Source organism: Pseudomonas sp. NPDC087626 (assembly GCF_044743405.1).
Lineage (GTDB): Bacteria > Pseudomonadota > Gammaproteobacteria > Pseudomonadales > Pseudomonadaceae > Aquipseudomonas.
In genome coordinates this window covers 282,160-368,612 of sequence record NZ_JBIUWJ010000002.1, presented here as the reverse complement: position 1 = coordinate 368,612, position 86,453 = coordinate 282,160, and the positions used below count along the sequence as shown (strand labels likewise).

Here is an 86,453-nt window from a genome sequence, read left to right as displayed (position 1 = left end):
AATGATAACTACAAAAAAGAAATCTACAAGAGTAAAAAAACTAATTACATACACTACACACATCCAAACTCTGAAGTCGACATGGAATGCGTGATGTGCAGCGGTAAAGGCTGCCGCGTCTGCAAGCAGACCGGCTGGCTGGAAGTGATGGGCTGCGGCATGGTGCACCCGAACGTGCTGCGCATGTCCGGCATTGATCCGGAAGAGTTCTCAGGCTTTGCCTTCGGCATGGGCGTGGAGCGTCTGGCCATGCTGCGTTACGGCGTGAACGACTTGCGTCTGTTCTTCGACAACGACTTGCGGTTCCTTGCGCAATTTCGCTAGTCGTAACGAATTTTTAGGAGAGCAGGATGAAATTCAGTGAACAATGGCTGCGCGGCTGGGTAAGCCCGCAGGTAAGTCGCGACGAGCTGGTTGCTCGTCTGTCGATGGCCGGTCTTGAGGTCGATAGCGTTACCCCGGCCGCCGGTGTGTTTAATGGCGTCGTAGTGGGCGAGGTGCTGAGCACCGAGCAACACCCGGACGCTGACAAGCTGCGCGTGTGCCAGGTCAGCAACGGTGCCGAAACCTTCCAGGTCGTGTGCGGAGCGCCGAACGTACGCCCGGGCCTGAAGATTCCGTTCGCCATGATCGGTGCCGAACTGCCAGGTGACTTCAAGATCAAGAAAGCCAAGCTGCGCGGCGTCGAGTCCAACGGCATGTTGTGCTCGCAAGCCGAACTGCAGGTGGGCGAGGGCAATGACGGCCTGATGGAACTGCCGGCCGATGCGCCGGTAGGCGAAGACTTCCGGGTTTACCTGGGCCTGGAAGACGCCAGCATCGAGGTCGACCTGACCCCGAACCGCGGCGACTGCCTGTCCCTGGCTGGCCTGGCCCGTGAAGTGGGCGCGCTGTACGCCGCTGCGGTAACCCGTCCAGTGGTGGCTGCCGTGCCTGCCGTGCACGACGAAGTGCGCTCGGTAGAAGTGCTGGCACCCGCCGCCTGCCCACGTTACCTGGGCCGGGTAATCCGTAACGTCGACCTGTCCAAGCCAACACCGCTGTGGATGGTCGAGCGTCTGCGCCGCGCCGATGTGCGCAGCATCGATGCCGCCGTCGACATCACCAACTACGTGATGCTCGAGCTGGGCCAACCGCTGCATGCCTTCGACCTTGCCGAAATCAACGGCGGCATCCGCGTGCGCATGGCTGAAGAAGGCGAAAAACTGGTCCTGCTCGACGGTCAGGAAGTCAGCCTGCGCGCCGACACCTTGGTCATCGCCGACCATACCCGTGCCCTGGCAATCGCCGGTGTGATGGGTGGCGAGCACAGTGGCGTATCCGCCACGACGCGGGACATTTTCCTGGAAAGCGCGTTCTTCGACCAAATCGCGGTTGCTGGCAAGGCCCGTTCCTACGGCCTGCACACCGATGCCTCGCACCGCTACGAGCGCGGCGTGGACTGGCAACTGGCCCGTGAAGCCATGGAGCGCGCCACTGGCCTGCTGCTGGACATCACCGGCGGCGATGCCGGCCCGATCATCGAGACCGTCAACGCGCAGTACCTGCCGTCAATCGCGCCGATCACCCTGCGTGCCCAGCGCATCACCCAGATGCTCGGCATGGAAATGGATCCGGTCGAAGTCGAGCGGCTGCTCAGCGCCCTGGGCCTGACCATCGCGGCGGACGGGGCAGGGCAGTGGCGCGTTGAAGTGCCAAGCCATCGCTTCGATATCAGCCTGGAAGTCGACCTGATCGAAGAGCTGGCCCGCCTGTACGGCTACAACCGCCTGCCGGTCCGTTACCCGCAAGCGCGCCTGGCACCACAAGCCAAGGCCGAAGCCCGTAGCGACCTGCCTGAGTTGCGTCGTCTGCTGGTAGCCCGTGGCTATCAGGAAGCGATCACCTACAGCTTCATCGATCCGAAACAGTTTGAACTGTTCAATCCGGGCGTTGAACCGCTGCTGCTGGCCAACCCGATCTCCAACGACATGGCAGCCATGCGCTCGTCTTTGTGGCCTGGTCTGGTCAAAGCCCTGCAGCACAACCTGAACCGTCAGCAGGATCGCGTACGCCTGTTCGAAAGCGGCCTGCGTTTTGTCGGTCAGCTGGAAGGCCTGAAGCAAGAGCCGATGCTCGCCGGTGTAGTCTGCGGTAGCCGTCTGCCGGAAGGCTGGGCACAGGGTCGCGACGTGGTGGATTTCTTCGACGTCAAGGCAGACGTGGAAGCAGTGCTGGGCTTCGCCGGTGCACTGGACTCGTTCACCTTCTCCCCGGGCAGCCACCCGGCATTGCACCCGGGTCAGACCGCGCGCATCGAGCGTGAAGGTCGCGAAGTCGGTTTCATCGGCGCGCTGCACCCCGAACTGTCGAAAACCCTCGGTCTCGACCGTCCGGTGTTCGTTTTCGAGCTGGTATTGGGCGAAGTGGCCTTGGGCAAAATGCCTAAATTCCACGAGTTATCGCGCTTTCCTGAAGTACGCCGTGACCTCGCGTTGCTGGCCGACGCAGGCGTTGCCGCCAGTGCCGTCATGGATGTAATCCGTGAAAATGCAGGCGAATGGCTGACAGACCTCAGGCTGTTTGACGTTTATCAGGGTAAAGGCATTGATCCTCATAGAAAAAGCCTTGCAGTTGGCTTGACCTGGCAGCATCCATCGCGCACTCTTAATGACGATGAGGTGAATACCACGACGCAAAACATCCTCACCTCGCTCGAACAAAGGTTGAACGCCACGTTAAGGAAGTGACGTATGGGGGCTCTGACGAAAGCTGAAATGGCGGAACGTCTGTATGAAGAGCTGGGCCTGAACAAACGGGAGGCCAAGGAATTGGTCGAACTGTTTTTTGAAGAAATCAGGCACGCTCTTGAAGACAACGAACAGGTGAAGTTGTCCGGTTTCGGCAACTTCGACCTTCGGGACAAACGCCAGCGGCCTGGCCGCAATCCGAAAACGGGAGAAGAAATCCCGATCACGGCTCGCCGTGTGGTCACCTTTCGTCCAGGGCAGAAGTTGAAGGCCCGAGTTGAGGCTTATGCTGGAACCAAGTCATAACGACGAGCTTCCCGTCATCCCAGGCAAACGCTACTTCACCATTGGTGAAGTCAGCGAGTTATGTGCGGTAAAACCGCACGTACTACGCTATTGGGAACAGGAGTTTCCTCAACTCAACCCCGTCAAACGCCGCGGAAACCGCCGGTATTATCAGCGCCAAGACGTGCTGATGATCCGGCAGATCCGTGCGTTGCTTTATGATCAGGGGTTCACCATCGGCGGCGCACGCTTGCGTTTGTCCGGCGATGAAGCCAAAGACGACACCACCCAGTACAAACAGATGATCCGCCAGATGATCTCCGAACTCGAAGATGTGCTGGTGGTCCTCAAGAAATAAAATTCTGCTTTTAAATACTTCCAGTTTTCAAAAGCTTGCGTTATATTCTTGAGCGTTCGTCGAGAACAGCAACAGGTAACACGCCTAGTCGGGGCGTAGCGCAGTCCGGTAGCGCACTAGCATGGGGTGCTAGGGGTCGAGTGTTCGAATCACTCCGTCCCGACCATATTTTTCAATGATTTAGCCCAATCTTCACCGGTTGGGCTTTTTCATGTCTGAAAAAATACTCCCACATTTACTCCCACGGATATTCTGGATCTAGGTAGCTATGCCATCTGAGAGGCGTTCGAGTCTTGTGTCCCCCGGACAGCCCCTACCGGTGCAAGAACCTGAAGAAGCGAAGACGTTCGTTAATGAGTTGCCGATCTGGACAGTCCGCGAGGCAAGCTTCGGGCGATGGCTGTAGGTAACGCGGAGCTCTCTGTTGCTGGTGAAGTGATCCGGGCATTCGCTCAGACTTCGGTAGAGTCATCGAATATCACATGATTCCAGCGGCGGAGGTTCGTGTCGATGGGTGTTATGAACTTCCTGGTGATGGAGACATAGGGCCGATCAGCGCAGTAACCTGATTGTTAAAGCTATCGATGCCGTGCTTGGGTGGTTGCGGTTGACGCTGAGCCGCGCCGCAAAGCGTGGTGAACCCGAAGCCTGTAAATACAGTCAAGGTCGTTCTCTCCAAAGAACATTTTGACTGGGCTCTAGGACGGCAGTTACAGCCTGAAAAAATTGAATTATGCCCCCGGTTTTGCCCACATTCGCACGGAGTGTGCGAGCGATCGCGAATGGTGATTTATGACGCGGACTTCGGCGGCCGTGGCTGGTATTCAGTGCGCCTCCGTATACTGGATGACCAACCTGAATCCGGCAAAACCTTGGTGGTTCGATGAGTCGATATGCGAACTACTTAGCCCGCCAAGATGAGGCATATGGTGTGACGTCTCTGTCTTCTACCGCCTGAAGCTCGAAGTACTGCCCTTTGGCTTTCAGCGCATGGATGATGCGACATTGGGCATAAGCGGTGCCGTATGAGGTGCTCGGGCCTTGGATGTTGAGTACCAATTCCCCTCCGTAGCTTCGCTCGTACCTCAATTCTCTCAAGGCTCCCGCCGCTTCACCATTTGTCTCGGCGATCTCGATCACCAATTCCCTTAAGGCCGATTGGTCGGTGTCTGGTAGCTCAGCGGAAAACTTGACCTGGCGTTGGCTTTGAAAGCCTCCGCCACTGGCCGAGCCTATTCGGTTAAATGTGATGTGGGCGAGCAGGACTACTTCCATGGTCAGCCCCCAACGCAGCCCTACAGGCAGTCAGCAAGCTACCTCCTACGTTGATGAAGAACGTGTGCACTTCCCGCGACCTTCCAATGAGGTGAAAGGATTGAAACGTCACCCTAAGCGTGAAGATGCTGACGATAGCGAATGCTATCAGCAGGTACACGTAGTAAGTCATGAGCTCGGGTGCGGTCAGTAGCGCGGTCACCAAAACGCTCACCTCTTCTTGTGAGGTGGTGGCCAGGAGTGGCAGTGACCCGATGAAGAACGCATAAATCACCTCCCTCGATGCCCGCTGCCAGAATCCAAACTTGTTCTGGGTTTTCACCAGCAAACGCATGTACCCCATTTGAATCGTATTTGCATTAATTGGAATGCGTGAGGCGTCAGTACCTGGACAGCCGCTTCAGTCCTTCAAGCATTTGCTCCAGGTAGCTTTGCGACCCAAGTGCGAACCCTGCTGCCAGCAGCGGGGCCCTGTACTCTTCGGTCGCATATTCGTGAGCGAAGCGGTTGATGGTCTCTGAATGCCAGGAAAGCCGGCCCAATGCGATTTTTTTGAAACCGTGGTTTTTCACCGCATCCGCGAGCGATTCTTCACTGACTCCGCGTTGCTCGCAGAAGAACAGGAAACTGAAAAACTCAAACCGTTCGTAGAGCAGCCCGTGATCCTGCAGACCTGCGAAGTCAGGCGCCCACCGAGGCGTAAGACGGTCATGGAGTCGGTTGCACAATGGGGTAAGAGCTCTACTTTGGTCTTCGAAGCTCTTCCATAATTCAAACAGGCCATTGGCTCCCTCAACGTAGAACGGTGATAGATCAAGTCCCACAGGGAAAGGCATTTCGCGCCGGTTGATAAGTGTCGTGTTAAACAGCTCGTTTAGCTCGCTCAGGCGGTTGGCCCGCACAAGTCCCATGCCATACGCATAGGTAACAAGTGCTATCGGGTAACTCTTCAATGCAAGTCCAGCTACCCACCCTGACTGCTCGACCTGAGACGCAGCGTGCAGGCCCTTGATCGCATCCAAAACGATCGTATGCTCAACACCTGCACCCCATCGCCCTAACACTGCACAAAGGCGTGCTAGGGGCTCGATGGCCGCTTCGTAGATCTCAACCAGGTCGGTAAAATCCTTGGACGTGCTGCCCTGAGGTCGTTCTGCGAAGAGAGGAGCCAGATGGCTGATCGCTTGATGAGCCTGGCTGGTCACTAAATCATCCAGCTGAATCCTGTGTTCGGGTCTGGCCATAAAGCGTTTGGCCATAGCGAGAGTCAGCTCGATGCCGGCAGGGTTCTGCAGGCGGGATTGCTGGATGGTTTCCAGTTTGAGGTTCAGCCCATCGAAGAAGGTGTCGGCATCCAGGCCCGTCACGACGTTGGCGCGCCGCTGAGTGATGAGCTCTTGGCCACGCTCGCTCAATTTTCCTCGCGAAAGCCAGTAGGTCGGGTAGCGACGGGAGGGCGCCCTCAAAAACGCCGCCCTTAGCGCATGATCCCACTCACCTGACCAGCCCGCGACGATCAGCCCAAACTCATCGATGATGCGGTCAAGCAACGTATTGAACGCTGGCGGGTACTTGCCCAGCTCCCCATCGGTATTGAGGATCCTGGCATCCTTGTAATCACCATGGATCTTCAGGATGTAGCAGGACGCATGAGTGAGTGGCTCCGCTCCTGCGAGGGTGTCTTCTGAGCTGACGACAGTTGGCTCAACGCCGACATCGCGCAGCGCATTTTCCATGAGTCGGTCGAAGTTCGTCGTGATGATCACGCGTGCATGACCCGCTTTGACCATCGCAGCGATCGCTCGATGTGCGGGGGTGGGCAGTTTAAGGCCATCCTCTAACTCGTCTTCGCTAGGTTCCAGAAAGCCTTGAATGATCGCTCGCCGTTCAGTCTGGGTTGTCGCCAGGCGTTCGAGCAACGTGGAGTAATTGGGCTGCTCTCCTGTTTGACCTACGTACCACGCGAGCCAATCTTCCTGTTCGCCGGCACCAGATGCTATGCCCCATCGTTTCACCAGCTCCATGGTGATTTCCCAGCCAGTCGGTATGCCCGCCGAGCGTGATACGCCCGAGCCAAGAAGCACTGCGTAGACGCCTTTGTTCTCAAACATTGAAAACGCGATTTGGGCTGTTGAATCACTGATGGCAGCGGTCATGCACATTCCTAAATTTCAGCGGGGAGGTGAGGTTTCTGCACGAGCATCGACTTATCTAAGATCAGATCCGTGTCGGTCGGTGGCAGCGACGGTGGCTGGTGACGACTTGCTGCATCTCCAGCCAATCGCAAATCGACCTATTTGCGGTGCAAGATAAGCCCATGAGCGATGTAGTCAGCAGTCACGACTGCCGCGGCCATCGATGCCACATAATGAAGTGCATCGTCCTTGAGGTGGTCGCCATGGTCACTGATCCCTCGAATCACCAGAGCGGGGACTTCATGTCTAGAGCAGGCTTCAAATACACCGTGGGCCTCCATCTCAGCGACACACACCTTGCCATGCAGCTCCTGCATTTTCTTGAAGAGCTGCTCATCGCGTACGAGCTTTTCGCCTGCCGCAATCGTGGTGAGTGTTGGGTTCAGGGCCGTTGACACTTCGCCGGCGGCTGATGAAGGCGGGAACACCAGTCCCACGGACTCAGCGTGTCGTGCTAGGCGTGCTAAGCGGGAACCGCGGGCAAGGTAAGCCCCCATGTCTTGTTGGGTTCTGAACTCGGGCTTGGACATGTCTGGCCTCGCAACCATGACACCGCCCGAAAGCGCGGCAGCACCTTCATAAGCAACTACGCGCTCGGACAAGATCACATCGCCGAGCTTCAACTTCGATCGCATCCCGGCAGCGATGCCCATCATGAACACCGCATGGGGTCGGAATTCGGAAATGAGCATTGATGTCACTGCTGATGCCTGGGTATTTCCGGCACCGTTGAACGACGCTACAACACAGGTGAGAGGGCCGTTCCGGCCTTCAACCTTGACTCGCCAGACATGGATGCCGTGCTCGCTCTGAAAACCGTAATCGTCTTCATCGATGCCAAGGGCATGCTTAGCTGCGGCCAGTTCGATAGGCAACGCGGTCAGCACCAGGACATCCGGGGACGCTGCCGCGTCCTTCGCCGCAAATTCATCAACGAAGAGTTGAATGGTTTTGTCGGCCAGTGGCTGGAGGTCACCCAGGGTATGTTGAGCTGATAGCCCAAGCATCTTGCGACGAACGCTCTCCCCGGTATGAGGCAGGTAGGCGGCTGGATTTTGGGTGAACTGCCGGTGGAGCAGGGGGGCACCCGGGCCATCATCGCAGAATGCCCCGACATCAATGTCAAAAGGAAAAACTGGAAGCTTAAGCTTGAGCGCGCGTTGGGCACGGTCGAGAACGCCTTTGCCTCCACTGATGGCAATCATGGCTGTCGCCAGATCCAGCTGCGCGTCGCGAATATTTCCACCCGTGACGACGTCGTCATCTACGTATTCAATCTGGGCGATGTCTTGGCCAACCAGGCGGCTGACCAACTCACGACCTTCGTCATCCATCTTGCTGTACAAGGAGCGCTGGGATGTGACGATGTGCAGCCTGCCCTTAACGTCCAACTGGGTGCTCAACTGCTCCACTTCACGGGCAATCGTCCAATCGAACACCATGGAGTCGCCGTGCTCATTCTTCGGCTCGCCGCTGAGATAGACAATCAGTGAAGCCTTTTCAGCCAGCGCTGCTTTCGTCAGGCCGCGAACCAGCTGGTGCGCCCGTCCGACCTGTGTTCGATCCGTTGATTTCGAAATGCTCCCTGCGATCAGGAAGCACTGTTTTTCTAAGCTGGCCATCCAGAGGCTCCTAGTGCTGATAAGTGTTGGGGCAGGCATCTTGCTCGTTGAGTCAGCTCAGCGGCGGTAGCAGATGCTCTATTTTTTTGCGGTTCTTAAGGGTCAGCTGCTGCCGCAGGGGAGAGTTCTCAGGCTTCTCCTCCTGCAGGTTCAACTGGTACAGCAAGTAGAACGTCAGAGCCTGCCGGCACTGCAAGGTGATCTCGCCGTTTTCCATGGCATAGTCCCACTCGATGACCCTTTTCTGATGCGGCTTTAAGCGAGGATTGGCGCCGATAACGAGATCCACGATGGTGTGCCACTGAGTATCCCCAGCAGCTCGATCCTCATCAGGGCCAGCGTCGCGGGCCGTGATCACTCGGGACAGCGAGAAATCTCGAAACTCATGCTTGGTGTGGCAGAACGCTCGGAAATGCCAACGCGCGCCATCCTGAACAAGCGCATGAGGCGTCAACTTCCTATCAGTCGGTTCCGGAGTCGATAGCGAGCTGTACGTCACGAAAAGGGCATGGTGCTGACGAATCGCTCTCAGCACCAGACCGACAGTATCTGCATCCAGGCGTCGTCCAGGGCGGGGCACTGTCGCTACAGGCGCATGCCAACCCAGAAAGCTTCCGTATGGGATGTCAGGCTGGATCGCGATTCTGAGCAGGTCGTCCAGGTAGCGATCCAATGCGCTTGAGGCGAAAACCGGTGAGAAGGCCGCGGTGGATCGGTAGACACGAGTGCGGTTGTCGTACTCAAGATTATGCGACGCCAAGCGCGCGTACTCGGAAAGGTCGATAGATGCCTGCGGTACGGAAATTCCAAAAAAATCAGTCAGATCGCTTCGGTTGATCTGCCCGTCCCACCTGAGTCGGTAGTCAATAAGTTCTAAACGACGCTCTTGACCCCAGCGCGCGCCTGGGCGTGCGGGTGAAGCTGGGCTGTTGCCCGGCGCATTGGGTTCATCAGTCATCATGGCTGCCTCTGTGCGTATAAAAACTAGACTACATCTAAAAAGTAGTCGTATAGTTAGGCTACGCGAGCAACCTGTAGATGGCAATCGGTCTTCCCGGAAACCTAGAGGCTCCGGCTCCAATTCCACGCATGCGCCGCCGTTAAATAGGTGCCCTGGTACCTGCTGTCACCTGGCTGGCCGGCTCATGGGGAGGCGTGCGGTAGGTGGTGGCTGGCTCAAATCATCGAGGCTAAGTGTCATGCCATTGAATAACGCTGAGATTCGACGCTACGACAGTAACGTGCTGCGCCTGCCAAAGGATAGACGGGAGATATACAACGCCCAAGTCGACAGGCTGATCAAAGCGCTGCGGAGCAAGATTCGCGAACAGCACAAGATCACCATCGAACGGGTGGTCAAGGCTGGCTCCTTCGCTAAGCACACCATCTTGCGCAAAAGCAGCGACAACCCCGTCGATGTGGATGTGGTCTTCTACATCTCGGGTAAAAGCGTTAGCCAGGAGACCTACAAAAGCCTGAGCGACTTGATCCACGCCGCGCTGATCGAGATGTACCCAAACAAGGCGGTTGACGATTTTGTCATCCAGCGTAAGGCAGCGACGGTGACCTTCAAGGGCACGGGGCTTGATGTGGACATCGTCCCGGTGATCGCCAACCCGAACAAAGAAGGTTACGGCTGGCAGTTTGATCGTGTGGATGGGTCGAAGGTCGAGACGTGCGCCCCCTGCCAGATCAAATTCGTCGCTGATCGTAAGAAAGAAGACGCCGATTTCCGTACCTTGGTGCGCTTGGCCAAACGGTGGCGCAACTACACGGAGTGTACCCTCAAATCGTTCGCCATCGAGCTCATCATGGCCCACGTGCTGGAGGTCAACGGCAAGGAGGGATCGCTGGAAGAGAGGTTTCGCGCTTTCCTGCTCTACATCGCTCAGTCTCAGTTGAAGGAAGTGATCAAGTTCCCCGAAAATACTGGGGTAATCCCGGCTTTCGATGACGCTGTCGTCATCCTTGATCCGGTGTGCAACGCCAACAACGTTGCCAGTCGTATCACCGAGGCCGAGCGTAGGGAGATTGTCGCGCTCGCCAAATCGTCGTGGGAGACCGCATACCTGGCGTCTGTCGACGATGACTTCGACGTTTGGAAAGAGCTGTTCGGTAAAAACTTCAGCGTGGAGGACGCGGCATGAGTCAGACAGCTACTCGGACAGAAACTTACTCGGTCGCAGACATCGAGACCGTCATGCGGCGAGTCAAGATGGACTTGATGATGATCGCATCCAGCACTGGCGCAGCTACTGAGGAGCGCGCGAAGGAGTGGGCTCATGATATTGATTTGTTGGCCAAAGGCGGCTACTTGAAATCGGTGGACGTTACCATTCTCTCCGGCGATAAAAAGGAGTTGAAGGCAACATGCTTCACCATCGACGCGGAGTCGGGAACGTTGAGCAATGAGCGGCCTGGTGACAGCCTGTGGCCAAGGTGCCCAGAGGGAAGGCTGCGTATTGTGTTGTCCTACACCCACCATTACGACTCTACAGCTGAGGAAAAACTGACCCCTAAGTTCAAGCGTACCTGGTCACCCTCCACGGCTGACATCAGCCATGCCTCGCTGGCTTCAAAGCCAGGCCGCGAGTATTCCAGCAACGGTTACGGTGTACAGCGCAAGGATTTCGGCCAATGAGCAAGGTGAGTGTTTTTGATACCGAAACGGTGCTGCCCGATGGTGAACTGTCTGCGCGTGAGGCAGGCCTCCTAGGATTCGCTAAGCGATACGACCGGGTTTATAACCAACTCCGGCTGTTACTGGATGTCGGCCAACTTGGGGCTTGGAGCAAGGATTACCACCAAAGTGTTTTGCCGATCTGCAGCCTGGTTGCAGATCAGTACCCACTGGTCATCTTCCACGGTGACGTTGGTACGGGCAAAACGGCCATGGCCGAGTGCATCGCCAATCGCATCGTGCGCGAATCCGGGGTGGAAGATTCGGTGCTGCTCAAACTGAGCAACCGTGTCCGCGGTAGCGGGCGTGTGGGTGAAATGGGCACGTTGCTGACTCAAGTTTGGGCGGAGGTCGCGGACGCGGCCGGTAAAAACCGGCGAGCGATTCTGCTGATTGATGAGGGTGACTCCATCGCTGCATCCCGCTCTCAAAGCCAGAGCCATCATGAAGACAAGGTTGCGGTGAACACGCTTATCCAGGGCGTGGACGAGATGCGTAAGTACAAGGGGCGAGTGGTCGTGTTCCTGTGTACCAATCGACTGTCGGTGGTCGACGCCGCGCTCCAGCGCCGTGCAGCGATCGTCGAAGAGTTCCGCAGGCCCGACACTGATGAGCGCAAAGCCCTGTTCGAGATGGATCTGCAGGGGTTGCGCTTGACCGACAAGCAGTTCCAAGAGCTGGCTGCGCTGACCGGAGAGCGTAGCGAGCGGCCGGCATGGACGTACTCTGACCTTCGTACCCGTCTCTATCCGGCAGCGCTCGCACTGGCTTATCCGGATCGCGCGCTGACGTTCAAGGACTTGAAGGACTCCATTGAGTCACTGCGTCCTTCGCCTGTTATGGAAGACAAGTAAGTGCTGTTGCACCTGCGCGGCTGATGTACCTCGGCCGCGCACCGCAATCGAGTTGCGAACGGGCTGACTCGATGACTGATTGCCGAGGAGTAGCTAATGACTGCAACACCAGAAGTTTTCATTTCCGTGGATGTCGAGGCATCAGGGCCTATCCCCGGGGAATACAGCATGCTGTCGATCGGGGCGTGCCTTGTATCTGATGACACCCAGACGTTCTCCTGTTACCTCAAACCTACCAGTGACCGATATGTCCCAGAGGCGCTGGAGGTTACAGGGTTGTCTTTGGAGCAGCTTCGTTCCGAAGGGCTAGATCCCCGCGAAGCCATGCAGCAATTCAAGGCTTGGGTTGAGCAGGTGGCACCTGAGGGCACGCGGGCCGTATTTGTCGGCTTCAACGCCTCGTTCGACTGGGCATTTGTGAACCATTACTTCCATTACTTCCTGGGGGAAAACCCTTTCGGTATCGCGGCTCTGGATATCAAATCGATGTACTTCGGCGCCGCGCGCAGCACCTGGGAGCAGACCCGCTCCAGTGAGATCGCCAAAATCGTCAACCCTCGCAAGAAAGGTGACCATGACGCTCTCCATGACGCGGTTTACCAGGCCGAACTGTTCAGGCTGATCCAAGCCCAGTTGATGAGTGGCTAGGGCCGCCACAGCGACCAGGCGTAGCCACCATCCGCGCTCTGTACCGGATCGCTGGGGAAGATGGCGCACGTGGGCTGCACCTGGGGGTAGAGCAATTGCCATTTGTGGGTCGAAGCGTCGTTTTCAACGATCGGACCCGGCGGCCAGTAGCCGTCGCGTTTGGCGGGCGTGAGTGGTACATACACATGCGGCTGCCAGTTGCGGGTAATCACATCGCCGGCCCGTTGCGCCATGACTGCGGCCGCCTTGAAATCGTCGGGCTGTACCAGAAAGCCCTGCCGGGGATAAACGTTGCCCCACATGTTTCCCGAAGCCTGACGTCCGATTTCACGGATCCCCGGCATGAGCGACTCGGGGTAAAGACTTTCCGGGATGCCATGACGCCACGCCAGTGAGTCCAGGGTACTCAGGTAGTAAGGCATGAATGCAGTTGCACCGCTGGCGCAGGCATAGCCGGATTGCGAAGCCAGTTGCGTGGCGATCCAGCCACCGGGGTGGCCGATACCATCGACGTTCTTAAAGCGGGGCAGGTTGTCGCGGTGGGTGTTCGGGGTGATCAGGTTGCCGCCACCTTCCGCACCGCTGATGGGCGAGGAGAGGGTGGCCATCTCGGTCCAAGGGTTATTGCCGGTGGTGGCGTAGCTCGAGACCACCAATTCAGGAGTGAAATGACGAACCTTGGTCGAGGTTTTGACTGTGCAGCCGAAGGGCGTGCAGAGGAGCCAGAAACAAATACCGACGACCCTGTAGTAGAGGCAGTTTTGCGAAAGCACGGAGGACGTGATGCTGCCGGTGTCCAGCGCCACGCTTGGGCCGCACGCCAGCAGGATACTCAGCGCCAAGGGCCGTAGCTTTGTGGGCGGGATTGACGAGCAGGCAACAGGCATGATCCAGGCTCTCAGTGTATGGCCTGGGCAGGTTCGATTACGGACTGAAGACTGTCAGTGGAAATTATGAAGGCGGATCTATCGGGTTTGTGAGGCGTGAGACTATTATTTGACGTGAAGGGCGCTACGCAGGATATCGGGTTCCACAAGTAACTGATCTGCGGTAATTTCGAGAATATTGGCGAGCTTGCACAGGACCAACAGCGACGGATTGCCCGTGCATCGCTCGATTTGACTGACGTACGTGCGATCCACCTCGGCCATGAGCGCGAGCTGCTCTTGGGTAAGGTTTTTAACGCGTCGCATCAAGCGGATGTTTTCCGCCAGCTGCAGACGAAGCTGTTCGTAGTCTTGAGTCATGCGCGCAAATTGCGCCTTGAGGGACTCTCAATCCACGGGATATAGTCTACATTTGCATTGATCTAGGCCATTTGATGCTCATGCCTGTTATTGAGCGTTCATTTGGTTTCGTTAAGCTTTTCGAAGCTGGACCAGCGTCTAACAATAAAATCAGACATCTAGGGTGTGTATGGACGAAAACTACATTTCAATTCCGGCGGCGGACGGTTGTCCAAGCCTTCTGACACCCTGGGGCAACGAATTTGCCCCAATGATTGAACGTGGCGTGCAATGTGCCCAAGCTTGGCTTGATACGCCGGGTGAGATTCCACTGTGGTGGGAGTTGGCGCAAACCCGCAAGACCTTCCCTGTCGGTGACTGCCAGGATGCCTTTGAAGCCGGATTCTTGTTGAGGATTCAGCAGCGGCTCCGGGGCATACCGCAATAACCGATCACTCGCTCTAGAGCGAGAGGCCTGAATAGATTCCCCTATGCGGGTTCTATTCCTCGCGCTCTATCGATCCGTTCAGCTACCCGATACGCCGCTTCCAACTCTGAGCAGCCGTTCTCCTGCATCAGTGTCCAACGCTCGGCCTTTTCCTCGGGCTCCGTCATCGCCAGAGCGAGATAGAGGCTGGGTGGCACGGCTCGAAACAGCGTTTCGAGTTTCTTCGACAGCACGACCCCCTCGGTGTATTTGCCCGGTTCCTTGCTGGCGGAGAGCAACAAGGCTTTCTGTGCCGGCGTGAGTTTCTTGAACCGTGCGATTTCTTCGATTTCCGCGGGCGGCATGTTCAAACAAATCCACCATTCGATCATGTTGAGCATGGTCTGCGCGGCCGTGGGGAAGTCGGCAAGGTTTTGCGTCGCCAGCCAGAACCAGGCACCGAGCTTGCGCCACATTTTCGTGCCCTTGACCACGAATGGCGCCAGCAGCGGGTTCTTGGTGATGATATGGCCCTCGTCGGTGACCATGATGATCGGCCGACCCAAATACTGATCGCGCTCGGCAAGGTTGTTCACGGTATTCATCAGGCTAATGTAGCTAATGGACATCTGTGCCTCATAGCCTTCGCGCGCGTAAGTGGCCAGATCGACAATGGTCACATCGCTCTCGGGCCAAGGCGTACCCTCGCGATCAAACAGTTCACCCTCGAAGCCCTGGCAAAACAGGTCGATGGACTCGCCCATTTCCTGGGCGCGCTCACGACGCTTCTCGGGCAGATATTGGTCGGCGGCGACGCGCACGTCGCGGGTCAGCACCTGACGGCCCGCGGTGACGCAGGTCTGCGCCGCATCGAGAATGCACTCGCGGATCAGGCTGCGATCCGCTCGACTCAGGCGCGCCTCTTCCTTGGCCTCGCCGCCGGTGATCATCAACCGGGCGGTGATTTCCAATTCACCGAGAATGTCGCGCTGGTCTTCGCGATTGGTTACCACGTCATCGTCCAGCTCATCGATCGACAGACTCGCCACCTGATCCGGCTGCTCGACCAGGCGCCAGGCATCGGCAAAGGGGGCGAGGCTGACCGAGGCACCAGGTTTCAATTGGACCTTGTTGACCGACAGGGCCTGTGTCGCGAAGTAGTCGCCCTGCAAACCGAATGAGTTGCCGGCCTCGATGATAAACAGGCGAGGGCGGTACACCGCCATGACCTGCATCAGCAGGGTGACTAGCGTGGCCGACTTGCCGGCGCCGGTCGGTCCGAACAACAGCAGATGGCCGTTCATGGCCCGGTCCAGCCGTGACAATGGATCAAAACTTAATGGCGAACCGCCGCGGTTGAACAGGGTGATGCCCGGGTGGCCGGTGCCGGTGCTGCGACCCCAGACGGGAACGAGGTTCGCCAGGTGCTGGGCGAACATCAGGCGCGTGTACCAGTTGCGCGTGTCGCGGGCCGGGTTGTAAGCCATCGGTAGCCAACGCAGGTAACTGTTGCAGGCGGCGACTTCATCGCCTTCGCGTACCGGTTGCAGCCCCGCACCCAGCAGCGCGTTGGCCAGGCTGACCGATCGCTGGTGCAATTGCTGCTCATCGTGACCGCGCACGTAAAACGCCAGGGTGCCCCGGTACAGCTTGTGCTGGCGGCCGATGATCGCGCGAGCCTCTTCGACATCCTGACGGGTCTGGGCCGAGGCCAAGTTTTCACCGATGGCTTTGCGGGTCAGGCGGTTCAACTGCTCCTCAAGTACATCCTGCGGTTTGACCACCAGGGTCAGGCTCATCACCGTGCCTTCGGGTAACTGGTCGAACAGCGCGTTCACCGCGTCGCCCTTACGGGTTTCGCCAGTGAGCTGACCAATCAGTGGGGCCCGGCGCAGCTTGTCCACCACCATGACCCGGTGGGGTTGTTCGTCGAAAAACCAGAGTCCGTGCTGCACATCCGAACGCGGTTCATTGAAGAACAGCCGCTCGGCAAAATCGTGATCAAAGGGCAGCTCCAGCGACTCACCGTCACCCGACTCCGGATAGGCCACACGGCGGTAGAACTCCTCGGGTGCTTCATTGGTGAGCGTGGGCGCCGGATTGAACCAGGGCAGCAGCCAGGCATACAGACCTCGGCCATCGACTCGCGTCGATTTCACCCCGCACGCCTGCAACGAAGCACCGATACGTTCGCAAGCCTGTTGCAGGGATTGCACCGGGGTGAGTCCCGTCTCCTCAGCGTCAGACTCAAGCCAGCGATAGATCACCAATCGCACCCGACGGTTGTTTCCTCGCCAGGGCAGGCGCGTGACTGCCTTATCTTCGAACAGGCCGCCGGGCTTGGAGATGGCTTTCAAATGTCGGCGAATAAGTTCCAGGTACGCTTCGGTGAAAACCGTGCCTCGGGCGCCGTCCTGAATATAGTCGGTGAGCCGGGTCAGGTAGGGGGTGAAGTCGTTGTCGTCCTGGCAGAAAAATTGCGCCACCCAAGGCGCTTGATCCAGCTCGTCAAAGCTATCCTGCAGGGCATCTTCGAGGGCGTCGCGGGCTGCCATTAGCCATTCGGGTTCGCGCCCTTCGGTGCCGATGGGCAGTAGCTCGAACACCGCACCCACAGAGCGATTGTCATCTAGTAGAAAACACTGCTCGGTTTCGAGGTATTCGACCCACGGCAGATGATCGGTGAAGCTGGGATTGTGCGCATAGAGCGCAGCTTCATCGGCCAGTGTGGCGCGGGGGCGCAATGGGTTGCGCCAGGCTTTCCATGCAGACGTGCAGTTGCCCGTATCGTCGCTACACATTACAGATCTTCCTGACGTTCACCCGGCATTGCGTACTGCACCCGTTGGTAAAATGGAAAGACGGTCGAGTATCCAGGCACTGGTGCCTGCTCGGTACCACTCAGATGCGGATACACGTACATCACCAAATCAGGATTGGGCAGGCGCGGGAACAGGTTGCGAATTTCATTCGCTGCTGTACGCGTGTACGGTTCTTGGAGCGAAGCGGAGAGATCTGTTTGAGCCAACGGGCGGCGCAACGGTTGCCGAGCATCCAACAGTTGCTGTTGTGTACCCTGTGAGCCGGCGCCGTTCCAGATATCCAGCATGGTTTGCTCGCCATGGGGCAGAAGCGTCTCCTTGTTGGTGGAACACCCCACAAGGACCCAGCAGAACACGCTAATCCAGGTCAGGCAGAGAGGCATGGTCTTTTTCATGGCGAACGCTCCGGCCCTTGGGCTCGTAGTCGATGGTAATCTCATGGTCGAGGTGCAGGGCGACTTGTGCTGCCGGTGGCACGTACACGGCAGCAAAGGCTTCGCCATACAGTTTGTTGACCCACTCGCGGATGTCGCTGACCCCACCACTGAGAATTGAATTCAGTGCGCTATTGCCACTGCTGCTGGTGACCCCGAGGGTACTGCCACCCGAACTGATCACGCTGCTGTTGTTCCGCTCATCCCCGAGTAAGGCGGCGACACCGGCGCCGGCCGCGGTGATCAGGCTCTGGCTGCCGAGGTACTGCTGGGCGTTCGAGCGGCGCTCGCCGGCAATGCAAGGAATGCCATACGGATCGGACAGGTAACCGAGCCCGCCACGGATCTTGTCGGTGTTCGAGCTCTGGGGGGTGGACGCAGTGCGGCTGGCTATCGCCTTCGGCTGAGGCACCGTGCGGATGGTGCCATCGGTAAACACAAAGGTAATTGACTCGACCTGTCCGCGTACGCAAGACAGGGTCCAGTCACCGGACGCCGTGCCGCTCATCACGGCCCCCGCGACGTCCGGCAGGTCGATGCCGTTGGCGGTCAGGTTCTCCGGACCGACCAGCACCTTGAAGGGATAGGGGTCATTCACGGTGCCGTCCACCGGGACTCGGCCGATCAGCGCGGTCATGGCGACCGAGCCCATCAGCGTGGCGTTTTCGGGAATGGTGTAGACCGGCTTCGCGCCTTCGGTACGATCAACGGATCGCGTCAGGTCGCGCTCACCCTTGGTAACTGCACGTAGCTGTTTCTGGCTGCGATCAATCGCGTTGTCTTTCAAGCCTTCCAGAGAGTTGAAAGCGGTAGGCAGGCTCAGTGCGGAGGAAGTCGTGGTTTTGCCTCTGGCGTCGGTGGACGGAGCATCCGAGGGTTCAATCCACTGCAGCGCATCATTGGTAGCGTGTCGCCCTTCGAACTGAGCGCCGTCGCCGGGCTCAAGCCCCAATCCAATCGGCATGTCCTTGCTTTTGCCAGCCAGCCCCGACAACTGTTCCTGCAATTGCGTCAGCAGGCCGCGAGCCTGACGACTGTCTTGTTCCGCTTTGAGTCGGGCCTCGTTGGCTTGGCGGCGGCCTTCGTCGACCTGCTGGGTCACACTGCCAAGCGCGGTCTGGATACGCGAATCGACACTGTTTTCCCGCTCGCGTAGGCGGTTGTTTTCCGTCTGCAGTGAGTCATTGTGTTTCTTCAAACCGAGCATGTCGCTGCGCATGGCCTTCACCTGGCCGACCAGGGTGGCGACCGTGTCGCGTGGGGTATCGCCCGCAATGCCGAGCGACTTGGCTTGCTCGGCGGATAATTGAATATTGCCCTGATCAACTGGGTGCTCTGGAGAAGGTGTGCTGCCACCCGGGACCCAGGTTTTCAGGATGATCAGCACCACGCCCAGCAGCGCAGCCGGTACCAGCCATTTGAGCAAGGCGTTAGCTTTCATCGTCAGCACCTCGCGCAACGGGCGGGAGCAGCACCGCTTGTTCGAGGCCGGCACCGCGAGTGACGAGGTAGGCGATCGTGGTGTCTTCGGCACTGCCGACCGGCCCGAGGAAAGCATGCTGGAAGGCCGCGGCGAACAGCTTGGCCTGAAGCCGGCGCGGATCGAGTTGCACCGTCGCTGGACCACGATTGCGCAACTTCACCGCCGTTACCCAGTAATCACCGAGTCGCCAGGCGGCGATGGGCGTGCTGGACACGTTTTCGGTCGGCAACAGGGACGGCAGTTTGGTGCGCAGCTTGAGCGGTACGCGGCGTACGCCGGGCAGGGACTCCACGGTGCGCAGCGGCGCGTACAGGCTTTGTGCGGCGTAGCGCGTCAACGCGACCGGGATCGGCGTGCTTTCTGGAACAGGGACGGTGCTAGACTCCGCCTCGGTAGCCTGCACCGGAGCATTCTTGAGAATACGCACGGGCTCCAGCGGTTGATCACCAGGCGTGGCCGCGATATCCAGCAGGATGATTTCGCCCGTCGCGACCGATTGCAATTGCAGTCGGGTCGGAGCAATGGCTTCCGACGCGCGCAGGTACAGCGTTCCGCCGGTAGATTGCACGCGCAGCTTGCCTGTCAGGGTTGAGGGCACACCGACTCGAACATCCTCATCGACAAAGACCACCCGCTCTTGATTGATCACCAATGGGACCGCGAGGGGGAGGCGCTCCCAGTGCATCAGTTCGACGGCCTGCGCTGCAGCTCCCCATAGCATCAGTGCGACGGTGAGTCCCAGGGTAGAAATCCGCTTCATGGCTCACCTCCAAGCAGGGAGATTTTTTGCGGCGTGCCCTGATAACAATCCAGTGCCAGCCCCCATTTATTGCGTTCGGGGTCCAGATCAAAACGCACCACGCGCAATGGATAACGCACCACCACCCGTTTCACCGGTTCGGCGGCGTAATATTCATCGGCATTGAGATCGAGCTTGACCAGCCAGCTATCGCGATCGAGTTGCTTGACCCTGAGTTCCGGATCTTCGCTGTATCCTCGGCCCAGAATTTCGTAGACGCCACGCACCCGCTGGCGCAGCTCGCCGGCGGCCTTACGGTACTCATAATCACCGTCGAGGAAGGCCTTGCAGGCGGGTGTCAGGTAGGACTGCAGGCCATAGATGGCGCGACGATAATCCTGCTCGCCATCCGAGGGCCAGCGGTTGAGCTGACCGAAGATGTACAGGGCAAAGGCATAGACATTCTCCGAGGGGATATCCCACCACTTGCGCGTGCTGCCCGAGCGCAGATCTGGCGGTACATGTACGGTCAGATCGGTCGGTGCCGAGCGCCAGCCATACCAGAGTCCGGCACAGAGCAGAGCAAGGATCACTACCGCCAGACGCAGGCTGAAGATGTGTGCCTGTTGGGCATCGACCTTGTTCCGAAATCGGCTCATGGCTGCCACCGTGACAGGGCAGGACGCAGCCGACGTGAACGGCGGACCGTCCAGGCACCGGAGTGGAGGATCAGACTGCCGCGACCCAAGCGCCAACGGCTGGCGAGCATCCATTCGAGTTTGCGGTACAACCAGGTCTCGGGGCGAGCCCGTTTGGCCCGGCGCAGTAGCGTGCCACCGGCCAATAACACCAGCGCCATGCCGGCGATCATGCCGGTCGGCGCTATGGCAATGGAAGCGGTGGCAATCGCTAGAGGGACGCCCAGCAGCAGGCCAATGACGGCGCCAGTGCCGAGTGCTACCCACATCTCATCATTGGTCAACCCTCGCAATACGGCGGGATCACGATTGAGTCGCTCTGGAAGAAAGACCAAGGTGCCGTCGGCAAGGCGTTCGATAGTGTCGTTCATACCGACCTCACAGAATGGCGGCCGCCTTGGTCAGGAACCAGATGATGATCACCACCAGCAGGGCACCGATGCCGACCACTGCACCCAAGTCCTTCCAGGTCTTTCGTTGGTTTTGCACGTCGGCGTACACGGTCAACGAGTGCCACGCCACCCCCAAGAAAGCGAGTAAGGCGATCAGCAGACCGAGCAGGATGCCGCCGTCGTAGGCATAGTTTTTGATCGTCTCGATCAACCCGGAGCCTTCGCCGCGCGAAGGGGCTTCCATGGTGGGGAGCTCGGCAAAAGCCAGGCTTGGGCCGAGCACCAGCAGCAGTCCGATCAAGCGCTGGCTCGCACGATCACGCAGGTTGTTTTTCAGAGGGGTAAAACACTTGAGCATGGCGGCGATCTCCTGGGTTAGGACAGGGTGAAGAACATCAAAACCAGCAAGGTGAGCAGCACGCGTGCGGCGCTGCCGCCGAAGGCTCCAAAGCGCACGCTGCCGCTCGCCCAACCCCGGTAAGCCGTCCACATCACCCAGGCGCACCACAGCAAGGTCAGGACGAGAACCAGGGACAGCCACAGCGTCGAACTGCTCTGCGGTGCGAAGCCGGCGGCGTTTTGGAACGCAGCGATCTGAACGTCAGTCATACTCATGGCGAGGGCTCCGCAATCGGAGTGTCGAGGCGGTAATCACCGACCAGTTCACTGGGGTCGCGGGGTTGCGCACGGGAGGGGTACAGATAGCTCTGCACCCCTTGGCGGATGCGCTGAATGTCCTGGGTCAGTCGGGGGTAGTCGAATCGATAGCGTTCGATTGGTTCAAGGGTACGGGCTGCCTCCGCTCGCGTCGCAAGGCGTTCGAGAGTGTCGAGTTGCTGCTGGACTAGGCTGAGCTGTTCCTGTTCCTGCTCATGAGTCGATGCGGCATAGCCGCTGACATGAGCGATGGCCAGTGAAAGGAATAACAAGCAGCGAAAGACGGTAGTCGACATGATGCTGGTCCATGTGGAGATGGCGCCAGCATCAAGATAGGGGTTGAATTACTCAGTATGAAACGCGAGATGGGATGTATCGCTTTTTTGGAGGCGAGCGGAAGAAACTTACTCACAGATACACGAGCAATCGATTGGGCGAAAAAGAGAGCACAGTCTAGCAATCCTTCCCCATTAGTAATGTGTTGCTCATAGGGCAATGAGTGAATTCACTTCTGCTTGAAACGCGTATGGGTGACGAAGAGTCAATCATCGCTTAGCATGAGGGCGTTCACTTCTCATTTCCCTAACCTGAAGGAAGTTTCACATGTCTCGTTTGGCTGAATTTCGCAAGCTTGAACAACAACTGGCTGAACAGCTCGCAGAGCTCGAGTCGATGAAAAGTGACTCCGGTCTGAAAAAAGAAATGGAATTTGAGAGCAAACTACGTGCGTTGCTTGGCGAGTACGGCTTCAGCTTGAAGAACATCATTGGCATCCTGGATCCAGAAGCTGGTCGTCGTACCTCGACACCAATAGCTGCCCCCGTAAAGGCAGTCCGTAAGGCTCGCGAAGTGAAGATTTACAAGAATCCAAACTCGGGTGAGGTGATCGAAACCAAAGGTGGAAATCATCGACAACTTAAAGAATGGAAAGTCGAGTTTGGCGCAGACGTTGTTGACTCGTGGCGTACTCAGTAAGATCGGTTTGATGATCAGGGGCCTGTAAAGGCCCTTTTTTATTGGTGAGAATTATAAGTCAAGAGTGCAAGTCTTGACCCAGTCCTGCACCAGTTTAATTGCTGGTTAGATCCTTGAATTCCGCCCAAATCTTGGAAGCCTACATTTCATCTGATGCTCTAATCCATAGTGGGAGTCGAGGACGACCTCTAGCAGCTTTATTTGCATCCGTATGGTGTGTCAGTTTTCGGCCGCTGGATAACTATCCTGGCATCGTGACATGTAAAAAAAAACTGGTTTTTCCGAATCAGAGATACTTCTTGAATGTCGTTGCCGTGATTGCCGTAATGATGCCGAGCATCACAGCACAAGGGAAAAACACAGCCATGGGATTGAGTGAAAAGGGTAGAGACAAGTAGATAACCCAGGGCACGATCAGCAGTGGTAACACGGCTCGTTTAGCTCGATGGTAGACAAAGCTACTTTCTCTCCCTGCGCCAAATTTACGTAGGTCCCGGCGTATCAGTCCATCGACAAAACCAGTGAATATGGCCAGCAGAAACAGGGGGATGGCCAGGACCAGAATGGTCAGGCGCACCACGAAGGTTAAGGTCACATACACTGCAGCCAGTACGAAATCCTCGATGCTCACGTATAGCTGATTGGTCCAACTCCAGAAGCCGTTGCCCTGGCTCGACACCCGAGCCTGCCGGGCAAAATCCGCAAAGCCAGTCTCGACCAGCAGCCACTGATTTAGAAAATCCAGTACTTGAACGATCGTTTGCCCGGGTTGTTGGAGGATGAGTGAAGCTTTGAAGTGCTCGCCGAGCCATCCCAATTCGCTATTCAACATGGCCTGGCTGTGTCGCCAACCCTGATCGCCCCAGAACAGTAGCAGACCTGCGAACTCGATGAGGATCGAGAACAGCAACGAGGCGATCAGCAATCCGATGATGCGGAGAACCAGGCTGATCGCCGAGATGATCAACCCCGGGCGCTGGACCGATTGTGGCGGCGTGTTCTGGACGGAAGTCGCCATCGTTCACTCCATTGCGCACTGCAGAGTTGAGTTGGGCACGACGTCTTCCGGATCGCTTTCTGTTGAGTCGAAACCTAGGTCAGGGTAGGGCTACCCCACCTGATCTAAATCGAAGTTTGTTGTTGGGCCGCCACCGCTTGCGCTCCACCACTGACCCGCCTGCGCGTTGTAGGCCGCCCGCATCCGTTGAGTGAGTTCCTGTAGGTCCTTGGGCATGGCGTCGTCGTTGGAGGGTTTTGGCAACGGCATGCGGACTTTCCAGAGCTGCCCACCGGCATGGAAGGAGAACATTTGCCCCTTGGGCAAACTGACGATATGAGCAGGCTCGATCAACGGCACACTGGTGCTGCTGACACGGTCCTGTGAGGACGAGGTGAAGTCCGTGTTGGCCTCCGGATCGGAGGTGTCGGTCGCACCCGACACCAGGGTCTTGGTCAGCACGTTAACCTTGGGTATCTGCTGGGTGAGCAGTTCAGCGGTGGCGGTTTCGCGCACGCGGAGCATCTGCAGGGTGTTGAAGTTGCCAATCACCTGGCCAGCTTTGGCGCGGTTGCCGATACGTGCTTCGATATCGCTGAGGGTCTGGGTGTAGGCGGTTACCTGGATACCGGCGCCGCCACCTTTGTTGATCAGGGGGATGAACTCATCGCCCATCAATTCGTTGAACTCATCAGCGTGCAGGTTGATCGGCAGCTTGTCACTGCTGCTGCCTGATGGGGGCAGGCCATGGTCAATGCCGTGTTTGTAGATGTGGCCCGCGACCGAGACCAAATCAGCAAACATGGAGTTGCCCACAGCGGCTGCGACTTCGGCGTCGGTCAGCGCATCCAGGCCGATGTAGACGATGCCGCGTTTGCGAATGATCTGCATCCAGTCGAATATTGGTCGCGGGTCATCTAGGTCGGTGTAGTTGGGGGCCAGCAGTTGGGCGGTCTTGCCGGTGGTGAGTTTCTCCAGCAGCGGCAGCAGCGAAGCAACGATTTTGTCGAAGTAGGTGCGGTCGTAACGTACTGCCGAGCGCAGTCCATCCAGCACCGGATCGAATACCCGTTTCACCGCCAGGTACTGTTCGATGGCCACCACACGCTTTTCGCGTCCCACCATATGCCGGGGAATGTTCTTCTCAGTGAGTTTGCCTTCCAGTTGGACGATCACTTCCCAGGCTTTCGGATCGGTTTTGGTGAAAAACTGCTGAGCGTATTCGACGAACAGCGCGTCGATATTGACCACATGTCGCTGGATCTGCAGGTAGTCCGGACGCCGGCCGAGCTCGATCAGGGCACGGGCGATGATATTGACGAAGCGCCAGGCGAACTCACGGAAGGCCGCAGAGTTACCTTCACCACTGAGCTGCCCGGCGATGCGTGACGCCACTTCCGAAATGCGTCCGAAACGTCCCACCGCGTTGTAGCGCGCGGAGATCTCCGGCCAGCCCAGATGGAAAACATAGAATTCCTTTTCCCGACCGGCCCGTTTGGCTTCGACATACATCCGCTTGAGCAAGTCAGCATCGCCTTTCGGATCGAAGACGATGACTACCTCATGTTCGATGCGATGAATGTCCTGGGTGATGTACACCTCGGCGAGTCGCGTCTTGCCGACACGGGTAGTGCCGAGCACCAGGGTGTGTCCGACCCGTTCGCCCAGCGGCAGACTGATTTCCGTTTCGTCGGGCTCGACCCCATGCAACAGCGGCGAACCACCGACGGGGGGCAAAGGGCGCAACGGATTGAACGCGCTATCCCAGGCGGTGACACGGGCCAATGCCGAGAGTAGAAACGGTGCATGTTCCAGGCGCCGTTCGAGTCCACGGGCCAGGCGGTAACAGGTCGGTTGGTCGACATAGTGAGCGACCGCCGGGTCTTGAGCTTCGACCAAGCGCTGGGTGTGCAGACGGCTCCAGCGAAAGCCGCGCCCCATGAACAGACGCTTTCGGCTGATCGGAATCTGGCGACTTGTTAGTTCGTAGCGGGGCGGCCGGCGGATATTGCGCCGATAACGCAGCACCTCCCAAGCTTGTCGCAGCCGGATAAGGCCGAACAGGGCATAGGATAGCGCTGCAACCAGACCGATCTCGGGTGACAGGGCTACAGCCCAGGGCGAGTACACGCACAACACCGCGGCAGCGATACAGATTGCTACGGTATACAGCTCCACCGCTGGCCGGAGCTTGGACTCCATCGCATGTTCGGCCATGACCTGGACTCACTGTTCCAGTGAAATGGCAGTGATCAAGACGGGATAGTGCTCAATCTGCAGGCGGATGGCGATGTCGTTGCCGTTGACCGGCAGGATGGTGATGCCCGGAGCGGCTGCTCGAATCCGGGCCAGGGCTTCATTATCGGCCACTTCAACGGCGAGGCCAGCCGCGCCCATTTCCTGCAGTTCAGCAGCGCGTTGACGCAGCCAAGTCAGCGACTGGGAATCGTCACCGACCAGAAAAAATGGCCGTAAGCCAGGCATGTTTAGAGCGCGAGACGTGATCTGGCCGGGGCTCAAGTGGGAGCTGCGGATGGGCAGTATCCAGGCTTCATCGGCAACCGTGGACAGGTCCGCATGCATGGCCCAATCAGGCTGGGTTCTGTTTATTGACTGCCTGGCAGCTTGAAAATGCGGGCGGATCAAGTCGTTAGGCTGATCCTCGGCTACGGTCAGTTCCGGCAGGGCGAAAGTCGCCAGGAGCAGGATGAAGTAGCAGGTAAGGGGTATTCGCTTCATGGTGGTGTGCTCTGTTTGAAGGAGACCTGCAGTCGTTCGAGTTTTCGGGAAAAGCCGGCGCGGTAACGCGCGGCCGGCGTTCCTCCTGCCGGGCGGTGATAGCGTCCGGCAGCTAACACCCAATCACCTGTAGCGGCGTGATGCTCCTGCAACAGCGCGGCGGTCACGGCGAGATTTCGGTAGGGATCAAGGGCTTCGCAAGGGCTGGAAAAGCGGTATCCGTGGTAACCCAGGTTGGTTTGCCCGAGACCGACGTCGACCCGCTTGGCGTCATGTCGGGCGAGGGCCTGAAGCAAGGCGTGACAGGCGGCCTGGCGAGCGGCGAAGCGGTAGGGTGTTCCGGCGATGTTCAGGGTCCAAGGCCAGGGCCGCAGTCGACCACGGACGTGGATACCACTCTCCTGCAAAGCAATCGCGAACAGCACCGTCGAAGGGATGTCGGCATCATGCGCCGCCAGTTGGTAGGCCGGAGGCGGCAGTTCGTCAGCCTGGACGGCGAGCAGCATGAGCAGGAGCGCAATACCACTCAGTTGAGGCGTTGCCATTGTCCATTTACCTGTTGGAATGTGGCGGGCAATGGTCCCGGGGCACCCAGGCTGAACCAGCGGCCACGGTCATGGTTCAGGGTGATCTGCTGGCGTTGGACCTTGGTCGGATCGATGCCGGCTTGCCGAGCCCAGCTACGGACGCGTTCATCCTCGCCATGGCTGCCCACCAGGTAGATATCGAACGCAGTGTCACTGCTTTGTAGACGCTGTGCTTCAACGGTGCACGCTGGGCAGTGGTCCTCCACAAATAGAGACTGGCGCGGCAAGACCGATGAGCTAGCACGGGATGGGGATGCCATGCCCTGGATCGGCAGCAGCCCGGGAAACAGCTTGTCCCAGGCGGCGGTGTAAGCGTTTTGATAGGCCAATTCGCGCTCGGCGCGCTTGGCTTCCAGCGCTACCTGTAATTCGGCATAGCGCTGGCGTTCCTGGTCGGTCTGGGCCTCGACCCCGAGCGCGGTCAACGGATCGAGGTTCGGGCTCCAGAAACCGCGCGGGCCGACTTGGATCTGTTCGAAGCGCGTCCACTCCTGCTCCGTCAGACCCCAGCTCGCCGCCTGTTCAGAGTCAGAGCGCCCCAGGGGAGCGGACTGCGTGTCCTGGATCCGTGATTGTGTCGCGACGGGGTTGCCCACCGCAGCGCCCATGGCCAGTAGCGAAGCGAGACAGACAACGGTGGGCAGTAGCGCTCTGTTCATGATCACTACTCAAGGGAGGTGCACGGTCTGATCTGGCTGAGCGGCCACCGCGAAGATGGCTGAGTTCGGCTCCAGTATTTTCAGGCGCCAAGCCCCTTGCTGCTCACCACTATGTAGCAGCCGGACATCCGTGAGCGAGCGACTGTCATGAGGTGCGACCGCCAGAAAGCGCTCACCACCGCGGTACTCGACACTCAATACTGAAAACGGTGGCGAGAGCGGGGGGGGGTTGGGGCGAGCGGTCTTTTTCGGTTTGGTCGCAGAAGGCGTCGGCGATGGGGGTGATGGCTGGGTCTGGTGCTCCAGGAGCTGCTGCTCGACCTGTTCAAGGCGTGCGCGCAGCGCTGTCAGGTCTGCCTGGGTGGCGCGGGCTGCGAGACCATCACGCAGTTCCTGTATCTCTTGCGCCCACTGATCCAACATCGGATCGAGGGTATTGGCCTGTTGCTCACCAGTATCGACCATCTGCATCAGGTCTTTAAGCGCGTACTGCAGCTTCTCCTGGGCATCCTTGAGGGCGCTTGAATCGTGTTGCAGGGTGTCCAGGGTTTGTAGGTGTTGGGTGTTCGTGCTCTGCAGTTCGGCCACGCGTTGATACTGGTTATACAAACCACCACTCAGGCCGGCGACCGCCAAGCAAAGTAGCCCAATGATGAGGGTTTGAAACGTCGAGGCTCTCATGGGCGTGCCTCCAACTGATGGGGCGAGACGGGTGTGATCAGCGCGACGCCGGCCTCCGTTTTCTGCTGTTCGAAGCAGACTGAACGGCTGACTTCGTCGGTCGTGAGTTGCCAGGCGGGGCCAGCGAGCACTTGGAGCGCGCGGCGCAAAGAGATCGGGCCGAGCCGGTAATGGGCCGCGGGCAGGGGCCGAGTAAACAGCACCCTCACCGACGCGGTAACGGGGCAGAGCGCATAGCCCGAGCGCTGCAATACGTAATGCAACGCATCCTGCACTGAAGGGTTCAGGCTGGACGGGATGCTCACGTCAATGATTTGGGCAAGAAGATCGCGTTGTTCCGTGGTGGGCTCGGTGCTGACCAGCGTGTAGCGGCCATAACGAAGCTCTGCCGGATGGCTTTCTTCGGCTATGCCCTTCGAGTGCTGGGCCCGATTGGAGTAACTGTCGATCTCTGGATTGGTCGGCAAAGGGTCGGGGATTTGCGCGGTGCAGGCGCTCAACAAACCCAGCAGGCAGACAGGCGTGAAAAAACGCTCCATGGAAAAAACCTCATGTCAGATTCAGTGCAGAACCTGACATGAGGTGAAGGAGCGATTCAGTGAGAAAGTTGATTCAAGGTGGGTCGTGTTAACGCTGAACACGTTGCTATTCATCGAAAATGGCGAGCCCATCCAAGACGGCAGCGTCGGGGTCGAAGATCAACAATCGCACATCCGCCAATGCCGCCAAATACAGTACGTTGACCAAAGTTTCCGGTGTGCCTGCGTCGAGTTGTTCTTGTCTCAAGCTCGAATAACGATTGCCCTCAATGTTCAGCAAGTTCTCGTCCGTCCATGGCGTGCCGATCAGTTTGCAACCGATACCGCAGCAATCTGGCAGCGTAAAAAGCTCGAACAAGAGGCCGGTTTGCCTCGGAACGAAGTGACTGACCCACTCCTGCAGATAAAGCATCGCTTCTTCGGGAAGGTGCGCGGTACTGATTTCCCAGACTCGACTGTAGTGTCCTGTTTCGAAGCTCAAGTGATGGACCATGGCTTGGGCCTCTTCCAGGGAGTACAGATCACCGAGGTGATGCCGCTCGTTGAGCATTTCGCCCATCACAGCGTAGATCACTTGGCGCACTAGCCCGCTGGACTGACAGCGTTCATCCAAATTATCCGGAATGGAGTGGCCTTCGCTGATCACGGCGAAATCGTCATTGAACAGGCAGGGGAACAGTTCCAGCTCGTCGTCGGACAGATGGGCTTGTGCATCATGCACTGGTCGAAAGCAGGGAGGGCAGTCGTCTTCGTAGATGATCAGTAGCAGCCGATCGATATGAAGGTTGTCGTAACTGCGAGCAAATGGGTTTGAGGCCGCCAGCAGGGCTGCAGCTTGGTGTGTGGGGTTCATGAAGGTTCTCCAGAATGAAAATGAACAAGGCGCCCGAAGACGCCTGTGAGGGTTAAAGCCAGCCATGTTCGGCAAGGGAGAGAGGACGACCTTCACCGACGATGAAGTGATCCAGTACGCGCACTTCGACCAAGGCCAAGGCCTCCTTCAACCGTGCGGTCAAGATGCGATCCGCCTGGCTGGGTTCCGTACAACCTGAGGGGTGGTTGTGAACAAAAATGGCGGCCGCGGCGTTATGCGCTAGGGAGCGCTTAACGACTTGGCGGGGGTAAACGCTGGCACCATCAATGCTGCCGTGAAAGAGGACTTCGAACGCCAACACCCGGTGTTTGGCATCGAGAAATATCACACCGAAGACTTCATGCTCTTGTTGCACAAGGTGCAGTTTTAGGTATGAAGCCACGGCGTCAGGCGACGTCAGGTTAGGGCCGCGGGCGAACAGCCGACGATCCAGAATATGCAGTGCTTCGTCGATCACCTGGTTTTCTTGGACAATGCGATCAGCCTCGAAATCCGAGGTCTCAATCAGTGTGAGTTGGGTGCTCATGGTGGTACCTCCGAAGGGAACAATCAGGGGTACACGCCCGAGGGGAGTGGTGTCCCCGAGGTGGGTGTGGAGTCGCGGGCGTTAGCAGATGGCGCGCTGTTTACAGTCGCGTGAATCGGTGGCGTTGACCGTGTAGGGGCGAACTACAACCGTCGCAGGGCAATGGGGAAAAAGCTTTTATTCCCCAGCCAGTTTCGGGATCGAAGTCGGCACTGATGGGCATTAACCGAACCAGTTCTCGATGGATGCCGGCGATGCGTTTCTCAATTTCATCCGTCGTGTAATAGAGCGATAACGTGCTGTAATCCTCGTAAGCAGTAGCAAACAGGCAGTCGTCGCAAAGCCAGAAGGATTCCATGTCGTTCTCCTGTGCTATTGAAGAAAAGGCGCTCGAGGGAGCGCCTTTATGTGGAACATTGTTGACTGTTCAGGCGGACTGAACGGTACGGGTGGCATCACGGCGGGCCGTGTGGGGAGTGGGTAAAGATTCAGGTTCGACCTGAGCCTCTGTTGGTTCGTCGGTCCCCTCAGCTTCGGCCTCAGCCGATATTGGAGATGGCTCACTGGTGGGCGCTTGCTCAGCAGGTGCTGTTGCTTCCTGCCTGGCGCGCGCTTTGTATTCGAACGTGCCGTTGACCTTGATCCAGTCGATGAACAGCAAACGACCTTTCAGACTGGCGCCTGGTTGGCCTTGTTTATCGCCTTTCTCGTAGAGAAACGGATCAATCCATAGATCGCCGATACGGAACGACAGCAAGACCTTTTTCTCGGCGTTGACAGCGTCCATGTAGAGACGAATCAAACGTTCAGCTTCGCCTCCAGCGACCTTGCAGTCGAAGCGGGTGTACTCCACGGCATCGGTGGCACCGTGCAGGGCGGCGATATCGCAGGCCATGAATGGCTGGCCGCGGCGGACTTGTACTTCACGAACACGGTTGAGGTAACCGATACCGGTGGTGTGCAGATTGAAGTAAGTGGTCGCTTCTTGGGATTGGTTGGCGTGGGCCATGGTGGTTCTCCTGTTTCAAGGGAAAACGGCGACGCACAGGCCCTGACGGGGAAGTGAGCCCCCGTCAGGGTGGGTAAGGTGAAGTCGAGCGATGAACGACTCGCCACCGGCAAGCCGATGACGATCAGAACGATGCGTCTGGGGAATAGCTGTGCAGCAGAAAACCGTCTGAGGTGGTGATCCGCAGGCATGGGGTAGTGGGCATTCATCACCGCTGATGCGGTAACCGCGCGAGCTTCCGAACGCTGATCGCACTTGGGTAAACCACCACGAACGTGGCGTAGCCTTGAAGGTTCTGGCTACCTGGGCTGGGCTGTCAACGACAGCGAACCACGCCCTTGGTATAAGCCTGTCATAGGGGAGCGTCAAGACGCTGCAACCGGATTTTTTAAGGCCGGAATACAATGGCAGTCACTGGATTGAAGAAAGTGAAGAGCGGGCCTGGCGGGGTGCCAGGCGAGGAACAGAAAAGCCACCTTTGGCGGTCTTACGCAGTCGACAAGCTCCTCGCAAAACTTGGTTTAACTGCGCCATGATTCGCCAACCGACCCTTGTCGTGGCCTGGGTCGGAAGCTGCTGGCACGCATCCGCGCACAAAGGGTGCCCAGTGTTTCCCCGGCGGGCTCCGGGACTGAATACGATCGTCGAAGCGGATGACCGCTATTGCCTGGCAGAGGCAACAGTGGTCATCCGCCACCACAATCAGGTCGAGCACAAAATGGGAGTGAAATTCCGCAGAAGAGAAGGCTCCGAACTCTAGGAGTCCGACCGAGCTGCCCGGAGCGAATCGGTCTTGGGTCGCCGTTGGCGGTGATCCTGAGGCACTACAGCAGAGAGGGTGGGACGACGTCAAGACAGAGGGCGTCCCTCAGAGCCCCCTATATCGAATGCGAGCGAAGGAGCTCACTTGTTGGCGAGATGAGCGGCTAATTGTTCGACGGTTGCCAAGATATAGGCACGGTCGCTTTCTTTCAGTCCACTCAGCAGACCTGCGATCATCTGGCCCTGGTCATTGGGACGATTGCTCGACTCCGTCAGCAGTTCATCCATTCGGCAGTCGAAAATGTCCGCCAACTGCATCAGCTTGACCACGGAAAGCTCCACTACACCCCGCTCCAGGCGCGATATGGCTTCACTGCCGATCCCCATGCGCTCAGCCACCTCTTCCTGGGTCAGATTACGCTTGGTCCGGTGTTTCGCGATCATGCGCCCGATTTGGGCTTGGGTTGGATGTTTATGTGCCAAGTGATGAGTTCTCCAGTTCAACCCGAATGGTTGAGCAAAGACCCATTGACATGAACATCCTTAACGGTTGAGTATCGACTTGTTGGGTTGCTATATTGGCTGAAATCGCTGTGTAATGCGACGTGGGTTCTATTCCTCCAGGAATCAGAGTCCAGGGTGGCCCGTGAGAATGAATGGTCTGATAGGGCCAAGCTGAGGAATGGTTGAGCATGGAAGAGCAGAGCGAGAACGTCATGGATCTGATCTGGGATCGAACACTGGAGCTGTTCATCAAGATTCATGATTGCCCTGATAACCACGAACACTTCGACAGCCTTGTCCGTTGGCTCAACGAAAATCCTGCTCACCTGAAAGCGTTCAACGAACTAGGGCAGATATGGATTTCGACAGGCATCGCCTTGGCGCGTGAAATTGGACAACCACTCAGCGACTTAGAGAGGTATCAGCCGCCGTTGATGATGCACTGACCAGTACATCGCCTCCAATATTCATGTTGATCTTCAATGGCGCGTCATGGGCGACACGAATCTTTTCTGATGGGCACAGTGCCTTTGCAGTCTGGGTAGTGGGAGCACGACCAAAATGGCCCTGATTTCCCCTTTCGTCTGAGTGTTGAGGCATTGCATATGGGGCACGCTGGACCGGCTTCGACAGGTACCGCCAAGGTGAGCGTTCCGCAGTGTTCGACCAATTGCGCAATCCAAGTCGCCTGCTTGGCGACGAACGCATCCAGGGTCAGACGTCCCACTTCGATTTCGTCCAGAGCCTGTTCCCAGATCGCGGTCATACCCGGATCCGCGACCGCAGCAGGTACCGCCTCGATCAGGGTACGGGCCGCTGCGGAGGCCATCAAGGCGCGTTTTTTCTTCAGCAAATAACCGCGATCAATCAACGCCTTGATGATACCGGCTCGCGTGGCTTCGGTGCCGATACCGGTGGTGTCCCGAAGTTTTTGTTTCAGGCGTGGGTCGTTGACCAGCTTGGCCACATTTTTCATGGCCTTGATCAGATCGCCCTCAGTGAGTGGTTTGGGAGCGGCAGTGCGCATGGACTTGAGTTCGACGTCGTCCACTGCGCACTGAGTACCTTGTTGTAAGTCTGGTAAGACTTGAGACTTTTGACTGGGCGCATCGTCCTCGGTGTTGTCGGAGAGCAAGCCTTTCCAGCCCTGGACCAGGATCTGTTTGCCAACAGCGGTCAATCGTTCTTCGCCACACTTCAGTTCGACCTGGGTCCGATCAAACTCATGATGCGGAAGAAATTGCGCGAGGTAGTGGCTACGAATCAGTTCGTAGACTTGGCGTTCTTGTTCGGACATCCGCGCCAGGTTCGCCGGCTCGATGGTGGGGATGATGCCGTGATGCGCTGTGACCTTGGCATCGTTCCACGCACGGGAGTGCAGTAATCGATCGAGTCCTCCCAGTGCGGGCAGCAGTGCGGGATCTGTTTTGAACAGGGCATCGAATACCGCGGGTACCTCGTCGAACATACTCTCAGGCAAATATCGGCAATCGCTGCGCGGGTAGGTGGTGGCTTTGTGGGTTTCATACAGAGCCTGGACGATGTTCAGGGTTTCCTGAACGCCGAGTCCCAGCTTGCGTGAGCAGACTTCTTGCAGTGTGCTCAGGTCTAAGGGCAGGGGCGGCGGTTCTCGGGAATGCTCAGTCTGCAGCGAGAGTACTGTGGCGGTCTTACTGCTAGAGATCGCTTGGACCGCGTGATGGGCAAGCGCCTGCTGCAGGCAACGACCGGCCTCATCTCGTCCTGAGCTTGGTGGTAACCACGATGCGATGAATGGTTGCCCCATTGAGGACAGGTGCACATCCACGTCCCAGTAGGGTACCGAGACGAAGCTGGCAATCGCGCGATCCCGATCGACTACCAGACGTAAAGTGGGTGTCTGGACGCGTCCAACCGACAATACGCCGTCGTAGCCCGCCCGCCGTCCGAGGAGGGTAAACAAGCGACTAAGGTTCATACCAATCAGCCAGTCGGCGCGGCTGCGGGCGAGGGCTGAATGATAGAGCGGGAAGGTCTCCTGGCCGGACTTCAGCGAGGACAATGCTTTGCGAATCGACGCCTCGTTGAGTGCGGATAACCAGAGGCGCTGAACGGGGCCTCGATACTTGCAGAGCTCCAGTAACTCGCGGGCAATCATTTCACCTTCGCGATCGGCGTCGGTGGCGATAACGACGGTGGAGGCTTCGCTGAGCAGGTGTTTGATGATTTTGAACTGCGCGGCAGTCTTGGGTTTGACCTCAACCTGCCACTGCGTGGGAATGATCGGTAGATGATCCAACGACCAGGATTTGTACTGATCGCCATAGGCTTCAGGTGGGGCTGTCTCGAGCAGATGTCCGATACACCAGGTGACGGTTGAATCGGTGCCGATCAGGCAACCATCACCGCGTCGAGTGGCTCCGAGAACCTTGGCGATGTCACGACCTTGGGAAGGTTTCTCGCAGAGGAAGAGACGCATGGAACTACTCCGGATTGAGTTCGGAGCAGCGTTGTTGGAAACAGCCGTTGCGAGATATGAGAAACCTGAATGGCAGGTTCCTCATATTAGTCGGTGAGGACGGGCATAAATGGTCCGAGGCCGCTAGCCGATTGTAGCGTGGACGATAGTGTGGATCTTCACGAGCAGCGAGTAATAACAACCAGCAACTTCGCGCAAAGGCGCAATTTTTATGCCTGAAGTCAGTCCGTAGATGGCTGTCCTCTGCGCTTTCGGGGTTTGGACGTAGCTGAACTGGCCTGCTCTGTATTTTGCCCGACGTGCGTCGCAGATGCCGCCGGTTCACTGGAGCGTTCCCGCATGACCACACTGTGCACCCGGTGAGGCAGGATGCCGACTCGACGGGCCTCGATCTTGAAGGTCACCCGCGCATTGTCATCGCTGTCCTCCCACTCATCGCGCACGGTGCGGCCTTCGACCAATACGCGCATACCTTTCCGATACAGCGTGCTCCAGTGTTCAGCCTCGCGGTGCCAGAGCTCAACCGGCGCCCAATAGCCGCCTCGATCTTCATAGCTGCCATCGCGTGGCACGGGGTTGTCGAAGTACACATTCAGCCTTAGCAAACGCCGTGGCTCGTCATTACCTGACGGAAATTCCTGGAACTCTGGCGCACTGCCGATATTGCCTTCGCCGACAAAAAAAGTACTCATCGTCATTTCTCCACTGCTGGTGTGAATTGGCGCAGCAGCCGTTCGGCACTGGCCATTTTGATCGCGCAGGTCGAGGCCTGGCGGTAGAGCGAATGCACCACACTCATCTGTAGATTCAGTGCGATGCGATTGCATTCGAAACGGCGCAATCCCTCGCGTACTACCTGCGTCAGGGCTTTGTTGGAGATCTGGCGTTCCCAGACCGCCACCCCCATACGGGTGAAGTCACGGGTGCGCCAACGCAAAAAGGTGCTGCCAGCGCTGGTGTTCTGCAGCACCAATCGGATACCCAGCAGTGAGTAAGGGGGCTGTCCGGCTTGCTGCACCACAGCCTCCATCAAGTCACATAACTGCGCCTCGATTTCCCTCGCCATCTGCGCCAGCTGCTCCAACTCCCCCTTACCCTTAAAAGGTTTTAAAAGGCCTTTTAGGGAGGCAGCGTGTTCGAGCTGCCGATAAGCATCCGGTGTCAACGCTTCGAAGGGCATTGGTTGAATCGGGATCATGGGATTCATGCTTCGTCCTCCGGCTCATCCACTGTCGCAGATGGCTCTCCGGCTTCCTCTGCCAACGCGTCAGCATCATCCACTGCTACCGCACCACGACGAATGATTGGCGGCGCGAACTGGGAGCGACGAATACCTTCAAGGATGTCCATCGGGGGCAAACCCAGTTTCTCAATGGCCGCAATGGCACGGGCGTTGTTCGCCGCCATGTCGTCGCGGGTGACGCCAGCATGCCGATAGCGTTGCGCTTGGCCGAACAGGCTGCGCAGCAGATGGGCACCGTCGTCGATCCAGGCTTCCATGTCTCTGCGACCGATCAAGGCTGTGTGATGGGCCAATAGGGTACGACGCACCAGGGTGTCGTAATCGGTCAGCAGGTAGACCGCCAGAAAACCCAGCTGGCTGCCGATATACAACGGAAAGGTCACGGGGTGGATATTGAGGTTGTCGCCCATATCGATCTGCGTCGGCAGGTCTTGTCTGATCCGATCCAGCTGTTGGGTCAGTTCCAGCATTCCGATCTTGGCTTGCGTCAGTTTTTCTTCGAGTTGCACGATGGCCCAGTCGGCATAGGGATCGTCCTGGGCCGCGGTTTGTTTGATCAGGTTGGTGGCACTGATGTAACCGGCCATGCCCATGATCGAGTGGACGCCTTCGCGTGCGGTCCGACCTTGCCAGATACGGGCGGCGTGGTGAGTGTGCAGGGTCAGGGTAATGCTGCTGCGCAATGAACCCAGATTGAGTTGATAGTGATCGGCCATGGTGATGTCCTCGCATTCGCTTGGAGGGGAACGTTGCGACAGATGAGGGGTAAAGACAGCCAAAAAGCTGAATGCGGTCTGTTCGGTTTGGTTTAAGAGTGCTAACTATGTAGACGTCAGTAGATTTGATGCCAGTGGCATCAAATCTACTGACGTCCACCGCGTTTGCCACGCAGTTGGCGTAGCTCATTCAGGCACGCTAGTGCGAGGGCGGATGCGGGTTCGCCCTGTTGTCGAGTTGATCGCGAGGTGGCCGGTAGGGGCGGTTCTGCAATGGGTAAAGGTTCTGCCTGACCTGCCCAAGGACGAAAATCGCCTTTCAGCGCACGCTGGATTAGACCCATCAGATAGGCCGCTGGCTTGCGGATTCCACCGGCCGCACAGCGTGCCCCCGCTTCGTTGAGCACCGCCTGCCGATCCGCTGGTTTAAGTTTGTTCAACGCCACGGTGACGGCCTGATGCTCGCTTGGGCTCAGGTGCAGTGGGGTGGGCCAGAGCAGGTTATCCACCGCCGGGGTCGCGCGCGGTACAGTACAAATACTTTCTTTTAATACAGTACAGGCGGCGTTCGGATTCCGAACGGTGCCGGAAACGCTGGTGTTCAAGCCTGGTTCGGATTCCGAACGAAGGTCTGCACGATTCCGAACGCGGTGATCGCCACCCCGTTCGGAGTCGCGTAACGCGTCAGCGGTTGCCCGATCCAATCCTTGCTGTGTCCAATGTTCTCCCCAACTGTCGAGCCGCGTCGGTAACCGATCCCGATCGATATTCGTGTCCTGGCGGACCTCCTCCACTACGTGCTGGGCGACAATACGCACCGCTTTGGTGGCATGAGCGAGGGCATGTCCGACCAGCTCCAGGTAATCCTGATCCAGTTCCATGGCCTCTGCGGGGGTTAACGGCTCATCGTGTAGAACATACAGAGAACCTTGATGACGTCCGCTGATCTGATCGCGGGCGCGACTCACCAAGCTGAGCCAGCGGGTCAGTCTGAGCATCGTCAAGACGCGGGCGATGGTTTCACGGGAAGCTGATGCACCGTAGGGCACGCTCGAAAGGTACGGCTGCAAATCTTCATAGCGCGGCGTGACCACGCCCTGGTCTTGCAACATGAGTCGAAATACTTGCCAGGCATTACGTTCCAACGGAGTCAACCGACTATCCAGCAGCAGTCGACGCGGCACGACTTCGTGTGATTGACCACTGAACAGAAAACCAGCTTGCAGAGCCTTGTAAGAGGGCTGTTCAGTGGTAGGGCGTGCTGGCCAGCGTTCACTCAGCTGTTGGGTGCATTGCTGCAGGACACGCTGCCAGCGACTGGAAGGGGCGGTGTTCATATTTCGTTGCTGTAATGGTCGATCTGCTGCCACACGATGGTCAAGCTGATCTGTTGTTCTTCGGCCAGCATCATCATGGCGTCGAGCTGATCCTCGGTACCGTCCTGCGCGCGTAGCTGGCACCATCGCTGCCAGAGCGCATGTTCCTGGGCTTCGCTCAAATGCTGAGGACGGCCCTTACGGGTTTCTATCTTGAGCAGGCGTCGACGCAGGGCGGTTTCCGAATGCGCCAAGCCGAAGCAGCGATACATGATGGTGCTGCTGGCGCCCAGCTTGAGCGCTCGATTGATCAGCCGTTCGTTCTGCTCGTCGCGTTCGGCTTGCTCGATCAACCGATGTAGCACCGGCGAGTCAATCTTGACCTCAACCCAAGGTACAGTGGCATGGGCCAGGCGCGACAGCGTGGTGGGCGGTAAGGATTGCAACAGGTAGATGTCGTCCTCACCCAAGCCGAGTGCTTTGCAGCGATGCAGGTTACCCAGGCGCAACTCGTGAAGGACCTGGGTCAGCATGGCCTGGTTGAGCACATTGAAGGATAAGCTCATGGCAATTCCTTCGGTGAGTTGACTTCATGGGGAAGCGTTAAGTCGACCAGGCGACGGGCTAGGCGGATCAGGCGATACAGTTTGATGAGCAAGCCGTCGGGCAGTCGCTCCAGTCCCACATCCACGGCGGGACGATCTGTCAGCGGGATTTGGTAGACCCCCAACAACAACTGGCCGAACAGGGCTGAGGGCAGTTGCTTGCGGTCTTCCCAGTTAACGTCGTCTTGAGCGCGTAGCAGGGCCAGGAGCAGTAGGTGAACGCCGGTCGCGCGAGGCGCTGCAAGATCAAGTGGCTCGATGTTGAGGGCAAAACCCAAGCCATGCGTCTGATCGATGATGCTCTCGGGATGTCCGGCATAGGTCGCCATTTCCCGCGCCAGTCCGGCAATGGCTAAACGCAGTTCTTCGGGGCTATCCAGTGTGGGTGCGATGATCCAGATGTCGTCGATCGCGCATGCCTCGACGGTCGGTGCTGTATCGATTGAGATCTCGCGCTCGATCTGTTCACGAATCTGTTGAACACGTGACGGAGGGCTGACCTCTGAAACGACATTCGTTTCGTGCGGTGTGAGCCGTTCCTCTCGCGCTGTTTCGGTCAGGGACTTGGTCTCAGTTGATTTGGGATGAGGATCGGAGGAGAGAGGTTCTGCCGCGGCTTCATTAACGCTCGGCAGAGGGGTGTTCTCTGAGGGCGTGGTGATGACAATGCCAGGCGTCGAGATGACTCGTTGGGTATCGCTCAGCTCCAGGGCCAACATACGGTAGGACTGTCCGAGTAAACGGCTCATGCGTTCAAGCAGTTCATCCTGGAGCTGCTCAAGATCGAATGACTCGGGGTCGGTGTCAAAGTCGCCCAGGGTATCGAGCCAAAACTCGGCGAACGCAACAGTGACGGTTGGATAATGGTTCCAGGTTCGTTCGGCCTGGCTACGCAGACCGATTAGTCGTTCGATCTGTGGTTTACCCAATCCGGCATACAGGGTTTGTGGAATGGCGGGCAGTACGTGTTCAAGGGTGTCCAACATGCGGCTGATGTGTGATTGCGAAATCGGATAGCCTCCAGCGGCAAGACGTCGTGCCAGCTCACGTTGTGATAGCACAGCTCCCTCTCGTTCGAGCATGGCTTTGAGTTTGGCTACCGCCAGAGCCCGTTCGATGAACGTGAGTTGGCCATGTAGATCGCTTTCAGCCAGATGGCCGAGTAGGGCGGTGATTTCATTGCTCCAAGGCCGGAACAGGCAATGAATGCGAAAGAAGCGCTCGTCGCGGGTTTCCTGCCACAGCTCGCCGAGAATCGCCAATCGCGTATTACCGCCGTTGCGGATGATGAAATAGGTTTCTCCGGGGCGGCGGGTAATCGGTGGCGGTTGATCCAGCCCGCGTTCACGGATCGAAGCTTTGATATCGTCGTATAGAGGATTACGGATGAAGCGCGGGTTGTGTTCGTACGGCCGCAACTGCTCCAGCGTCACCAACATAGGCGTGTCAGCAAGTGGATCGGACAGCCGCTCCAGTTCTGAAGCTCGAGGAAAATGGTCCTGATGCAGCTTGTCGGTGACTTCCTCCTGACTGAGCTTTTTCATCTGAATAACCTCAGTTAACGGCGGTTGTGCAAATGATCACCGACCTCGAACTTGACGATCTCGGCAGTCCCTGAACCTTCGAAGTGTCGGGAAAGTTCTGCGAGGAACCAGTTCATGGCCGAGCGCCCACCCTGCAGGCGAAAGACCACAGTGCAGTACTCCTCACAAGGTCGGTGGTGGGGTTGAATGGAGGGTGGAACGATGATGGGCAGTTGATCCAACATCAGAAGACTCCTAGCCAAACATGGTTGGTCTCAAGGTCGATCAAACTCAATGACGGGGTGAGAAATGCCAGTTGGGTGATTTGTCTCATTGAACATCCGCGCATCTGTTCACCGTAGATATCGCCTCGCGCCATTCCGGAAACAACTCAATGGCCAGCGCTTGCATAGTTTCCAATGCTGGTGGCGAGCGTCGTTCGCGTGACCGGCGCGTCTCGATTCGGTGGACTGGTAGGCCGAGGGAGGTGGCATTGAGAGACGCCACTCGGTCTGGAACTATGGTTTCTAGAACCGAGATGTTGGTAGCCCCAGCGAAGGTCTCGCGCAGGTTTCGGATGATCATTCGCGTGTCTACTCGGATGCTATTTACCTGGTTCAGCAGCAGTCGCAACGGTGGCGGCGTAATACCCAGGTGACGAAATGATTCGAGATCACTGAACAGCCTCAAAGTGCCGCGGCGTAGTTCGCGGGCGGCTAGCATTTCCGGTGTGATGGGGGAGAGGGCGATATCGCAGGCGAGGATGGCCATCTCTACTAGCACGCTACGTGCGCCTTGGGTGTCGATCAAAAGCAGGTCATAACGGGGGCGAAAATCGTCGAGCAAATTGCGCAGCCGTAATCTCCCGTCAGGGGCGTGCAGCAGTAATGTACTCAACTGGCCCTGAGCGTCGTTGGAGATGATGAGGTCGAGCCCTGCAATCACGGTCCTGGAAATAATCTGTGCAGGCGTTGTTAACTTGAGTGCAATGAGCTCGTGAGCGCCAGCAATAGCTTTCTGGCTCAAGGCGTAATAGCTGGAGAGGGTGGGTTGGCTATCCAGATCGAGCAGTAGAACACGTAGGCCAGCATCCGCCAGCAGACCGCCGAGATTGGCGGATACTGTGGTTTTGCCTACGCCACCTTTCGTTGAAACCACCGATAGCACATGCATGGCATCAGACCTGTTGGCCTAAGCGCTCAACGACCCACTGCTCGATTTCTAGCGAGTCCCAGCCAACCGCACGCAACCCTATGCGTTTGGCTTGAGGGAATTTACCTTCCTTCATCAGGTTATAGATGTGTGCACGCTTGAAGCCGGTTTTACGCTCCACCTCCTCACGCCGCATGATGTGACGTTCGAGCGGCGGTTGGAGCAAGTCTGCAATAGGTGAAAGCTGATTGAACATGATGGTCACTCCTGGCGTCGATTGGCGCGTAGTGGGAAGTGACCTGAATTGAATAGCAGAAACGGTAGAGAGTCATTGCACTGCAATTGGGATGATTGCGGTGCAATGGGACTCAGCGCTTCGAGAGACTTCGTTTGGCAGCAGCGAATTTTTCATCCAAGGTGCGCTTGGAAATGCCAGACAGGTTTTTATGGTGAGCGGTCAGCGCGTCGACAATGGCAGCTTGGGATCTGAAAACTGAATGAGGTTTTCCCGAGGGGGAGTGATCTAGGAAAAGGCTGACCATTGCACCGATGATGTGGAGGTACGCGGTTTCGCTCCGGTCGCTAACCTTACTATTGGTCTTGAGCAGGTGATGTATGTTCTCCTTTTCCAATCCGATACTTTCAAGTTCATTTAACAGTTGCTGATAGGCTGTTTCTATATTTTTTAACTGTAGTTGCAAGGCGTCCCGATCACATTGTAAGGTTAAATATGCACCTATACTTATAGTATTCTGCTGCTTAAGTGAACCTTCAAAAAGAAACGCCGGTCGCTGGTCAGGATAGTATCGCGACATCCAGAACCTAAGATCAGTATGGCGCACGGTTATTTGGTTGCAGTCAATGGGTGTTCCAGTTGCGACTGGCACGCCGAAGCAACCGTAGGCGAGTTCTCCATGTTGAATCCCATCCAAAATTTTTTCGGTATTTGCATGCAAACATGGCCACTGTGGGAAGGCGATTTTGAGCATGGTGGTGCAATGCCGCCCTGCCTCAAGAATTTCCCTCTCGAAGGCCATTAAGTTACACCAACGTAAGGCCGCATCAATGGGCCGATAAAAAATCTTCGCGTTGGGATGGCAGCTTCGAGTTGCGTACATAACAGTTTCTCCTCCTTGAAATCCGTTGCTCCTGAAGAGTTTATTTTTGAGTGTTTTCTTGAAAAATTTAGGCTTACTAAATTTAGGGGGCATCCAAACGAGCTTTGATGGAACCAACGGCTTTAACTGCTGCGCGAGCTTAATTCAGATCGGCTGAAAAAAAATGACAAAAAGTTGATGATTTCCGCCAATTTTTGCTGATTGACCGTTGGAGGCTCATACGTAGTTGATAATTTCTCTGCTGTCAAGCGATTAACCTATATTTTCATGCTCTGAAAGTGAGTTGAAGCAGTTGAACACCTAGAGCAGTTTTCAATCGTCATAACGGTCTTACTGCGTCCGTTTTCGCTCAGCAGCTAATAACAGCCTGACGCCGGAAGAGTTTGATATACAACCCGTTTCCTCGTTTGGCGAGGCTGCAGGTGCCAACGTTTTTGGCGGGTATTAGGGAAATGTTATCGGCGTATACTAGCCGATCGAGAAATCTAATAGTGAGGAAACCTTTTAAGGAGTCATCCAACGGCTAATATTTCTTGCATGACTGACGGCGGATCAGATCAAAGGCGGCGGGATTGGAGACTGAATATTTTTACATTTGGGACGAGAAAACTTGACTCTCACTGGTTCGCTACTTTCATACGACGAGAGTAATAAGAAAGTCCGAATTGCTGGGCGTGATAAAAGTCTGGAGACCTATTCAGTACAAACTCCAGATGAACGTAAATGTTCCCTGTAGGCCGGTGCTGCGGGCAAAACTTTATTAGCCTTCTGCGTTCTACGCGTGGTCGAGTCTCTAAATCTTGAAAGGATAATTGATACAGCATTTACTTCTTCGTAGTTGCAAAAAGAAGATCTGGAATGGAAGTGGTTGGGCTCCTGTTGATAGGGGCACGTATTGGGAGGCTTTGGCTTGGCAGTTCTCTTTTTCGTAGACGGAAAAATTCGAGGTTTAATTTCAGTGAGAACTTCTAAGTACCGTAAAAGTGAGCGAGACCTATCGACACTGGTGCGTGAGGCTACTGGAAAGATAGAACGCCTTTCTTCTTCGGGTATTAGAACAATCAAGTTTCTTTGTTTGGATTCAAGAATTCGCCAGCATTAGGTTTATTTCAGCTTGCTTTAAAGAAAAACACGATATTTTATAAGCGTAAGAAAGAATTTATTATTAGGCTCCTAATAATTTGGATTCATTCGTCGTGCTTAGAGTGTGTTCGGTCTTTTCGCTGCGTGTTCGGCTTTTTCTTGTTGACAGTTGGAGGAGGGGCTGATCAGTTTGGCTGAAATCGTCAACGTTTTGTCTCTTTTTATTTTGAGCGTTCAGTTACAGTATTTTCGTAAGTGGATGCGCTGCTTGACGCATTAGTTTGTTGGCTGTGGGGAATGTCTAAAAAAGTTTTGGTTATAGGGTGTCGTCTTTATTTTTTTTTGACGGGTTCGGAGTTGACTATATGTCGGGCGCCATAAAAAGTGTCATGGAGTTTGAGGAGGAAATGGATGGCACTTTTAATTCTGCAGTTATAGGTTTTCTTGATCTCCTGGAATATCACCACCAGAGCTCTGCAAAGTGGGGGTTGAGGGGGCAGGAGTTACAAATGGTTGGCTGATTGAGTGTTGCTGGATTGATAAAAAGTTCAAGGATGATCATGTTCAACTAATACAATTACAGGGGCTTATGAACCATGGACCAGTCACTCAAACTCTTGCGGTATCCACTCGCGGCCCTTGCCGTGCTGGTGATGAGCGCTTGCGGTAAAGCCCCGGAAACCGCCGCCAGCATGCAGGCCGCCAAAGTCAGCGTGGCCAAGGTGCTGGAACAACCGGTGAATGAATGGGACGAATTCACCGGGCGCCTCGAAGCCCCGGAAACCGTTGAAATCCGACCACGGGTTTCCGGTCAGATCGATCAAGTGGCCTTCACCGAAGGCGCCCTGGTGAAAAAGGGCGATTTGTTGTTCCAGATCGACCCACGTCCATTCCAGGCTGAAGTGCGCCGCCTTGAAGCCCTAGTCGCCCAAGGCCGAGCCAACGCCACCCGCAGTGAAAACGAAGCCCAGCGCGGTGAGCGTCTGCGCACCAGCAACGCGATCTCCGCCGAACTGGCTGACTCGCGTACCAGTGCGTCCCAGGAAGCCCGCGCCGCCGTTGGCGCAGTCCAGGCGCAACTGGACCTGGCCAAACTCAACCTGAGCTTCACCCGCGTCACCTCGCCGATCAGTGGCCGCGTCAGCCGTGCGGAAATCACCGCCGGCAACTTGGTCACCGCCGATACCACGGCCCTGACCAGCGTGGTTTCCACCGACAAGGTCTACGCCTACTTCGATGCCGACGAGCGTGTGTTCCTCAAATACACCCAGCTCGCGCGCCAAGGCCAACGCGGTGCCACCACCCCGGTGTACCTCGGCCTGTCCAATGAAGACGGCAACCCGCACTTGGGCCAGATGAACTTTGTCGACAACCAGGTCAACCCGAAAACCGGCACCATCCGCGGCCGTGCGGTGTTCGACAACAGCGACGGCACCTACACCCCAGGTCTCTATGCTCGCCTGAAGCTAGTGGGCAGCGGCACCTACTCCGCCGTGCTGATCAACGACGAAGCCGTGGGTACCGATCTGGGCAAGAAGTTCGTGCTGGTGATGGATGCCGACAACAACTCCGTGTACCGCTCCGTCGAACTGGGGCCGAAGATCGAAGGTTTGCGCATCGTGCGCAGCGGCCTTAACAAGGGCGACACCATTATCGTCAAAGGCTTGCAGCGGGTGCGTCCAGGTTCGCCGGTCACCCCTGAAGTCATCCCCATGGCCAGCAAAGAAGCCCTTGCCGCTCTGGCACTACAACGACAAGCACTGGAAGCCAACAACTTGCCTCAGGTCAAATCCGCCAAAAGTGCGCCTGGTACAGCAGCGATACTGACCAACACTGCGACTCCACGCGGCTAAGAGACTACAACTCCGATGAATTTCTCCCAATTCTTCATTTCACGGCCGATTTTCGCCGCGGTGCTTTCGCTGCTGATTTTGATCGCCGGCGCAATTTCGCTGTTCCAACTGCCGATCAGCGAATACCCGGAAGTGGTTCCGCCCACCGTGGTGGTACGCGCCAACTTCCCTGGGGCCAACCCCAAAGTCATTGGTGAAACCGTGGCGGCTCCGCTGGAGCAGGCCATCACCGGCGTTGAGAACATGCTGTACATGTCCTCACAGTCGACCGCCGACGGCAAGCTGACCCTGACCATCACCTTCGCCCTGGGCACCGACCTGGACAACGCTCAGGTGCAGGTACAAAACCGTGTAACACGGACCCAGCCGAAACTGCCTGAGGAAGTGAGTCGCATCGGTATCACTGTGGACAAGGCCTCCCCGAACCTGACCATGGTGGTGCACTTGACCTCGCCGGACAAACGCTACGACATGCTCTACCTGTCCAACTACGCGATTCTCAACATCAAGGATGAGTTGGCCCGCCTTAGCGGTGTGGGTGATGTGCAGTTGTTCGGCATGGGCGACTACTCCCTGCGCGTCTGGTTGGACCCGAACAAGATCGCGTCGCGTAACCTGACCGCTACCGATGTGGTGACCGCCATTCGCGAGCAGAACCGTCAAGTGGCCGCTGGTGCCTTGGGCGCCCAACCAGCCCCGAACGCGACCGCCTTCCAGTTGTCGGTCAATACCCAGGGCCGTCTGGTCACTGAAGAAGAGTTCGAGAATGTCATCATTCGTTCCGGCGATAACGGTGAAATCACTCGGCTGAAGGACATTGCGCGGGTCGAGCTGGGCTCCAGCCAATACGCGTTGCGCTCCTTGCTTAACAACCAGCCGGCGGTGGGATTGCCGATCTTCCAGCGTCCTGGCTCCAATGCGATCCAGATATCAAACGACGTTCGTGAAAAAATGGCTGAGTTGAAGAAAAACTTTCCGCAAGGTATGGATTTCGCCATCGCCTACGATCCAACCGTCTTCGTGCGTGGCTCTATCGAGGCGGTGGTCCACACTCTGTTTGAAGCCTTGATTCTAGTGGTGCTGGTGGTGATCCTTTTTCTGCAAACCTGGCGCGCCTCGATCATTCCGTTGGTGGCCGTGCCGGTGTCGCTGATTGGTACCTTTGCGGTCATGCACATGTTCGGTTTCTCGCTTAACGCGCTGTCATTGTTCGGTTTGGTACTCGCTATCGGTATCGTGGTGGACGACGCCATCGTGGTGGTGGAGAACGTTGAGCGCAACATTGAGCTGGGCCTGGAGCCCCTCCCGGCCACTCAAAAGGCCATGAGCGAAGTCACTGGTCCGATCATTGCCACGGCACTGGTGCTGTGTGCGGTGTTCATTCCAGCGGCCTTTATAAGCGGCTTGACCGGGCAGTTTTACAAACAGTTCGCCCTGACCATTGCGATTTCCACGGTGATTTCGGCGTTCAACTCGCTGACCTTGTCCCCTGCTCTGGCCGCCGTGTTGCTGCGTAGCCATAACACGCCGAAGGATCGTGTCTCAAAAGCGCTCGACAAACTGTTTGGTGGCTGGTTATTCCGTCCGTTCAATCGCTTTTTCGAGAAAGCCAGCCATGGCTACGTCGACGCCGTGGCGCGTGTAATCCGCAGCAGCGGTATTGCCTTGGTGCTGTACGCGGGGCTGATGGTCCTAACCTTCTTTGGTTTTTCCAACACCCCGACCGGTTTCGTACCTGGCCAGGACAAGCAATACCTCGTGGCCTTCGCTCAACTGCCGGATGCGGCGAGCCTTGATCGCACCGAAGACGTGATCAAGCGCATGTCCGACATTGCCTTGAAACAGCCGGGAGTGGAAAGCACCGCGGCGCTCCCAGGCTTGTCGATCAACGGCTTCACCAACAGCACGAACAACGGTGTGATATTTGTCACCTTGAAGCCGTTCGACGAGCGTAAAGACCCAAGCATGTCCGCCGGCGCGATTGCCGGTGCGTTGAACGGAAAATTCGGCGAAATCCAGGAAGCCTACATGGCGATCTTCCCGCCGCCGCCGGTACAGGGCCTGGGCACCATTGGCGGGTTCCGCCTGCAGATCGAAGACCGGGGCAACCTGGGCTACGACGAGCTGTACAAAGAAACCATGAACATCATCAACAAAAGCCACGGCGTGCCGGAACTGGCTGGGCTGTTCACCAGCTACACGGTGAACGTGCCTCAGGTCGATGCCGCCATCGACCGCGAAAAAGCCAAGACCCACGGCGTGGCCGTCAGCGACATCTTCGACACCCTGCAGATCTACCTAGGTTCGCTGTATGCCAACGACTTCAACCGCTTCGGTCGCACCTATCAGGTCAACGTCCAGGCCGAGCAGCAGTTCCGCCTTGAACCGGACCAGATCGGCCAGCTCAAAGTGCGCAACAACAAAGGCGAAATGATCCCGCTGGCGACCTTCATCAAGGTCAGCGACACCGCGGGCCCGGACCGCGTGATGCACTACAACGGCTTTATCACAGCTGAAATCAACGGCGCCGCCGCGCCCGGCTACAGCTCTGGCCAGGCCGAAAAAGCCATCGAGAAACTGCTCAAGGAGGAACTGCCCAACGGCATGACCTACGAGTGGACCGACCTGACCTACCAGCAGATTCTCTCGGGCAATACCGCGCTGTTCGTGTTCCCGCTCTGCGTATTGCTGGCGTTCCTGGTGCTCGCCGCCCAGTACGAAAGCTGGAGCCTGCCACTGGCGGTGATCCTGATCGTGCCGATGACCCTGCTCTCGGCCATTACCGGGGTGATCCTGTCGGGGGGTGACAACAACATCTTCACCCAGATCGGCTTGATCGTACTGGTGGGCCTGGCGTGTAAGAACGCGATTCTGATCGTCGAGTTTGCCAAGGACAAACAAGAGGAAGGCCTCGACCCGCTGGCTGCGGTGCTGGAAGCCTGCCGCCTGCGTCTGCGGCCGATCCTGATGACCTCGTTTGCCTTCATCATGGGTGTGGTGCCCCTGGTGTTCTCCAGCGGTGCCGGTGCTGAAATGCGACACGCCATGGGTGTCGCGGTGTTCTCCGGGATGCTCGGGGTGACCTTCTTCGGCCTGCTGCTGACCCCGGTGTTCTACGTCCTGATCCGCAACTATGTGCAACGCGGTGAGGCTCGCAAAGCCGCTCGCGCCCCGAAGTTGGAGGCGCAACAATGAGCCTGAAAGTCTTCCTCCCGAGTCTGTTGGCCGTGGCGCTTAGCGCCTGCGCCGTGGGCCCGGACTACAAGCCCCAGAACCTGGAGGCGGTCCATATCACGGCCGCCACCGATGGCGCCGCCGGGCAAAAGAATTTTGACCAGGCACGCTTTGAAGGCATCTGGTGGCAGCAATTTGAGGACCCGATCCTCAACCAACTGGTGACCCAGTCGTTGCAGGGCAACCGCGAACTGCGGGTCGCCTTTGCCCGGCTGCGGGCGGCCCGGGCAATTCACGATGACGCCAGCAATGACGCCATGCCCACCATCACCAGCCGCGCCAGCAGTGACCAGGCCAAGGGCCAGATCCCAGGGCAAAGCACCCAGCGCGTGAAAAGTGAACGTTACGACCTGGGCCTGGACATGGCCTGGGAGCTGGACCTGTTTGGGCGTATCCAGCGCAACCTAGAAGCCAGCGATGCCGACCAGCAGGCTGCCGATGCCGACCTCTACCAACTGCAAGTCAGCCTGATTGCCGAACTGGTGGACGCCTACGGCCAACTGCGCGGCGCCCAACTGCGGGAAAAAATCGCCCTGGCAAACCTGAACAACCAGCAGGAGTCACGCAAGATCACCGAAAGCCTGCGTGATGCCGGGGTCGGCGATCAACTCGACGTGGTGCGCGCCTGGCCTCGGTTGAAGCCAGTGTGCCGCAACTGCAAGCCGAACAGGCACGTCAGCGCAACCGCATTGCTACCCTGCTCGGCGAACGCCCGGACACACTCACGGTGGACCTGAGCCCGGCGCAATTGCCTGCAATTGCCAAGGCCTTACCGATTGGTGACCCGGGCGAACTGCTGCAACGGCGCCCGGACATTTTCAGCGCCGAACGCAAACTGGCCGCCGCCACTGCGCGCATCGGCGTGGCCAAGGCCGACCTGTTCCCTCGGGTCAGTCTCAGCGGCTTCCTCGGCTTTACCGCCGGGCGCGGTTCGCAGATCGGTTCCTCGGCTGCCAACGCCTGGGCGCTGGGGCCAAGCATCACTTGGGCCGCGTTTGACCTGGGCAGCGTGCGGGCCCGCTTGCGCGGCGCCGATGCTGAGGCGGATGGCGCCCTAGCGACCTACGAACAGCAAGTGCTGCTGGCCCTGGAAGAGTCAGAAAACGCCTTCAGCGACTACGGCAAACGCCAGCAACGGCTGATCTCGTTGATTCGCCAAAGTGAATCAAGCCGCGCCGCCGCCGACCTGGCCGACATTCGCTACCGCGAAGGCAGGGTGGATTTCCTGGTGCTGCTCGACGCCCAGCGCGAACGCCTGGCGGCTGAAGACTCCCAGGCCCAGGCCGAAGTCGATCTGTACCGCGGCATTGTCGCGATCTACAAGGCGCTGGGTGGCGGATGGTCACCGGAAACAGTCGCCAGCAAGTAACCAACAGAGCTCCTTTGGTTGGCCGCATCCAACCAATGTTTTGCCCCGTGCCCTATTCGGTAGCGGGGCTTTTTTTGGTTCTTCACGGAATCTCGAGAAACACAGAAACAAGAACGCCGATTTGATTGATGATGTTCGTGCGAGCAAACACATCTAAAAAACCGGCGTTCTTATGCACGATATTAATACGGTCGTTCCTTTTTGGGAGGGCTTTTTTGTTGTCACGATCAAGCCTGATGGCGACGCGATTCAGAACGACCTGATTCCCCACGCCACCCGTTTCCCTTCCTGTAGCGGCGGCCCAAAACTCTGTTCAACCACGCCTGAGTATTGCGAGCGAACTGTCCGGGATTTACCAATTCTCGGGCGGACGCTGCGCCTCAGCCTGTTACTCAGGCGTGTTGGCTGTCGTGACTGCGGTAAACGTATGGAGGCCGTCAGTTGGCTGGACCGCTATGCCCGCATGACGCGGCGTTTGGCCGAGGCGGTCATTCAAGCCTGCGAGCGCCTTCCCACACTGCACGTGGCTCAACTGTTTCGGCTGCACTGGGGCACCGTTCGGTTGCTGTAGCGTCGAGCCTTGCAAGCGGCGTTGAGCGTTTTGCCAAAGGCGACCGCGACGTCTGGTGATGGACGAATTCGCCCTGTTCAAAGGTCATCGTTACGCCAGCGTGGTCCTGGATGCGGATGCACGACGCGTGCTGTGGGGCGGTGAAGGCCGCAGCCGAGCAGTGGTCAGGCCTTTCTTCGAGCAACTGGGGCAAGAGGGTTGCGCTCGAATAGAAGCGGTGGCGATGGACATGAACACCGCTTTTGACCTGGAGGTTCGTCAGCAATGTCCTAACGCGCGAGTGGCCTACGATCTGTTCCATGTGGTGGCCAAAAATATGGCCGAGAGGTGATTGATCGGGTTCGCGTCGACGAGGCTAACCGGTTGCGTCACGACAAGCCTGCCCGCAAGGTCATCAAGGAGGCGCGATGGCTGTTGCTGCGCAATCCGCAGAACTGGAAAACGCCGAAACAACAGGTCCGACTGGAGGATCTGCTGGCGGCTAACCAAGCGTTGATGACGGTCTATTTGATGAAGGCTGAACTCAAAACACTCTGGACGCCGAGTACTGCATGCGGTTGGCGATCGGCCTTGAAGCAATGGCTGCGCCATGCGCACGAAAGCGAAATACCAGCTCTGGTCCAGTTCGCCAAATGGCTAAAGGGTTACTGGCGGGGACTGGTGAGCCGGGTTCGTTGGCCGATGCACACCGTTCAGTTGGAAGGAATAAACAATCGAATAAAGGTCATCAAGCAGATGGCGTACGGTTACCGGGATAGCGAATTCTTTTGCATGAAGATTAAGAGCGTCTTTCCCGGTAATCCTTGAAGAACCTGATATTAGGGGGGGAGGCCACATCACGACTACTTTTTGCAGCGCACGCGCAGGCTTGAGCGGATGGACTGCTTGGCCACCAAACTGGGCAGTTCAGAGGCGGCTTCAAGCGCCACACTTACTTCGACATCCAGTCGATCACTGCCTTGTAATCCTCAGCAGTGCAGTTCATGCACAGGCCACGCGCCGGCATGGCGTTGAACCCTTCGGTCACATGCTTGACCAGTACATCATTGCCTTGCTCCAGGCGCTGTTTCCAGGCCACCTTATCGCCTTTTTTCGGCGCCATAGGCAGTTGGCCGCTGTGACACATCGTGCAGGAGCGATTGAAGACCGCCTCAGGATCCTGTGCAGCATGGGCAGTAGAAAATGCGAATACCAAGGCCGCAGCCAATATTTTTTTCACGGTTGACCTCAACGAGTATTTTTATAATAAGAAAGCTCGCACTCGAAGTGGCGCATGCCCTCCGTGGCGTATGAAACGTGCTGCCGCTTGCTCTCACGGCAGCCGCGATCCAAGTCTATTGAGAGGCTTTGAACAGCCAAAGTGCGACGTTCTGCCGCAGCGTGTGGATGGGGCTTGAATACCATTGAGTTTGGGCGGCGATGCTTTTATATGTGGCAGATTGTCGCAGCCTCGCCCGTCATCGGCTGCGTGCTAAATTTTAGGATGACGCGATGATTTCTCTTGGCAGGGTTAGAGTCTTGTTATCAAACGCCTGTGCCCTGAAAAGGGATAGGCGTTTTTTTGTGGTGCGCCAGGCATGGCGCATCGCGCCTTGACGGGGCTGTTGGCGCTCGCCTCTGCGAGTAGTTCCACAGCCCAGAATTCTGAAGTGCGTGCGCGACTCATTGATTGCGCTGTGCAAGCATGTCTACGTGGTGAGTCCTGATGTCCAAACCAACGGGAAACCCAGCGCCAGGTGCGCTGCAAGCTTTAATCAGAAGACTGCATTTTTATATTGGTTTTTTAGTCGGTCCGTTTTTGCTGGTGGCAGCGGTCAGCGGCGTGCTGTATGCCCTCACACCGCAAATCGAAAGCCGCCTTTACGACCATGCTCTTCATACCGAGTCCCAAGGGCCGTCCTTGAGCCTCGCGCAAATAGTCCAGTCAGCTCAGGTAGTGGTGGGGCCTTCAGTGGCGGTGACAGCGGTGCGCCCTGCCCCTGCTCAGGGCGATACTGCGCGCGTGTTAGTTGCGATGCCTGAGCTGGGGCCTTCCGAATACCGTGCGATATTCGTTGATCCCGTCAGTGGGCAGGTGCGTGGCGACATGAAGGTGTATGGCACCAGTGGCGTGCTGCCACTGCGGACCTGGATCGATCAGTTCCATCGTGGGCTGATGCTGGGTGATATCGGCCGCATTTATAGCGAACTGGCAGCCTCCTGGTTGTGGGTCGCCGCACTAGGCGGTTTGCTGCTGTGGTTCGCACAACACCGCAAAAAGATGCCTGCAACGAGGCCAGCGAAAAAAGGCCTGCGCCAGCTTCATGCAACGCTTGGACTTTGCCTGCTGCTGGGGCTGCTGTTCTTCTCGGCGACCGGGTTGACCTGGTCCCAGTGGGCGGGCGACAACATCGGCATACTGAGAGCCTACTGGGGTTGGTCCACTCCCAGCGTGTCTACCACGCTGGGGCAGACTCACGCGACGAACAGGCCGTCGGATGAACATGCAGGACACCACATGGCCGGCGTGACGATGCTCACATCGACCCTGGACCTCTCTCTGTTTGATACGGTGCTGGCCAAGGCGCACGCTGAGGGGATTGATGCCGCCCGAGTCGAAATACGCCCGTCCTCGGCACCGGACAAAGCCTGGACCGTCACCGAGATTGACCGCCGTTGGCCAACCCAGGTCGACGCCGTGGCGATTGACGCAGCCACCCTGGCCGTCGTCGACAAGGTTGTGTTTGCCCAGTACCCACTGGCAGCCAAGCTGACCCGCTGGGGCATCGATGCCCACATGGGCGTGTTGTTCGGGCTGGCGAATCAGTTGGTGTTGATTGTGTTCGCCACTGGGCTGGTGGTGCTGGTCGTCATGGGTTACCTGATGTGGTGGCGCCGTCGGCCTACACGAGCACTGAGCGGGGGGAGGGCTGCCACGCTGCTCAGCGCTTGGCGTACGTTGAGCCGCGGCGCGCAAGTCGCGGTAGTCAGCGTCGCGCTGTTGCTGGGTGTCGCACTGCCTGTATTGGGTTCCAGCCTGTTGGTGCTGGTCGCTTGGGATGCATGGCTGACCGTCATGCGCAGCCCGGTCGCGCTTGCTGAAGACAAGGTCTGACCGCACCGTGATCGCCTGATGGGAAACCGCCGCCGGATTGGAGCATGGCTGAGTCTGTTCGCCATGTTGAGATCTATATCGGTTCGCTGAAGAAGGCAATGATCCAGATGGCTGTAGATTTCACGAGGAGTGCAGAAACACTTGCTGGTATGACGAAAGGTTGAATCTCCAAGACTTACTGCGCGTTCCATTTCAGGGGCGCGCCGTGAGCATTCATTCACGGCGAATGTTATGAGTCAGCGTCCAGTGAACACACGTTTGCTTTCTGGCATTCGAGAGTATGGTGCCGGTCTGTGTTGAGTAGGCATTACTCCGTTCAATGTTAGGGTGCCGATGCCACCATCGAATGGCTATCTCTTCACCGCGACTACTCTGACTCAAGCGTTACAAATTTACCGGATGCGTTAAATTTTTAGGTCAGTCTTCGCATCAACTCCAGCTTTCCAGGCTGAAGACCATGAACATCAGACCCAAGGAATCAAAACGATCACTGCAATGGGAAGTGCTAGTGCTGCAAGCAAAGTTTGACTGGCAATTATCCCCGCCATGAGAGGTGCGTCTCCACCTAGCTGTCTCGCCATGATGTAGGACGACGAGGCTGTAGGCAGTGCCTGGAAGAGCAATGCCGCTATTGCTGCTTTGCCGTCTAATCCAAACACATGACATGCGCACAGCGTGGTTAGTGGCATGATCATGAACTTGACCACCGATGAATATGCGACGGGCCGAATCCAGCTGCGCACAGAGCCCAACTCAAGTGCTGCCCCTACACACAGTAAGCCCAGTGGTAAGGATGCCTGCCCTAAAGCCTTAATCATCGGCTCAATGCCGGCAGGCAGGCCCAATCCTAGTGCCTGAAGCAGTATCCCTGCGAAACAGGCGAGTAACAGTGGGTTCAGTGCCAACTGCTTGGCAACATTGCCCGCAGACATCCTGCCACCTGTGCCGTAGCGCGCGAACACCAGTACGCACAGAATGTTCACGGTCGGCACTATGGCCGCATTGGCTACGGCAGCCAGAGCGATGCCCTGAGCACCGAACAAGCCGGCCACCACTGAGACGCCCACGTAGTTATTAAAACGCACCCCTCCCTGGAAGACGGAAGTGAACGCTGCGTCGTTACCCTTAATGATCCCACGGGCGCCGACCATCAGCAGTGCGACCATGATCGTCGAGAGTACAAGCGCCATGATCATCCCTTGGACTGGCACGTTGTCCAATTTGGCGGTCGCCAGACCATGCAAAAATAGCGCGGGTAGGAGAACGTTGTAGCCTAGGCGCTCTGCCTGTGCCCAGAAACTGTCTTCTAGAAACCGACTGCGCTTGAGCCAGGCGCCCATGGCAATCAGCAGGACAATAGGCGCGAGGGCAATCAAAAGTTCGGCAGTCACGAGTACGCCTCGAGCGCACGAACCAACCGTTTACACCCTTCAACTAGCGTAGCTTCGTCCGTAGCAAAAGAAAGCCGAAGGTGGCCAGGCAGCCCAAAAGCACTTCCGGGAACCGTTGCGACGCCGACTTCGAGCAGATCAAGCGCGAGAGTTTGATCGTCTACACCCGTTTTGATCTGAGGAAGTAAATAAAATGCACCCTCTGGGCACGATACCTCCAGTTTATCGCTCGACCGGAGGACATGAAGTGCAGCATCTCGGCGCTGACGATAGATCGCATTGCGCTCAGCAAGAAAGTTTCGTGGCCCTTCAAGTGCTGCGACCGCAGCGAGTTGGCTCAAGGTGCTGGTCTGCGTGCAGTTTTGAGATTGTACGGTAGTGATCGCCGAAATCAGCGACCTCGAGCCGCACCCCCAACCTACACGCCAACCTGTCATAGCATAGGCTTTAGATACGCCATCGACGATGAGGATACGTTCTGCCAGGTCTGGCGCTACCGATGCCAATGTCAGATAAGGGTCTTGGGTGAATCGAATTTCCGCGTAGATATCGTCTGACAGCACCATCACATCTGGGTAATGGCGCAGAACTTCAGCCATCGCTTGCAACTCGGTCTCAGAGTACAAAGAGCCAGAAGGATTACCAGGTGCATTGAGAACTACCCACTTTGGCAATTTAGCCAGGCGCAGACCTGCTGCCAAGTGCTCCGCTGTCAATCTGAATCCTTCCGAAGCGGTAGTCGGAAGAATGATCGGTTGCGCACCGCACATCTTGATCATGGCGGGATAGCTGGCCCAGTAAGGGGCGGGGACAATAACGTCATTACCGGGCGTAAGGGTCGCTTGGAAGGCGTTAAAGATGATCTGTTTTGCGCCACACCCAACCGCGATTTGATCATCACCGAAATCTAATCCTCGGTCTTCACGTGCCCGCATACGGATAGCCTTGCGAAGCGGCTCAATACCGTTTGATGGGGAGTAGGTTAGACGGGCGCCTAGCGCTAGGTGCGCTGCATCCAGCACGTGCTCAGGCGCATTGAAATCAGGTTCGCCAAGCGTTAAGTCAATAACATCCCGCCCCTCAGCGCGCATGGTGGTAGCGCGTTTGGCCATGAATAGAATGGGTGACTGGAAAGCACTGGTTGGAGTTTCGTTGCCGTGCATGATGCCCTTCGAAATGCGATTGGATGGGCACTACGATAAGGAATCGATACCTAAAGTAAAAACGATATAAAATTCATGTTTCGACAAGTTTTACTCATTAGTCGTTACATGGGGGCGTGCTTTTTGACAGCCTCCGCCAGGGCCGCTGCCAGCCGACCTAATGGCCTTTCTTCTTGCTCCAAAAGCACAACACAACGCGTTTTTTGCGGTGATCCGAATGGCTGGACTTCCAGGTGTTTGAGTTGTTCGAGGTTCTGGCTGGAAAGTGGAACCACTGACACCCCCAGACCACTGGCAACCATCTGGATGATCGCATCCTGACTGTCTAACTCCATACTGGTTTGCACGCGAAGGCGCAGCCGACGAAGCTCCCGGTCAATGGTACGCCCGGCCCATGCCCTGCGGTCAAAGCGGATAAACGGTAGTTGCTGAAGTAGCTGTCTAAAATCTAAACCTGCGCATGAGCCCGGAGCAATGATCCAAAAGCCTTCTTCGTAGAGTGTTGTACTAACCAAACCGTAAGGGTGCGGTTTCACAGGTTCTGTGGTGAGTGCGACATCCAACTCACCAGCCTCTACGCGCGTGGCCAATTCGGCAGACATGCCTGAGGCTACGTTTATGCGTAGATGTGGGTGCTCGGCAGCTAGCGCGGCCAGGGCCAAAGGCAACGCACTGGCCAGTGCAGTCTGGATGGCACCAATTTTCAGTCGACCCCGCAGCTCGTGATCACCTCCAATGTCCGAAGCAATGCTGTCGTAAAGTGCAACGATCTCGCGCGCCCGCTCCACCGCTAAGTGGCCTGCGTCGGTTAATACGGGCAATCGACGCGAGCGGTCAAACAACGAAGCGTTGAACTCCTCTTCAAGTGACTTTATGTGCAGGCTCACTGCTGATTGTGTGAGATGAACTGTGTCTGCGGCTCGCGCAAATGAACCGTGCTGAGCGATAGCAATTAAGGTACGAAGCGCGCGTAATGACATAGTGATCTCTCATGTGTTGCGGCCGGCAAGCACACCTCAGCGGCAGGAGCTCGTTGGTAAGCTTATTGGAGCGTTCCAAGCATGGCTGTTCGTTTTGCTTCATTGTCCAGCAGGTATCATCCAGCCACCCAGCAAGTTTGCGTCCATGTGAGGTATGGGATTGAGGGCCACGTCACGAATGATGATCTGATCTGCTAGCAGTCATTCTCCTTGATCAGCGACCTGTTGTCGCATAGCACGGCAACAAGGCCAGCGTGACACCGCCAAGTACGACGGCTGATATCATCAATAGGTACAGCGATATCGGCTCGTTCAAAATTCGTACGCCTGCCAACAACACAATGATTGGAACGCTTAACTGAAGAGTGGCGGCTTGCTGGGAACTGATATGTCTGACGATGCGGTACCACAGCGCAGAGCCAAAACCTGATGTCAACACACCCGATGCAAGCGCGTACATCACTCCGGGAAATCTCATGTGAAGGCCACCTCCGAACACGGTTGCTGGAGCCAGTAAAGCAGAAAGGTGAGGCATCTCGCAAAATTGTCAGCGGTTTCCGCGAGTGGATTCACGGCTGATTTTCCGAACACTGAATAGGCGCCCTACGCCACGCCGGAAATCGTCATTAGCAATGCGGCTACCCAAGGGAGATGAACTGGCGCTTGGTAGCAACAACACGAACAACCCGCAGGCTGCCACCAGCATTCCGATTACCACGTTCTTCTGGAAGTGTTCACCTTGAGTCCAGGATAAAGTAAACATTGTGACTTGCACCGCGCCGAACAAAATCAGAAGCAGAAACAAGCCGTCGCTGGCTAACAGTATCGCCGTGAACGACTCGGTATCGATTTGACCCTCCATTAATGCCTGCCGACAAAAAATTGAATTTGGCGTAAATGCCATTGAACATAAGTCACTGAATATCCAGCATGGGCGGTTAGAACGGCCTCGATCAGCGTTTGTATTTATGATTATTGCCAAAAACCATGTAAATAGCAAAATTTTACCGTACTGGGTAGGTGATTACGCAGTAGCACTGAAAATATTGATTAAGTTCTATGCTTGTCCAAATTTGAGCTCGTTTAGAACAACGATCTTCTATGCTGATCGGGTCTATGTTCAGCGCTCCGAAGCGTGATGAGTTGTCACGCCACGATTCATCAGCAGTCGTTCATAGGGTGCGTTTTTTGCGTTGAATACCCTGCGTTAGTAAGCGGACGCTCAACATTCCTTTACAAGGTTTTTACGTTATTCGGTTTCGATGGCAGCTTCTTCCCCAATGCTTCTTGGCCTGCCTAAGAGCGGCAGCCAGAGTGAACCCCGGCAGCAGGTTCGAACAGTTACTCAACAATCGGGCAGTCTGGAGTGCTTGAAACGAATGGCCTGAGCGGTTAATCAATTAACTTATTTTTTATCACGCTCAGCTTTGCTTATGCGCGTAACTGATGATGGCCTCAGCCGTTTTGTTCCATTTGAAGGGTTTGGCTGAATGCTCGTTATGAGCTTCGATAAATTGACGGATAGCTGTTGTCAAATCGGCCGCGCTGGTGAAGGCGCCCCCTGTACAGCGCTCGTCTTTCCACTTGTGCAAACCAGCCCTCCACGGCGTTCAGCCAGGATGCGCTGGTCGGGATGAAGTGCAATTTGAAGCGTGGATGCTTTTCCAGCCACTACTTGATGAAGGCAGTTTTATAAGTTGAGCTGTTATCCAGAAGCGCATGCAAGTCTATTCCAGTTGGTGTGTTGCGATCGATCTGGTGCAGAGAGGCCAGAAACTCCTTGGCGCGATGGCGCTGGGTAATCCGTCCGATGACTTAGCCGGTCATGCTGTCGAGGGCTGCGTACAAGCTCGCTGTCCCATGACGCTTATAGTCGTACGTGCGGCGTTCGATCTGACCTGGGCGCAGCGGCAACATCGGCTGAGTACGATCCAAAGCTTGGATCTCAGTTTTCTCGTCAACCGACAGCACCAGCGCGTTATCCGGCGGGTTCAAATAGAGCCCAGCCACGTCGACCGACTTTGTCCGAGAAATGGGGATCATTGCTGATTTTGAGGATCTTCAGACGATGGGGTTTGAGGTCGGAAGCCGCCCAAAGCTGTCGAACCTGCCACGTGCTGACCCCAGCATATTTGGCCATCAAGCGAACGCTCCAATGTGTGGCCTTTTTAGGGACGCGCTTGGTCGTCAGCCTGAGAATTTCGTTGATTTTTTTCCGGCTACAAGCTTGAGTGGTTGACCGCTGCGCGGCAGATTCTCCAGCCCCTCAATTCCGGCTTCCAGATAGCGCTTTCGCCACTTAAATACCGTCGGCCGTGTGACCTGCACCTGGTCGATGACGGCCTTGGGTGTCATTCCATCACCCAACAGAAGTAGGATGCGAGTCTGTTCAACAAGGGCCTTCCCCAGGGTACTCATCCTCATCCAATCTTGCAGGGTAATGAGATCAGAAGGCGTTAAAGCGAAGGGAGAAGCTGGCCGAGGCATATGTATAACCAATCCATGACATTCGGCGCTTAGGATATCGTCGCTTGTAGGAAAATAAATTAACCGCTAAGGACACTAGAGTTTTAGCACATGGGTATGGCTACATTGAAGCAGGCACAGTGGACGACTATCTTTCGCTCGGCGTCATCGGTCGCATCGATGCAATGTATTCAGAGCGCGGCAGTATTTAAAGTAAGACTCCATCTAGGTGATTTTATTTTTGTGTAAGTAAAGTGGCTGCCACGCAAAGTGACTTAGGCCGCTATTGATTTTTTACAATGCGCCACATCTACTCTGTGGGTATTTTGCTCAAGCGCTGGTCGAGTAATTCAAGGGCTTGTTGTTGGATTTCACCTTGTTGTCGTATTTCGGCGACGATTTCCTGTGCACGCTTATTGTTTGTCCACAAGGGTGTTAATGAGAGTTTGATGTTGGACTCAACAGTTCCCAAGTAATGCCCATCTGGTGTATAGAACTCCAGTGAAAGAGATGACTCTGGTTCCGAAGAGCGGTTGTTAATAAGTCGCGTTTTTATATCTAATATTACAATGAGTGGCGAGTTGTTGCGTGAAGCTTGTTCAATTGATTGGTAGTTACGCACTTCGCCGAAGCGTTTTTTAAGTGACTGGGTGACGCCGTTTAAACTCAAGGCAGGATCTGAAGTCTCTACATATGCTTGGCGTATGGAGTCCATGTAAAAACGCGCGGTCCAGCTATTTTTATAATGGTTATTGTAGGTAATCAACTGTTTGATCGTTTCAGTTGCTGAATCAGAGATGATAAGGGCAATGGGGCTGGACGGCAATTTTGTTGGGGGCGAAAATTTATTGCCAGTTTCTTCGTGATGTTGTGTTTTTGCACAGCCTGAAATAACCAAAAACAAGATTGCCGATAACATCGGCTTTAGTAGGTTGAGTGGCTTTTTTGAATATTGAACGCGAGGATAGTTGTATGAGATACACATGTCAGTACTCAAATATTGATATGGGGTGAAATGGTTGAAAGATGCATCTATTTGCGAGTTGTGGCCCGGAGACCCTTTTTCACGGTTACGCTGAGGCAGCGCAGCTTAATGCGGTGGTATTTGAAAACTCTTCGAAAGATAGTCTGGAACACCTGGATGCTAGGAGTTTGAGCAGAACCTGCAGTGACTTGGAGGAGAAATGAGCCAGCATGGAGGCCGCATCATACCAAACAAACTCTATCAGCCACTCGCGGGAGCTTGGGTTTTTTTTAAATTTGCAGCCAACACAACGAGGAGAATTCTTTTTAATATTATTCAAGAGCAACAGTATTTCAAGATGTAGGCTCTCATCCATTTGAGTTTCAAGCTCGATGATGCTGCGTACTAATTTTGCCATGGTGAAGTTCTCTGAGGAATTACTCGCGCAGAATGAGTGTTGAGTGTCTAACTAGATTAATGATATGGCATGAGATCAACTCGGAATCTATTGCGAGTTGTATGAAGACTTCACTCGTTGGGTGTGTATTTTTCAGGCTGTAAAATAACTATGAAATAATCTGGGTTCTTAGGAATGCCAAATCGTTGATCATTTCCGCCATTTTTGACGATTTTTATGTTTGGCCTATTCTTTGCTGTGCGTAACGGTTTCGCTACTACTGATCAGTCGGCCTTCAAGGTTTTGACCTCAGGGCCTGCGACAATCTGCCTCAGTCATCGAGTTAGGCGTTGGTGCACCCTGTCATACGGGTGAATGCTTTTTGGTGTGGCAAGTTGTCGCAGTGCAGAACGTCGATAGGTGAGTGCTACCTTTGTGCATGACATGCGATTTCTCTTGGCAGGGTTAAAGCGGTGTCATCAGGCGCCAAGGCTTGAAAAAACCTTGGCGCTTGTTCTTATGTTCGAAGTTCATGATTTGGGCTAAGTGCGCAGACTAATACCACCTGAACTGTGCGTCTTACCTTACTGTGGTGACGTCTTGCCTTATGAAAATCGCGCGCAATGAACGCTCTCTCGTCGCATGGATTCTCTATGGATGCGTCCTGTTCAGCGCGTTCACCTGCGCCATCAGTCATGGTCAGATGGCCGGGTTGCAACTCGCTGGCCTTGATGGCCCGTCTTGTTCCATGGGTGGCAACTTCGACGCGGATGCTCAGTTTGATGATTCCGGCCTAGTCACGCCGATCATCGCCACGGACTCCATTTGCGTGCTGGTTAGCCTGTTCAGTGCCATTATTCTCGCCGCGTTTTTTTGTCTATGGGGCTTACTTGTTACCGACCAGACACGGCCTCTTCCCAACGTGCAACTCTCGCGACTAAATCGGTATTGCTGGCCTGCGGCAAATCCTCGCGCATCCCCTTGGGACTTCCCTCGCTCTGAAATTACCCGTCCAGTTTGGCTGTTATGCCAAGCAGCGTGCGGATTTATCGAATAAAAAGTCTGGAAGTTCTCTATGTTTCGCATGACTACTCTGACGCTGCTCGTCGGTAGCAGCACCCTTGCGTGGGCGCAAGATGACGCCCTGAAACTGCCTGCCGTCAACATATCCGCTGTTGCTGCCGAGTCCAAAGAGGCAACCGCTCTTAGTCTGGACAAGACCATCGACAGCGGTTCGCGCCTCAACCTGAGTGCACGCGAGAACCCCGCATCAGTTAGCGTGGCCGACCGTCAGACAATGGAGCGCATTGGGGCGCGTAACTTTCAGGACGCGGCCAATGCGTTGCCTGGGGTGAATGCTTCTGCACCCCCCGGCTGGGGAGGTTATGTAGCCTATCGAGGTTTCAACGGTGGGCAGATCGGCCAGCTATTTAACGGTATCAATCTGCAATCTGGCGGCGCGGTCCGTCCTGTCGGCGCTTGGATCTATGATCGAGTAGAGCTGCTAGGCGGGCCCTCGTCCTTTCTCAATGGCAGCGGGGCAGTGGGCGGCAGCCTGAACTTCATTACAAGGCTGGCCAGCCGCGATAAGGATAGTGTCGAGGGGCGGATGAGCTATTCGCGTTATGACACCTGGGAAACTGCGATTGGCGTTAATCAAGCCCTCAACCAGGGAGATGGGCCTCGGCACTATGCGCGCCTGGACTACAGCCGCACTCACACCAATGGCTACATCGATCGTCAGGAGAACGGAGCCGGTAATCTCGCGTTTTCGCTGTTGAGCGACGTCAACGACCAGCTATCCCACACACTCGCCATTGAGTATCTGGAAGAGCAGGAAGACAGTCCGTATTGGGGGTCGCCGGTGTTGCAACCGCTGACTGGCAAGCTGCATATCGATAAACACAACCGCTTCAACAATTACAACGTTGATGATGGGCGTTACGAACAACGTACTCGCTGGCTGCGCTCAATCACCAACTACCGTCTGGATGATGCCACCCAACTGCGCAATACCTACTATCACTACGATGGCCAGCGCGATTATCGAAACCTGGAGGTGTATCGCTACAATAGCGACAACACTGCCGTGTCTCGTTCTGGCGCCTACCGCCAGCGACATGACCAAGAGGTAAACGGTAATCGCCTGGAATTGACGCATACAGGTGAGTTGTTCGGTCAGGCCAGTGACTGGGCCTTCGGCTTGGAATACAGCCGCAATAAACAGTTCATCTATCCGCTGTCTATCAATAGCCAGTTCGGGGCGGCGGTAGATCCGAATGGCTTCGATCCAGGTAACTTTCTCGACATTCCAGGCATGAATACCCCCCGTACCAAGAGCCGTAGTACCTGGACGGACACTTCGTCGACATTTGTGGAAAACCGCACGCGGCTGACCGATCGCCTGGCGCTGGTTACTGCGTTGCGCTACGACCATATCGATTTTGAAGTGATTGATCATACGGCTCGAAATACGCTGAATCGCCGGTGGGACGCCTTCACCGGTCGGGCCGGATTAGTCTATGACGTGAGCGATACCGCCAGCGTCTACACCCAATACAGCACGTCCGCCGAGCCGCCAGGCGGAACACTGACCAGCGCCAGCATCGGCCAAGTCGGTATCTTTGACTTGAGCACAAGCCGACAGGTCGAGGTGGGTAGCAAACTCGACTTTCTCGAGGGGCGTGGATCGGCCACGGCAGCGGCCTATCGGATCGTGCGCAAGAACATCTCCGTACCATCTTCCACCCTGCAGAACACCACGGAGCAGGCCGGTCAACAGACCTCCACCGGTATCGAGTTGGCGGCATCGTTCAAGGTAACGCCGCAGTTACTGGCTGCCGGCAACTACGCCTGGGTGCGTGCCGAATACGACGAGTTCAATGAAACCGTTGGCGGGGTGGTGCATTCACGCAAAGGCAAGAACCCGGTGAACATTCCGGACCGTGTCGCGAACTTCTGGCTGACCTACGATTTGACTCCGGCGTGGCAAGTCGGGGCTGATGCGCGCTACGTCTCTTCGGTCTACGCCAACACGGCCAACACCATGTGGGTGCCGTCTTACACCGTTTACGGACTGTCCATCAAGCACGACCTTGACGCTCATACCGAGCTGAGCGCGCGCCTGCGCAACCTCACCGATGAGACCTACGCGCGCTTCATTCATCAGACCAACACCCAGTATTACCTGGGTGAGCCACGCAGCCTGGAAGTGGCTGTGCAGTGGCGTTACTGATGCTGTAACAACGCTGGGTGAGCGTTAACGCTACCCCACTTAGCCAACCCGGTAGGCGTCTATTTCAGGTACCGCCTGCCTAACTGAATAGGTAACCCCATGTTCCTGAAAAAATTCTTGCTGGCGTTCTCGCTCCTGTCTCTAGGGCACATTGCTCATGCACACGAGTTTCAGGCAGGCGACATTACAATAGTTCATCCGTGGTCACGTGAACTCCCTGCGGTGGCACCAACAGCTGCTGCGTATTTCGTTCTCAAAAATCAGGGTAGCGAAGCTGATCGCCTGCTTTCTGCAACTACTAGTGTCGCTGGCAGAGCAGAGTTGCACGAGCATGTACATGCGGGTGGTGCGATGAAGATGCAGCAGGTAATGAGCGTAGAGATTCCTGCTGGCGGTGAGGTGAAATTCGAACCCATGGGCTATCACGTGATGCTGCTCAATTTGAAACAGCAAGCCAAAGCCGGTGAGCACTTTCCTCTTACATTGATATTCGAAAAGGCCGGCGCGCTAGAAGTCGACGTCGTCGTACAGAAGGACGCCCCTACGGAACACCAACCTGAGCATAGCCATGGCGAAGGCCACCAACACTGACACTCAGGGTGGCAGGGGGGGGCTTTTGGTGTGCCGCGCAGCCCCCTCGTTGTAACGCGCAAGAATATGTGCGTCGCGTGGAGACATGCCCTGAACGCATGTTTTATAGCATTCTCACTAGCGAGCTCGCATCGAGTTCTGATTGCAATTTCTGGAGATGGAAATGCGTCGTTTGCTGATGTTGGTGACCACTGTATGTGCAGTGGGCGCAGGACTTTTCTATTGGGTTATGAAGACAGAACTGTTGGATGAGTCGGCGCTGGCGAGCGCCGGTATTGTGCTGCTGCCCAGCCCGCATGTGCTACCAGATGTGCGATTGGCAACGGTAGATGGCCAGGCTTTCGACTCAAAATTCTTCGCCGGAAAGTGGACATTGGTACTTTTCGGCTATACCTTTTGCCCAGACATTTGCCCTACTGCCCTCAGTGAATTGCGGCAGGTGTATCTTGCTCTGCCGCCTGATGCGCGCAAGCTCATGGGGGTAACAATGGTCAGCGTGGATCCGCACCGAGATACGCCCGAGCGTACCCAGCAGTACGTGAGTTTTTTCGACCCAAGCTTCACTGGCATGACCGGCAATCTTGCAGCGGTGCAGCAAGCCTCCAAAGACATTGGTCTGCCATTTGTGCCAGGGGACATTGATCAGCCTGACTACACAGTCGTACACACCGGAAATCTTGCGCTGATAGATCCAACAGGCAGGCAGGTCGGTTTTGTCAGAGCGCCGCTCAGGGTGAAGGAGCTGATTCGGATTCTGCCTGGGCTTTTTGCTCATAGCGTTTCGGAGTGATGCCTAATGTAAGCGTCAGGAGTGGGAGTGATTTAAAAGGGCGCGCGGAGAGGGCGGCTACTCCGTCATTGGACGCGGAGCAGAACTGACCGCCCACGCCGTTGAGGCTCGGTCGGTCATCTGCCAATACTGCAAATGGACTGAACAGGATGCAGGCGTAGAGCACCCAGGCGCTCAGCGAGCGGTGAGTGTGGACTACTTCAATAGCAACTCGTCAATGCATCTTGCTATGTTCCGGGGCGCCCAAGGCTCGGGCCGGGGCCTCGACCTGGATCGACTGCTTTTCACCCTTGGCGTCTTCGACGGTCAGGGTCAGCGGTACCTTGTCGCCTTCCTTAACCTGAGCCACCAAATCGATCAGCATCACATGGTAACCGTGAGGGCTCAGGCTGACCGCTTTGCCTGCCGGCAGCTCCACCGACTCCACTTGTTGCATACTCATCACATCGTTTTTCATGCTCGACTCATGAATTTGTACGATCTTGGCCGCTGGCGAGGTCGCGCTGATCAGCTTGCTGTCGCTAGTGGCGGTGAGCGTCATGAACGCCCCGGTCGCTTGCTGACCGGCTACCGTTGCCCGAACCCAGGGCTCGCTGATATTGACCTGGGATTGCGCCGCGGCCTGTCCTGCTAGCGTCAGCAGGGACACGCTCAAGAACAGCTGTTTCAGGCGTTGGTTGTTGATTTTTTTTGCATGATTAGGGTTCATGAACGAACCTCCATGACAGTGAGTAAATCTTCCGCACATTCCTGTGCGGTCAGTGAAGCGGACAAACTCAAGCGCAGTCTGCCCAGGGAGTCATAGACATAACTGGTGGCAGTATGAGACAGGGTGTAGGTGTCTCCACTTGGGATTTTTTCATAAAACACACCGAACTCTTTAGCCGTGGCCGCAGTTTGCTCCAAGGTCCCATAGAGCGCCTGGAAGCTGGGGTCGAAGGCTTTGACGTATGCATCCAAGACCTTGGGCGTATCCCGTTCGGGATCCAGGGTGATGAAGATCACTTGCAGCCGGTCACCGTCACGGCCCATCAGTTTCTTGATTTTTACCGCCCTGGCCAAGGCGGTAGGGCAGACCGCCGGGCACTGGGTGAAGCCGAAGAAGATCATCACCACCACGCCTCTATAGTTGGTGAGCATCCGTGTTTCACCTTGTGGATCCTTGAGCTTGAAAGAGCGGCCCATGATCGTGTTGCTGAGATCCTTTGCGTATTTGAAGGACGGCTTGTTGCTGTCACATCCCGTCAACAGGCCCAGTCCAAGCACGCTCAGGCTGCCAAGTACGGCGCGCCGTGAAAATACCGATTTCATGGGGGCATCCTTTCTACAAAGAGTTCAAGAAACTGATCAGTGCTTCGCGTTGCGCCTGGTCAAACTGCAGTACAGCGTTACGCGAGCCTCTTGCTTCCCCGCCGTGCCAGATGATGGCTTCCATCAGATTTCGCGCGCGCCCGTCATGCAGGTACAAGGTATGCCCGCTGACTTGTTGCGTCAGACCGATGCCCCATAAAGGCGGCGTACGCCACTCATTGCCGTCAGCCAGGTATTCGCCACGTCCGTCGCCCAACTCATCGCCCATGTCGTGCAATAACAGGTCGGTGTAAGGGTAGATTTTCTGTTGGCTCAACTCGGGTTCTGCCGCCTCTGCAGTGACATAGGAGGGCACGTGGCAGGTCGCGCATCCGGCTTGGTGAAACAGGGCTTTGCCCCTCAGTATTTGCGGCGTATCCACGTCTCGGCGCATCGGCACCGCGAGGTTACGTGTATAGAACAGGATGCTGGCCAAGATGCTATCGCTGACCTCAGGGGTGCCACCGTTCAGGGCTTGCTGGCAGGCGACCTGATACTTCGTGCAGTCGTCCTGGTTCAAAACACGGCTGGTCAGCCCCATGTCGCCGGCAAAGGCATGGGCATTCTGCTGGTTGAGATTGGGTTGGCCGGCCTTCCAGCCAAAGCGCCCGATGACGGTTTTACCCTGGACGTCATCCCACACCAGGTTGACCTTGCCGCTGACGCGTCGTGAGCTTTCGGCTTGCTGCACTGCATTGGCGCGGATGTCGTTGTCGCTAATAGCCTCCAGCAAGCCCAGACCGATCATCGGTGGGGCGATGCGGGCTGAGAGTTGGGTCTCTGGATGCATCGGGCCATAGCCGAGCGAGTCGATGTGCATGTCTGGTTTACGCAGGCTAATCGGGCTGCGGTCGGAAAAAACCATGGGGATCTCGGTGTATTCGACCCGCACGCTACCTTCAGGCAAGTAGCCTGCTATCGCGGCATCCTGCAGTTGCCCGCCGTAGGTGGGCTCTGGCACCACGCCACCACGCTGTAACTGGTAGGCGTCCGTGGCGCTGGGCTTGATCGAGAGCCGGACCAACATCGATACCGCGGGGCCGTTGGCACCGGTCGGTGGGTGGCCGCGTCCATCCTTGATGTGGCAGCTCTGACAGGTGTCGGTATTGAACAGCGGGCCCAGGCCGTCACGTGCGTTCTGTTGCGTGGACGCAACCTTCCAGGGATTGCGGAAAAAGCCGTTACCGACAAAAAAATCCATTCGCCTAAGGGGCGACAGGTTGGCAGAGGGCATGGAAAACCCATTACTGTCTGTTTTGTCAACACTGGTCGAACCGCCAGAGAGCTTTTCACCAGGCTCCGGGGTGGCGAACTCCTCTGACGGCTGGCAGCCGCTTAGGGCGATCCACAATGCACACGCCAGCAGGCCACCGCTGGAGGCACGCCAGGGTTTTTGAGTGGTTGGCGAGGCTGTTGGGAAAGTATGCCAAAGGTGCCTTTTGAGCATTGCTTAAGACCGGGCCGCAGGAAGGGCCGTAAGTCTAACGACGCTATTTATTCTTAATAACCTGCGACATTCTGGCACACCTGTGATGTGCCGCTCGCGAGCGTTGGCTCTGTTGTCGGGGTGTGGCAGGTTGTCGCAGGATGGGTTGCCCTGATAGGGCGCCGCCCCTGATGGCCGATGCTTTGTGTAGCAGTTTACGCGACCCTAATCGCGCTTCAATCCACGTGCTGTTCGGTGTTAGAGTCGCCGCCATGAAACTGACCCGCTCAGACCGCTCGCTCATTGCATGGACGTTATATTTTTGCGTCCTGTTCAATGTGTTCGCCTGCGGGTTGGCTCATGGGCAGATGATGGGCCTGGAGCTCAATGGTGTAGGCGGGCAGTTCTGCTCGTCCCTAGGCAGCCCTGCACCGGCATCGAAAACGGATCTCACCGATCTGTCCGTCAGTGGTTGGTCAGGTAGTTTTTCCTGTCCGATCTGCTCGGCCTTGACCTTAAGCATTGCCTTGCTGTTTTGTCTTGGCTGGTTACTGCGCATTGGCCAAGTACGCCGGCCTGACCGCGAACAACGCTGCAAAGCCCCCCCTCGTTATTCCTGGCCCTCTGCCAACCCTCGTGCATCCCCTCTGGTCTGACCTATGTAAACGGTTAGCTGTAATTAGCTAAACACCGCTTGTTTGCTGCCGCCCGTTTTTTACTCTTGCTATGCAGGTGTGAGCGGGCAGTCGCTATTCAATAGTGATTATTCAGAGCGTTGCCGTATGCCTTTCTTGTGTTGCCTGCTGACAGTGCGCCTTGGCGCAATGTGTTATCTGAGCGGGCTGGCCTGATGCGCTGGGGTGGAATGAGTCGCGCCAGCCATCAGAATGCCTGGGTCGCAGCGTTCTTGGCGATTGTACTCAAACTCATGGCGCTGCCGATGGCCAGCGCCTTTGGCACTCTGAGCCTGGAGCAGTTGCTGACGGGCAGCTTTTGCTCGTCGGGTGGCGTGCAGCAAGTCTCGCTCACGCTGGAAAAAAAAGAGCCATCGCTCTCCGCCAAGGCGGATCAAGCCCATTGCTGTTGTTCCCAGTCCGTCGGTGCAGTACCGATTCCGGCGCAAGCGCTCGCGGTGCCAGAATTTATCGCCGCGTTCGTGTTGCGGCCGACCGAACCCTTGCGCTGGCTCTCGCCCCGAAGCCGCTGGCCATCGATCAACCCTAGAGCCTCTCCAGCACCTTATGTATGACCGCGTTTATCTAAGCCCTCTCTTGCCGGTGGTAACGCAGGCATCGTCGATGCATTCCGGGGGGCTCCACGGTTAAAGGTGACATTGGAGAAGCACAAAAATGGCTCATGTATGTGAGAGTCTGAATCGCCTGTTAATGCCAGGTTTTGCAGCGCCTGATGACTTAAAACGCAATTCGACACGAACAGCGAAACCGATTAGCTGGAGGTCACTATGCGCGTGCTAGCCGTTCCATCCGGTGTGTCTCGATTGCTTAGCAAATCTTCGCGGCTACGCACTCAGGGCGAGCTTTTACTGCCCTTTCCGGATTACCCCGGCAACGCGCGCAGCTTCGTGCACCTCGATACCAGGCTGCTGCCTTACTGGCATACCTTGTTCGATGTGTGCCCGGGCTTACTCAAGCTCGATCCGCCAGACGGCCTGAATATATTTCGCGGTTTCATGACCTGGGCCTATCGCAATCACCCACCGCTGAACTGGACCTATTACCTGAGCGTGTGTCGCTGGCTGCTGGGCTCCAAGTATCAGGCACGGATTAATGAGGAGCATATCGAGGCCTTTATGAGTGCTGCCGCGGCACGCTGGGTCAACAGCGATGACAGCCAGGCACGAGGGTTGGTACTGGCCTGGCAAGACTCGCCTGAGAGGGTGTTCGATTGGAAGTTGGCGCCGCGTCTTGTGGCCGGGTATGAATCTGATCTGGAGGAGCTTCCGCCAGTACCTTGGGACTTTGCCTGGTGCCCTTTAACCGGAAAAGGCGGTGTCGGGTTTCGCCGGTGGTTGCCGATTCCGTGATGGAACGTACCCTGGGAATCCGTCCGCCGAGACTGGTGATCTGCGACAAAACACCACGTCTGATCAGGCCTTTATACAAGCGCCGCCAGGCGCGTGGATCGGACCGAAAAGAGAGGTTTGTGCGTCCGTTTGTCGCAGTTGTTGCCTGCAGGCTGCCCACATAAAGTGTGCGGGCTTTGAGCGGAGGCAGACACTTCCACGGTAGCTCGAGGCTTCGCAATTTAACCAGTGCACGTTCTGGTTGCTCCGCCCTCTGCCCAGGGGGCTTTTTTTTATCTGAAAAACCAGGTCATCACTCCAGGGTTAACCCTGGCTCTTATGAAATGACCGGCTTGCCTTGTGCGCATCACAGGGGCAGGTGATTGGGTCCAGCAGACAGGGGATACATGATGTTCAAGGATTCACTGAGCAAGGAAATCACCGCCATCTTGGTGATCAAGCTGTTCATAATTTTACTCATCAAGTTCATCTGGTTTGCGCACCCCACACTTCCAGCCCTCGATACCCAACCCATCGTTGAGCGTGTGTTGGGCTCTGGTGAAAAACCATCTGAAGGAGAGCCGAGATGATCTCGGAAAGCGTTGTTGATCTATCGCGCTTGCAATTTGCAATGACCGCGCTCTATCACTTTCTATTTGTGCCGCTGACGCTGGGGTTGTCAGTGATCCTGGCAATTATGGAGTCGGTCTACGTAATGACCGGAAAAGAAGTCTACAAAGACATGGTTAAGTTCTGGGGCAAGTTGTTTGGTATCAACTTTGCCCTCGGCGTGACCACTGGCCTGACTATGGAGTTTCAGTTCGGCACTAACTGGGCGTATTACTCACATTACGTCGGGGATATTTTCGGAGCGCCACTCGCTATTGAGGGCTTGATGGCGTTCTTTCTCGAGTCGACGTTTATCGGCTTGTTTTTCTTCGGCTGGGATCGGCTGTCGCGACGTCAACACCTGGCGGTAACTTGGTTGGTGGCACTGGGCTCAAATCTATCGGCGTTGTGGATTCTGATTGCCAACGGTTGGATGCAAAACCCAGTGGGGGCCGAATTCAACATTGAAACCATGCGCATGGAGTTAGTGAGTTTCAGCGCACTGCTGTTCAACCCTGTGGCCCAGGTCAAGTTTGTACACACCGTGGCTTCGGGTTATGTCACGGGCGCTGTGTTCGTGTTGGCCATCTCTAGCTTTTATTTGCTGAAAAAGCGCGATCAGGGTTTTGCCCGGCGTTCATTTGCCATTGCATCGGCGTTTGGCCTAGCGGCTATTGCATCGGTGATAGTGCTCGGCGATGAGTCTGGTTACGAGATCGGTGATGTGCAAAAAACCAAGCTGGCGGCCATTGAAGCCGAATGGCACACCGAACCTGCACCGGCAGCGTTCACCTTGTTCGGGCTACCCAACCGCGAAACCATGCAAACAGACTACGCGGTAAAAGTACCGTATCTGTTGGGGCTGATTGCTACCCGCTCGCTGGATAAACATGTCACCGGTATCAGCGATTTGTTGGTGCAGCACGAGGTGCGGATTCGTAACGGCATGATCGCTTACGGATTGTTGGAACAAGTTCGTGGTGGCGACAAGTCAGCAACCACCTTGGCTGCGTTTGATGCGGTCAAGCAGGACCTGGGTTACGGCCTGCTGCTGAAGAAATACACCACCCGTGTGGTGGATGCCAATGCTGAACAGATTCGGCAGGCAGCGCAGGACACCATCCCTAATGTGTTCAGCCTGTTCTGGAGTTTTCGCCTGATGGTTCTCTCTGGCGTGCTGATGCTGGGCCTGTTTGTCTGCGCGTTCTGGGCCTCGGCGCGCAAAAACGAAGAGCGCAAACCCTGGTTGCTGAAGTGGGCCCTGTGGAGTCTGCCGCTGCCATGGGTAGCGACTCAGACCGGCTGGTTTGTGGCTGAGCACGGTCGGCAACCCTGGTCGATTGCCGAAGTGCTGCCGACCCATTTGTCCGCCTCCAGCGTGCCCAGTTCGGATGTCTGGGGCTCGCTGCTGGCGCTGGTGGCGTTCTACAGCGTGCTGCTGGTTATCGAAATGTATCTGATGATCAAGTTTGCCCGGCTTGGCCCAAGTAGTTTGCACACGGGGCGCTACCACTTTGAACAGACGCTGATCCCACAGCCGGCCCACGCTTGAGGAAATAAGCATGTTTGATTACGAAACACTGAAGCTGATCTGGTGGGTACTGATAGGCGTGCTGCTGATCGGCTTTGCCCTCACCGACGGTTTTGATCTGGGCGCTGCCGCACTCATGCCCTATGTGGGCAGGAGCGACGACGAGCGGCGCGTAGTTATCAATACCATTGCACCGCATTGGGATGGCAACCAGGTGTGGTTCGTCACGGCAGGCGGGGCGTTGTTCGCCGCTTGGCCCATGGTGTACGCCACCGCATTTTCTGGTTTTTACTGGGCGTTGCTGTTGGTGTTGTTCGCTCTTTTCGTACGGCCCGTGGGGTTCGATTACCGCAGCAAGCTACAAAACCCCCGCTGGCGCGCCAGTTGGGATTGGGCCCTGTGTACAGGGGCGATCGTGCCTTCGCTGGTGTTCGGCGTGGCGTTTGGCAACCTGTTTCTGGGGGTGCCGTTTCACTTCGATGGCGACTTGCGGTTAACGTTCCAAGGCAATTTCTGGCATTTACTCAGCCCCTTTGCGTTGCTCTGCGGAGTGGTCAGCCTGAGCATGTTGTGCCTGCATGGCGGTACTTGGTTAATGATGCGTACCGAGGAGGCTTTGGCGCAGCGGGCCCGACGGGCCGTGCAATGGGTGTTGCTGGTTTATGTGGCGAGCTTTATCGCGGCCGGCATCTGGCTAGCTGTTGGCAATATTGAGGGGTTTGCCATTCGCTCAGCGTTTGATCCGGGAGCGGTTCTCAATCCCCTGGGGAAAACCGTTGAACAGAGCAATCATGGTTGGTTGGTCAATTATTCGCGGTATCCGTTGACTCAACTGGCGCCTGTTATTTCTTTGCTGGGCGCTGCGTTGGCCTTTGTTGCCGCGGCGGCGCGTCGTTCCGGGCTTGCCTTTCTCGGCTCCGCCCTGGTAGTGGTCGGCACCCTGTGCACCGCCGGTTTTGCCCTGTTCCCGTTTATCCTGCCGTCCAGCCTGGATCTAACTTCGAGCCTGACGGTATGGGATGCGGTGTCGAGTCAAAAAACACTGGGCATCATGTTGGTGGCCGCGAGCATTTTTGTGCCCTTGATCCTCTGCTACACGCTGTGGGGTTACTTCAAAATGTGGGGCACCCTCAACGCTGATCACATCAAAGCCAATGAACATGGCCTTTACTGAGCCGCAGAGGAGACGACTGTTATGTGGTATTTCGCTTGGATTCTCGGTGTATTGCTGGCCTGCAGCGTGGGAATCATCAACGCATTGTGGTTGGAAAACTACATGGACTTGGACGCGGAGCCCGAGGCCGATGCCTGACCTGAACGGATGGACACAGCATGGCGCCTGCCGGGTTGTGTCCTTGGCGCTGGCGGCGCCGATGGGGCTGTTACTGCTGATTCATCCGGGCTCTATGGTCGGGCCCGATGGGCGTTACAGCCATGGCGTGCTTATGCTGGTGATGCTGGGGATTTGCACGGGGTTTGTGCACGGCGTAGGTTTCAGCGTCACGTCGCATTGGGCGCGCTGGCTGACCTATCCGCTACTAAGTTGGTTCTTGTTGGTCGGGGGCTACCTGATGCTGCTGCAGGTGCAATAGCTGACCGCAGCTTCCTGCCTCAACCGCCTCACACGCCTGCCCGGGGTTAATCTGCAACCGTAGGGCAGGTCTTCAGGTGAGTAGGGTAGGTGGCGTTAATGGCCCCAAATCTGGGTCGATTCAGTCAGTTGCTCCGAGAGTGGTTTTCATGCAAATATCTCGATCAATGGATAGGCTTGGCCTCCAGAGCGGTAAACAACAACATTCCGGCCAGCATCGCCAACATGAACACGATTGCTTGCCAGCGGCCTGCCAGAAGTATGACCATCGCAGGGCCAGGGCAAATGCCTGCCAATCCCCAGCCCGTGCCAAACAGCAGGTTGCCGCCAATCAAGCGCGGGTCCAACTTACGTTGGGTTGGTAACTGTATTGTTCTTTCCAGCAACGAACGAGATTGTTGGCGTGCCCAGGTAAACGGGCCTATGGCGACGGCAATCGCACCTATCATGACTAGCCCCAGTGAGGGGTCCCAGGCGCCAGACAAATCCAGGAATGCCAGTACTTTTCCTGGGTTGACCATGCCAGCCAAAAGCAGGCCAACGCCGAACAGCAGGCCAGCGATGAAGGAAGATACTTTGATCATGTTCATCCCTCCAGCACATGACGCAGGACGTACACCGTCATGAAGCCGCTGAGCATGAAACACGCAGTGGCAACCATTGAGCGCGGCGAAAGGCGCGATATACCGCAGACTCCATGTCCACTCGTACATCCTGAACCATACCGTGTTCCCATCCCGACCAATACGCCGGCGACGATGAGTTCGAACCCTCCACCTTGGAACTCGATTAGTGGCAACGTGACAAACAGGCCCCATAGCAGTGGCGCGGCGAGCAGGCCAAAAAGAAACAATGCCTTCTCACTCTTTCCTTCGCTATGACGTTGCAGAAGGCTGCCAATCAGACCGCTGATGCCTGCGATCCGCCCATTGGCGACCGCCCACAGGCCGGCTGCCAGGCCAATCAAAGCGCCGCCGGCAAGGGATGACCAAGGTGTGAAGTGAATCCAGTCAATTGTCATTAGGTTGTTCCGCGCAAGACTGTTGATGCGGGTTTTGGAGCCTTATTAGGGCAGCAGGGTTGGTGATGCGAGGTATGCTCCCACTCGCGCAGACAAAACTGGTACAGGACGATCAAACGATCCGGATTGGTGAAGACCTTTCAAGAATCGGCTGGTGGTATAAAAAACAAGCGCCCTGAAGCAGTAGGGGCGCTTGTTCGGCTCACTCTCGGTGCGTTATCACACCTTCTGCCTAAGGCCCTTGGCGATGTGTCTAATCGCCTGAACATTCAGATGAAGCACAAACTGAGTCTCATGAGCTTATGCCGAGAGGTACTCGTCTACCGCTTTAACGGTGGCGTAGCCGAACTCAAATGCTGCCATCATCGTCGCATGCGCATAAGCTGCGGGCACGGTCACGCCGCCAAAGGTAAGATCCAGGGTGGCGCAAGCGTCATGCAGTACGGTTACTGGATAGCCCATGTCTGCTGCAGCGCGTACCACCGCGTCGATGCACATGTGGCTCATTGCACCTATGACGACGATTTCTTGGACATTCAAAGTATCCAACTGCTGTTTGAGATCAGTATCTCTGAATGCGTTGATGTGTTTTTTTACAATCACGGGTTCTTGAGCATCAGAGGCGACAGCTGCCTGAGTTTCTGCTCCGGTAGTTCCCTTGGCGAAGAATGGAGCCCCCTCATCATCGGATTCATGCCGTATGTGAAAAACTGGAATACCTTCATTTCGCGCGTGACTGATCACCCGGCTAGCATTCGCCACAGCCGCTTCGATGCCGGTCAAAGGCAATTTGCCAGTGGGCAGGTATTCGTTTTGCAGATCAACTACTACAAGACCTTGTTTCATGATCGATCTCCAATTAACTTATCAAAGTGATGCTGTCCTGAAGGCTGAAACGGCTTTTGGGTCAGCAAGCTGTCTTCTGCCATGGCGCAGGGGGGGTTGAATCAGAATTCCAGTGAGGCGCCGTCTTCTGGAATATCGACGCGAGTCTCTATACCTTGCTTCTTGACATAGGTGCGCAACTCTTCACGTGTCAGGGACATGTGATTGACTGCGTCCATGTGTACCGCGACGATTTTCGCGTTTTTCGCGGCCTGTGAAGCGCGTAGAACGTCTTCCTCACCCATGATGATTGCACCCTCGAACCCGTTCACTTTTGCTTTCCCTGCGTTGAGCACGATGACTTCAGGGTGATATTTCTCAATGGTCTGGTCTACTTCTTTACGCCAAATAGTGTCACCGGCAAGGTAGAGGGTCTTGTAGCCTGGAGCCTGAAACACAACGCCCATGGCTTCGCCCAGAAGCTTTGCGAGCGGGGGCGCAGCATACATTTCGTCTGTGCCATGCTGACCACCGGCTTTGGTGATTTTGACGCCACCGAATTCAGCTTCATCCGTCAGCACGCGCACATTTTTAAAACCTTGGGAGCGAATCAGCTGCGCATCCTCTTCGTGCTGAGTGAACAAAGGGATGTCTTTAGGTAGCGCTTTTTGTGCGGCATCGTCCCAATGGTCAAGATGGGTGTGAGTGACGATGACTGCGTCGACCCCTGCGATCACTTTAGTGGGCGACTCAGTTAGATCGACCAGGGGATTACGCAGGTTGCTACGGTAAGTATTTTCAAACCCTGGGTAGGTTCCCTTTTCGGCCAGCATCGGGTCGATCAGGAAGGTCGTGCCGCCGTAGGAGATTTTCACCGTTGCGTTACGAACTTGCTGCAAGTCTACTTTATGGGAGGCGTCCGCTGCGTTGGGGGTGTTTGAACCCGCACATGCTGATGTGGCTGCCATAGTGCAAGCAATGCTGAGGGCAAAAGGAAGAGTTCTAAATTTCATCGGATTAATCCAGCTGATAGATCGAGGACTCTATTCTTGCCGAATGCTCTGGGGCCTGACAGTGGCCTGAATGACATATTTCGATATAATTGGGCCAAGCGGCCAGGGGGTTTAAGGGATGTGGAGGAGGGTGATGTATGCCTTTCTTCGGTGAGTTCGTACGCCTGAGCGATCGACCATAATCCCAGTAGGCGATAGATATGAGCCAAAACAGGGCTAATCCGAGGTTGCCTGATGCCATCCATACGCGTTGCTGTTCTAGCTTTTAACGGCGTAAGCCTGTTCCATCTTTCTGTGCCGGGTGTGGTGCTGGGTGCGGTTCAATCCGCACCAAGTGAACCTCAATACGAGGTCAGTTACTGCGCAGAAGTACCGGGAATGGTGAATAGCGACCAAGGCATCGGGCTTGCGGTAACTCAAGGTCTGGAGCTGATGGAGGTGTCTGACGTAATCATCATTCCCGCGTGGGGCGATCAATCGGTCGCTGCATCTGCACGACTCGTGAGCGCTTTGCAAGTCGCCAATGCCCAAGGCAAGCTCATCGTTGGCTTATGTTTAGGCGCATTTGTGCTCGGAGATGCCGGGCTACTTGATGGGAAAGAAGCAACCACTCACTGGTCGGCTCGTGATGAGTTCGCGCGACGTTTTCCTGAGGTTCGCTTCAGGCCCGAGGTGCTCTATGTCAGTGCCGACAATATTATGACCTCTGCAGGAACCGTGGCGGCAATCGATTGTTGCCTGCATCTGATCCGCCAACGACTCGGTGCGGATGTGGCGAATCGCACCGCGAAGGTGCTGGTGACCCCCCCACATAGGCAGGGAGGCCAGGCGCAGTACGTTGAGCGTCCTGTGCCGCAGCTGTCCAGCGAGACTCATTTATCTGAAGTACTGGCGTGGGCTCGAATGAACCTGAGCAATGACCTGTCGCTCGACGTGCTGGCGGACATGGCGAAAATGAGTAGACGCACGTTTACTCGGCGCTTCAGGGAAGCAACTGGCAGTACCGTCTCAAAATGGTTGAACGCAGAGCGCGTTGTCAGAGCACAAGAACTGCTGGAAACGACGGACTTACCTATCGAATGTGTTGCCGATGAGGCAGGTTTTGGAACGCCCTTATCGCTAAGGCAACAGTTCGGCATTCATCTCGGTACGTCACCTTCTGAGTATCGACGAACGTTTTTTCGCGAAATGAATCCGGGTCGGGAGGTGAACACGAGTAAATGAGGTATCGACTGCTTATCGTTGTGAGTTAAACCGTGCACGATATTCCTTGGGGGTAACAGCGAATTTTTTTATGAAACTCCTTATGAAAGTCGACTCATTGCCCAGTCCGCAGCTTTGGGCTACTTTTTTGAGCGGGCTGTTGGATGTGGCGAGTAAATGCCGTGCGGCTTCCAGGCGGAGCAGTTCAACCGTCTTGCTGGGAGTTTTCCCAGTGTTTTCACTGTATTTGCGTGTGAATGTTCTCTCGCTCATGTTCATGAAATTCGCTAGCGCAGGAATCGACAGGTCAGCATTAAGGTTGTTGTTTATCCAAGCGTGAAGATCTGAAAACTGGCTACTTTTTGATTGCAACGTCAAGGATGAACTGAATTGATTTTGATCTCCAGGACGCTTTAAAAATACTATCAGATGACGTGCGATTTCCAGTGCAGCAGAGTGTCCGAGGTCTTCTTCAACTATTGACAGCGCCAAGTCAATTCCAGAAGTGACACCGGCCGACGTCCATATGTTTCCATCATTAATAAATATAGGGCCGCGCCTGATCTTAATTAAGGGGAAGTTATGCTCAAGCTCATCATATGAAGACCAATGTGTAGTGGCTTCTCGATCATCTAGCTTTCCGGCAGCCGCTAGTGCGAACACCCCCGTACAAACTGAAACCAAGCGGGTAGCTTTGTCAGCATGGTTTACAAAATGTGAAAAAAACTTCGGATCCTTGCAAAACTTATGAATGCCGGGCCCGCCGGGCACGATCAAGGTATGCGCTGATAGCGTTTCCGGTTGTAACGTTTCGGCACTAACTGAAAAGCTTGAAAGAATTTCATTAGTCGGGTTTAACGCATGAATAGAGATCGAATACGGCTTCTGATCAGGGGGCGAAAGATGATTAGCTGCGATAAACACATCCAATGGGCCAGCCAAATCCAATAGGCTTACCTGAGGGTATGTAATAAATTGTATGGATTTAGCAAGCATATCTCGATTATCCCTAAAGACCATTGGCTGAGATTCTGATCATTTTGGCTGAGATCGTCAATGTTTTGTCGTTTCGTATTTAGCATTTCGGTTATCTTACTTTCTTAAACTCATAGCGAGTAGCGCAAGTCAGAATGTTCAGTATTGGCTTAGGTGCAAGTGCTGCCTCAGTAGAATTTTTTATGGGCCTTGTCGTCTTTTCTGCTCTCCTGTATGGAGTTGACGTTATGTCAGGTCTTATAAGAAACGTGATGGAATTCGAAACCAGAATGGACCTTTTTCTTAAGGCTGAAATATCGGTATTGCTCAGCTTGATAGAGTACCAATCTCGTGGTTGTGCAAGATGTTAGTTGAGAAAGGCTGAGGGATTCAATGGCTGAATGGTCGAGTGCAATTGGCCGGATGAAGAATCAATGCGCACTCATTTTCAATCGGCGCCATCGCAAGACTTGATATGGGTTATAGCGTGCAGATCGCGCAGCATTAGATTTCAGTCATGGTTGGCGCTGTTGCCGGGGCCTATCAAGCCCCGGCAGGTGGTTTGATCAAAAATCCACGCTAACGCCTGTATATACCGCACGCCCATCACCTGGTGAGTGGAGAGAGGCTCGAGCTCCGTCCGGGTCGTACCAGGCATATTCGTAGTAACGGTTGGTGAGGTTTTTCAATTGCAGGTCAACGCTAACGGCCTCAGTCACTTGGTACGTAGCGCCGAGGTTCATCAGAACATAGCCGCCGTAAGTACCCTTGGTGTTCTCACGTTCCAGGTAATAGCTGGTCTGGCCGTTCATCCATGCCGTCAACTGCAGCGCCGGGGTAACCTTGTGGCTCACACCTGCGGTGTACAGATGATGTGGGATATGGTCGATTTCCTGGCCTTTACTGTTGGGCAGAGACGAGCTTGGCTGGAGTATTTTCGAATACTGCCAGGAGTAGGCCAGCCAGATATCTGTGCGTTCATCTGGGCGTAGGTTCAACTGCAGGTCATAACCCCAGCGCCGGGTTTCGCCGACGTTATCCGACTCGCCACTGGGGTCGTTTAGGCGCCGACTGACTTCACCGCTCGCTTCTTGTTGCCAGTAGGCTACACGGCCGTCGACCCAGTCCGTCGGTGTGAACTTAATTCCCGTTTCCCAACCTTCGTTGATGGACGGTGCAAGGTCCGTATCCCTCGGTGGAATCTTATAGGCCGCAGCACCGGTACCCACCTGGAACGTGCGCCCCCAGTTTGCGTAGATGCTGGCCACGTCCCACGGGGAATACACCACGCTGAGCTTGGGTTGTTTGATTAACCCATAGTCATTGATGTCGTAGTCTAGGCCAGTCATTTCATTGGTGAAATCGCCCTGGATCTTGTCGACGCGATACGCCGGGATGATTTTGAGCGATTCAAACGGTTTGATCTCTGCCTGGGCGTAAGCGCCGTAGGTGTCGAAATCAAATTGCTGGTCACGGGTTTGAGCTTGGCGTGCGCGGTCCTTGGTTCGGTAACGTTCGCTTTGGTTTTGTTGGCGTTGGATGTCTGCGCCACCTTCCAAAGCGAAGTTGTACAGCCAGCTCACTTCGGGGCGCCAAGTCAGGGAGGTGAGAGCGCCATATTGGGTTTCGTAAGCGTCACGCTCCTGTTGAGAACTGGTGCGCCAGTATTGCGTCCAGCGCCGGTCATCAAAGGTGTTGAGGTAGGTTTTTGCAGACCAAGCGAGTGTCTCGGACACTTCGGTATCGAAGTGCACGCTGACCTGGTTCATCCGCCGAGTGCCTTTGTCGGTGGCGTTATAGCTGTTGGTCATGGATGGGTGGTGGCGAGCATCCTCTTCACTGAGATAACCAGGCTCCTGCGCCTCGGTTTCATAGTGACGCGCGATCAGGCCGATGCGATAGCTGTTGTCGTCCGGGGTATAGAACCATTTTCCGGACATCGAAAATTTGTCAGCCTCGGAGTGATCGCGGTAACCGCCGGATTTTTGGTAGGCGAAGAAGTAGTTCTGCGTCCAGTTGCTGCTTTCGATGCCGGCGGCGAGCTGAGTTTCCCGCGTGTTGTAGCTGCCATAGCGAATTCGCGCCTTGCGGTAATCACCCCCTGTACGTGTGAGCATATTGACATTGCCGGCGATATTGTTAAGGCCATAGCGGGCATCGCTGGTACCGCGTACCACCTCGATACTGTCCAGCTCCATCGGAAAAATCATGTCCATAAACGGCATATTGCCGTCATTGCTGTTGCTGGGAATGCCATCGATCAACAACTTGACCGCGTTAACTTCGCCTTCACCATTAAAACCGCGAAAGGAAATTTTGCCCGAGGTGGTGCCTTGATTGAATTCGGTGAGCATCACCCCGGGAGCCCGACTGAACAGTTCCCAGCTGTAGTTGACCGGCATTTTTTCCAGCATGTCCGCGCCAAGAATATCCACTGAGCTGAGCACACTGCTGGTGCTCAGCGGACCACTGCCCGCGCTGTTGCCCTGCACTGTCACGGTACCCAGGGTCAGTATCGAGTCTTCTGATTTTTTGGCTTCAGCCAATGCTGAGGGCAATGGATTGAGGGAGAAAAGACTAACCGACAGTAGGGGCCATATAGAGATAGAGCGGGACATGGGTTTACGCTTTGCGCTAGGCAAAATTAGGGGAGAAGGCATGACATACATTTCCTGAAACCGAAACACTTTAAGGACGTTTAACCAGCCACCCCAGTTACGTGAGATTTTCGTTAGCTCACGTACAAGGCAACTCGCTTATTAGAATGCTTTTAGGTATTAAGAATTATTATGTTCAAGACTAAGTTAAATATAGTTCAAAAAAGTCTGCCAAGTGGATAACTATTTTGACATCCAGTTAATCACGGCTTGATAATCTTTCGCGCTGCAATCCATGCAAAGGCCTCGCGGCGGCATAGCACCAAAGCCTTCTGTCACGTGTTTCACAAGTGTGTCCATGCCTTTATCCAAGCGTGGTTTCCAGGCAGTCTGATCGCCTTTTTTCGGAGCCATGGCTAATTGGCCACTGTGGCACATCATACAACTACGCTTGAATATGGCCTCGGGTTCCTGAGCGGCTTCTACAGAGCCAAGTAGAAAAAAACAGGCAGCAGCGACAATCTTTTTCATGATTCACCTATTATTTTTTATGTTTAGGTGTTGGCGGAACTAGCCGAACTTATCCATGACACCATTTCCCAAGTAGCATAATGAGCGTGCAGTTAGGCACCAAGTGCGACAGGTTGACGCGGTCTGTAGGTAGAGGCGGGCGACCATCTTCAAATAAAAGCGTCAGGTGTGAGGGTGGTAGGCTGAACTTATCCGGGCGAGCGCATGGGCGTGTCAAACTGTCGCAGTTTCGGCGTTGGAACTCAGGGCTATAGAGTCTGGTCGTCTGCCTCTGGACGCACCACTGACCGAAAAGACGCCCCTCATGATCAGCTCGTTAGGTTTCATTCGCCTTCACCCTCTGCGACATTTCGTCTGCCTTGCCGCAGGTTTTTGCTTGCATAACGGCGCCTACGCGCAACCTGATGCAGTATCTGATCCTTCGCTTCGGTCGTTGAGCTGGACCTTAGCCGATCAACGTTTCCGGTACTGGTGAGAGCTATAGCGCGCCCAGTTCTGCTTCGGCCACACGGACTGAAACTCCCTTGATCGAAGTTCCGCAATCTGTGCAAGTCGTTACTCGCGCGATGCTCAGGGAGCAGGGCAGTCATTCGCTTGCCGACGCTCTGGTAAACGTCTCGGGTGTAAGGGCAACCAAGCCTCAAGAGGCGCTGTTCACGCAGCCTATCGTGCGCGGTTTTCCGGCGGAGATTTACGGGCTGCCGGCCTTCGGCGGCACTGCGGCGAGCATTGACCCGACGAGTCTCATCGGTACCGAGCGTATTGAGGTGCTTAAAGGCCCTACATCTGTACTATACGGCGGGGGAATTGGTGCGCCGTTAGGTGGCTTGATCAACGTCATATCCAAACGCCCAGAGCCTGAGCCAAGCGCTTTGCTCTCGATTCGCGCCGGCAGTTTTGGCACGATAAGTCCTGCAATTGATCTGAATACACCAATCGGGGACAAGGTCGCGGCGCGAATATCAGCCGACTATCAGGAAAACGACAGCTGGATTGACCACGTCAATGGCCACCAGTGGTCCATACAGCCAAGCATCGCGTTTCAGCTATCAGAAGAAACCGAGCTGTATTGCGCGGCCAATATGAGGATCGCAGCCAGCTCGAATTTTCCGGACTGCCAGCCGCCCAGGCATTGAGTGGTCAGATTGATCGCAACGCGTTCCCAGGCTCGACCAGACGGCAGCCTCACACCACCATCGAGAATCGACCACCAGCGTATGTAAAGACTGCCATGGTCGACCTGGTTGCAGATTTCACGAAAAAAGCGGATGTACTTGCGGGCCTCACGAACGGCTGAAGTCCACAGACTCAAAGCGCTCCATCGCATGGGCGCGCCGTCGGCGTTCATTTCACAGCAAATGTTTCGCGACGAGTCGGTATTTCAGTAAGCTTCCACGCGCAGACCAACTGGAGTTGGATTCCGGACGTAAAGGCTCAAACAATTCGTGCCAGCAATGTCGTGGCGTGCCTGATACCTTTTTCACGGAAAATACTGCCGAGGTTGAGCCCTTCGGCATGGATAAAGGTGATGTCGTGTATTCCAAGAAACAACAGGATCTGACGTAGGTACGGCTCTTGGTGATCCGAACTGTCATCAGCATGAATTCCGCCTCGGGCAGTTAGGACGAAGGCGCGCTTGCCGATTAATAAACCTTGAGGGCGTTCGGGAGTGTATTTAAACGTCACGCCAGCCCGGATCACATGGTCTAGCCAAGCTTTAAGCGTGCTGGGGATAGTGAAGTTATACATCGGTGAGGCTATAACTAACACGTCGGCGGCCATGAGTTCGTTGGTCAGTTCGTTGGATCGTTCCAAGCAGACCTGCTCTTTTTCGCTGCGCTGTTCGGCAGGCTTCATCCAGCCACCGATCAAGTTTGCGTCCATGTGGGATATAGGATTGAGGGCCACGTCACGAATGATGATCTGATCTGTTGGATGGGCAGTTTGCCACTGGTTGATAAATTGTTGGGTCAGTTGACGAGATACTGATTTCTGTTGGCGGGCGCTGCTTTCGATGATTAGAACACAGGACATGATTTTTTATTCTCTATCGGCTTGAGTCGATACGGTCGAGATTAATCCCTTTCACATTCTAGAAAAGCGCAAAATACCGCTGTTACTTATCTATAAAATCGTTTAATAGCTGTACAGGCTGAGCGGATCAAAGAGCCATTCACCTGGCGATTAGCGACCTCTAGCCCAAGAGCTCGGCAACAATGCTAGCGCGACACCACCCAGTACGGCCCCTGATGTCATCAATAGGTGCAGCGATATCGGCTCGCTCAGAATCAGTACGCCCGCCAGCGAAGCAATTATCGGAACGCTTAATTGAAGAGCCTCGCTCAACGGTGCAACGCATCGTAGGCGCGCTCGAAGAGCAGGGAATGATTCGTACTGAAGGCGCTGGAGGAATCAGTCTTGGCGCGGGTTTGTTGAGGCTTGTCGCGAATGCACATGTCGACCGCATGACTATCGTTCGCCCTTGGCTGCGTAAGCTGGCCAAGTTCGGTTTATCGCTCAACGCCTCGAAAACACGACTGATTGAGTTCGGTCGTTTTGCTGCGAGAAATCGTAGGAAGCGAGATTTTGGTAAACCGCAGGCCTTTGACTTCCTGGGCTTCACACACTGTTGTAGTACCAACAGAAACGGTGGCTTTCAAATACTGCGACTGATGGTCAAGAAGCGAATGCGTGCGACACTGCTGGCCATTCGGGATGAGCTGAAACGTCGACGTCATGAACCCATCCGGGTTCAAGGGCGATGGCTCACTCGGGTGGTGAGCGGTTACTTCAATTACCACGTGGTGCCGGGAAACCTGATACGTCTGGGTGGTTTTCGTTCGGCGGTCTGCCGTCTATGGCGGCAAGCCCTCAAACGTCGTAGCCAGCGTAATCGGCTTCAATGGTCACGCTATGGACGCCTTGCTGACTTCTACATACCTAGACCCAGAAATGCACATCCTTACCCTGAGGATCGCTTCGCGTCACATACCCGAGGCAGGAGCCGTATGCGGTAGTTCCGCACGTACGGATCTGTGCGGGGGGCGGCAGGTAACTGCCGTCCCTACCGCGACCTACGAGCTCACACCTTTGGGCAATGAATTACGAAGTGTTTTGGAAGCAATGGCTGCCTGGGGGGATTCAGTGCCCGAAAAATCAATTGAATGTAATGAGACTTTTGGGTAGCCGCAGAGGCATGCGGGTGTGGATTGCTGGCTGACAGAGTAAGCGTAGCCCGTCAGATAGATATCCATCGGCCCGAGAAGTGTGGAATGTGTGGTGCAGTAGCGGTGAGTCGGGCGAGAACATTTAAGATGTGATCGGCGCTCAGACTTCCCGACTCAAGCACCAGTTCTACCGCTACCAGCACCGGGTCAAGAGGGCGATGGGCACGGCAGCGAGCACCTGCGTCATGATTCGATCACCGTTGCTGTGACGTCTCAGGCCCCGTTTGAGAAGCCGCAACGGATTGGGCAGATCGGCAAACGGTGCGCCATTGCGCAGTGCACCCGGCTTGCGTTCGATGAGTGGGATGTAATGCTGCCAGTCAAAACTGACCTGATCTCGATCAAAGAGGTGCTCGTGGCTGGCAATCATTGCGTCATCGGCGATGACCACGATCCGGGATGGGTAAAGACGGCTGCTGACCCACTGGCCGCCTCGTTCACAAGGCATCGAATAGCGATTTCGCGCCACGCTGATCAGGCAGGTGCTGGAGACCCGTACGGTGCGCTCGACGTAGCCATCAAAGGCCGTCGGCATCGGCATCATTTCGACCTGCTTCAGCTCCAAAACTTCCGCCACCGTAAGTCCGTTGTACTGCGGATGCAGCAGCTCGATCCAGAGCGCACGACAGCGTTGGCCGAGCCAGGCATTCAGTTCCTCGAAGGTGTGGAACATGCAGTTTTGAGTGTCAAGCCAAATGCGTCGTCGACTGTCTTGAACGTTCTTCTCGACAATGCCCTTTTCCCAGCCAGAGGCTACGTTGCAGAAATCCGGATCGAACAGGTAGTGCGCACACATCACGGAAAACCGGGCATTGACCGTGCGGCCCTTGCCTTTATTGACCT

85 protein-coding genes, 1 tRNA gene and 6 pseudogenes (1 of these 92 running past the window's edge) are annotated in these 86,453 nt (G+C 56.0%); 32 read left to right on the top strand and 60 right to left on the bottom strand.

Annotated features, from left to right (window positions below; translation table 11 throughout):
- The 5 genes and pseudogenes from ACIOVD_RS03560 to ACIOVD_RS03540 all read left to right on the top strand — a co-directional run.
- A pseudogene (locus ACIOVD_RS03560) lies at window positions 1–324 on the top strand (phenylalanine--tRNA ligase subunit alpha); the annotation flags it as partial.
- Window positions 325–350: 26 nt separating this feature from the next.
- Window positions 351–2,729, top strand: coding sequence for a phenylalanine--tRNA ligase subunit beta (gene pheT / locus ACIOVD_RS03555; protein WP_159994800.1), 2,379 nt, complete (start codon window positions 351–353; stop codon window positions 2,727–2,729).
- Between the two features lie 3 nt (window positions 2,730–2,732).
- Entirely contained in the window at window positions 2,733–3,035 is a 303-nt protein-coding gene (gene ihfA / locus ACIOVD_RS03550) for an integration host factor subunit alpha (protein ID WP_002553164.1), read from the top strand.
- Window positions 3,016–3,372: a MerR family transcriptional regulator gene (locus ACIOVD_RS03545; protein ID WP_027620568.1), complete on the top strand. Its 357-nt coding sequence runs from the start codon at window positions 3,016–3,018 to the stop codon at window positions 3,370–3,372. The genes ihfA and ACIOVD_RS03545 overlap by 20 nt, the downstream gene beginning before the upstream one ends.
- A gap of 89 nt (window positions 3,373–3,461) precedes the next feature.
- Window positions 3,462–3,538 (top strand) — tRNA-Pro (locus tag ACIOVD_RS03540).
- 734 nt (window positions 3,539–4,272) lie between these two features.
- On the opposite strand, the gene ACIOVD_RS03535 is transcribed toward ACIOVD_RS03540, so the two are convergent.
- The 4 genes from ACIOVD_RS03535 to ACIOVD_RS03520 form a co-directional block, all read right to left on the bottom strand.
- Window positions 4,273–4,647: a hypothetical protein gene (locus tag ACIOVD_RS03535; RefSeq protein ID WP_401126160.1), complete on the bottom strand. Its 375-nt coding sequence runs from the start codon at window positions 4,645–4,647 to the stop codon at window positions 4,273–4,275.
- A gap of 380 nt (window positions 4,648–5,027) precedes the next feature.
- Window positions 5,028–6,803 (bottom strand): SIR2 family protein, encoded by a 1,776-nt coding sequence (locus tag ACIOVD_RS03530; RefSeq protein WP_401126158.1) that lies wholly within the window; start codon window positions 6,801–6,803, stop codon window positions 5,028–5,030.
- A 137-nt stretch (window positions 6,804–6,940) separates the two neighbouring features.
- Complete coding sequence (locus ACIOVD_RS03525; protein ID WP_401126156.1) at window positions 6,941–8,464, bottom strand: purine phosphorylase; 1,524 nt, start codon at window positions 8,462–8,464, stop codon at window positions 6,941–6,943.
- Window positions 8,465–8,516: 52 nt separating this feature from the next.
- Window positions 8,517–9,425 carry a helix-turn-helix transcriptional regulator gene (locus ACIOVD_RS03520; RefSeq protein WP_401126154.1) on the bottom strand — a complete coding sequence of 303 codons (909 nt, stop codon included), beginning with the start codon at window positions 9,423–9,425 and terminating at the stop codon, window positions 8,517–8,519.
- Between the two features lie 238 nt (window positions 9,426–9,663).
- Between ACIOVD_RS03520 and ACIOVD_RS03515 the strand changes: the two genes are divergently transcribed.
- From ACIOVD_RS03515 to ACIOVD_RS03500, 4 genes are all read left to right on the top strand, one after another.
- Window positions 9,664–10,611: a CBASS oligonucleotide cyclase gene (locus ACIOVD_RS03515; protein ID WP_401126152.1), complete on the top strand. Its 948-nt coding sequence runs from the start codon at window positions 9,664–9,666 to the stop codon at window positions 10,609–10,611.
- Entirely contained in the window at window positions 10,608–11,105 is a 498-nt protein-coding gene (locus ACIOVD_RS03510) for a hypothetical protein (RefSeq protein ID WP_401126150.1), read from the top strand. Before ACIOVD_RS03515 ends, ACIOVD_RS03510 begins: the two co-directional genes overlap by 4 nt.
- Window positions 11,102–11,998, top strand: coding sequence for an AAA family ATPase (locus ACIOVD_RS03505; protein ID WP_401126148.1), 897 nt, complete (start codon window positions 11,102–11,104; stop codon window positions 11,996–11,998). Before ACIOVD_RS03510 ends, ACIOVD_RS03505 begins: the two co-directional genes overlap by 4 nt.
- 96 nt (window positions 11,999–12,094) lie before the next feature.
- The gene (locus ACIOVD_RS03500) at window positions 12,095–12,646 is read left to right on the top strand and encodes an exonuclease domain-containing protein (RefSeq protein WP_401126146.1); all 552 of its coding nucleotides are present in this window, start codon (window positions 12,095–12,097) and stop codon (window positions 12,644–12,646) included.
- On the opposite strand, the gene ACIOVD_RS03495 is transcribed toward ACIOVD_RS03500, so the two are convergent.
- Both ACIOVD_RS03495 and ACIOVD_RS03490 read right to left on the bottom strand, forming a co-directional pair.
- A complete protein-coding gene (locus ACIOVD_RS03495) occupies window positions 12,643–13,533 on the bottom strand; it encodes a TIGR03756 family integrating conjugative element protein (protein WP_401126144.1) in 891 nt (296 codons plus the stop codon). The genes ACIOVD_RS03500 and ACIOVD_RS03495 overlap by 4 nt on opposite strands.
- Window positions 13,534–13,638: 105 nt before the next feature.
- Window positions 13,639–13,893 carry a helix-turn-helix domain-containing protein gene (locus ACIOVD_RS03490; RefSeq protein ID WP_029290836.1) on the bottom strand — a complete coding sequence of 85 codons (255 nt, stop codon included), beginning with the start codon at window positions 13,891–13,893 and terminating at the stop codon, window positions 13,639–13,641.
- 169 nt (window positions 13,894–14,062) lie between these two features.
- Between ACIOVD_RS03490 and ACIOVD_RS03485 the strand changes: the two genes are divergently transcribed.
- Window positions 14,063–14,320 carry a LasR-specific antiactivator QslA gene (locus ACIOVD_RS03485; protein ID WP_191948589.1) on the top strand — a complete coding sequence of 86 codons (258 nt, stop codon included), beginning with the start codon at window positions 14,063–14,065 and terminating at the stop codon, window positions 14,318–14,320.
- Window positions 14,321–14,361: 41 nt separating this feature from the next.
- Here the strand turns inward: ACIOVD_RS03485 and ACIOVD_RS03480 are convergent, their stop codons facing one another.
- The 9 genes from ACIOVD_RS03480 to ACIOVD_RS03440 are packed head-to-tail and all read right to left on the bottom strand — an operon-like array spanning window position 14,362 to window position 21,820.
- The gene (locus ACIOVD_RS03480; protein ID WP_401126141.1) at window positions 14,362–17,100 is read right to left on the bottom strand and encodes a conjugative transfer ATPase; all 2,739 of its coding nucleotides are present in this window, start codon (window positions 17,098–17,100) and stop codon (window positions 14,362–14,364) included.
- Complete coding sequence (locus ACIOVD_RS03475; RefSeq protein WP_401126139.1) at window positions 17,100–17,516, bottom strand: TIGR03751 family conjugal transfer lipoprotein; 417 nt, start codon at window positions 17,514–17,516, stop codon at window positions 17,100–17,102. Before ACIOVD_RS03475 ends, ACIOVD_RS03480 begins: the two co-directional genes overlap by 1 nt.
- Window positions 17,479–18,996 carry a TIGR03752 family integrating conjugative element protein gene (locus tag ACIOVD_RS03470; RefSeq protein ID WP_401126137.1) on the bottom strand — a complete coding sequence of 506 codons (1,518 nt, stop codon included), beginning with the start codon at window positions 18,994–18,996 and terminating at the stop codon, window positions 17,479–17,481. The genes ACIOVD_RS03475 and ACIOVD_RS03470 overlap by 38 nt, the downstream gene beginning before the upstream one ends.
- A complete protein-coding gene (locus tag ACIOVD_RS03465; protein ID WP_401126135.1) occupies window positions 18,986–19,798 on the bottom strand; it encodes a TIGR03749 family integrating conjugative element protein in 813 nt (270 codons plus the stop codon). The genes ACIOVD_RS03470 and ACIOVD_RS03465 overlap by 11 nt, the downstream gene beginning before the upstream one ends.
- Complete coding sequence (locus tag ACIOVD_RS03460; RefSeq protein ID WP_401126133.1) at window positions 19,795–20,436, bottom strand: PFL_4703 family integrating conjugative element protein; 642 nt, start codon at window positions 20,434–20,436, stop codon at window positions 19,795–19,797. Before ACIOVD_RS03460 ends, ACIOVD_RS03465 begins: the two co-directional genes overlap by 4 nt.
- Entirely contained in the window at window positions 20,433–20,846 is a 414-nt protein-coding gene (locus ACIOVD_RS03455; RefSeq protein WP_074844896.1) for a TIGR03750 family conjugal transfer protein, read from the bottom strand. Before ACIOVD_RS03455 ends, ACIOVD_RS03460 begins: the two co-directional genes overlap by 4 nt.
- 7 nt (window positions 20,847–20,853) lie before the next feature.
- Entirely contained in the window at window positions 20,854–21,225 is a 372-nt protein-coding gene (locus ACIOVD_RS03450; protein WP_020300904.1) for a TIGR03745 family integrating conjugative element membrane protein, read from the bottom strand.
- A 17-nt stretch (window positions 21,226–21,242) separates the two neighbouring features.
- Entirely contained in the window at window positions 21,243–21,482 is a 240-nt protein-coding gene (locus ACIOVD_RS03445; RefSeq protein WP_029290855.1) for a TIGR03758 family integrating conjugative element protein, read from the bottom strand.
- On the bottom strand, window positions 21,479–21,820 hold the full coding sequence (locus tag ACIOVD_RS03440) for an RAQPRD family integrative conjugative element protein (protein WP_029290858.1): 342 nt from the start codon (window positions 21,818–21,820) through the stop codon (window positions 21,479–21,481). The genes ACIOVD_RS03445 and ACIOVD_RS03440 overlap by 4 nt, the downstream gene beginning before the upstream one ends.
- A gap of 307 nt (window positions 21,821–22,127) precedes the next feature.
- Here ACIOVD_RS03440 and ACIOVD_RS03435 point away from each other — a divergent pair, with 307 nt between their 5' ends.
- Window positions 22,128–22,499 (top strand): histone-like nucleoid-structuring protein, MvaT/MvaU family, encoded by a 372-nt coding sequence (locus tag ACIOVD_RS03435; protein ID WP_029290860.1) that lies wholly within the window; start codon window positions 22,128–22,130, stop codon window positions 22,497–22,499.
- Window positions 22,500–22,785: 286 nt separating this feature from the next.
- On the opposite strand, the gene ACIOVD_RS03430 is transcribed toward ACIOVD_RS03435, so the two are convergent.
- The 12 genes from ACIOVD_RS03430 to ACIOVD_RS03375 all read right to left on the bottom strand — a co-directional run bounded on the left by ACIOVD_RS03430 (window position 22,786) and on the right by ACIOVD_RS03375 (window position 32,355).
- Window positions 22,786–23,517 carry a TIGR03747 family integrating conjugative element membrane protein gene (locus tag ACIOVD_RS03430; RefSeq protein WP_167655004.1) on the bottom strand — a complete coding sequence of 244 codons (732 nt, stop codon included), beginning with the start codon at window positions 23,515–23,517 and terminating at the stop codon, window positions 22,786–22,788.
- A gap of 90 nt (window positions 23,518–23,607) precedes the next feature.
- A complete protein-coding gene (gene traD / locus ACIOVD_RS03425) occupies window positions 23,608–25,713 on the bottom strand; it encodes a type IV conjugative transfer system coupling protein TraD (RefSeq protein WP_401126130.1) in 2,106 nt (701 codons plus the stop codon).
- A gap of 9 nt (window positions 25,714–25,722) precedes the next feature.
- Complete coding sequence (locus ACIOVD_RS03420; RefSeq protein ID WP_401126128.1) at window positions 25,723–26,235, bottom strand: integrating conjugative element protein; 513 nt, start codon at window positions 26,233–26,235, stop codon at window positions 25,723–25,725.
- Window positions 26,232–26,780: a lytic transglycosylase gene (locus ACIOVD_RS03415; protein WP_401126126.1), complete on the bottom strand. Its 549-nt coding sequence runs from the start codon at window positions 26,778–26,780 to the stop codon at window positions 26,232–26,234. Before ACIOVD_RS03415 ends, ACIOVD_RS03420 begins: the two co-directional genes overlap by 4 nt.
- Complete coding sequence (locus ACIOVD_RS03410) at window positions 26,762–27,481, bottom strand: TIGR03759 family integrating conjugative element protein (RefSeq protein ID WP_401126125.1); 720 nt, start codon at window positions 27,479–27,481, stop codon at window positions 26,762–26,764. The genes ACIOVD_RS03415 and ACIOVD_RS03410 overlap by 19 nt, the downstream gene beginning before the upstream one ends.
- A 9-nt stretch (window positions 27,482–27,490) precedes the next feature.
- Window positions 27,491–28,162, bottom strand: a complete 672-nt coding sequence (locus ACIOVD_RS03405; protein WP_401126123.1) for a chemotaxis protein — start codon at window positions 28,160–28,162, stop codon at window positions 27,491–27,493.
- Complete coding sequence (locus ACIOVD_RS03400; RefSeq protein WP_401126121.1) at window positions 28,159–28,701, bottom strand: PilL N-terminal domain-containing protein; 543 nt, start codon at window positions 28,699–28,701, stop codon at window positions 28,159–28,161. Before ACIOVD_RS03400 ends, ACIOVD_RS03405 begins: the two co-directional genes overlap by 4 nt.
- Window positions 28,702–28,807: 106 nt before the next feature.
- On the bottom strand, window positions 28,808–29,554 hold the full coding sequence (locus ACIOVD_RS03395) for an ABC transporter substrate-binding protein (protein ID WP_401126119.1): 747 nt from the start codon (window positions 29,552–29,554) through the stop codon (window positions 28,808–28,810).
- A 52-nt stretch (window positions 29,555–29,606) separates the two neighbouring features.
- Window positions 29,607–30,101, bottom strand: coding sequence for a DNA repair protein RadC (radC, locus tag ACIOVD_RS03390; protein WP_159994858.1), 495 nt, complete (start codon window positions 30,099–30,101; stop codon window positions 29,607–29,609).
- Window positions 30,102–30,201: 100 nt separating this feature from the next.
- Window positions 30,202–30,459 carry a hypothetical protein gene (locus ACIOVD_RS03385; protein WP_093432336.1) on the bottom strand — a complete coding sequence of 86 codons (258 nt, stop codon included), beginning with the start codon at window positions 30,457–30,459 and terminating at the stop codon, window positions 30,202–30,204.
- Between the two features lie 69 nt (window positions 30,460–30,528).
- Window positions 30,529–31,110 carry an STY4534 family ICE replication protein gene (locus tag ACIOVD_RS03380; RefSeq protein WP_401126117.1) on the bottom strand — a complete coding sequence of 194 codons (582 nt, stop codon included), beginning with the start codon at window positions 31,108–31,110 and terminating at the stop codon, window positions 30,529–30,531.
- Between the two features lie 903 nt (window positions 31,111–32,013).
- Window positions 32,014–32,355 (bottom strand): helix-turn-helix domain-containing protein, encoded by a 342-nt coding sequence (locus ACIOVD_RS03375; RefSeq protein WP_401126115.1) that lies wholly within the window; start codon window positions 32,353–32,355, stop codon window positions 32,014–32,016.
- A 209-nt stretch (window positions 32,356–32,564) separates the two neighbouring features.
- Here ACIOVD_RS03375 and ACIOVD_RS03370 point away from each other — a divergent pair, with 209 nt between their 5' ends.
- On the top strand, window positions 32,565–32,822 hold the full coding sequence (locus ACIOVD_RS03370; RefSeq protein WP_029290884.1) for a hypothetical protein: 258 nt from the start codon (window positions 32,565–32,567) through the stop codon (window positions 32,820–32,822).
- 44 nt (window positions 32,823–32,866) lie between these two features.
- Here ACIOVD_RS03370 and ACIOVD_RS03365 read toward each other — a convergent pair whose 3' ends face one another.
- The 11 genes from ACIOVD_RS03365 to ACIOVD_RS03315 form a co-directional block, all read right to left on the bottom strand.
- Window positions 32,867–34,834 (bottom strand): DNA topoisomerase III, encoded by a 1,968-nt coding sequence (locus tag ACIOVD_RS03365; protein ID WP_401126113.1) that lies wholly within the window; start codon window positions 34,832–34,834, stop codon window positions 32,867–32,869.
- A 221-nt stretch (window positions 34,835–35,055) separates the two neighbouring features.
- Window positions 35,056–35,526 carry a single-stranded DNA-binding protein gene (locus tag ACIOVD_RS03360; protein WP_159994866.1) on the bottom strand — a complete coding sequence of 157 codons (471 nt, stop codon included), beginning with the start codon at window positions 35,524–35,526 and terminating at the stop codon, window positions 35,056–35,058.
- 2 nt (window positions 35,527–35,528) lie between these two features.
- Entirely contained in the window at window positions 35,529–36,041 is a 513-nt protein-coding gene (locus tag ACIOVD_RS03355) for a DUF3158 family protein (RefSeq protein WP_401126111.1), read from the bottom strand.
- Window positions 36,038–36,793: a PFL_4669 family integrating conjugative element protein gene (locus tag ACIOVD_RS03350; protein WP_401126109.1), complete on the bottom strand. Its 756-nt coding sequence runs from the start codon at window positions 36,791–36,793 to the stop codon at window positions 36,038–36,040. Before ACIOVD_RS03350 ends, ACIOVD_RS03355 begins: the two co-directional genes overlap by 4 nt.
- Before the next feature lie 146 nt (window positions 36,794–36,939).
- Window positions 36,940–38,130, bottom strand: coding sequence for an STY4528 family pathogenicity island replication protein (locus ACIOVD_RS03345; protein WP_401126107.1), 1,191 nt, complete (start codon window positions 38,128–38,130; stop codon window positions 36,940–36,942).
- On the bottom strand, window positions 38,127–38,675 hold the full coding sequence (locus ACIOVD_RS03340) for a DUF2857 domain-containing protein (RefSeq protein ID WP_401126105.1): 549 nt from the start codon (window positions 38,673–38,675) through the stop codon (window positions 38,127–38,129). Before ACIOVD_RS03340 ends, ACIOVD_RS03345 begins: the two co-directional genes overlap by 4 nt.
- Window positions 38,672–40,258: a ParB family protein gene (locus ACIOVD_RS03335; RefSeq protein WP_401126103.1), complete on the bottom strand. Its 1,587-nt coding sequence runs from the start codon at window positions 40,256–40,258 to the stop codon at window positions 38,672–38,674. The genes ACIOVD_RS03340 and ACIOVD_RS03335 overlap by 4 nt, the downstream gene beginning before the upstream one ends.
- Before the next feature lie 14 nt (window positions 40,259–40,272).
- Entirely contained in the window at window positions 40,273–40,482 is a 210-nt protein-coding gene (locus ACIOVD_RS03330) for a hypothetical protein (protein ID WP_029290900.1), read from the bottom strand.
- 85 nt (window positions 40,483–40,567) lie between these two features.
- Entirely contained in the window at window positions 40,568–41,410 is an 843-nt protein-coding gene (locus ACIOVD_RS03325; RefSeq protein ID WP_401126101.1) for a ParA family protein, read from the bottom strand.
- Window positions 41,411–41,414: 4 nt separating this feature from the next.
- Window positions 41,415–41,645 (bottom strand): AlpA family transcriptional regulator, encoded by a 231-nt coding sequence (locus tag ACIOVD_RS03320; protein ID WP_159994874.1) that lies wholly within the window; start codon window positions 41,643–41,645, stop codon window positions 41,415–41,417.
- A gap of 112 nt (window positions 41,646–41,757) precedes the next feature.
- Window positions 41,758–42,600, bottom strand: a complete 843-nt coding sequence (locus ACIOVD_RS03315; protein WP_401126099.1) for a hypothetical protein — start codon at window positions 42,598–42,600, stop codon at window positions 41,758–41,760.
- Between the two features lie 1,586 nt (window positions 42,601–44,186).
- Between ACIOVD_RS03315 and mexE the strand changes: the two genes are divergently transcribed.
- The 4 genes and pseudogenes from mexE (at window position 44,187) to ACIOVD_RS03295 (ending at window position 51,424) form a co-directional block, all read left to right on the top strand.
- Complete coding sequence (gene mexE / locus ACIOVD_RS03310) at window positions 44,187–45,443, top strand: multidrug efflux RND transporter periplasmic adaptor subunit MexE (RefSeq protein ID WP_159994878.1); 1,257 nt, start codon at window positions 44,187–44,189, stop codon at window positions 45,441–45,443.
- A 15-nt stretch (window positions 45,444–45,458) separates the two neighbouring features.
- Window positions 45,459–48,638, top strand: a complete 3,180-nt coding sequence (locus ACIOVD_RS03305; RefSeq protein WP_401126096.1) for an efflux RND transporter permease subunit — start codon at window positions 45,459–45,461, stop codon at window positions 48,636–48,638.
- Window positions 48,635–50,046 (top strand): annotated as a pseudogene (locus ACIOVD_RS03300) (efflux transporter outer membrane subunit). Before ACIOVD_RS03305 ends, ACIOVD_RS03300 begins: the two are co-directional and overlap by 4 nt.
- A gap of 172 nt (window positions 50,047–50,218) precedes the next feature.
- A pseudogene (locus tag ACIOVD_RS03295) lies at window positions 50,219–51,424 on the top strand (ISL3 family transposase).
- 124 nt (window positions 51,425–51,548) lie between these two features.
- Here ACIOVD_RS03295 and ACIOVD_RS03290 read toward each other — a convergent pair.
- Entirely contained in the window at window positions 51,549–51,836 is a 288-nt protein-coding gene (locus ACIOVD_RS03290; RefSeq protein WP_159994884.1) for a cytochrome c5 family protein, read from the bottom strand.
- 486 nt (window positions 51,837–52,322) lie between these two features.
- Between ACIOVD_RS03290 and ACIOVD_RS03285 the strand changes: the two genes are divergently transcribed.
- Window positions 52,323–53,711 carry a PepSY-associated TM helix domain-containing protein gene (locus ACIOVD_RS03285; protein ID WP_401126094.1) on the top strand — a complete coding sequence of 463 codons (1,389 nt, stop codon included), beginning with the start codon at window positions 52,323–52,325 and terminating at the stop codon, window positions 53,709–53,711.
- Window positions 53,712–54,175: 464 nt separating this feature from the next.
- Here ACIOVD_RS03285 and ACIOVD_RS03280 read toward each other — a convergent pair whose 3' ends face one another.
- The 9 genes and pseudogenes from ACIOVD_RS03280 to ACIOVD_RS03240 all read right to left on the bottom strand — a co-directional run bounded on the left by ACIOVD_RS03280 (window position 54,176) and on the right by ACIOVD_RS03240 (window position 61,093).
- Window positions 54,176–55,102, bottom strand: a complete 927-nt coding sequence (locus ACIOVD_RS03280) for an AEC family transporter (RefSeq protein ID WP_401126092.1) — start codon at window positions 55,100–55,102, stop codon at window positions 54,176–54,178.
- Window positions 55,099–56,265: a pyridoxal phosphate-dependent aminotransferase gene (locus ACIOVD_RS03275; protein WP_401126090.1), complete on the bottom strand. Its 1,167-nt coding sequence runs from the start codon at window positions 56,263–56,265 to the stop codon at window positions 55,099–55,101. Before ACIOVD_RS03275 ends, ACIOVD_RS03280 begins: the two co-directional genes overlap by 4 nt.
- 104 nt (window positions 56,266–56,369) lie before the next feature.
- The gene (locus tag ACIOVD_RS03270; RefSeq protein ID WP_112196182.1) at window positions 56,370–57,245 is read right to left on the bottom strand and encodes a LysR family transcriptional regulator; all 876 of its coding nucleotides are present in this window, start codon (window positions 57,243–57,245) and stop codon (window positions 56,370–56,372) included.
- A gap of 43 nt (window positions 57,246–57,288) precedes the next feature.
- Window positions 57,289–57,437: pseudogene (locus ACIOVD_RS03265) on the bottom strand (ACP phosphodiesterase); the annotation flags it as partial.
- 22 nt (window positions 57,438–57,459) lie between these two features.
- Window positions 57,460–57,780 carry an EamA family transporter gene (locus tag ACIOVD_RS03260; RefSeq protein WP_401126088.1) on the bottom strand — a complete coding sequence of 107 codons (321 nt, stop codon included), beginning with the start codon at window positions 57,778–57,780 and terminating at the stop codon, window positions 57,460–57,462.
- A 12-nt stretch (window positions 57,781–57,792) separates the two neighbouring features.
- Window positions 57,793–58,149 carry a hypothetical protein gene (locus ACIOVD_RS03255; RefSeq protein WP_237234971.1) on the bottom strand — a complete coding sequence of 119 codons (357 nt, stop codon included), beginning with the start codon at window positions 58,147–58,149 and terminating at the stop codon, window positions 57,793–57,795.
- A 488-nt stretch (window positions 58,150–58,637) separates the two neighbouring features.
- Window positions 58,638–59,732, bottom strand: a pseudogene (locus ACIOVD_RS03250) (IS630 family transposase).
- Window positions 59,733–60,021: 289 nt separating this feature from the next.
- Window positions 60,022–60,696, bottom strand: a complete 675-nt coding sequence (locus tag ACIOVD_RS03245; protein ID WP_401126086.1) for a hypothetical protein — start codon at window positions 60,694–60,696, stop codon at window positions 60,022–60,024.
- 85 nt (window positions 60,697–60,781) lie between these two features.
- Window positions 60,782–61,093, bottom strand: coding sequence for a hypothetical protein (locus ACIOVD_RS03240; RefSeq protein ID WP_159994892.1), 312 nt, complete (start codon window positions 61,091–61,093; stop codon window positions 60,782–60,784).
- A 586-nt stretch (window positions 61,094–61,679) separates the two neighbouring features.
- Between ACIOVD_RS03240 and ACIOVD_RS03235 the strand changes: the two genes are divergently transcribed.
- The 4 genes from ACIOVD_RS03235 to ACIOVD_RS03220 all read left to right on the top strand — a co-directional run bounded on the left by ACIOVD_RS03235 (window position 61,680) and on the right by ACIOVD_RS03220 (window position 65,688).
- Entirely contained in the window at window positions 61,680–62,129 is a 450-nt protein-coding gene (locus ACIOVD_RS03235; protein WP_159994894.1) for a DUF2946 domain-containing protein, read from the top strand.
- A gap of 18 nt (window positions 62,130–62,147) precedes the next feature.
- On the top strand, window positions 62,148–64,307 hold the full coding sequence (locus tag ACIOVD_RS03230; RefSeq protein WP_159994896.1) for a TonB-dependent siderophore receptor: 2,160 nt from the start codon (window positions 62,148–62,150) through the stop codon (window positions 64,305–64,307).
- A 99-nt stretch (window positions 64,308–64,406) separates the two neighbouring features.
- Window positions 64,407–64,898, top strand: a complete 492-nt coding sequence (locus tag ACIOVD_RS03225) for a copper chaperone PCu(A)C (RefSeq protein ID WP_032866294.1) — start codon at window positions 64,407–64,409, stop codon at window positions 64,896–64,898.
- A gap of 163 nt (window positions 64,899–65,061) precedes the next feature.
- Window positions 65,062–65,688, top strand: a complete 627-nt coding sequence (locus ACIOVD_RS03220; protein ID WP_401126083.1) for an SCO family protein — start codon at window positions 65,062–65,064, stop codon at window positions 65,686–65,688.
- 214 nt (window positions 65,689–65,902) lie between these two features.
- Here the strand turns inward: ACIOVD_RS03220 and ACIOVD_RS03215 are convergent, their stop codons facing one another.
- Genes ACIOVD_RS03215 through ACIOVD_RS03205 form a run of 3 tightly spaced genes read right to left on the bottom strand, consistent with a single transcriptional unit; the run spans window position 65,903 to window position 68,485 of the window.
- Window positions 65,903–66,397: a copper chaperone PCu(A)C gene (locus ACIOVD_RS03215; protein WP_167654999.1), complete on the bottom strand. Its 495-nt coding sequence runs from the start codon at window positions 66,395–66,397 to the stop codon at window positions 65,903–65,905.
- Window positions 66,394–66,999 (bottom strand): SCO family protein, encoded by a 606-nt coding sequence (locus ACIOVD_RS03210; RefSeq protein ID WP_159994902.1) that lies wholly within the window; start codon window positions 66,997–66,999, stop codon window positions 66,394–66,396. The genes ACIOVD_RS03215 and ACIOVD_RS03210 overlap by 4 nt, the downstream gene beginning before the upstream one ends.
- 13 nt (window positions 67,000–67,012) lie before the next feature.
- On the bottom strand, window positions 67,013–68,485 hold the full coding sequence (locus tag ACIOVD_RS03205; protein ID WP_159994904.1) for a di-heme oxidoredictase family protein: 1,473 nt from the start codon (window positions 68,483–68,485) through the stop codon (window positions 67,013–67,015).
- A gap of 251 nt (window positions 68,486–68,736) precedes the next feature.
- Here ACIOVD_RS03205 and ACIOVD_RS03200 point away from each other — a divergent pair, with 251 nt between their 5' ends.
- The 8 genes from ACIOVD_RS03200 (at window position 68,737) to ACIOVD_RS03165 (ending at window position 74,219) form a co-directional block, all read left to right on the top strand.
- Window positions 68,737–69,120 (top strand): DUF2946 domain-containing protein, encoded by a 384-nt coding sequence (locus ACIOVD_RS03200; RefSeq protein ID WP_401126080.1) that lies wholly within the window; start codon window positions 68,737–68,739, stop codon window positions 69,118–69,120.
- Between the two features lie 209 nt (window positions 69,121–69,329).
- Window positions 69,330–69,713, top strand: a complete 384-nt coding sequence (locus tag ACIOVD_RS03195) for a DUF2946 family protein (RefSeq protein WP_237234973.1) — start codon at window positions 69,330–69,332, stop codon at window positions 69,711–69,713.
- 213 nt (window positions 69,714–69,926) lie between these two features.
- Window positions 69,927–70,508, top strand: coding sequence for a putative natural product biosynthesis protein (locus ACIOVD_RS03190; protein WP_029290948.1), 582 nt, complete (start codon window positions 69,927–69,929; stop codon window positions 70,506–70,508).
- 431 nt (window positions 70,509–70,939) lie between these two features.
- On the top strand, window positions 70,940–71,077 hold the full coding sequence (cydP, locus tag ACIOVD_RS03185; RefSeq protein ID WP_335929849.1) for a cytochrome oxidase putative small subunit CydP: 138 nt from the start codon (window positions 70,940–70,942) through the stop codon (window positions 71,075–71,077).
- The gene (locus ACIOVD_RS03180) at window positions 71,074–72,648 is read left to right on the top strand and encodes a cytochrome ubiquinol oxidase subunit I (RefSeq protein ID WP_167654997.1); all 1,575 of its coding nucleotides are present in this window, start codon (window positions 71,074–71,076) and stop codon (window positions 72,646–72,648) included. Before cydP ends, ACIOVD_RS03180 begins: the two co-directional genes overlap by 4 nt.
- 10 nt (window positions 72,649–72,658) lie before the next feature.
- A complete protein-coding gene (cydB, locus tag ACIOVD_RS03175) occupies window positions 72,659–73,801 on the top strand; it encodes a cytochrome d ubiquinol oxidase subunit II (RefSeq protein ID WP_159994912.1) in 1,143 nt (380 codons plus the stop codon).
- A 21-nt stretch (window positions 73,802–73,822) separates the two neighbouring features.
- Window positions 73,823–73,939: a cytochrome bd-I oxidase subunit CydX gene (gene cydX / locus ACIOVD_RS03170; protein WP_159994914.1), complete on the top strand. Its 117-nt coding sequence runs from the start codon at window positions 73,823–73,825 to the stop codon at window positions 73,937–73,939.
- Window positions 73,932–74,219, top strand: a complete 288-nt coding sequence (locus ACIOVD_RS03165; RefSeq protein ID WP_159994916.1) for a cyd operon YbgE family protein — start codon at window positions 73,932–73,934, stop codon at window positions 74,217–74,219. The genes cydX and ACIOVD_RS03165 overlap by 8 nt, the downstream gene beginning before the upstream one ends.
- A 163-nt stretch (window positions 74,220–74,382) precedes the next feature.
- Here ACIOVD_RS03165 and ACIOVD_RS03160 read toward each other — a convergent pair whose 3' ends face one another.
- From ACIOVD_RS03160 to ACIOVD_RS03145, 4 genes are all read right to left on the bottom strand, one after another.
- Window positions 74,383–74,802, bottom strand: coding sequence for a DUF6691 family protein (locus ACIOVD_RS03160; protein WP_401126077.1), 420 nt, complete (start codon window positions 74,800–74,802; stop codon window positions 74,383–74,385).
- A 2-nt stretch (window positions 74,803–74,804) separates the two neighbouring features.
- A complete protein-coding gene (locus tag ACIOVD_RS03155; RefSeq protein WP_029290960.1) occupies window positions 74,805–75,239 on the bottom strand; it encodes a YeeE/YedE family protein in 435 nt (144 codons plus the stop codon).
- A 300-nt stretch (window positions 75,240–75,539) separates the two neighbouring features.
- Window positions 75,540–76,085 (bottom strand): cysteine hydrolase family protein, encoded by a 546-nt coding sequence (locus ACIOVD_RS03150; RefSeq protein ID WP_112196157.1) that lies wholly within the window; start codon window positions 76,083–76,085, stop codon window positions 75,540–75,542.
- Between the two features lie 101 nt (window positions 76,086–76,186).
- Entirely contained in the window at window positions 76,187–77,077 is an 891-nt protein-coding gene (locus ACIOVD_RS03145) for an MBL fold metallo-hydrolase (protein ID WP_159994920.1), read from the bottom strand.
- A gap of 234 nt (window positions 77,078–77,311) precedes the next feature.
- On the opposite strand from ACIOVD_RS03145, the gene ACIOVD_RS03140 reads away from it, so the two are divergent.
- A complete protein-coding gene (locus tag ACIOVD_RS03140) occupies window positions 77,312–78,301 on the top strand; it encodes a GlxA family transcriptional regulator (RefSeq protein WP_137204855.1) in 990 nt (329 codons plus the stop codon).
- 12 nt (window positions 78,302–78,313) lie between these two features.
- Here ACIOVD_RS03140 and ACIOVD_RS03135 read toward each other — a convergent pair whose 3' ends face one another.
- From ACIOVD_RS03135 to ACIOVD_RS03125, 3 genes are all read right to left on the bottom strand, one after another.
- Window positions 78,314–79,276 (bottom strand): GlxA family transcriptional regulator, encoded by a 963-nt coding sequence (locus ACIOVD_RS03135; RefSeq protein ID WP_112196154.1) that lies wholly within the window; start codon window positions 79,274–79,276, stop codon window positions 78,314–78,316.
- A gap of 545 nt (window positions 79,277–79,821) precedes the next feature.
- A complete protein-coding gene (locus ACIOVD_RS03130; protein WP_237234974.1) occupies window positions 79,822–81,873 on the bottom strand; it encodes a TonB-dependent receptor in 2,052 nt (683 codons plus the stop codon).
- Between the two features lie 222 nt (window positions 81,874–82,095).
- Window positions 82,096–82,383, bottom strand: coding sequence for a cytochrome c5 family protein (locus ACIOVD_RS03125; protein WP_159994924.1), 288 nt, complete (start codon window positions 82,381–82,383; stop codon window positions 82,096–82,098).
- A 524-nt stretch (window positions 82,384–82,907) separates the two neighbouring features.
- On the opposite strand from ACIOVD_RS03125, the gene ACIOVD_RS03120 reads away from it, so the two are divergent.
- Window positions 82,908–83,519 carry a TonB-dependent receptor plug domain-containing protein gene (locus ACIOVD_RS03120; RefSeq protein ID WP_401126072.1) on the top strand — a complete coding sequence of 204 codons (612 nt, stop codon included), beginning with the start codon at window positions 82,908–82,910 and terminating at the stop codon, window positions 83,517–83,519.
- 298 nt (window positions 83,520–83,817) lie between these two features.
- Here the strand turns inward: ACIOVD_RS03120 and ACIOVD_RS03115 are convergent, their stop codons facing one another.
- Window positions 83,818–84,417 carry an FMN-dependent NADH-azoreductase gene (locus tag ACIOVD_RS03115; protein WP_401126070.1) on the bottom strand — a complete coding sequence of 200 codons (600 nt, stop codon included), beginning with the start codon at window positions 84,415–84,417 and terminating at the stop codon, window positions 83,818–83,820.
- Window positions 84,418–84,767: 350 nt separating this feature from the next.
- On the opposite strand from ACIOVD_RS03115, the gene ACIOVD_RS03110 reads away from it, so the two are divergent.
- Window positions 84,768–85,400: an RNA-directed DNA polymerase gene (locus ACIOVD_RS03110; protein ID WP_401126068.1), complete on the top strand. Its 633-nt coding sequence runs from the start codon at window positions 84,768–84,770 to the stop codon at window positions 85,398–85,400.
- 260 nt (window positions 85,401–85,660) lie between these two features.
- Here the strand turns inward: ACIOVD_RS03110 and istA are convergent.
- A pseudogene (gene istA / locus ACIOVD_RS03105) lies at window positions 85,661–86,453 on the bottom strand (IS21 family transposase); its annotated part runs 601 nt beyond the window's last position; the annotation flags it as partial.

What these genes read in the sequence shown, in the direction of transcription:
- ACIOVD_RS03530 (WP_401126158.1), bottom strand. Translation starts at nt 6,803, where the DNA reads ATGACCGCTGCCATCAGTGATTCAACAGCCCAAATCGCGTTTTCAATG.
- ACIOVD_RS03440 (WP_029290858.1), bottom strand. Translation starts at nt 21,820, where the DNA reads ATGTCGACTACCGTCTTTCGCTGCTTGTTATTCCTTTCACTGGCCATC.
- ACIOVD_RS03240 (WP_159994892.1), bottom strand. Translation starts at nt 61,093, where the DNA reads ATGGCAAAATTAGTACGCAGCATCATCGAGCTTGAAACTCAAATGGAT.
- ACIOVD_RS03195 (WP_237234973.1), top strand. Translation starts at nt 69,330, where the DNA reads ATGAGTCGCGCCAGCCATCAGAATGCCTGGGTCGCAGCGTTCTTGGCG.
- ACIOVD_RS03355 (WP_401126111.1), bottom strand. Translation starts at nt 36,041, where the DNA reads ATGAATCCCATGATCCCGATTCAACCAATGCCCTTCGAAGCGTTGACA.
- pheT (WP_159994800.1), top strand. Translation starts at nt 351, where the DNA reads ATGAAATTCAGTGAACAATGGCTGCGCGGCTGGGTAAGCCCGCAGGTA.
- ACIOVD_RS03475 (WP_401126139.1), bottom strand. Translation starts at nt 17,516, where the DNA reads ATGAAAAAGACCATGCCTCTCTGCCTGACCTGGATTAGCGTGTTCTGC.
- ACIOVD_RS03520 (WP_401126154.1), bottom strand. Translation starts at nt 9,425, where the DNA reads ATGATGACTGATGAACCCAATGCGCCGGGCAACAGCCCAGCTTCACCC.
- ACIOVD_RS03405 (WP_401126123.1), bottom strand. Translation starts at nt 28,162, where the DNA reads ATGAGAGCCTCGACGTTTCAAACCCTCATCATTGGGCTACTTTGCTTG.
- ACIOVD_RS03255 (WP_237234971.1), bottom strand. Translation starts at nt 58,149, where the DNA reads ATGGCATTTACGCCAAATTCAATTTTTTGTCGGCAGGCATTAATGGAG.
- ACIOVD_RS03140 (WP_137204855.1), top strand. Translation starts at nt 77,312, where the DNA reads ATGCCATCCATACGCGTTGCTGTTCTAGCTTTTAACGGCGTAAGCCTG.
- ACIOVD_RS03210 (WP_159994902.1), bottom strand. Translation starts at nt 66,999, where the DNA reads ATGAAATCGGTATTTTCACGGCGCGCCGTACTTGGCAGCCTGAGCGTG.
- traD (WP_401126130.1), bottom strand. Translation starts at nt 25,713, where the DNA reads ATGGCCGAACATGCGATGGAGTCCAAGCTCCGGCCAGCGGTGGAGCTG.
- ACIOVD_RS03335 (WP_401126103.1), bottom strand. Translation starts at nt 40,258, where the DNA reads ATGAAAAAGCTCAGTCAGGAGGAAGTCACCGACAAGCTGCATCAGGAC.
- ACIOVD_RS03470 (WP_401126137.1), bottom strand. Translation starts at nt 18,996, where the DNA reads ATGAAAGCTAACGCCTTGCTCAAATGGCTGGTACCGGCTGCGCTGCTG.
- ACIOVD_RS03545 (WP_027620568.1), top strand. Translation starts at nt 3,016, where the DNA reads ATGCTGGAACCAAGTCATAACGACGAGCTTCCCGTCATCCCAGGCAAA.
- ACIOVD_RS03235 (WP_159994894.1), top strand. Translation starts at nt 61,680, where the DNA reads ATGAAAATCGCGCGCAATGAACGCTCTCTCGTCGCATGGATTCTCTAT.
- ACIOVD_RS03245 (WP_401126086.1), bottom strand. Translation starts at nt 60,696, where the DNA reads ATGTGTATCTCATACAACTATCCTCGCGTTCAATATTCAAAAAAGCCA.
- ACIOVD_RS03445 (WP_029290855.1), bottom strand. Translation starts at nt 21,482, where the DNA reads ATGAGTATGACTGACGTTCAGATCGCTGCGTTCCAAAACGCCGCCGGC.
- ACIOVD_RS03420 (WP_401126128.1), bottom strand. Translation starts at nt 26,235, where the DNA reads ATGAAGCGAATACCCCTTACCTGCTACTTCATCCTGCTCCTGGCGACT.
- ACIOVD_RS03370 (WP_029290884.1), top strand. Translation starts at nt 32,565, where the DNA reads ATGGAAGAGCAGAGCGAGAACGTCATGGATCTGATCTGGGATCGAACA.
- ACIOVD_RS03325 (WP_401126101.1), bottom strand. Translation starts at nt 41,410, where the DNA reads ATGCATGTGCTATCGGTGGTTTCAACGAAAGGTGGCGTAGGCAAAACC.
- ACIOVD_RS03275 (WP_401126090.1), bottom strand. Translation starts at nt 56,265, where the DNA reads ATGCACGGCAACGAAACTCCAACCAGTGCTTTCCAGTCACCCATTCTA.
- ACIOVD_RS03330 (WP_029290900.1), bottom strand. Translation starts at nt 40,482, where the DNA reads ATGTTGGATCAACTGCCCATCATCGTTCCACCCTCCATTCAACCCCAC.
- ACIOVD_RS03345 (WP_401126107.1), bottom strand. Translation starts at nt 38,130, where the DNA reads ATGAACACCGCCCCTTCCAGTCGCTGGCAGCGTGTCCTGCAGCAATGC.
- mexE (WP_159994878.1), top strand. Translation starts at nt 44,187, where the DNA reads ATGGACCAGTCACTCAAACTCTTGCGGTATCCACTCGCGGCCCTTGCC.
- ACIOVD_RS03435 (WP_029290860.1), top strand. Translation starts at nt 22,128, where the DNA reads ATGTCTCGTTTGGCTGAATTTCGCAAGCTTGAACAACAACTGGCTGAA.
- ACIOVD_RS03115 (WP_401126070.1), bottom strand. Translation starts at nt 84,417, where the DNA reads ATGTCCTGTGTTCTAATCATCGAAAGCAGCGCCCGCCAACAGAAATCA.
- ACIOVD_RS03340 (WP_401126105.1), bottom strand. Translation starts at nt 38,675, where the DNA reads ATGAGCTTATCCTTCAATGTGCTCAACCAGGCCATGCTGACCCAGGTC.
- ACIOVD_RS03395 (WP_401126119.1), bottom strand. Translation starts at nt 29,554, where the DNA reads ATGAACCCCACACACCAAGCTGCAGCCCTGCTGGCGGCCTCAAACCCA.
- ACIOVD_RS03360 (WP_159994866.1), bottom strand. Translation starts at nt 35,526, where the DNA reads ATGAGTACTTTTTTTGTCGGCGAAGGCAATATCGGCAGTGCGCCAGAG.
- ACIOVD_RS03415 (WP_401126126.1), bottom strand. Translation starts at nt 26,780, where the DNA reads ATGGCAACGCCTCAACTGAGTGGTATTGCGCTCCTGCTCATGCTGCTC.
- ACIOVD_RS03410 (WP_401126125.1), bottom strand. Translation starts at nt 27,481, where the DNA reads ATGAACAGAGCGCTACTGCCCACCGTTGTCTGTCTCGCTTCGCTACTG.
- ACIOVD_RS03220 (WP_401126083.1), top strand. Translation starts at nt 65,062, where the DNA reads ATGCGTCGTTTGCTGATGTTGGTGACCACTGTATGTGCAGTGGGCGCA.
- ACIOVD_RS03150 (WP_112196157.1), bottom strand. Translation starts at nt 76,085, where the DNA reads ATGAAACAAGGTCTTGTAGTAGTTGATCTGCAAAACGAATACCTGCCC.
- ACIOVD_RS03400 (WP_401126121.1), bottom strand. Translation starts at nt 28,701, where the DNA reads ATGGAGCGTTTTTTCACGCCTGTCTGCCTGCTGGGTTTGTTGAGCGCC.
- ACIOVD_RS03525 (WP_401126156.1), bottom strand. Translation starts at nt 8,464, where the DNA reads ATGGCCAGCTTAGAAAAACAGTGCTTCCTGATCGCAGGGAGCATTTCG.
- ACIOVD_RS03455 (WP_074844896.1), bottom strand. Translation starts at nt 20,846, where the DNA reads ATGAACGACACTATCGAACGCCTTGCCGACGGCACCTTGGTCTTTCTT.
- ACIOVD_RS03490 (WP_029290836.1), bottom strand. Translation starts at nt 13,893, where the DNA reads ATGACTCAAGACTACGAACAGCTTCGTCTGCAGCTGGCGGAAAACATC.
- ACIOVD_RS03350 (WP_401126109.1), bottom strand. Translation starts at nt 36,793, where the DNA reads ATGGCCGATCACTATCAACTCAATCTGGGTTCATTGCGCAGCAGCATT.
- cydB (WP_159994912.1), top strand. Translation starts at nt 72,659, where the DNA reads ATGTTTGATTACGAAACACTGAAGCTGATCTGGTGGGTACTGATAGGC.
- ACIOVD_RS03130 (WP_237234974.1), bottom strand. Translation starts at nt 81,873, where the DNA reads ATGTCCCGCTCTATCTCTATATGGCCCCTACTGTCGGTTAGTCTTTTC.
- ACIOVD_RS03535 (WP_401126160.1), bottom strand. Translation starts at nt 4,647, where the DNA reads ATGGAAGTAGTCCTGCTCGCCCACATCACATTTAACCGAATAGGCTCG.
- ACIOVD_RS03315 (WP_401126099.1), bottom strand. Translation starts at nt 42,600, where the DNA reads ATGCCCCCTAAATTTAGTAAGCCTAAATTTTTCAAGAAAACACTCAAA.
- ACIOVD_RS03450 (WP_020300904.1), bottom strand. Translation starts at nt 21,225, where the DNA reads ATGCTCAAGTGTTTTACCCCTCTGAAAAACAACCTGCGTGATCGTGCG.
- ACIOVD_RS03205 (WP_159994904.1), bottom strand. Translation starts at nt 68,485, where the DNA reads ATGCTCAAAAGGCACCTTTGGCATACTTTCCCAACAGCCTCGCCAACC.
- ACIOVD_RS03215 (WP_167654999.1), bottom strand. Translation starts at nt 66,397, where the DNA reads ATGAACCCTAATCATGCAAAAAAAATCAACAACCAACGCCTGAAACAG.
- ACIOVD_RS03270 (WP_112196182.1), bottom strand. Translation starts at nt 57,245, where the DNA reads ATGTCATTACGCGCGCTTCGTACCTTAATTGCTATCGCTCAGCACGGT.
- radC (WP_159994858.1), bottom strand. Translation starts at nt 30,101, where the DNA reads ATGAGCACCCAACTCACACTGATTGAGACCTCGGATTTCGAGGCTGAT.
- ACIOVD_RS03495 (WP_401126144.1), bottom strand. Translation starts at nt 13,533, where the DNA reads ATGCCTGTTGCCTGCTCGTCAATCCCGCCCACAAAGCTACGGCCCTTG.
- cydX (WP_159994914.1), top strand. Translation starts at nt 73,823, where the DNA reads ATGTGGTATTTCGCTTGGATTCTCGGTGTATTGCTGGCCTGCAGCGTG.
- ACIOVD_RS03500 (WP_401126146.1), top strand. Translation starts at nt 12,095, where the DNA reads ATGACTGCAACACCAGAAGTTTTCATTTCCGTGGATGTCGAGGCATCA.
- ACIOVD_RS03515 (WP_401126152.1), top strand. Translation starts at nt 9,664, where the DNA reads ATGCCATTGAATAACGCTGAGATTCGACGCTACGACAGTAACGTGCTG.
- ACIOVD_RS03430 (WP_167655004.1), bottom strand. Translation starts at nt 23,517, where the DNA reads ATGGCGACTTCCGTCCAGAACACGCCGCCACAATCGGTCCAGCGCCCG.
- ACIOVD_RS03180 (WP_167654997.1), top strand. Translation starts at nt 71,074, where the DNA reads ATGATCTCGGAAAGCGTTGTTGATCTATCGCGCTTGCAATTTGCAATG.
- ACIOVD_RS03155 (WP_029290960.1), bottom strand. Translation starts at nt 75,239, where the DNA reads ATGACAATTGACTGGATTCACTTCACACCTTGGTCATCCCTTGCCGGC.
- ACIOVD_RS03165 (WP_159994916.1), top strand. Translation starts at nt 73,932, where the DNA reads ATGCCTGACCTGAACGGATGGACACAGCATGGCGCCTGCCGGGTTGTG.
- ACIOVD_RS03465 (WP_401126135.1), bottom strand. Translation starts at nt 19,798, where the DNA reads ATGAAGCGGATTTCTACCCTGGGACTCACCGTCGCACTGATGCTATGG.
- ACIOVD_RS03225 (WP_032866294.1), top strand. Translation starts at nt 64,407, where the DNA reads ATGTTCCTGAAAAAATTCTTGCTGGCGTTCTCGCTCCTGTCTCTAGGG.
- ACIOVD_RS03380 (WP_401126117.1), bottom strand. Translation starts at nt 31,110, where the DNA reads ATGGCCCACGCCAACCAATCCCAAGAAGCGACCACTTACTTCAATCTG.
- ACIOVD_RS03135 (WP_112196154.1), bottom strand. Translation starts at nt 79,276, where the DNA reads ATGCTTGCTAAATCCATACAATTTATTACATACCCTCAGGTAAGCCTA.
- ACIOVD_RS03505 (WP_401126148.1), top strand. Translation starts at nt 11,102, where the DNA reads ATGAGCAAGGTGAGTGTTTTTGATACCGAAACGGTGCTGCCCGATGGT.
- ACIOVD_RS03200 (WP_401126080.1), top strand. Translation starts at nt 68,737, where the DNA reads ATGAAACTGACCCGCTCAGACCGCTCGCTCATTGCATGGACGTTATAT.
- ACIOVD_RS03260 (WP_401126088.1), bottom strand. Translation starts at nt 57,780, where the DNA reads ATGCCTCACCTTTCTGCTTTACTGGCTCCAGCAACCGTGTTCGGAGGT.
- ACIOVD_RS03485 (WP_191948589.1), top strand. Translation starts at nt 14,063, where the DNA reads ATGGACGAAAACTACATTTCAATTCCGGCGGCGGACGGTTGTCCAAGC.
- ACIOVD_RS03160 (WP_401126077.1), bottom strand. Translation starts at nt 74,802, where the DNA reads ATGATCAAAGTATCTTCCTTCATCGCTGGCCTGCTGTTCGGCGTTGGC.
- ihfA (WP_002553164.1), top strand. Translation starts at nt 2,733, where the DNA reads ATGGGGGCTCTGACGAAAGCTGAAATGGCGGAACGTCTGTATGAAGAG.
- ACIOVD_RS03285 (WP_401126094.1), top strand. Translation starts at nt 52,323, where the DNA reads ATGTCCAAACCAACGGGAAACCCAGCGCCAGGTGCGCTGCAAGCTTTA.
- ACIOVD_RS03480 (WP_401126141.1), bottom strand. Translation starts at nt 17,100, where the DNA reads ATGTGTAGCGACGATACGGGCAACTGCACGTCTGCATGGAAAGCCTGG.
- ACIOVD_RS03510 (WP_401126150.1), top strand. Translation starts at nt 10,608, where the DNA reads ATGAGTCAGACAGCTACTCGGACAGAAACTTACTCGGTCGCAGACATC.
- ACIOVD_RS03230 (WP_159994896.1), top strand. Translation starts at nt 62,148, where the DNA reads ATGTTTCGCATGACTACTCTGACGCTGCTCGTCGGTAGCAGCACCCTT.
- ACIOVD_RS03145 (WP_159994920.1), bottom strand. Translation starts at nt 77,077, where the DNA reads ATGAAATTTAGAACTCTTCCTTTTGCCCTCAGCATTGCTTGCACTATG.
- ACIOVD_RS03365 (WP_401126113.1), bottom strand. Translation starts at nt 34,834, where the DNA reads ATGCGTCTCTTCCTCTGCGAGAAACCTTCCCAAGGTCGTGACATCGCC.
- ACIOVD_RS03305 (WP_401126096.1), top strand. Translation starts at nt 45,459, where the DNA reads ATGAATTTCTCCCAATTCTTCATTTCACGGCCGATTTTCGCCGCGGTG.
- ACIOVD_RS03460 (WP_401126133.1), bottom strand. Translation starts at nt 20,436, where the DNA reads ATGAGCCGATTTCGGAACAAGGTCGATGCCCAACAGGCACACATCTTC.
- ACIOVD_RS03110 (WP_401126068.1), top strand. Translation starts at nt 84,768, where the DNA reads ATGATTCGTACTGAAGGCGCTGGAGGAATCAGTCTTGGCGCGGGTTTG.
- ACIOVD_RS03190 (WP_029290948.1), top strand. Translation starts at nt 69,927, where the DNA reads ATGCGCGTGCTAGCCGTTCCATCCGGTGTGTCTCGATTGCTTAGCAAA.
- ACIOVD_RS03385 (WP_093432336.1), bottom strand. Translation starts at nt 30,459, where the DNA reads ATGGAATCCTTCTGGCTTTGCGACGACTGCCTGTTTGCTACTGCTTAC.
- ACIOVD_RS03320 (WP_159994874.1), bottom strand. Translation starts at nt 41,645, where the DNA reads ATGTTCAATCAGCTTTCACCTATTGCAGACTTGCTCCAACCGCCGCTC.
- ACIOVD_RS03125 (WP_159994924.1), bottom strand. Translation starts at nt 82,383, where the DNA reads ATGAAAAAGATTGTCGCTGCTGCCTGTTTTTTTCTACTTGGCTCTGTA.